Origin of the sequence: Pseudomonas sp. 91RF (assembly GCF_003576265.1) — a bacterium.
GTDB lineage: Bacteria > Pseudomonadota > Gammaproteobacteria > Pseudomonadales > Pseudomonadaceae > Aquipseudomonas > Aquipseudomonas kribbensis.
Genome location: NZ_QWFC01000031.1, coordinates 1 through 82,894, shown reverse-complemented (window position 1 = coordinate 82,894; position 82,894 = coordinate 1). Strand labels below are relative to the sequence as shown.

Sequence of the window (82,894 nt, the reverse complement as noted above, 5' to 3'; positions counted from 1 at the left end):
ACCCAACCCCATCCGAATATTCCCCAACAACCCGCGCAGTTCCTGCTGCTGCGCCGGCGGAAACACCACCGTCACCCCGGCCCTTGCAGGCGTCGCGCCGTAGAGCCGGGCCGATTGGTCCGGCAGTTCTTCAATCGGGCTCAACGCTGCCGCCAATCGCCCTTCGATCTGCGTCAATTGCGCCCGTACCCGCACAATTTCTTCCTGCAACTCCATCGCCCTTGGGGTTTTGTGCCCCTGACGATTCTTGTTGTGGGTGATCTGGTTGCGCTCACGGTTGAGGGTCTTGAGGTATTCGCGTTCGCGCAGAACTTCCTTGATCGCCGTTTGCAGCGCGGACTGCTCTGCGGGGCTGGCGATGGTGAAGGTCACGCCGCTGGTTTTCGCCGCGTCGAAGAGGCGCAAGCGCAGTGCTTTGGGCAGGCGCTGGAACAGTTCGTCGAGGTCCGGGATTTTCTCGCCCGACAGGTCGAAGCCTTCCAGCACGCGGTTCAGGCCCAGGTTCAGCGCCGGGCTGTAGGTGTCTTGCACTGCTGCCGCGACGACGCGGGTGTGTTCGGGCATTTCGTCGAGGGCCGGCAGTTGCGGTTGTTCGATCTTTTTCAGTCTGGCCAGCCAGTCCGGCAGGTTGTTGAACGTGGCCATGAGCGCGTTGAACAGCGTCGAGTATTGCCCGCTCTGCTCCGATTGCAGGCGTAGCGGCAAGGTGTAGAAGACGGTTCGGGTCAGTTCCGGATGCTCCTCCAGATAACCGAGCAGTTTTTCGCTGGCTTCGTCGCTGCGGCACAGGTCCTTGAGACAGGCGTATTCGGCGCTGAGGGCTTGATGGAGTTGCGCCGCCACTTGCGCGTCGTAGTACCAGGCCGAACGATGGAAGCGTCCGGCGACCAGCAGTTGCGTGCGGTCGGCGGTGATGCGTTCGAGCAGGCGGTTCCAGCGACCGAGGTCGTCACGCAGAAGGTTCAGTCGCTCGTCCATCGCCGGGCGGTCGATCAGGTCGTTGATCCCGCGTTTACCGCTGAGTAGCGGGCCGTCGAGCACGTCTTTGATGCGCCGATCCTGATCCTTGCCGAGGCGGATCAGCGTCTCCAGATGCTGTTCGACAAAGTCCTGGGGAGCGACGGCTTCGAAGTACTGGCGCGTATAAAAACGCCGATCCACCTCAGCCGCAGGGGCCAGACGATTCTGTCCCATGCCGTCATCAAAACCCTGAGCGCGCAGTTTTTGCAGTTCGGGCGGTGCCGGCCCATCGGCCTGGACATCCCCGCCCTTGTTCAAATAATCGAGCAACGCCTTGCGCGTATTCTCGCGCTCCGGCTCGGGCAACTGTTCCAGATCGGCAAACAGGGCTTTGGCTTGCGGCTGTTCGCTGGCCTTGGCCAATCCGTCGACGTCGGCGTCGCTCAGTTGGCTCAGCGATTCGATGTAACTGGCGAGCAGATAATCGCGCGCGTTGTGGCCGCTGTTGCTCCACTCATCGACCCAGCCGACCACGGTGTCCTGATACTCGGCCAGATCGCGCATCACGCCCAGATCGTCGTTGACCAGCAGAAACAGCGTGTCGTCCTGGTAAGGCCCGCGCACCCGGCCAAGGAATTCGCCGATGTGCGCCGGGCGAAAGCGCCGTGGCTGCTCCCACAGATAAGGTTCGCGCTCGTGCTCGGGGGCGTCGCTGACCTGCACGGTGGGCATCCGCGTCGCGTCAACTTCGGCGACCGGTTCGGCGCCGGCTGCCACCTCCGCCAGCCACCGTCTGGTCTGCTCGACGGTGAGTAAATGCTCGCCTCCGGTCAGGCAATTCACCGGAGCAAGATCGACCGCCTGCATGAAGTGGTTGCGCTCTTCACTGCTGTCCAGCACCTGATGGCATTTGTCCGCCGTCCACTGCACCTCGGCCAAGGTCACGTACAACGTACTTTGCCGGGGAAAGATCAGCGCCGGATGCGCTTCAATCGCTGCGCGCTGATCCTCGCTGACCTGTTTGCCCTGATGCAGCAGGGCCGTGACGATACCGTCGAGCATTCGGTATTCGTACAGCTCGCCGCTGAGGCTGTCGATGATGTAAAGCCAGCCATCACGCAGGCGACGGATGCCCAGCGGGCGCGCGGTCAAGGTGTATGGCAATTTCAATTCAGTGCCCGGATCGAACGCTCTTTCCACCAGGCCGTAGCTCAACGGCAGCAGTTGCACATGGGTTTGTTGCAGCGGGCAAGCCGCGGGCGCAACGATGGGGGCTTTCGAGGCGGCGGCAGCGTCGAGGATGGCGGGATGGGTCATGGGCGTTCCCTTTGACTGGCCCAACGCTGCGCCACATCAACGGCCAGCGCGATACGCTCGCCCGGTGATTGCAGCGATGGCGTGTGAAACAAGTGGTGGATTTGCGGGTGTCGGGCGATATCGCGGCTGTCGAGCAACGCCAACAGGTTGGCGTAGTTGAACAACTCGGATCGGCTGAACAGGCCAAGCGCGCTGGCCTGGGCTTCCATTTGATGCAGCGCTGGCCAGCGCTGGGTCAGGCTCTCTCCGACATGGAATCGGGAAAAGTGCTTCAACAGGTGCGCATCCAGATCCAGCAACGCTCGGCGCCGATCAACCTGATCCAGCGCCGCGTTCTGTTCAGGGTTCAGGCAATAAGGGACAGGAAGCTCCGGGCATTCAGCCTGCCGAGGTCGATGGATGTGCCAGGCATCGTGGACGCAGTCCGCCGTCACCACACAGGTCAAAGGCCCGAACAAACGCTGATCGCCACTGGCATACAGCGCATGCACCACCCCGGCATCGGCCAGCCGCAACAGCGCCGATTGCCCGGCCGGCAATTCGACACTCAGCAGTTTGCGCAAATGCTCGCCAACGCTGTGCATCGGCGCACAGCTGAACAAAAGCACGCCCCACTCTTGCGCCGCGTGTTGCAGGAAGTACCGTGCCATTGGCTCGTCAGCCCGCTGGATGGCCACGAGCAGAGGCGATAGATCGCGCAGTGCCGCGAAGGGTGGCTGGTCATACAGAGCCAATGTGCTGACTGAAGGGCTGATCTGCTTCAACCGCGTTGGCAGATCACTGATCGTCGCCCCGTCCAGCAGCAAAAAAGCCTGTTGTCGGGTCCATGGCAAATCGTCAGGCAAATCAGTCAAAAGGCTCACGCGCGGGCAGCCTCGCAGATCAGGCAACGCGAGGCGCGCGCAGACACCAGGGTGTGGCGTTGCCGAGTCGGATCAAATGCCACTTTCAACAACTGCAACGCCCCAGGCACCAACGGTTCCGCCGCCATTCCTGGCGCAGGTGCGCCGCCCTGCAGAATCGGCACGCTGCTGCAAATGCCTTCGGGCCCCAGCGTCAACCAATGCCCGCCGGCCTTGATCGTCACGTGAGTCCCGCCATCGATGACCACTTGCTGGCCTGCGCCAATATGGATCTGCTGGCCCGCGCTCAGGCGCTGACTGGCGACACGAATGTGGCGGTCGCCTTGCACCCACAGATGATCGTCCTGCTTGATTTCGGTCAGGCGATTGCCGTGTGTCAGGTGGTGTTCATCGCTGCGCAATTCATGACTGGCCAGCCCGCCCACCACCACCGTGCTCTGGTTGTCGATCTGGACACGCTGGTCGTTGAGCACCAGCTGGACAAAGTCACGCTGGGCGCGAATGGCGATTTCTTCCGCGCCTTTTCTGTCTTCGATGCGCAGTTCGTTGTAACCACCGCCACCGGGGCTGCTCTGGCTGCGCCAGATACTGCGCGTCTGCTCTGCCGGCAGATCCAGCGGCACTGGCGTCACGGCGTTGGGTAAACAACCCAGCACGAACGGCTTGTCCGGATCCCCCTCGGTGAACCCGACCAGCACTTCCATGCCGACACGCGGAATCTGCACGCTGCCGTATTGGTCATGAGCCCAGCCCGTGGCTACGCGCAACCAGCAACTGGATTGTTCATTGAGTTGGCCTTCGCGGTCCCACAGCAGTTGGACTTTCACCCGGCCATAGACATCGCAGTAAATCTCTTCGCCGGGCGGCCCGGTCACCACGGCATGCTGGTTGCCGTTGATTCGGGGTTTACGGTGTTCGAGGGCGGGGCGAAAAATGATGTCCCAGGGCGTCGCGACGAAGTGGTTGCGATAGCCCTGAGTGAAACCGTCTGTGGTAGTGAGGTCGGTCGCCGACTCTTCCAGCACCTGCGGTTGTCGGCCAAGGTGATCGACGCTGGTCAGCAGCCACAAACCGTTGTAATTGTCGCGGGGGTGTTCCCTCATGTCGAGGAAGCTGCCACTGCGCATCAGGTTTTGATCACTACGGCCCTGCGCCTGACGGTAATCGGCGCGATGCCGCTCAAGGGCCCGCTGACTGAGATGCTTACCCTGATCACGATGAGTGAACTGACCCGGAAAACTGTAATCCTCAAGCACTGGAAGCCGCGTCTCTTTGGCTTCGGCGTCCAGTTGCACGGTTGGCTTTTCGAAGTGGTAGTCACGGCGACTGACGTGCGTGGTGCGGGTTTCCAGGCGGACGTTGAAGCGGTCTATGACCACAGCGTCGGCAACCATGCCGCTGCCTTGTGCATAGGCCGTCGGTGCCGTCGGCGCGGGGAAGACGCTCTGATCATCACCGAATACCAGCAGGTGCCTGTCGGGACTGTGCTGAAAATGAAAATGCAGTCCTTCCTCCTCACACAAGCGCTGGATGAAGAACAGGTCTGTCTCGTCAAATTGCACGCAATAAGGGCGAGGCCGGTAATCGGCGCTCAGCTGGAAGCGCCAGGTATCCGGCTGCATGCCATGGTCACTCAACACGCGGGCGATGATTTGCGGCACGCTCTGATGCTGGAAAATTCGTTGGTTATGACGATGGGCGAGATAGGCCAGATGTGGCACCAGAACAATCTGGTAGCGGGTCAAGCGTGTGCCCGAGTCACCTTGGGCGACTCGATGGATCTGGCCGTGAATGCCAGAGCCGTCCGGGCAGAATGACAGAAAGGCGGGTCGGTGCAGCAGGGATTCGAGATCAAGGTCGCGGCGTTCACTGACCAGCTCGAGTTCGACCTTGTAGGTCTGGTTGAGCGCTTCCCGGGCCCGGAATTCGAACACCTGAAGGTCGTGGGAAAAACCCTCTATATCGAGTCTGAATACAACTGGTTTGCTGGCGCCGAACATTCACATTTCCCTGTGCCTTTTTCAGGCTCGGGACTTTGCGTGGGTCTACGGTTCGACGCAGTCAGGACAATCGTTTAATCATGTAGGACATATCCGAGACGTCAGAAACAAGCCTGCAGCTTTAACAAATGCCTACAGCAAGATCCGAGTTCCGATGAAGGCAACTGCCGCAGCCTGTGATCTGGCAAAAAAAACCGCCCTTTCGGGCGGTCAAAGTGCTTCGACCACGATCAGAAGCTTTGGCTGAAGCTGATGGTCATTGCGCTGTCGTTGTTGTCACTGGACACCTGGCCCGAATAGCCGATGCCGAGCTTGCCGGTCGGGCTGATCTGGAAGTCCACGCCGGCTTCGAGCAGCGCACTGTCCTTGGCGATCGGCACGCCCTGGGTGCTGAACGACGCGCCGCCGTCGATGAAGGTCAGGTCGGCATCCGGCTTGGTGTCGCCGTAGGCATGCCGCCAGCCGATGGCTGCGCGCGGGGTCAGTTGACTGCCGTTGGCCAGGGTCACCAACTTGCCGATGCGCACGCCGAGGGTCGAATAGGTGATGTCCTGATCGGCATCGCCTTTCAGGCGCCCCACCCCGCCTTTTTCCTTGGCGGTGTCGCTGTCGTAGTTGACGTAGGCCAGGCCGGCGAACGGTTCGATGGCCACGCCGGCCGCATTGATGGCGTAACCCACTTCACCGAACACCTGGGCACTGCGGGCATCGTAGTCAGCCTTCAGACGATCGTTGTAGGCACCGACGCTGACGTCGCGTTTGGTTTCGATGCTGTGCCAGCTGTAAGCCGCGCCGAGGCGAACCGCCAGGGCATCGAACTGCGAACTCAGATACGCCGCCAGATGGTAGCTGTCGACCTTCGCATCGGAGTTGCGATCGTGGGCGTTGAGGTTGCCACGGGTGTAACCCGCTGCCATCCCGGCGCGCCATTGATCGTCGAGTTGCTTGTCGGTGCCGAGCATGAAACCGCCGAGGCTGCGATCGACTTTCGCCGTGTTGCTGTCGCCGCCCATGTCGCCCCAGGCGCCGATGGCGCGGGCCCAGCCGACCATTTCACCGTGGCAGCCGTTGCTGCTCAACTGGGTGTCGCTCGGTGCCAGGGTCCGGCGTGGATCGTCCGGCGCGCTGCAAGTCGGTTGACGCATCCGGTCATTGACCGCTTCACGCACGAAACGTGAATCCTCAAGGACCGCACTCGCGGTGCTGGCATGGATCTCCCCGGACAGACTGTCGAAGGCGTGACGCGCACCGGCCACGCTGAGGTTGACGATTTCATTCTGCAACGCAGCGCCCGCCGGACCGTTGCGCATCAACGCCGAAGCGGTGTTGCGCTGGTTGCGGGTGGCGGCGACGTCGGCGAACGAATTGCCGTTACGGCTGACCACCAGGTTCACCGCGTCCGGGCTGTACACCAGCGCCGTGTCGAGGAACGCGTACTGAGGCAGATCGGCGGCGCTGAACGTGCCGTTCACCCCACCGCCGGCGGTGATCAGCGAGTACACGGTGTTGCCGGTGAACGGCGCCAGGCTGTTCACTTGCAGGCCACCACCCAGGGTTGCCGTGCCGCCGACAGCCAGAGGCGTAGCGGTTGGCGAGCTGACGGTCAGGGCCAGCACACCGTCCGGGGCGTTGGTCAGGTTGCCCGCCACACTCAAGGTGCCGTCACCGCCACCGGAGGCCACGACACCGTGGTTGACCACCGAACCGACGCTGCCGTTACCGCTCAGGGCGGCGCCGTTGGCGACGGTCACTTGTCCGCCCAGAGAGGCACGCGCCAGCGGGCTGCCGACTTGCAGCACGCCTTGATCCACCGACACGGTGCCGCTGAACGGTTGGTCGCCGGTCAACAGCAATCGCGCTGCGCCACGTTTGGCCAGTGCGCCGACGCCACTCAGTCGACCGTTGAACTGGCCATCGGTGTTCTGTTGGAACACCAGCGAAGCGTTGTCGATGATGTTGCCTTGCAGGCTGGTGGAGTTACCGATCAGCGTACCGCCGCTGACGGTAGTGCCACCGCTGTAAGTGTTGGCTGCGGAGAGAATCAGGGTGCCGGAGTCGAGTTTCTCGATCCCGCCAGAGCCAATCAACGGCACATCGATTTGCGTGGTGGCGCCGGCATTGACGCGGATCGGTGCCGGAGTACCGCCAGGTCCGTTGACCGGGGTCAGCGTATCGCCGGCATCCGGTACCAGGCTGTAGCCGTTGACGAGGAATTGCAGCCCGGTGAAGTTCTGATTGCCCTGCACGGTGACCGTCCCGCCCTGCCCGCCGAACACCGCGAACTGGCCATTGGAGCCCAGCGCCTGAGTGCCGGTCGGGTCGGTCCAGTTGGTGCTCGGGCCCCACACGCCGTTGCCGCCACCGATGCTGCCGTCCGGGTTGGTCTTGCCGCCGTTCCAGAACTGCACCTCGCCCGGCGTGTTCTGTACCAGCAGATTGACCTGATTGGCCAGCGCGGTTTGCAGGGTCAGATTGGCCGCCGAGACCGGCAGGCTGCCGTAGACCAGACCATTGTCGGTCAGCGTGCCGCCGTAGCTGAACAGTTGATACACACCGGTGCCGAAGCCGCCGGCGTTGGTGATGTTCAGCGTGCCATCGAGGGTCAGGTTGCCGACAACGTTGACCACGGTCGTGGAGCTGGCAGCCGAGCCGAGGGTGAAGTCCAGATTGGTCCCCGAAGACAACGCCAGGGATCCGACCGACAACGGCGTCGCGCTGCCGCCACCCAGCAGGGTCGCACCGCTGGCCAATTGGACGGCCCCGCCGAACTGGCCGCTGCCGCCGATCTTCGCGCCGCTGGCGACATTGACGTTGGCGCTGTTGAACACGCCATTGACGTTCAGCGTACCGGCCTGCACCGAGGTGTTGCCGGTGAAGGTGTTGTTGCCGGTCAGCAGCAAGGCACCGGTACCGGTTTTATTCAGGACGCCGGCACCGGTCAGATTGCCGGTGTAGCTGCCGTCACTGTTCTGCTCGAAGGTCAGCGTCGCGTTGTTGAGGATGGCGCCTTGCAGGCTGCTGGTGTCGCCACGGGTGCTGCCGCCGTTCAGCGTGGTGCCGCCGCTGTAGGTGTTGGCGCCGCTGAGCAGCAGGTCGCCGCTGCCGTTTTTCACCAGGCTGCCACTGCCGGTGATCGCACCGATCAGCGTGGTGTTCTGGTTGCCGGCCAGGGTCAATTGCGCACCCAGGTTGATGGCGTTGGCCAGTTGCAGCGCCGAGGTGCTGTCGAGGGTGCCGTTACCCGACACACTCAGTGCACCGCTGCTGATCGCGCTGTTGTTGCCCAGAACCAGCGTACCGCCGGCGAGTTGGGTACCGCCGCTGTAGGTGTTGCTGCCGTTGAGGGTCAGGCTCGACGGACCGGTCTTGATCAGGCTGCCGCTGCCGCTGACCACGCCACCAAGGGTCAACGCGTTGGAGCCGGCAACGGTGAGCCCACCGTTAAGCACCACATCATTGGCCAAGCTGACCGCCGTGTTGCTGTCCAGCGCCGTACCGTTGGCGGCGGTTAATACACCAGTGCCGAGGGCCGCATTGTTGCCGACCACAATCTTGCCGCCGTTGAGCGCGGTGCCGCCGGTGTAACCGTTGGCGGCGTTGAGCACCAGGGTGCCGGTGTCGTATTTGCCCAGCGTGCCGGCGCCGTTGAGCGCAACGCCCACGGTGGCGGTGACGTTCGGATCGACGCGCACGGTGGCATTGCCCAGCGAACCGTTGACCAGATTCAGCGAACCCGCCGTGCCGTTCTGGAGGCTGTAGCCGTCGGTGACGAACTGCATGCCGGTGATGGTCTGCGCGCCGTTGACAGTCACGGTGCCCGCCGCGCCCTGGAACACTGCGAAGCTGTTGGTCCAGGCCTGGTTGGTGGTGCCGTTGACATCGGTCCAGTTGGTGGTGCCGGTGCCCCAGGTGCCGCTGCCGCCATCCACCGAACCGTTGGCGACGAGCTGGTTGCCGTCCCAGAACTGCACGGTGACACCCGGGGCGGTGACCAGCAGGTTGATCTGGTTGGCCAGCGCGGTTTGCAGGGTCAGGTCGCCCGGGGTGACGCTGCCCGGTACGGTGCCGATCAGCATGCCGTTGTCGGTCAGGCCGCCGGTGTAGTTGATCAGGCGATACACACCGCTGCCGAAGCCACCGATGTCACTGACGTTGAGGGTGCCGTCGAGGGTCAGGTTGCCACCGACGTTGACCAGCGCGTTGCCGCCACCGGACACCGGTGCGCCGAGACCGACGTCGAAGTTGGAGTTGGCGTTGAACACCAGCGAATTCACCGACAGCGTGCTGCCGGTGGCGCCGGCCAGATGACCGCCATCCGCCACGGTCACCGCCCCGCCGAGCGAGCCACCGCCGGTCAGGGTGCCGCCGCTGTTGACCAGTACGCTGGCGCTATCCAGCGAGCCACTGACGTTCAAGGTGCCGGCGTTGACCGTGGTATTGCCGGTCAGGCTGTTGAGGCCGGTCAGGGTCAGCGTACCGGTGCCGAGTTTGCTCAGTTCGCCGGTGCCGGTGAGCACGCCGTCAAAAATGCTGCTGGCGTTGTTGCCGCCGATGCTCAGGGTGTTGCCGCCGCCGATCAGCGCTGTACCGCTGCCGGTCAGGCTGGCGAGGCTGCCGGAGCCGCCGAGGTTGAGGGTCGCCGCAGCGCCGAGATTGACCCCGGCGTTGCTGCCCAGTGCCGAGTTGCCCAGGGTGGTCAGGCTGCCGGACTGCACATCGAAGGTGCCGCTGAAGGTGTTGTTGCCGGTCAGCGTCAGGTCGGCCAGACCGTTCTTGGTCAGGGTGCCGGCCCCGGCGATCACGCCGCCCAGGGTCAGGTTGTTGTTGCCGGCCACGCTGAGGTTGGCATTGACGTTGAGGTTGTTGGCCAGCACCAGCGGCGCCGTGGTGTCGAGGGTCGACGCGCCCGCCACGGTCACCGCGCCGGAGCCCAGGCCCGCCGAGGTGCCGAGGGTCACGGTACCGGCATTCAGCGTGGTGCCGCCGCTGTAGGTGTTGATGCCGTTGAGGGTCAGGTTGGACGCGCCGTTCTTGATCAGTCCACCGGTGCCGCTGACCACGCCGCTGATGGCCACGTCGCTGTTGCCGGTGTTGGTCAGGTTGGCGTTGAGCACAACGTTGTTGCCCAGCGACACCGAGGTGTTGCTGTCCAGCGCCGAGGCACCGGCCACGGTCAGGTTGCCCAGGCCGAGGGCGCCGTTACTGCCGGCGGTCAGGCTGCCGGCATTGAGGGTGACGCCACCGAGGAAGTTGTTGGCGCCGCTCAGGATCAGGTTGGCCGCACCGTTCTTGGTCAGGCTGCCGGCGCCGTTGATCGCGCCGGACAATGTCAGATCGTTGCTGCCGACGATAGCAAGGTTGCCCGCCAGGTTGATCGCGTTGCTCGCGCTAAAGGCGCCGCTGGCATCGAGTGTGGTGCCGTTGGCCGCGTTCAGGGTGGCCGAGCCCAGCGCGCTGTTCGACGCCAGAATCAGACCGCCCGCGTTCAGTGCCACCGGCCCGAGGAAGGCGTTGTTGCCGCCAAGGGTCAGGCTGGCTGAACCGTTCTTGATCAGGCCGCCGGTACCGGAAATGACACCGTTGAGGGTCAGCGCATTGCTGCCGAGCACGGTGAGATTACCGTTCAGCGTGGCGGCGTTGGCCAGAGTCACGGCGGTGTTGCTGTCGAGTTGCGTGCCGGCATTGGCGATCAACGCGCCAGTGCCCAGCGCGGTGTTGCTGCCGACCACCAGGGTGCCGCCGTCCAGTTGGGTGCCACCGGTGTAGCTGTTGGCGCCGTTGAGCACCAGGGTGCCGGCGTCGAGTTTGTTGAGAATGCCGCTGCCGTCGATGTTCACACCGACCGTGGCGGTCACGCCCGGATCGACCCGCATCGCCGTGGTGCCACCACTGCCGTTGACCGCGGTCAGCAGACCCGACGTACCGTTGACCACGTTGTAGCCATTGGTGAGGAACTGCATCCCGGTGAACAGTTGCGTTCCGTTGACCGATACCGTGCCTGCCGTACCCTGGAATACCGCGAAGTCGCCGGCCCAGGTCTGGTTCAGCGTGCCGTTGGAATTGGTCCAGTTGGTGCCGCCGGCATCCCAGGTGCCCGTGCCGCCATCCACCGTGCCGTTCGGGATTGTCTGGCTGCCGTCCCAGAAACGCAGGTTGGTGTTCGGCGCCGACACTACCAGATTCACCTGATTACCCAGGGTCTGCACGAGGATGTCGCCGAGGCCGTAACCCACCGGCACGCCGGCCACGGTCAGGCCGTTGTCGGTCAGTGCACCGATGAAGTTGAACAGCCGATAGACACCGACACCGAAACCGCCGGCATCGGTGACATTGAGATTACCGTCGAGAGTCAGGTTGCCGCCGATGTTCATCAGCGAGCTGGTCGATGGCGTGGCGAGGCTTGCGTCGACATTGCTGTTGGCGGTGAGGATCAGCGACGCGGCCGACAGGGTATTGCCCGAGGACAACGCCAGATGGCCGCCATTGTTGATGGTGATTGTGCCCAGCGCAGAACCGCTGCCTGTCAGGGTACCGCCATTGTTGACGTTGACCTGATTGCTGGCCAGCGAACCACTGAGGTTCAGCGTACCGCCATTGACGTTGGTGTTGCCGGTGATGCCGTTGGTGCCGGTGAGGTTCAGTGTGCCGGTGCCGACTTTGGTCAGGCCGCCACCGCCGCCGAGATTACCGTCAAAGGTACTGGTGCTGCTGACACCACCCACGGTCAACGTGTTGCCGCCACCGATCTGCACGCTGCCGCTGCCGCTCAGTCCGTTCAGGCTGCCGTTGCTGCCCAGGTTGAGACTCGCGCCGGCACTGATGTTGGCGCCGGAAGTATTGCCGAGTGCGCCGCTGGTCAAGGTGCTGACGCTGCCGGAGAGGATATTCAGCGCACCGGTAAAGGTGTTGGTGCCGCTGAGTGTCAGATCATCCAGGCCACTTTTGATCAGGTTGCCGGCACCGTCGATCACACCGCTGAGGTTCAGACCGTTGTTACCGGCCACGGTCAGGTCGGCATTGAGCGTGATGTTGTTGCCGACGCTGAGCGGACTGCTGTTATCCAGTGTCGCTGCGCCACCGACAGTCAGGCCGCCACTGCCCAGGGCACCGGACGATCCCAGTGTCAGCGTGCCCGCGTTCAGCGTAGCGCCGCCGCCGAAAGTGTTGCTGCCATTGAGCGTCAGATTGGCCGCGCCGTTCTTGATCAACTGGCCGGCGCCGCTGATCACACCGCCGAGGGTCAGGTCCTGGGTGCCGCCGACACTCAGTGCCGCATTGAGCACGACCGCGTTGGCCAGGCTGACCAGCGGCGAACTGCTGTCGAGGGTTGCTGCACCACCAACAGTCAAGGCGCCCGTGCCGAGGGCCGAGCTGTTGCCGGCGGTCACTGTACCGGCGTTCAGCGTGGTGCCGCCGACGTAGGTGTTGGTGCCGTTGAGGTTCAGATTGGCCGCGCCGTTTTTCACCAGGCTGCCGGCTCCCGCGACAGTGCCGGTGAGGGTCAGGTCTGCGCTGCCACCCACGTTCATCGCACCGGCCAGGTTGACCTGATTACCCAGCGTGACGGCGGTGTTGGTGTCCAGCGTCGTGCCGGCTGCCGCGTTCAGCGCACCACTGCCCAGCGCGGTGTTGCTGCCGACAATTAATTTGCCGACGTTAAGTGCGGTGTTGCCGAAGTAAGTGTTGGCGCCGTTGAGAATCAGGTCGGCGGGGCCGCTTTTGGTCAGGCCGCCGACACCGGAGACCACACCCGCGAGGGTCAGCGCGTTGCTGCCGCCGATGGTCACGTTGCCGCCGAGGTTGACGTTGTTGGCCAGGCTCGTCGCGGTGCTGGCGTCCAGCGTGGTGTTGTTGCCGGCGTTGAGCACGCCGGTGCCGAGTGCGCTGTTGGAACCGACGATCAGTGTCCCGGCGTTCAGCGACGTCGAACCGGTGTAGATGTTGTTGCCGGTCAGGGTCAGCGTTGAAGAACCGGTCTTGATCAGGTTGCTGCCGCCGCTGATCACGCCGCCGAGGGTCAGCGGGTTGGCGCCACCGGCAGTCAGGTTGGCGTTCAGCGCAATCGCGTTGTTCAGCGTGACGTTGGCGCTACTGTTGAGCGTTGCGCCCGCTCCGCCCACGGTCAGCGTGCCGGTACCGAGTGCCGCGCCGTTGCCGACGGTCAGGCTGCCGGCGTTGAGTGCGGTGCCACCGGTGAAGGTGTTGGCGCCGTTGAGGGTCAGGTTGGCGGTGCCGTTCTTGATCAACTGACTGGCGCCGCTGAGCACGCCGCCCAGGGTCAGGCCGTTGCTGCCACCGATGCTCAGGTTGCCGTTGAGCGCAACGTTGTTGCCGAGGCTGACGGCGGTGTTGCTGTCCAGGGTCGCGGCGCTGGCGACAGTCAGGTCGCCGCTGCCCAGCGCGGCGGCGTTGCCGACGGTCAGGGTGCCGGCGTTCAGCGTGGTGCCGCCGCTGAAGGTGTTGGCGCCGTTGAGAATCAGGTTGGCCGCGCCGTTCTTGGTCAGTCCGCCGCTGCCGCTGACTACGCCGCCGAGGGTCAGGTTGGCGTTGCCGGCGATGTTCAGGTTGCCGCCGAGGGCGACGGCGTTGCTCAGTGCCACGGTGGTGCTGGCATCGAGGGTGGTGCCCGCCGCCGTGGTCAGTGCGCCGGTCCCGAGTGCGGTGTTGGAGCCGACGATCAGCGTCCCGTTATTCAGCGCCGTACCGCCGGAGAAGGTGTTGTTGCCGCTGAGAGTCAGGTTCGCGGTGCCGCCCTTGATCAGGCTGCCGGCGCCACTGATGACGCCGCTCAGGCCAAGTGCCTGAGTGCCGCCGATGGTCAGCCCGCCCGCCAGCGCCACAGCGTTGGCCAGCGTCACCGCCGTGGTCGCATCCAGCGTGGTGCCGGCCGCTGCGTTCAATGCGCCTGTGCCGAGGGCGGTGTTGCTGCCGACGAACAAGGTGCCGCCGTTGAGCGCGGTGGTGCCGCTGTTGGTGTTGTTGCCGGTCAGGGTCAGGCTGGCCGTGCCGCTCTTGGTAATTGCACCGGTGCCGGAGAGGATGCCGGACAGGGTCAGGGCGTTGCCACCGAGTACGTTCAACGAGCCGGTGATGCCGATGTTGTTGGCCAACGTCACGTTGGCGGTACTGTCCAGGCTGGTGCCGGCGGCGGTATTGAGCACCCCGCTGCCCAGCGCGTTGTTATTGCCGACGCGCAAGGTGCCGGCGTTCAGGGTCGTGGTGCCGCTGTATCCGGTGTTGGCGCCGCTGAGCGTCAGGCTGCCGCTGCCGGTCTTGGTCAGGCCGCTGGCTCCGCTGATCAGCCCGCCCAGGGTCAGGGCCCCGGTGCCGGTCGCCGTCAGTGTGCTGTTGAGGGTGATCGCGTTGTTCAACGAAATCGGACTCGATGCCGAAATGCTGGAAGACCCGCCCACCGTGATGCCGCCGGTACTGAAGGCCTGGTTGTTACCCACCTGCACCACCCCGCCATTGAGCACGGTATTGCCGGTGTAGGTGTTGATCCCGTTGAGGCTCAGCTGGCCGCTGCCGATCTTGGTCAGGCCGCCGCTGCCGGACAACACGCCGCTGAGCGTTGTGGCGTTGGTCCCCTGCACCGTCAGGCCACCGGCGCCGAGGGTAATCAGGTTGCTGATGTTCAACCCGGCGTTGCTGGCCTGCAGGATGCCGCCATTGGACGTCAACACGCCGCTGCCGAACGCGCCGTTGTCGTTGAACTGCGCGACACCGCCATTGAGCGTGGTCGCACCGCTGACCAACGGACCCTGCAAGGTCCAGGTGCCGCTGTTGAGGGTCAGGTTGTTGAAGTTGACGTAGACCGCGCTGGACGCCGTGCCGGTGCCGGTGGTGCCGCCGCCGAGGCCGATCGGGTTTTGCAGGATCAGCGTGTTGGTACCGGCTGCCCCGCCATCGATCGTGCCGGTCGGGGCGAAAGTCAGGTTGACGCCGATCAGACCACCAAGGCCGACAGAGACTTGCACGCCGTCACCGACGTTAACGCTGGAACCGGTGATTGCGTAGAAGGTGTTGGTGCTGCCCGCCCCCATCGACACGCCGCCGGTGATATTACCGGCGTTGGTGAAGGTGTTGCCCGCCACCGATGTCTCGAACGCGACCCGGCCGTTGATCGTACCGCTGGCGCTGTTGGTCATGTTGACTTGCGAACCGCCATACACCCCGACCACCGGGGTATCGGCCAGGGTGATCCCGCCGACCGACAGCCCGGTCGAGGTAATCGTGCCGTCGTTGGTGATGGTCGTCGTGCCCGACACCGAGTTGTTCACGGCAATCCCCAGACCGTCGATACTGGTCAGGTTGAGGCCGAGCAACATGCCGGTGCCACGAATAAGCCCGGTGGTGTTGTTGGCGATGCTCACCGTGCTGGTCGCGCCGGTGCCGATGAACGCACCGCCACTGAGTATCGAAACCAGGCCGAGCAACGCCGGGTCGATAGTGCCGGAGTTGTTCAGGTTGATATTGGCCCCGGTCAGGTTGATCACCTTGCCGCCGAGGGTGGAATTCATCTGCGCGCCGTTGGTGACGTTGACCGTCAGGCCGCTGCTGGCGCTGCTGTAGTCATTGAGAAACAGCGGCAGCGTCGGAACCCCCGAACAGGTGATCGTGGAGCCCGCGGCCGAGCAGGTGGCGAACGCCTGCTCGCTGACCCCGCCGAACAGAAGTCCGGCGACGCTCAGGTGCACTGCAAGGGAAAGTGGGGAAAAGCGCGAAACGAGGGCGACACCAAACCTTGCTTCCACGGGTTACTCCTTTCGTGGCCAATTTCATCCTTGAAGGCGTGCGACGGCGGCAAGATTCAACACGCGTATCAAGCGTATGACGGTCATCAGATAAACCGTCTATTCCAGACACACGCTAGTTGATGCCCTGCGATGGGGCATTGATTAAATAGTGTTAATACTTTTGTGCGATAAGGCGCTGCGGTGATACTTCCAGCCGTTCTGAACAAGGTTTTGAGGTGCTTGATACGGGCCAGGCCTGCACCTGACCAAAGCGCCAGATAAACTACTGAATTGATCGATTTTTCAGGGTATTGCGGAAATTGGTACGGCTTGTGCAAACGTTTGCGAGTCGCTGTTGACCGCATTTTCGTAACAAAACCGTACAGCCCTGAAAAACCGGGCCCTGATCCGCAAAAAGGACTTTGAATGCACGCTTCTTCCTGCCGCCGCCGTCGTGGTGCGCGCACCATTGCTGTTTCTTTGCTACTGACCGGCGTTACCGGAGTTCTCAGCCACACGGCGCTGGCCCAACCTGCCTTGCCCGAGGAATCCGCCCAGGGCGAAGCCCTCAGCCCCGAAGCCAGCCCGCCGAAAAAAGGCGCGTACCTGTCGGACTGGTACAACCAGGACCTGATGCTGATCGGCAGCAAGGACATCAGCTTCGGCCCGCAACCGGCCGACGATATCTACCTGGAATACGAATACTTCGGGCGTAAAGGGCCGTTCGAGCTGTACGGCTACATCGACATTCCGAAGATCTTCAACATCGGCAACAGCCACGACAAAGGTGTGTGGGACCACGGCTCGCCGGTGTTCATGGAGCACGAACCGCGCATCTCCATCGACTACCTCGCCGGCCGCAGCCTGGCCATCGGGCCGTTCAAGGAATGGTACGTGGCGTTCGACTGGATCTACGACCACGGCAGCCGCAAGGAAAACCGCGCCAACACGCTGTACAGCGGCCTGGGTACCGACATCGATACCCACTCGCGGGTCAACCTGTCGGCCAACCTGTACGGGCGCTACCAGTGGGAAAACTACGGCGCCAGCAATGAATATTCGTGGGACGGCTACCGCGCGCAGCTCAAGTACATCGTGCCGATCGACAAATTCAGCAACGGTGCCTCGCTGACCTACATTGGTTTCACCAACTTCGATTTCGGCTCGGATCTGCACAAGGACAACCCGGCGCGCACCGCCAATGCCACGGTGGCGACCAACGTGTTGCTGTACTCGTTCACCCACCTGCGTTTCACCCTGGTCGGCCGTTATTTCCACAACGGCGGCAACTGGGAAGACGGCAGCGAGCTGAACTTCGGCGACGGCAATTTCCGCGCACGTTCCAACGGCTGGGGTTACTACGCCGGCATCGGTTATCAGTTCTGAATCCAGGAGCCATCATGAAAGCAATGACGCGTGTATCACTGGCCGCTGCGGCCCTGCTCTCCTCCACAGCCTGGGCGGCCGAGGCGCCGATTCAACCGAAAGTGGTGCTGATCACCATGTTCGCCCCGGAGGCGCAAAACTGGATCGAGCGCCTCGAACTCAAACAGGAAATCCGTGTGCCGGGCCTGTCGGCCGAGTATCCGGTCATCCGCTGCAACACACAGCAGGTGTGCCTGATGACCACCGGCATGGGCCAGACCAATGCCGCCGCTTCGACCCTGGCACTGGCCCTGTCGCCGAAATTCGACCTGCGCAAAAGCTACTTCCTGATCGCCGGGATTGCCGGCATCAGCCCGAAACACGGAACAATCGGCACCGCCGCCTGGGCGCACTATCTGGTGGAGTTCGGCACCCAGTGGGAACTGGATTCGCGCGATGCGCCATCGAGTTGGCCGACCGGTTACCTCGGCATCAACACCAAAGGCCCGAACGAAAAACCACCGCTGGACTACAAGACCGAAGTCTTCGAACTCAACCCGAAACTGCAGGCCAAGGCCTTCGCCCTGAGCCACAAGGTCGAACTGAGCGAGAGCAAGGAATCGGCGGCGTGGCGCCTGAAATACCCGGCAGCACCGGCCAATCAGCCGCCGGTGGTCACCCGCTGCGACACGCTGGCGGGCAACACCTGGTTCTCCGGCACCCGCCTGAGCGAACGCGCCGAGGTCTGGACCAAATTGCTGACCGACAACAAGGGCGAATACTGCACCACCCAACAGGAAGACAACTCCACCTATGAAGCCTTGCTGCGTGCCAGCCGCGAGGGCCTGGTGGACGTGCAGCGCCTGGCCGTGGTGCGCGCCGGCTCCGACTTCGACCGCCCGGCGCCGGGCGGCAGTGAAGTGGACAACCTGCTCAAGTACGCCGATCAGGGCGGATTCGTCCCGGCCCTGGAAAACCTCTATCGCGCAGGTAATCCGCTGGTGCAGGACATCCTGAAGCACTGGTCGGCGTGGGAGCACGGTGTCCCTGATGCCTGAGGATCAAGGCATCAGGATGACCTTGTCGCCACTGCCCTGATTCACATCGGCATACCGTGCCAGTCCTTCGGCCAACGGTGCTTCGACCAGTCCTTGCGGCAGAGGCAGCAAGTCTTCGTCGAAGAACCGGCCGAACTGCTCGAGCATCGCCGCACAGGCTTCAACGCCGTAAAGCAAGGAGTTGATGCCGACCACGGAGCCACCCTTGCGATACAGGGCCAGCGCCGGCAGTTGTACATGGCCGTCCACCGGTGCGGCGATGATCGCAATGCGCCCGAACGGTGCCAGCGCTGGCACTGAAGCAGGCAGCCAGAACCCGGTGGTGTCGAAAATCACGTCGGCACCGCCGCGGTACACCGCGTTGACCTGAGCGCCGAGTTCTTCAGGCTTGTCCAACTGGATCGTCTGATAACCCTGCGCCTGCAAATCCTTGACCTGCTCCGGCCGCCGCGCCGCCGCCAGCAACTGCGCGCCACGCACCTTGGCCAGCGCCAGTGCTGCCGTCGCCACCGCCCCGCCACCGATCACCAGCAAACGGGTTTCGGCATTCACCAGACTGCGCTCCAGCGCATCCCACGCCGTGGTGTAAGGCACGCCGAGGCTGGCGGCCTGGGTGAAACTCAGGTGCGAAGGTTTGTGCGCCACACCATTGGCCGGCAGTTTGACGAACTGCGCATGGGAGCCGTCGGCGAAAAAACCCAGCTCGCGCCCGGTGCCCCAGACTTCCTGACCGATCAACGCCTGCGGCCCTTCGACCACCACCCCGGCAAAGTCCCGACCGGGAATGCGTGGCAACGTGGTGTAAGGGAAACGCCCGAGCACATTCTTCACGTCACTGGGATTGAGGCCCGCAGCCTTGATCTGCACCAGTACCTCGTCGGCGCCCGGTACAGGCGTCGGTACCTCGACGAAGCGCAGGGAAGACAGGTCGCCGGTTTTATCGAATTGCAGTGCTTTCATGAGTTCATCCACCGAATGAAAAAAGGAAATTCAGGACAACCAGCCGCTGACCAGTTGCCGGCCCAGCGGCCACAATTGCTCGCCCGCCAGCATGCCCAACAGGCCGACCAGCGCGATGGCCGGCGGTGCCGGGGAACGGAAATCCAGCGCGCCATACAACAGGCCTACGCCCAGACCGATGCCCAGGGAAATCAGGTAGTTCATGGGATCACTCCGCCACATAAAGGGAATGGGCAAAGTCTAGGGAAGGCTGTGCGAAAGCACCGGCCAAGGACTTCTGAATTTCTGCCAAACCACAGGGTTCGGCTCTAGACGCTGGATTTGTGGATGGCACAAAAAACTGTGGGAGCGAGCCTGCTCGCGATAGCGGTATTTCAGCTGCAAATGTATCGACTGAGATGACGCCTTCGCGAGCAGGCTCGCTCCCACATGGGTTTTATGGTGTCAGGTCGTAGTGAATTGCGAGGGAGCGACACCCAGTTCGCGGCGGAACATGTCGCTGAAACTGCTCGGCGAATAACCCAGTTCCCGGGCAATCGCGCTGACCGGCACGCCCTGGATCAACTCGGCCACGGCCGTCGCCAATTGCACCTGCCGCCGCCACTCGGCGAAGCCCATGCCCAGACCTTCCTTGAACAACCGCGCCAACGTTCGCACGCTGGCTCCGGCGTTCTCGGCATGTTGCTCGAAAGGGATGTCCAGCGACGGCGCGGCCATCACCGCCTGACAGAGACTCATCAGCCGCCGGTCGGCGTCGTCCGGCAACGGGATCTTCAGGTGTGAACGCCTTGCGCGTTTCAGCTCCAGCAGCGCCAGCCCGACCAGCGCTTCGTAATATTCGGCATCGCCGCTGTCACCCTGCGCCACCAGCCCGACGATCAGCTCGCGCAGCAAACCACCCACCTCGATCACCTGCACCGTCTGATCCAGCGTCGCTGCCAGCGCCGGGCGCAGGTAGATATTGCGCATCTGCAAATCCGACACCACCCGAATCCCGTGGGGCACCCCCGGCGGCAACCACACCGCCCGCTGCGGCGGCACCACCAGCGCCTCGTGCGGGGTTTCGACCCACATGACCCCGCTCATCGCATACAGCAACTGCCCCCAGACATGCTCGTGCGGCTCGATGAACAACCCACGCGGATAGGTGCGCGCCAGCGGCTGCACCGGCACATCGGTATCACTCAGATCGGGGGGCGCGGCGAGGGCCATGGCGAACATTCATCAAGGTTGGCGAAGGCGTCATGGTAACCAGTGCGCCCGGTTCCTCGCCATTGATAGATACCGTCGGACAATCCGAGTGAATTTTCCCGGTGCGCAACGATCCTTCTATTACCACAGGGAGGAAGAATGGCTTTATGAACAACGCAAAACTGTACGTCATCGATTACACCCTTCACGGCACGCCAAAGTCGTTCATTATCCGGTCGGACAAAATGGACAACACCGAGGCGTGGCACTGGGCGAGTTGCGACGCCGGGGTGGGCCGCATCCCGCGCTTCGGCCGGGAGAAAGTGCAAAAGACCAGCAAGCCGATGGCAGAAAAATTCGGCGTGGAAAATGTCACCTGGCGACCGGCAAGCTAAGCTTGCGCGCAGGCGGGGACTCTTTCGGGGGAACACACATGACAACCATCAGCAGCCCGGCGCATCTGGACTATGGCCTGGACACCCTCTTCGGCCGCCTCACCAAAAGCGTCGATTGCTCGGTTGGCCTGGAACCTGTCGAAAACGATCCCTACCGCTTCGCCCTGCGCGTCCCGGCCCCCTTGCCGGAAGACCTTGAAAAGGCCAAGACCATCGTCGTCAACGTTGAAGGCCGTCGGCTGCAAGGTACTGTCCGCCATATCGAACGCCTGGACGACGACAGCCTGAAACTGGAAGTGGAGCCTGACTAGGCTCCACGTTTTCATGCCTTCCGTTACTTCGGATGCGCGCAGTGGCATCCCTTGCCGGAACATTCTTCGCCGCCCTTATGGTGATGCGCACAGGCTTCGCAGCAATAGTGCTTGCCGTGTGCCACATAAGAATGGTCGCCTTCCTTGATCTTGCAATTACAGCCCGGGCAATCGCATTTTCTATCTGGCATGGGACAGACTCCTTCGGTAGTGGTTGTCTGAGGCCTGAAGACCAGGCCGTACCACCAGTGTAGAAGCTGTCAGTCCGCCTGCCGCACGCTGCTCCGATACATGAATACCAGCGCCAGCCCCAGACAGGCCATCGCCAGAATCCGCGCGCCCGACAGCTCGATGGCAGGGTTACCCAGCCACCCAAAGTTATCGATCAGCATCCCCATTCCAAGCTGCCCGACAATCACCGCCACCGTAGCCACAGCCGTACCGACACGCGGCACCGCACCGACCATCACCATCATGTAAACCACGCCAAACAAAGCACCGCTGAGCTGCCACTTCGGCACCTCCAGCAAACTCACCGCCTGAGCAGGCTCAAAAAACAGAATCAGCAATCCGGTCGAAACCGCCCCCACCACAAACGTCAACAAACTGCTGCGCAACACCCCAACGGTCTCCCCCAACCGCCCGTTGATCGCCGCCTGCACACTCAACACCGCACCGGCCAACACCACCACCGCCAGCAAAATCACCAGACTCATCTCATCAACCCCGCGCGATCAAAACCAGTGCCGCCACAATCAACCCCAGCGCCAGCCAGCGCTCGCCGTTGACCTTCTTGCGCGTAGCGCCAAACCAGCCGAAATGGTCAATCAGCACACTCTTGCCAACCTGCCCCGACAGAATCGCAATCATGGTCATCGCAATCCCGATATGCGGCGTCGCCAGCGTCAGCACCACCACATACATCGGCCCCAGAAACCCGCCGATCAACTGCCAGCGCGGCAGATCCGTCAGCGCCGGCCCCTTCTGTGGCCCCGCAAACAGCAACAGCAAAAACAGAATCGCCGACCCGACCCCGAAGATGCTCAAGGTCGCCCACAAATGCCCGACCTGCTCACCCAACGGCCCCAGCAACCCCGCCTCCACCGACAAACCCATGCCGGCCAGAATCACCAGCGGCAACAGCAACAAACGCAAGCCCGGCCGGGCGACCGGGGCCGGCGCGGCACTCACTTCCTCAAACGACTGCATTCAAAAAACCTCTCAAGGAAACGATGGCGCGGATTATCGGCTGGCGCAGCTGTGCGATAAATGGGAGCATCCTGACAATACTTTTGCGTAACTCGCACAGCAGGAACGACGATGCATGGGCTGAACGAACTGGGATTCAAGGCGCTAAGGCTGTTTGTAGCGGTGCTCGACCACGGCAGTTTTTCCGAAGTCGCCCGCCGCGAAGGTGTGGCGCCCTCCTCGATTTCCCGACAGATCCAGTTGATGGAACAGGCGCTGAACCAGCAACTGCTCTACCGCCACACCCGCGCAGTCACGCCGACCGAAGCCGGGCGCATGCTCGGCCACCATGCACGGCTGGTGCTGGTGCAACTGGAGGAAGCCGAACAGGCGTTGCAGGAACAGCAAAGCGAGCCCACCGGGCTGGTGCGGATCAACGCCCCGGTGGTGTTCGGCCAGCGCCACCTGACGCCATGGCTGGGCCGCTTGTGCGAGCGCTATCCGAAGCTGCAACTGGATATCCAGCAGACCGACCACTACATCGACCCGCTGCAGGAAGGCGCCGACCTGCTGTTCCGCATCGGCCCGTTGCACGATTCGAGCATGCAGGCACGGATCCTCGCGCCGCACCGGTTTCAGGTCGCGGCCAGCCCGGCCTATCTCAAGCGTTTCGGCACGCCGCAGCATCCTGAAGATCTCGCCCGCCATCAGTGCCTGGCGTACAAGGGCGCGACCGGACAACAGCGCTGGTTTTTCCGTCAGGATCAGGGCGAGTGGACGCCGTACTCGGTCAAAGGCCCGATCACCGGCAACCACGCCGACACCCTGACCCAGGCCGCCGAACAGGGCTTGGGGCTGGTGATGTTTCCGTCATGGCTGATTGGCGAGGCGGTGCGTGAGGGCACGCTGGTGCCGGTGCTGGGGGAGTATCAGGTATCGAACAGTGTGGAGCCGCAGCAGATTGCGGTGCTGTGGCCGGGGAGCCGGCGGTTGTCGGTGAAGGTGCGGACGGTGATTGATTTCTTTCTCGAGTGTTTTGGCGAGGTGCCGTATTGGGACAGACCCTGACGGCCTGCCCCGGCAACGCCATCAGATACGGAACTGCCCGACCAGCTTGCCCAGCCGCTGCCCAAGATCCGCCAGACTGCGCGAAGTCTGCGCCCCCAACTGTGTCTCATCCGCCACGTTGTCCACGGCCACCGCAATCTGATGCACGCTGCGGTTGATCTCTTCCGCCACGGCGGTCTGCTCTTCGGCAGCACTGGCGATCTGCGCGTTCATTGAGTTGATGGTCGCAATCAGATCCGCCATGGCATCCAGCGACGCCCCCGCCTGATTGGCCTGGGCCGACGTGCCGTCACCCGCCTCGCTGGACCGGCGCATCGCTTCAACCGCCGACTGCGTGCCCGCCTGCAAGCGGTCGATCATCCCCTGAATTTCCTGAGTGCTGATCTGCGTGCGCGACGCCAGCGCCCGCACCTCGTCCGCCACCACCGCAAACCCGCGCCCGGCCTCACCGGCCCGGGCTGCTTCGATCGCGGCGTTGAGCGCCAGCAGGTTGGTCTGCTCGGCAATCGAGCGGATCACCCCGAGCACGCCGACAATCGACGACACGTCCTGCTGCAGGCTGTCGAGGGACACACCGCTGCTGCGGATGTCGTCCACCAGCGCATGAATCTGCTTGATGCTGCCGGCCACCACGCGTTTGGCGGTCTGGCCTTCTTCGTCGGTCTGCTGCGCGGCGACGGCGGCGTTCTGTGCGCTCTTGGCGACTTCTTGCGCGGCGGCGGACATTTCGTTGATCGCCGTCGCCACCTGATCGGTCTCGTGACGCTGGCGCTCCATGGCCTGATCGGAACGCTGGGCCTGATCCGAGACTTGCGTCACCAGCCCGGTCAGTTGTGTGGTCATCTCGGTGATCTGCCGCACCAGACCGTGGATCTTGTCGACGAAGCGGTTGAACGAGCCGGCCAGTTCGCCGAGTTCGTCCTGACTGGTGATGGTCAGGCGCCGGGTCAGGTCGCCCTCGCCTGCCGCGATGTCGTCAAGATTGGCTTTCATCAGATTCAGCGGCCGCAGAATGGTATTAGCCAGCACCAGCCCCGCCACCGCGATCACCAGCAGCACGACCACCGCCACGCCGACGATGCTCAGCACCACGCCTTCCATGCGCTCCTGAACCTGGGCCTGGACCAGCGCCACTTGCGCCTCGATGCCGTCGAGGTTGACCGATGTACCGACCGCCATGTCCCACTTCGCCAGGTATTCGGTGTAGCCGAGTTTCGGCACCAGCACTTGCGCATTGCCCGGCAGCGGCGAACTGTATTGCAGGTAGTGAGTACCGTCCTTCGCCACTTTCACCAGGTCGCGGTTGACGTAGACGCCGTTCGGGTCGCGGTTGTCCTTGAAGCTTTTGCCCACGCCTTCGGGATCGGTGGACTTGAACAGACGCACGGTCTCGGAATCGTAGCCGAAGAAGTAGCCGTCCTTGCCGTACTTGATGCCCGACAACAGCTTGATCACCTGCGCCCGTGCGTCGGTGTCACCGGGGGCGGCAGCGTCGTACAGCGGTTTGATGGTGGTCATGGCCACGGCGACATAACTGGCCAGAGTGGCCTTGGCGTCGCCGAGCAGGCGTTCGCGGGTCTGTTCGACTTCCTTGTGCGCCTGCTCCTGGAGAATGAACAGCGTGGTCAGGCTGATCACCAGCGCAAAGAGCAAGACCGGGAGGACGGCAAGGGACAGGACTTTAGCCTTGAGACTCAGGCGCATGGGGGCTCACTCTTTTGGTTTTATTGGCGTGGTTAAAGGCGTTAACGGCACGCGAAAGCAAAAGTTGAGCTGAGTCCTGACCCTATTCCCTGTGGGAGCCAGCCTGCTGGCGATAGAGGTGTATCAGTCGCCAAATGTGCTGACTGATCCGGCTTTATCGCCAGCAGGCTGGCTCCCACAGGGGGATTTGGGGTGTTACAAGACCATTGCGGCCATCCAGCCGGCCGCCAGCAACGGCAGGTTGTAGTGCAGGAAGGTCGGAACCACGGTGTCCCAGATGTGGTGATGCTGGCCGTCGATGTTCAGGCCGGAGGTCGGGCCGAGGGTCGAGTCCGAGGCCGGCGAGCCGGTGTCACCCAGGGCCCCGGCAGTGCCGACGATACAGACGATCGCCATCGGGCTGAAACCCAGCTGCACGCACAGCGGCACGAAAATCGCCGCAAGGATCGGCACCGTGGAGAAGGACGATCCGATACCGATGGTCACCATCAGCCCCACCAGCAGCATCAGCAGCGCGCCAATGGCCTTGCTGTGATCGATCTGCGCCGCCGCGCTTTCGACCAGCGTGCGCACCTCGCCGGTGGCCTTCAGCACTTCGGCAAAACCCGAGGCGGCGATCATGATGAAACCGATCATCGCCATCATTTTCATGCCTTCGGTGAACAGGCCGTCAGTCTCGCGCCACTTGACGATGCCCGACGCCGAGAAAATCAGGAACCCGGCCAGCGCCCCGATAATCATCGAATCCAGCAGCAACTGAATAATGAAGGCTGCGGCGATCGCCAGGCCGGCGATGCCGATGGTCATCGGGTTGTAGGCGACGGTGACTTGTTCAACCTGCTCGATCTTCTCCAGATCATAGATACGCTTTTTGCGGTAGCTGAAGAACACCGCCATCAACAAACCAAACACCATGCCCGCCGCCGGAATGGCCATCGCATGCATCACGTTGACCTGGCTGATGTCGACGCCGGCCTTGCTGACGTTGGCCAGCAGGATCTGGTTGAGGAAGATGTTGCCGAAACCCACCGGAAACACCATGTACGGCGTGATCAGGCCGAAGGTCATGACGCAGGCGATCAGCCGGCGATCCAGCTGCAGTTTGGTCAGCACATATAGAAGCGGCGGCACCAGCAATGGAATGAACGCAATGTGGATCGGCAGGATGTTCTGCGAAGCAATCGCCACCACCCACAGCAGGCCGATCAGCAGCCATTTGACGCTGCCGCCACCGGATGCGTGCTGACGATCGACCATCGCCAGGGCCTTGTCGGCCAGCGCATGGGCCAGGCCGGACTTGGCAATCGCCACGGCGAAAGCGCCGAGCAACGCGTAGGACAACGCCACCGTCGCCCCGCCGCCCAGGCCACTGTTGAAGGCCTTGAGCGTGGCGTCGATGCCCAGGCCGCCGGTCAGGCCACCGACCAGCGCACCGACGATCAACGCGATCACCACATGCACCCGGGACAGGCTGAGGATCAGCATGACGCCGACCGCAGCAATCACTGCATTCATTTCACTACCTCAAAAACACGACGGTAAAGCCGTTCACCGCCAGACAGGATGAGTCCGGCCGGCAAGCCACGAAGGTCGCCAGCGGATTTGCATAGAGGGTCTTATTAGAAGGGCGCGCACTGTGCCGCAGAGCGCGCACAGTGTCAAAGCGACCGGTCGCGACACTGTGTAACTTTCCATGATCAAACCGGCGAAAACGGCATATCGGCCACAAAGTGCGTCAATTCGTCATATTGCGTTTGCGCCATAAAGAAAGGCGAAACACGGCCGTTACAGTGCAAAGTCTCAGATATTTATCGAATAAGGACGTCTCCATGTCGCTCAGACAACTTTCCATCCAATGGAAAATCACCCTGCTCGCCGGCCTCTGCCTGGCCGGTATCGTGACCCTGTTGGTGGGTCTTTCGCTGTATCGCATGGAGCACAGTTCCGAACTGGTCAAAGCCTCCAGCATGGAGATGCTCACCGAATCGGCCCAGGCGCGCATCGAATCCCAGGGCGAAGTTCAGGCCGCGGGCATTCGCCAGCAGTTCATGGACGCCTATCAATATGGCCACGGCTTTTCGCGTCAGGTGCTGTTCCTGCGCGAACAGGCCGAGAAGCGCTTTCTCGATGCCTTCGACCTGCGCGAAGACATGACCCGTCAGGTGAAATCGGCGTTGCAGGCCAACCCGGAACTGCTCGGCCTGTCGCTGGTGTTCGAAGCCAATGCACTGGACGGCAAGGACGAGCTGTTCGCCGGGCAAAGTGAATTAGGCAGCAACGACAAGGGCCGCTTCGCCCTGTACTGGTCGCAGCCGACGCCGGGCAAAGTGACCTCGATGGCGCTGCCGGAAAGCGACATGGCCGACACCAGCACCGGCCCCAGCGGCCAGGCCGCCAACGCCTGGTTCACCTGCCCGCGCACCACGCTCAAGCCGTGCGTGATCGAGCCGTACTTCTATGTGATCGACGGGCAAAAGGTGCTGATGACCAGCATCGTGTTCCCGCTGATGGTCAACGGCAAAGTCATCGCCTCGCTGTCGGTGGACATCAACCTCAACAGCCTGCAGGCAATCAGCCAGGGCGCCAGCAAAAAGCTCTATGACGGCCAGACCGCCGTGAGCATCATCAGTCCCGCCGGCCTGCTCGCCGGTTACAGCCCGGACGCCAATAAACTCAGCCAACGCCTGGATGCCGTGGACACCACCAGCGGCGCCGAACTGTTGCGCCTGCTCGCTTCGAGCAAAACCGTCAGCAGCCTGCACAGCAATGCGCAGCTGAAAGTGCTGTCGCCGTTCCAGCCGATTCCCGGTGGTCCGTCGTGGGGCGTGCTGCTCGATGTGCCGGAGAAAGTGCTGGTGAGTCGCGCCGAAGCGCTCAAGCAACAACTGGATGCCAGCAACACCTCCGGCACCCTGATCGAATTGAGTCTGGGCGTGCTTGCGGCACTGCTCGGCCTGCTGCTGGTGTGGCTGATGGCACGCAGCGTGACCAAGCCGATTCTCGGCGTGGCGCACATGCTGGAAGACATCGCCAGCGGCGAAGGCGACCTGACCCGCCGTCTGGCCTATGACAAGAAAGACGAACTCGGCCAACTGGCCGGTTGGTTCAACCGCTTCCTCGACAAGCTGCAACCGATCATCGCCGAGGTGAAACGCTCGGTGCAGGATGCGCGCAACACTGCCGACCAGTCTTCGGCCATTGCCACCCAGACCAGCGCCGGCATGGAGCAGCAATACCGTCAGGTCGATCAGGTCGCCACCGCGTCCCACGAAATGAGCGCCACCGCCCAGGACGTGGCCCGCAGCGCCGCCCAAGCCGCCGAAGCGGCCAAGGATGCCGACCGCGCCACGCGTCAGGGCCTGACCGTGATCGACCGCACCACCGCCAGCATCGACACCCTCGCCGCCGACATGAGCGCGGCGATGGTTCAGGTCGAAGGCCTGGCCGCCAACAGCGAGAAGATCGGCACGGTGCTGGAGACCATCCGCGCCATCGCCGAACAGACCAACCTGCTGGCCCTCAACGCCGCCATCGAAGCGGCCCGTGCCGGTGAAGCCGGACGTGGCTTTGCCGTTGTCGCCGACGAAGTGCGCAACCTCGCCCGCCGCACTCAGGAGTCGGTGGAAGAAACCCGTCAGGTGATCGAACAACTGCAAAGTGGCACCCAGGACGTAGTCGGTTCGATGGGCAACAGCCATCGTCAGGCCCAGGGCAGCGTCGAACAGGTCGGCCAGGCCGTGACCGCACTGCGCCAGATCGGCGATGCGGTGACCGTGATCAGCGACATGAACCTGCAGATCGCCAGCGCCGCTGAAGAACAGAGCGCGGTGGCCGAAGAGATCAACAACAACGTGGCGACCATTCGTGATGTGACGGAGTCGTTGTCGGGGCAGGCGAATGAGTCGGCGCGGGTGAGTCAGTCGCTCAATAGTCTGGCGAATCAGCAGCAGAGTTTGATGGATCAGTTTCGGGTCTGACGCCCAAACCCGCTCACCACAGATCTCTGTGGGGGGCGGGTTCACCGCCGGGGCAACTGAATCTCCACCTTCAACCCGCCCCACTCACTTTCGCCAAGCACCAGAACCCCGCCCCACGTCTCGACAATATCCCGCACAATCCCCAGCCCCAACCCATGCCCATGGGTCTGTTCATCCAGTCGCGTGCCCCGGCTGAACACCTGATCGCGCTGCGCCTCGGGAATCCCCGGTCCGTCATCTTCCACGCTCAGCACAAAACCTTCAGCCGTCTCGACCACGCTGAGACGCACCTCGGCGTCCGCCCACTTGCAGGCGTTGTCCAGCAGGTTGCCGAGCAGTTCCAGCAAGTCTTCACGGTCCCACGGCAATTGCAGCCCGGTCGGCGCAACGTAGCTCAACGAAAGGTGTTCGCCGTGGATCATGTTCAACGTCGCCAGCAGTCCGGGCAGCTCCGCGTCGCAATCGAACAGCGCACCCGGCAGCGCATCGCCGGAAAGCCGCGCACGGTTGAGTTCGCGGTTCAGCCGTTGCTGAACCTGCTCCAGTTGTTCCTTGAGGATCTTGCGCAGTTCGGGATGGGCATCGAGTTTTTCGTTCGAGGCCAGGCTCAGCAGCACCGCCAGCGGGGTTTTCAGCGCGTGCCCCAGATTGCCCAGGGCATTGCGCGAACGCTTGAGGCTGTCTTCAGTGTGCGCCAGCAAATGGTTGATCTGCGCCACCAGTGGTTCCAGTTCTGCCGGCACTTGCTCATCGAGTTGTGAGCGCTGGCCTTGCTGTAACTGGGCGATCTGTTCACGAGCCTTTTCCAGTGGACGCAAGGCGCGGTGTACGGTCAGTCTTTGCAGGATCAGGATCAGCAGCAGCCCGGCCAGACCAAGGCCCAGACCGATCTGGCGCATGCGCTGGAAGCTCTCGCGCACCGGGGTGTAATCCTGGGCCACGCTGATCGAGATCGACTGACCGAGCCGTCGGTAATCCGAGCGCAGTACCAACAATTGCTGCCCGTCCGGCCCCAATTGCAGATTGCTGTGCAGACCAGGCTCCGGCAGCAGCGGCAGGTCCTGATCCCACAGCGAGCGCGAACGCCAGTGACTGTCGGCAAAGTCGATGCGGAAATAATGGCCGGAAAACGGTCGTTGGTAGGCCGGTGACAGATGCCGCTCGTCCAGTTGCAAGCCTTGCGGACCACGGACCAGCGCCACCAGCAGGCTCTCGCTGTCGTTGCGCAGACCGGCTTCGAGATAGCGCTGCAAACCGACTTCGAACAGCCACAGGCTGGTTTGCGCCAGTATCACGCCGACAACCACCATCACGCTTATCAGGCCAAGACTCAAGCGGCGCTGGATCGATCTCACGAAGCCTGTCCGCCGAACAGATAACCCTGGCCGCGCCGGGTTTCGATCACGCTTTTGCCGAGCTTGCGCCGCAGGTGATTAACGTGGACTTCCAGCACGTTGGAGTCGCGCTCGGTTTCACCGTCGTAGAGGTGTTCGGCGAGATGGCTTTTGGAAAGGATCTGCTCCGGGTGCAGCATGAAATAGCGCAGCAGGCGGAATTCGGCGGCGGTCAGTTGAATGTCGGCGCCGTCACGCACGACACACTGGCGGCCCTCGTCCAGATGCAGTCCCGCAGCCTTGAGCGTCGGCTGGTTGGCCTGCCCCTTGGAGCGGCGCAGTAGCGACTGGATGCGCAAATACAGTTCTTCCGGGTGGAAGGGTTTGGTCAGGTAATCATCGGCACCGGCCTTCAGGCCTTCGATGCGCTCGGCCCAGGAATCCCGGGCCGTGAGGATCAGCACCGGTATCGCCAGCCCGCCGGCGCGCCATTGCGCCAGCACTTCAAGGCCCGGCACCCCCGGCAGGCCGAGGTCGAGCACGATCAGGTCATAGGGTTCGCTGCGCCCCTGATAGACCGCGTCGCGCCCGTCCGCCAGCCAATCCACGGCATAACCCTGGCGTTGCAGGCCGGCGATCAGCTCATCGGCCAGGGGGACGTGGTCTTCCACCAGAAGCAAACGCATCGATCAATCTTCCTTGTCTTTCAGTAAACGGCCGGTGGCGGCTTCGAGATGGAGTTCGCGGGTCACCCCGTCGACGGTCAGCAACTCGACTTCGTAAATGTAGACGTCGTGCTTTTCTTCCAGCTCGACTTCCAGCAGTTTCGCACCGGGGTAGCGATCCAGTGCGTTATGCAGCACTTGCTCAAGCGGCAGAATCACCCCCTGTTGGCGCAGGCGCAGCGCTTCGTCCTGATCGAGATCACGAGCCCCGGCCACCGAGCAGAAAATCAAAAGCGCCAACGCGGTTCGACCGGTGGCGCGAGCATTCACCTTCATTACGTATCCTGATGATCCTTGAGCACTTGCCCGCTGACCGCGTCCAGTTCCACATCCCACTCCAGCCCCTGCGGATCCCGCAGATCGAGCTGGTAGAGGTACTTGCCGTACTTCTCTTTCAGCTCGGCGTCGGTAATGGTGGAACCCGGATGCCGGGCCAGCGCCGTGGCATTGAGCTGCTCGAAGGGCACGATAGTACCAGCGTCGTGCAAACGTTGGGCTTCATCCGGGCCAAGATCCCGTGCGTGGGCCAGGCTCGCGCCCAGACCGATGAACGAGGCAAGGCTCAGGGCAGTCAGGGTTTTCATGGGGTCTCCGTGTTTTCAGTGCCGCTACGGACAGCACCATAACGGTGCGAACTTAACTGAAACTGAATGGCCATCACCGGGCCAGCTTCAGCAGCGTCGGCAACATGTGCTTATAATCTTTCGCTTGCTAACGATCGAGACCGGTATGACAGCCATCCACATCAAGTTCCCCTCCCTGACCCTCAAGGCCGGCCCCCGGGCCATGGCACGCATCCGCGCCCAGGGTCTGAACGCTGCCGACGTCAGCACCCTGCCCGGTGCGGCCGGCGGGCCGAAGGCGCTGGGGATTCAGGGGCTGGATCTGGCGCTGTTCGGCGAGTGGCTGCCGGCGGCTCCCCGTGAGCGTTCGCTGATCGGCGCATCGGTGGGTTCCTGGCGCTTCGCCAGCGCCTGTCTGCCGGACGCCGCCGAAGGCATTCGCCGCCTCGGTCATCTGTACACCGAACAGAATTTCAACAAGGGCGTGACCATCAGCGACGTCAGCCGCAGTTCGCAGCGCATGCTCGATGACCTGCTCGACGGCCGCGACGCGGTACTGCTCGACAATGCCCATTACCGCTTGAACATCATGGTGGTCAAAAGCCACGGCGGGCTGGCGGACGACCATCGTGGCCGGCTCGGGCTGGCGCTGGGGTCGGTGATCGCCGACAACTTGCGGGGTCGGGCGCGGCTGTCGCGGCACTTCGAACGGCTGATCATCCACGACCCGCGCCTGGCGCCGCCGGTGCACGCGCTGAACGATTTTCCGTCGCGCTTCGTCGCCCTCAATGCCGGCAACCTGCGTCAGGCGCTGCTGGCGTCCGGGTCGATCCCGATGGTCATGGAAGGCGTGCGCGACCTGCCGGGTGCCGGCGCCGGCACCTTTCGTGACGGTGGCCTGCTGGACTATCACCTCGACTTGCCCTACAGCGGCGACGGCATCGTGCTCTATCCGCACTTCACCGACCGCGTGATTCCGGGCTGGTTCGACAAGACCCTGCCGTGGCGCAAAGCCTCGACCGAGCGTTTGCAGGACGTGCTGTTGCTCGCGCCGTCCAAGGAATACCTGGCGCGCCTGCCCTACGGCAAACTCCCCGACCGCAACGACTTCAAGCGCTTCATGGGCGATGCACCGAGCCGGCAGAAATACTGGCGCGCGGCGATGGACGAGAGCCGCCGGCTGGGCGACGAATTCCTCGAACTGACTGCCAATGGTCGCCTCGCCGAGCGCTTGCTGACCCTTTAGTCAGCACAGCCGGGGACAAGCTGGTAAACTCGCCGCCTGCCCGAATTCGCTGCGGCGAACGCCATCTGAACAGAGCTGAAATCACTGTGGAAATCTTCAAGGAATTTACGTTCGAATCCGCCCACCGCCTGCCTCACGTACCGGACGGCCACAAGTGCGGACGCCTGCACGGTCACTCGTTCAAAGTGGCGATTCACCTTAGCGGCGACCTCGACCCGCACACCGGCTGGATCCGTGATTTCTCCGAGATCAAGGCGATTTTCAAGCCGCTGTACGAGCGTCTGGATCACAACTACCTGAACGACATTCCGGGCCTCGAGAACCCGACCAGCGAAGTGCTGGCCAAGTTCATCTGGAATGAATTGAAGCCCCTGCTGCCGGAGCTCAGTGCGATCCGCATCCACGAGACCTGCACCAGCGGTTGTATCTATCGCGGCGAGTAAATCCCGCGACACAAAAAACCACCGAGACCGGTGGTTTTTTTACGCCTATGCTTTTTGGCTCGAACCGCCAAGAGGACAGGTCCATGACGGACTGGCTGCTGGATCAGGTCTTTGAATTCAACGGGCGACGGATTCGCCACGGGGTGCGCGGCGACGGCCCGCCGCTGGTGTTCGTGCATGGCACGCCCTTCTCTTCCTGTGTGTGGCACCGCATCGCGCCGCACTTTTTCGCCACGCATCGGGTGCATTACTTCGACTTGCTGGGTTACGGGCGCTCCGAGCAACCGGACGCCGACGTCTCCCTCGGCGTGCAGAACGAACTGCTCGCGCAGCTACTGGATCACTGGGGCCTGCAACGCCCGGACGTGGTCGCCCACGACTTCGGCGGCGCCACCGCCCTGCGCGCGCACCTGCTCAACGGCAAGGATTACCGCACCCTGACGCTGATCGACCCTGTGGCGCTGACGCCCTGGGGCTCGCCATTCGTACAGCACGTGCGCCAGCATGAAGCGGCGTTCAGCGGCCTGCCGGACTACATCCAGCGCGCCATCGTCCCGACCTACATTCGCGGGGCCATTCACCGGGATATTCCCGATGATGAACTCGCCCCTTACGTGCAGCCGTGGCTGGGTGATCCGGGGCAAGCGGCGTTCTACCGGCAGATCGCGCAGATGGACCAGCGCTACACGCAGGAAGTACAACCGCTGTACCCGACAATCCGCTGCCCGGTGCAGACTCTCTGGGGCGAGGAAGATCAGTGGATTCCCATTGAACGCGGCCGGGCCTTGCACCAGATGATCCCCGGATCGCAGTTTCATCCGATCCCGAATGCCGGGCATCTGGTACAGGAAGATGCACCCGAGGCCATTGTTGCCGCGCTGCTGCGCTTCCTGTGAGCCGAAACATGACCCGTGGGAGCCAGCCTGCTGGCGATAGGGCGGGCACTTTCAACATTCGCGTTGTTTGACACACCGCCATCGCCAGCAGGCTGGCTCCCACATTGTGCTTTGGTGAGTGCAGGCGCACCGCTTTCGCGCCAAATCCGCCACCTCGTCTATACATAACCCCGTCAATCCGTGACTGGCACGACCACTGCAACATCCCCCGCGTCCTCCCCTTTCCAGCAAGGAACGCCCCCATGACGCAGAACGATCCCGGCAACGATTACCCCCTGAGCGAAGTCCCTATGCACGCCCGCAAAGGCCTGGCCTCGACGGCCATGGTGCTGCTGGGCTTCACGTTTTTCACCGCGACCATGTTCGCCGGCGGCAAGCTCGGCGTGGCGTTCGACTTTGGCGAGATGATGGCGGTGATCATCATCGGCAATCTGCTGCTGGGCCTGTACGCCGCGGCCCTGGGTTACATCGCCTTCAAGAGCGGCCTGAACTCGGTGTTGATGGGGCGTTTCTGTTTTGGCGAAGTCGGCAGCAAGCTCAGCGACCTGATCCTGGGTTTCACCCAGATCGGCTGGTACGCCTGGGGTACTGCGACGGCAGCGGTGGTGCTCGGCAAATATTTCGCCCTGGACGACGGCACGGTGCTCGGGCTCATGGTGCTGTTCGGCCTGGTGTTCTGCGCCACGGCGTATGTCGGTTATCGCGGGCTGGAGATTCTGTCGTACATCGCGGTGCCGGCCATGATGTTGCTGCTGATGCTGTCGATGTGGGTGGCCACGGTGAAGGTCGGCGGCCTTGATGGTTTGCTGGCCGTGGTGCCGACCGGTTCGCTGGACTGGTCCACCGCCATTACGCTGGTGTTCGGCACCTTCGTCAGCGGCGCGACCCAGGCCACCAACTGGACGCGTTTCTCCCGTTCGGCGCGGGTAGCGGTGCTGGCCAGCCTGATCGGCTTTTTCATCGGCAACGGTCTGATGGTGCTGATCGGTGCCTATGGCGCGATCGTCTATCAGCAGCCCGACGTGGTTGAGGTGTTGCTGCTGCAAGGTTTCGCCATGGCAGCGATGGCCATGCTGTTGCTGAACATCTGGAGCACCCAGGACAACACCATCTACAACTTCGCCGTCGCCGGCTGCAACCTGCTGCGCACCGGGCGCCGCAAGACCGTGACCCTGGCCGGTGCGGTGATCGGCACGCTGCTCGCGCTGTTGGGCATGTATGACATGCTGGTGCCTTATCTGATCCTGCTCGGCACCGTGATTCCGCCGATTGGCGGGGTCATCATGGCCGACTTTTTCTTCCGCTGGCGCGGTCACTATCCGCGCCTGGCCGACGCACGGCTGCCGGCCTTCAACTGGCCGGGGCTCGGGGCCTACGCGGTTGGCACCCTCGCGGCGTTTCACTCGCCGTGGATAGCGCCGCTGGTGGGGATCGCCGCTGCCGCGCTAACGTATGTCATCGTCACCGGCCTGCTGGGCGCCCGCCGCGCCAGCGCGCCACTACAAGACCTATAAGAAGGATTTGCCTGATGCACATCATCAACGCCCGCCTGCGCAACCAGGAAGGTCTGCACGAATTGCACCTGGAAGACGGCCTGATCCGCAGCATCGCGCGCCAGACCGAAGCGCCGACCCTCGGCCCCGACGACCTCGACGCCGACGGCAATCTGGTGGTACCGCCCTTCGTCGAGCCGCACATTCACCTCGACGCCACCCTGACCGCCGGCGAGCCGCGCTGGAACATGAGCGGCACGCTGTTCGAAGGCATCGAGTGCTGGGGCGAGCGCAAGGTCACCATCACCCAGGAAGACACCAAAAACCGGGCCAAGAAAACCATTCAGACACTGGCCGCCCACGGCATCCAGCATGTGCGCACCCACGTCGACGTCACCGATCCGCAACTCACCGCGCTCAAGGCGATGCTCGAAGTGCGCGAGGAAAGCCGTCATCTGATCGACCTGCAGATCGTCGCGTTCCCCCAGGAAGGCATCGAGTCGTTCCGCAATGGGCGCGAGCTGATGGAAGAAGCGATCCGCATGGGCGCGGACGTGGTCGGAGGGATTCCGCATTTCGAGTACACCCGCGATCAGGGCGTCAGCTCGGTGAAATTTCTGATGGACCTGGCCGAACGCACCGGCTGCCTGGTGGACGTGCACTGCGACGAAACCGACGACCCGCACTCACGCTTCCTCGAAGTGCTGGCCGAAGAGGCCCGCAGCCGCGACATGGGCGCACGTGTGACGGCCAGCCACACCACCGCGATGAGTTCCTACGACAACGCCTACTGCGCCAAACTGTTCCGCCTGCTCGGGCATTCGGGCATCAGTTTCGTCTCCTGCCCGACCGAAAGCATTCACCTGCAGGGCCGTTTCGACAACTTCCCGAAACGCCGTGGCGTGACCCGCGTCAACGAGCTGCTCGAAGCCGGCATGAACGTCTGCTTCGGTCAGGACTCGATCGTCGATCCGTGGTATCCGCTGGGTAACGGCAACATCCTGCGCGTGCTCGAAGCCGGGCTGCACATCTGCCACATGCTCGGTTACCGCAATCTGCAAAGCGCACTGGATCTGGTCACCGACAACAGCGCCAAAGCCATGCACCTTGGCGAACGCTACGGTCTTGAACAGGGTCGCCCGGCCAACCTGCTGATCCTGTCGGCGGACAGCGATTACGAAGTCATCCGCAGCCAGGGTCTGCCGCTGTATTCGATCCGTGACGGCAAGGTGTTGGTGAAGCGGCAGATGCCGGTGGTGGAGTTCGTCGAGGGGTGAGCGGCGGTTATGGTTCGCGGCGGTCTTATTGCAAAACGATAGAGCCGCCCTGTCAGATCTGACAGGCGACAACCGCAGCGAACCAGCTCACAGTGAAATCCAAGGGATCCATCGTTCCCGGGGGGACGATCATGAAAGGGACTTCACCTTTTTGTCTGATGCGCGGTGCCGAACAGACGCACGCCAGTCAGATCACCGCCCTGTTCCTCCAGTAATACCGGTGCCGTTCCACCCGGCATGACCACCTGCACCTCACCTGCCGACACCCAGCCCGCCCGCCACGCCGCACACGCCACTGCACTGGCGCTGGTGCCGGAAGACGCCGTCGGGCCTTCGCCCCGTTCGAATACTCGCGCGGCGATGCGTTGATCGCCTGCGTGCATCGCCCATTGCAGATTGACCCCGGCCGGGCACGGCTGACCGGCGCCAACGGGCATGGCGAAGGCGATGGCGGTCAGGCTATCGGCCAGCGGCGACTCAAGCATCTGCGCGTTGCCCGGCAGTGCGGCTTCGTCCTGCACCAGTGTCACGCAATGGGGATTGCCGATGCGCACGAACTGGCTGTGTTCCCAGGCAGGATCGAGTTGCGCCAATGGCCGGACGCGGCTGACTTCCACGTTGTTGAACTGCACGGGTTCAACGCCGACTGCACCGACAGCTGCCGGACCGAAACCGGGTTGCCCGAGATCCAGCCAGAAGCCTTGCACACCCGCCACCTCAGCCGGTTTGACGGCAACGGGCACCGGCGATGACGCATCCAGCTTGTCGTGATGCACCTGCAACGATGCGCCCTGCTCCGGCATCAGCCCTTGCTCAAGCAGGGCCTGGGAGAAAATCGTCAGACCGTTACCGCTGCGCTCGGCCAGTGTGCCATCGGTATTGACGATCAGCAGATCGAAGGGTGGCGAGGATTGAAACGGGCCGATCAGCAAGCCATCGCTGCGGTGGGACTTGCTGCCGGCAGGTCGCTGACCGTCGGACCAGTCGCAACACAGGGTGATCGCGGCGCGGCTCCACGCCTGTCGGGACAAGGCACATTGCGCGGCATCGGTGGGCAGGTCGATGCCCGACTCCCGCAGCGCCCGGGGTGAAATCACTCCGTAGATATTGCCCCGTGCATCGTAGAACTGCGTCATGAACCGCCCCGTGTTTTCCTGTTTTCTGAAGCGCCACTTTAAAACGCAATTCCCTGTGGGAGCGAGCTTGCTCGCGATGGCGGTGTATCAGTCAGGCTCGCTCCCACAGAAGAGCTGTGCAAGGATGTCCCCTGCTGAAACGTTTTTTGCCAAGGATTCCAATGACCAGTCTTACGCCCAGCGACACGTTCGTCCCCGGACGCCTGCAACAGATGTCCACGCGCATCGCCTTCTTCATCGCCGGGCTCGGCATCGCGGCGTGGGCGCCGCTGGTGCCGTATGCCAAGGCGCGGGCCGGGCTCGATGAAGGGACGCTGGGTCTGTTGCTGTTGTGTCTGGGTGTGGGTTCGATTCTGGCAATGCCGCTGGCGGGGATCCTGGCCACGCGGTTCGGCTGTCGGCGTGTGGCAACCGGCGGCACCTTACTGATCTGCGCGGCATTGCCGTTGCTGGCAACGGTGTCGTCGATACCTGCGTTGATCGCTACGTTGTTCATGTTCGGCGCCGGGCTCGGCACGGTGGACTCGACGGTGAACCTGCAAGCGGTGATCGTCGAGCGGGCCAGCGGCAAGAACATGATGTCGGGGTTTCACGGGCTGTTCAGCCTCGGCGGGATCGTTGGCGCGGCAGGCGTCAGCGCCCTGCTCGGCCTTGGGTTGTCACCACTTGCGGCGATGCTGGTGGTGGTCGTGGTGCTGATTGCGGCGCTGTTCAAGGCTGTGCCGCACATGTTGCCTTACGGCAGTGAAAGTTCGGGACCGGCGTTCGCGGTGCCCCACGGAGTCGTGCTGTTCATCGGCGGCATGTGCTTCATCGTATTCCTCACCGAAGGCGCGGCGCTGGACTGGAGCGCGGTGTTTCTGGCGCAGGAACGCGGGATCGATACGGCTTATGCAGGGCTGGGTTATGCCGCGTTCGCGCTGACGATGACTGCGGGTCGTTTGACCGGTGACCGGATTGTTCGCGCACTGGGTGCGACGCGGATCATTCTGTTTGGCGGACTGCTGGCGGCAGCAGGTTTGTTTCTGGCGACGTTCGCCCCAAGCTGGGAAGCCGCACTGATCGGCTATGCACTGGTCGGCGCCGGCTGTTCGAACATCGTGCCGGTGCTGTACACGGCGGTGGGCAAACAGACGGTGATGCCGGAAAGCATCGCGGTGCCGGCGATCACCACGCTGGGTTATGCGGGGATTCTGGCGGGGCCGGCGGTGATCGGGTTTGTCGCCCATGCCAGCAGCCTGAGTTTCGCCTTCGGACTGATGGCGACGCTGCTGGTGGCGGTGGCGATTGGCGGGAAAGCACTGAAGGTCTGAACCAGCTCGCTCCCACGCATTGCGTGAGAGCGATCCGGGCAAGGTCAGAACCCGACGCTGGCCTGCACGAAGAACGTCCGCGGCGCGCCGACATACATCCCCGAGTTGTTGTCGCTGGAGCGGGTGAAGTATTGCTTGTCGAAGATGTTTTTCACCCCGGCGCCGAGCTTCAGGTTCGACAGCTGCGCACCGAAGTCATAGCCGCCGCGTACGTTCCAGGTCACATAACCCGGGATGTCGCCGTACTGCCCGTCCGCCGTGCCTTCGGTGATGTAGTTGTTGCTGAAGCTGCCGTCGGCATTCACGCCGGTGCCCGGTGAACGCTGCTTGGACTGGGCGAAACCGTCGATGTTGTAGGTCCAGCGATTGATGTCGTAGCGCAGACCGACGGTCGCCACCTGACGCGAGTAGAACGGCAGGTCACGGCCCTTGAAGCCTGGGATCTCGCCTTCGTAGGTCGCGCGGGTGTAAGTGAAACCGGCGTTGGCAGTCAGACCATCGAGACGAGGATCCAGCGCCGCCATGTCGTAGTGCACCGAAGCCTCGATACCCTGGTGCTTGGTGGCGCCGAGGTTGGTCCAGCCCACATCGTTGCTGATGTATTGCAGTTCGTCATCGAAGTCGATGTAGAACAGCGTCACTTCTCCGCCCCACACGTCATCGTTATAGCGGGTGCCGATTTCGTAGGTCTTGGCCTTTTCCGGCTCCAGGCCGTTGGCGGTCTGGTCACCCGAGCCGCCCTGTCCCAGCTGGAAATACTGCAGGCTGCCGAACGAGGTTTCGTAGTTGGCAAACAGCTTCCACGCATCCGACAGGTGATACATCACGCTCAGCGCGGGCAACGGTTCATTGCTGTCGATGCTGCGGTTTTTCTCCGGCACGCGTTTGCCGGCGGTGTCGAGCACGGCGCGGTCGTGCCAGTCGGTGTTGATATGCTCGAAGCGAATGCCCGGGGTGATGGTCCAGTTGCCGACGTCGATCTTGTTGTCGACGTAGACCGAGTTGGCCTCGGTGCCGCCGGTACGGTCCTGGAACACGTGGCCGTCGGAAGTCTTGGTGACCACCGGCTCATTGTTGACCAGCGCCAGACGGCTCGACTGCTCGTGCATCGCTTCTTTCAGGTAGCGATAACCGACGCTGACTTCCTGCGTGGTGGGGCCGACATCGAATACCCGCGAGACACGTGGTTCGATACCCAGCGTGTAGTAGGAACGCGGGTACGAACTCAGGGTTTTCAGGTCGCGAGCAGCAATGGTGCTGCCACGGAAGCTGTCGGTGTAATAGGTCAGCACTTCGGCCTGGGTGCGTTCGTCGATCTGGCGGATCCACTTGAACGACACATCCTTGCGGCGGCCGCTGAAGTTGTCGTAGTCGCGCACCGAGTCATACGGCTTGTCGTCGTACTGCTTCTGCGTCAGGCCGCCGGGCATGTCGGCGCTGGCGTCGTAGTAGTGGAAATTGAGACTGAAATCGTCCTGATCGGTCGGCGCCCAGTGGGTCTTGAGCAGCACGTCGTCGATATCGTTGCCGTTGTTGCGCTCGCGGTAACCGTTGCCGTTGACGCCGGAATACAACAGCGCGACGCCCATGCCGTTGTCGGCGGTGCCGCCAAGGAAAGCGGTGTCGATGTGTTTCCAGCCGCCGTAGCGGGTGGTTTCCAGGGTGGTACCGATTTCACCGGTGGCTTTTTCCGGAATCGCACGGGTCACGAAGTTGATCACGCCACCAACGTTCTGCGGCCCGTAACGCACGGAACCGGCGCCACGCACAACGTCGATGCTGTCGAGGTTGCCGGAGGAAATCGGTGCCATTGACAGTTGTGGCTGACCATACGGCGCGAACGCCGCCGGCACGCCGTCGATCAGCACGGTGGAGCGCGGCGACAGGCGCGAAGTCAGGCCACGCACGCCGACGTTCAGCGAGATGTCGCTGCCACCGGTGCCGTTGGAGTCTTGCACCTGCACGCCCGGTACACGCTTGAGGACGTCGCTGACGTTCATCGCGCCCTGCTCGACCATGGCCTCACGGCGGATCACCGTCCGCGCGCCCGGGTGGTTCTGTACCACAGCGGCATCGGCGTCGCCGAGCCAGTCACCGACCACTTTGATGTCGGTCACGCCCAGTTCCAGCGGGCCGCTGGCGGCTGCGGTCGGCGCTGGCGACAGGGTCACCGAGCCTTCATTGATCTGATAATTCAGGCCGCTGCCCTGCAGCAACTGGCGCAGCGCATCCTCCGGCGAAAGATTGCCATCGACGGCCGGGGCCTGTTTGCCGGCGACCAGGTCCGGGCTGAAAAACACCTGCAGCGAGGTTTGCTGACCCAGTTCGCTCAGCGCCTGGCCCAGTGGCTGCGCGCGGATATGAATGGCGTCGGCGGCGAATGCCAGCGGCATCGCGGCGTTGACCGCCAGCGCAAGCGCCAGCGGTAACCAAGGGGATTTTTTGTTGTTGGCAGTGGTGTTTTTCACGTCGTACGGAGTCCTGTGGATCGCAAGAGTGTGCGGCTGTTAATGCAAACCAGTTGCAGTTGAACAGGAAGACGACAAACTCGAAAAAAACCTGAATTTTATTTTGAAATTATTTCCTGGCTGCCATCGGCGTGGGTCCGCACGGCCACCGGAAGGATGCTCGGCAAAGCCTTGAGCAAGGCGTCGGTGTTGTCGGATTTGAACACGCTGGTCAGGCGCAGACTTGCCACGGCCGGGTTGGCGACGGTCAACGGCTTGTCGCGGTAACGGGACACTTCTTCGACCACTTCACTGAGACTGGCGTTATTGAACACCAGTTTGCCGCTGCGCCAGGCCGTCAATTCCGCCGGGTTGACCGCGTAAGCCTGAGCCATAACGCCATGGACGTCGACATGGGTGCCGAGGCCGGCCGTCAGGTTGATGAATTGGTTTTCCGGCGCATGCCGCCCCTGCACCTTGACGGTGCCCTGCTCCACCGCGACCCGGGTTTGCGTCACGTCGCGGCGCACATCGAAGCGCGTGCCGGTGACCGTGACCTTGCCGCTGCCGGCCTCGACCACGAACGGTCGCGAAGTGTCGTGCTCGACGCTGAACATCGCCTCGCCTTCGGTCAACTCGATCAGGCGCCGATCCTTCTCGAAACGCACCTGCAAACGACTGCGGCTGTTGAGGTCGATCACCGAACCGTCCGGCAATGCCACATGCTTGCGCTCGCCCAGCGCGGTGACGAATTCGGCGCTATAACCCGCCGGATGATTCAAGCCACTGAACAGACCGAGCCCGAGGGCCACCGTGACCACACTGGCCGCCACTGCATAACGCAGCAGCGGACGGCGTTCGCGACGGGCTGGCGGAGTTTCACACAGGGCCTTGAGCCGTGGCGCCGGCAGCAGATCCGCCGCCGTCCACAGGCCTTGCAGCAACTGGAATTCGTCACGGTGCTGCGGATGTTCGTTCAGCCAGGCTTCGAAGTTCCGATATTGTTCGGCGTCGACAGCAGGCTCCTGCAAACGCACAAACCAGCGTGCCGCCTCATCGCGCACCGTTGTTTGCCCGCACGCGCAATCACGAGTATCCATCATGGAATGTCCTGTTTGGCTGGGGATGAAAAGACGCCGCGGCTCATGATTGCGCCCCGTCCAGGCGATCACGCAGATGCCGCAGGGTGCGGATCATATACTTTTCCACCATGTTCTTGGACAGGCCCAGGCGCTCGGCGATTTCCGCCTGGGTCAGGCCTTCGATCTTCTGCCAGACGAAAATCCGCCGGCAGTTGACCGGCAATTCGGTGAGCGCCCGTTCGATGGAATCGGCCAACTGGATCGCATGCATGTAATGCTCCGGGTCACCGGTCGGCGACTCACTGAGATCGATCGCCTCCGACTCCATGGCGCCCCGCCGGTCCTCACGCCGATAGCCGTCCACCGCGATGTTGCGCGCCGTCTGATGCAAATACGCCCGGGGTTGCTGCACCGCCGACGAATCGGATTCGAGCACCCGCACAAAGGTGTCGTGCGCCAGATCCTCGGCCTGCGAGCGATTGCGCAGGCGACGGGTCCAGGTGCCGATCAACTCTTCGTAATGCTCGAGAAAGCCGGGTCTGCGGGGCAGCATGGGGATCATTGCGGCGTGCTGAGGAAAGGGGCGGGAATGGTAATACTTCCTATTAAGCCCGGCAAATCATTCCAGGGCCCCTCGACAAGAGGATGCAAACACCCTATTTGCCTTTGGCCTTGCCGATACCTTTTCCCTGATCCGGGTCGACAATCCCGAAGCAGCCCACCGGTGGGTGCAGGTACTGATACAGGGGATTGACCAGCAGGTGCGCATCACCGCAAGTAATCAAGTGCATGTGGTCACGGTAAGTGTCGATGAGGTGCTGGATCGAAGGCGCGATGTAGGGATGAATGCCAGTGCGCAATCCCATGCCGGCCTTCACATAGTTCGAATAGAGTTCCTTGAACTTGCCACCGTCCTTGGCTGGCAGCCGAGTAGTTGGCGATGGAGGAGCACTGAACAGATCCTGAAACTTCTCGAACCCCGTCCTCTCTCCCACGTAGGGCCTGGCAAAATCTGTGAGGGCCTTGTACTCGGCCTTTAGAAATCCCATGTCCGCGACTTTTTTGCAGTCGTCCAGCATGCCTTGGACGAATGCAACCATGACATTGGCGGGAAAGTCTTGCGCTTTGTTGTAGTAATTCTTCATCAGGTTTTCAAGGATCGGGAAAACCGGGTGCTCCCAGCCGAAAACCTTGCCCCGGTCGAAAACCGGCGCGAACAACGGCGGCACTGACTGACGCGTGACGTCCCTTGGATACTGCTCGACATGGCAGACGATCTTGTTGTCTTCGATCAGCGGTCCGAAGAAGTCTGCCCATACACCCTGAGCCGCCCACTGAAACGGCGGTTCCCGGTGGGCATCGCCGGTGAGAAAGATCATCGGGTCGTACTCATCCGGAAAATGTTTGGCGGCCGCTGCAAGATCCTCCGCCCGCTCATCCGACATCAACACCCCTTCATCGATCCACCAACTGCTGCCGAACTTCTTGCCCATGAAATTGCACTCCGTCAGTCCCTTGCAGTGAGCATCCGTTTCATGACGCTAGCCGTCATCCGGGATTTTTCCAGCAGCCCACGACACCTCCAGCGCTCTAACCCGCGACAACCTCCGCTTTGCGCAAGCAAAACCACCCATGCATCAACCCCGCCTGAAAGAACTGTACCGGCGCCTCGAACCCGGCCGACTCGATCAGTCCGGCGACCTGTGGCGCCGGCAGGATCGCCACATCGCTGGCATACGCTGCTCGCGCTCGTTCGAGCATTTGCGCCGGCACCTGGGCCGAAGCCATCAGCGTCATCCAGTGACGCAGCAATGCTTCATAGGCCGGCGAGGCGGTGTCAGAAGCGAGATCAGCGTTCGCCAGAACCCCGCCCGGCACCAGACGACGAGCAATCTCGTGGAAAAAGCCGATACGGGCCTGCGGGTCGAGCAAAAACTGCGACACAAGAAAACAGGTCGCCCCGTCGTAAGCGCAGTCATCCGTCAGCGTATCGAGGTAGCCTTCGTGAAAACGGCAACGGGCCAGGAAGCCGCCTTCGGTCGCTCTTTGACGGCACACGTCGAGCATCGCGCCCGAAGGGTCGACCCCGGTGAATTGCCAGCCGGGAAACCGCTGCGCCAGGTGCGCCATTTCCACACCGGTGCCCACACCGACACAGAGAATCCGGGCATTTTCCGGCCGGCCCGCGAATACCGAATCCAGCAGCAAATAAAGAGCATCACGAATGGGCGCCATGCCGCTCCACTGTTTGTCATAGACAGCGGACTGCTGGTCGAACAAGGCCTTGAGTGCCTGATTGTCCATGGAAAACTCCTCTGCATCATGATCGCGGTGAAGTTTCATTATCGCAGGGCTGTCAAGGCCTCCCCGGTCCAGCGTGCGATTGATCATTCCGTCCAGCAACTGGTCGCAATCCATCAACCCCCACACCGCCCCGCACCCTAGATTAGATCCCACAACAACAAGCCGTGGAGATCGCCTCATGCACAGTTTCCAGACCCGCAAGCAGCACAGCCCGGTCGATGCCTGGGATCAGCAGGATCCGGAGCAGGCCTTCACCCTGCCCTCGCGTTATTTCTACGATGACAGCCTGTTCCGTGCCGAGCGCGACAACATTTTCATGAAGGCCTGGCATGTCGCCGGGCATGTCAGTGAATTCGCCGAGCCGGGACAGTTCGTGGTCACCGATCTGTTCGATCAGAGCGTGGTGGTGGCGAAGAACCGGCAGGGGCAGATCCATGGTTTTCACAACGTCTGCCAGCATCGCGGCAATCGCTTGCTCGAAGAGCGCCGTGGTACCACCAGCGGCGTGGTGCGCTGCGCCTATCACTCATGGTGCTACGAGATGGACGGCAGCCTGCGTGGTGCACCGCGTTGCGAGCGGATGAAGAATTTCGAGCTGGCGCAGTTCAACATTCCCCAGGTGCGCACCGAAGAACTCGGCGGTTTCATCTACTTCAACCTCGACCCGAATGCGCCGTCGCTGCGGGATCTGTTCCCCGGCGCCGACGAAGAAATGCGCCGGGTGTTCCCGGACCTGACCGACATGCGCCTGATCGAGGAACAGGACGTGATCGTGCCGGCCAACTGGAAGGTGATCATGGACAATTCCATCGAGGGCTATCACTTCAAGCTGTCCGGCCCGTGCCACATCGACCTCGCCCGGCTGATCGACTTCAAGGGTTATCAGTTGATCAAACGCGACCACTGGTGGACCTACGCCGCACCGGCCAATCTGTCGGCGACCGAGGCCTATGGCGTGCCGCTGAAAAGCGAGCTGAATCCGCAGGAATGCTTCTTCAACATCGGCCTGTGGCCGAACAACACCTTCTACACCTTCCCGTTCTCCGAGTTTCTCGGCTCGTTCATCATGATTCCACTGGATGCCGAGCGCTCGCTGCTGCGCTTCGGTTACTACTCCAGCAACCCCGAGACAGCCGCCGTCAGCACGGCGTGCATGAAGTGGATGAACGAAGACCTCGGCCCCGAAGACATCGCCCTGAACATCTCGGTGCAAAAAGGCCTGCGCTCGCTCGGCTATGACCAGGGCCGCTACATGATCGACGCCCAGCGCAGCAATGAAAGCGAGCATCTGGTGCATCACTTTCATCGCCTGGTGTTCAACGGCATTCACGGCCATTGCGTGGACTGATCCGCCCTTCCCTCGTCATTTGTCAGAACGGAGCAAACCATGGACGACACCGGGTTTGATTACCTGATCGTGGGCGCCGGCTCGGCCGGTTGCGTGTTGGCCAATCGCCTGAGCGAAGACCCGAGCGTGCGCATCCTGCTGCTGGAGGCCGGCCCCGAGGACAAGAGCTGGACGATCGACATGCCGTCCGCCGTGGGCCTTGTGGTGGGCGGGTCGCGCTACAACTGGCGCTATCAGTCGAAGCCGGAGCCATACCTCGACGGCCGGCGGATCGGCACGCCAAGAGGCCGCACCCTCGGCGGTTCATCGTCGATCAACGGCATGGTCTACATCCGTGGCCATGCCCGGGATTACGACGGCTGGGCAGGACAGGGCTGCACCGGCTGGAGCTATCGCGAGGTGCTGCCGTACTTCAAGCGTGCGCAGACTCACGCCGATGGCGGCGATGACTATCGCGGTGCCGGCGGCCATTTGCACGTCACCCCTGGCGACGTCGGCACACCGTTGTGCGCAGCGTTCATCGCGGCCGGGGCCGAGGCCGGTTATGGTGTCAGCAAGGATCTGAACGGTTATCGTCAGGAAGCCTTCGGCCCGGTGGATCGCACCACACGCAACGGTCGGCGCTGGAGCACTTCGCGCGGTTATCTGAGCAAAGCGTTGGCCCGGGGCAATGTGCGGGTGGTCACCGATGCACTGGTGCTGCGCATTCTGTTCGAGGGACGGCGAGCGGTGGGGATTGACTATGAACAGAACGGCGAAACGAACACTGTCCGCGCCCGGCGTGAAGTGCTGCTGACCGCCGGGGCGATCAACTCCCCGCAGTTGCTGCTGCTCTCGGGCGTGGGCCCGGCGGCAGAATTGCGCGACCTCGGCATCAGCGTTATCCACGACCTGCCCGGCGTCGGCAAACGCCTCAACGATCACCCGGATGCGGTCGTGCAATATCGCTGCAAGCAACCGGTGTCGCTGTATCGCTGGACCACCGCGCCGGGCAAATGGTGGATCGGTGCGCGCTGGTTCGTCCGTCACGATGGTCTGGCGGCGAGCAACCATTTCGAGGCCGGCGCGTTCCTGCGCTCCCGGGCCGGCGTCGAGCACCCGGACCTGCAACTGACCTTCATGCCGCTGGCGGTGCAACCGGGCAGCGTCGAACTGGTGCCGACCCACGCGTTCCAGATCCACATCGACCTGATGCGCCCCACCAGTCTCGGTAGCGTGACGTTGCACAGCGCCGAACCCCGGCGGCCGCCAAGGATTCTGTTCAACTACCTGAAGTCCGCGCAGGACCGTGCCGACATGCGCGCCGGCGCACGGCTGGTGCGCGAGATCCTCGAACAACCGGCGATGGCTCCGTTCAAGGGTGAAGAACTGGTGCCGGGCCGTTCGGTGCAGACCGACGCCGAGCTCGACGCCTGGGCGCGGCAAGTCACGGAAACCGGCTACCATGCCAGCGGCACCTGCAAGATGGGCCCGATTGACGACCCTGAAGCGGTGGTCGATCCACAACTGCGGGTGCACGGCCTCGACGGTTTGCGCGTCGTGGACGCATCGATCATGCCAGTGATCGTCAGCGGCAACACCAACGCACCGACGGTGATGATCGCGGAAAAGGCCAGCGACCTGATCCGCAACCTCGCCCCGCTGCCAGCCGCCGATGTACCGGTGTGGACCCATCCGCACTGGCAGACCGAACAACGATAAAGCAGAGATGGCGATGACCCGATCCGCTGAAGCTGTACCGCGCCATGAAGCACCGCTGCGAGTGGCGGTGCTGTTGCTGCCGGCGTTTTCCAATTTCGGTCTGGCGGCGGTGCTGGAACCACTGGCCATCGCCAACTGGCTGAGCCAGCGCAGGCTGTTCGAGTGGACACTATTGTCCTTGCAGCCCGGCCCGGTGACGGCCAGCAACGGTCTGGCAAGCATCGCCGAGGACGGTTTGAACACTGAGCAGGCCTTCGACGCCTGCGTGGTGCTGGCCAGTTTCGAGGTGCATCAACACAGTCGCAACCCCGCGCTCAAGAGTTGGTTGCGCAAGCAGGCGTTGTTCGGTGCGGTGTTGATCGGCGTGGAAACCGGCACTGAATTGCTGGCGGCTGCCGGTGTGCTCGATGGCTACGAAGCGGCGGTGCATTGGGACAACCTGCAAGGCTTTCAGGAAAGCTACCCCAAGGTCCGCGCCCGACCGCAGCTCTACACCCTCGAACGTCAGCGCCTGACCTGCGCCGGCGCGACGACCATTCTCGACATGCTGCTGGGCTGGATCGGCCAGCGCTTCGATGCGGATCTGGCCCGGGAAATCGGCCTGCACCTGTTGATGGGCCAGATGCGCGCCCCGGCGGACAATCAGCTCGACGGCGGCCTGGGCAACAGCGGGATGTACGGCAACAAGATCCGCCGTGCCGTGCAGTTGATGGAAAAGGCGCTGGAAGAACCGCTGGACTGCGAGGCGATTGCCAGCGAAGTCGGCCTGTCGCGGCGGCAACTGGAGCGCCAGTTCAAACATCAGACCGGGCTCTCGCCGCTCAAGTACTACATCACCCTGCGCCTGGCCCGGGCGCACAACCTGCTGCAACAGACACAGATGAGCGTGGCCCAGGTGGCGGCGTGTTCGGGGTTTGGCTCGCTGGAGCATTTCTCCCGCACTTACCGCGCACGTTTCGGCTGCCCGCCGAGCGAGGACCGGCGTCAGGCGTGGAGCGCGCCGGTGATGCGCCAGCCGTTGAGCAAGCATCAAACCTGACACACATCCCAGTGGGAGCGAGCCTGCTCGCGATAGCGCCAGATCAGTCGACACCTGTGCTGAATGACACTCCGCCATCGCGAGCAGGCTCGCTCCCACAGGTGTGTGTTTCAGGTCATTGCCTATACTGCTGCTCTTCTTCGTCGAGGATGTGCATCAGCGCCGCAAAATGCTTATCGGCAAACCCCGGATACTCCAGCCACTGCCGACACGTCTTGCGCGCCACTTCATCGCTGGCCACGCGCAATTCGCGCCCGGTCGCCAACGCGGTGATGTAAACCTCGCAAGCCCGCTCGAAGTAATACAGTTCATCAAACGCCTGGGCCACGCTCGGTGCCGCGACCAGCAAGCCGTGATTGCCCATCAGCAGGATCGGCTTGTCGCCGAGCAATTTGCTCACCCGCTCCGCCTCATCACCAAGCCCCATGCCATCAAAGCCGTCATCAATCGCCACCCGCTCGAAGAACCGCATGCTGTTCTGTTCGATCGGTGGCAGCCGCGAATCCTTCAGGCAAGCCAGCGTCGTCGCGTATTTGCTGTGGGTGTGCAGGATGCAGCGGGCCTGGGGCTGGTTGCGGTGCAAAGCGCTGTGCAAGGACCAGGCGGTGATGTCCGGGGCGTCCGGACGGTCGAGACTGGCCGGATCGTCGGCGTCGAGCAACAGCAGGTCACTGGCGCGAATTCGCGAGAAATGCTTGCCGTAAGGATTGATCAAAAACTCGCGACCATCCGCTGAAGTGGCCACGCTGAAATGATTGGCGATGGATTCGTGCAGGTTCAAGCGCGCGGCCCAGCGCAGGGCGCAGGCCAGCTGGATTCTCAGGTATTCGACGTTGTCGTGCATGGCGCGGCCTCCCGGTTTCATCCGAGTGTAGAGCGCATGCATTCATCGACTTGACGGGAAACGACAGTGGCTGCCGTTTTGAGAGAGACGCACATCAGAAGCGGGAGCGAGCTGGCTCGCCCCCGCCGGTTTCACTGACGGTGAATCAACCTCTTTCGTCGATCCCCGCTTGCAGGGACTGACTGTCCAGATGACCGCTCAGGGTCACTGGGCCGACTTTCAGGTTGCCGTTTTCAAGGGAAACCTTCGGTGCGTTTTCTTCGGTTTTGTGCGGCAGGTCCAGGCCGGCTTTCACGCCGTAGTCGCGGTTGCTCAGGTCGGTGCTGCTGACCTTCGCCCCCCCCAGATCGACCTTGCCTTCAGTGGCGGAAATCCGCGCACCGGTCAGCTGCGTAGCGCCGCCGACCGTGAGATTCACACCCTGGCTACCGCTGATGCCTGACGCCTGTTTCACGCTGTCCTTGTGCGCGTATTCGCCTTCGGCTTTCAGCGTCGGCTTGTAGTCGGTGCCGGCCAGTTTGCCTTTGTCGTCTGCAGGAGTCTTCTTCGCGGTCAGGCCCAGATCGACATCGACCTTGGCGTGACTGCTGGAGTCCTGACGGCTTTCGACCGACAGATCACCGGCCACGTTGCCGCTGACATTGCGCGCATCGATCCGCGCACCGCTCAGGCTCGCATCACCGGCGCTGTTCAGCACCACAGTGTCAGCCTTGATCTGGCTGTTCTGCTGAGTGGTGCCTTGCAGGTAATCCACGCCGACCTTGGCCCCGGCATTGAAGCCGTGGTCGCTGCTGACTTTTTCATCGGCGGCGGTCGGTGTGCTTTTGCTCAGATTGCCACCGGCGTTGAGCGCAACATTCCAGTTGTTACGGCTGTCGGTGGACTGCGCGGACTCCTGAACGAAGCCGCCCTTCTGCGCGTCGATGCCGACGTTTGGCGCAGTGACCTGAGTGCCTTGCAGGCGCACCGAATCACCGCTCAACGCGATGCCGTTCTGGCTGTTGAGCTGGCCACCGGTAAGAGTCTGCGTGTTCTCGTTGACCCGGCCGATGTTGAAGTTGCCGCTGAGGTTGCCGCCCTGATCGCGGCTCTTCTCGCTGTTGGTTTTGCTACCGCCGGCCTTCAGACCGCCGCCGAGATTGCTGCCAGTGGCGATGTGCGAATCAGTAGCCGCTTGCAGGTCGAGCTTGCCGCCGGCCTTCAGGTCGATTGCGCCAGCGCTGTCGATCTTCGTGCCCTGCTGAACCTGATTGCCGCCGCTGCTCAGTTGCACCGGACCGCTGCCGCTGAGGCTGGCGACGTGCGCCTGGGTATCGGTGGTCTGGTTGCCTTTGTGATCGAGCTGGAACCCGGCGCCAAGATCGACGTTGGTGCCGTCGGTGCCCGGCAAGGTGCCGACGGTCAACGAGCCGTTGCCGCGCAGACTGGAGCTGTCACTGCTTTGACGATCATTGGCCTGGTTCAGCGCCAGATCACCGCCGGTCTTGACGTTGACACCGCCCTGCCCGCCATCGAAACGGCTGCCTTCGAACTGTGCGTCACGGGCGACATTGATGTTCACACCCTGATTGCCGGCGTAAACGCCGACCACCGCCGTGGAGTTGTTTTTGCTCGACTGGCTGCTGCCACCCGCGCCGCTGCCGGCCACGTTCACGTCTTCACCGGTCTTGGTGTAGACGCGCACATCGACCTTGGCATCCACCGACTTTTCGGTGCTGTTGTGGGTGTTGTTCGCGGTATCGGCCACCAGTTTGTCAGCGCTGATGTTCACTTTGCCGGCGCTGGCATTGTACTGGGTGCCCTGGTCGTGCAGCGTGCCGCCGACCTTCACGTCCACGGTCTGGCCGTCGAACCGGCTGACCACGGCGTTGCTGCTCTGCCCGGTTTTATCGGCGCTCGCATGACCGACCGCCACGTCGATACCGACGTTCGGCTGACCGAGATTGGCCAGTGCGTCCTTGTCCGGCAACTTGCCGTCGAGCACTTCTTTCACCGCGCCGGCAATCGGCCGGGCGATGTCTTTGTACTCGACGTTGGCGCCAATGTCCGCCGACCAGTTGCTCTCCTTGTGGGTGCTGCTCTCGGTGTTGCTGGCGGCACGGTTGTCGACTTCGTTGGCGGCGACGTTCAGGCCGTTGCCGGACTTCAGTTGCGCGCCTTCGGTGGCGAGTTTGTCCGCGTTGATGTTGAGGCTGCCGCTGCTCTGCACACCGGTGGTTTGCGCGGTGGTTTTGCCGGTGGTGTCTTGCGAGGTGCTGTGCGAGAAATCCACGCCGCTGCCGGCGCGGTCGAGGCCGCCGGTGTAGTAGAAACCGCCGCCGGTGCTGCGGGTCTCGGTCGAGGTGCTGTGGCTGTCCTGCTCAGCCAGCAACGAAACATTCTTGCCGCTCAGGGTAGTGTCGCCAGCGGTGGATTTCACCTCGGCGCCCTTGAGCGTCACGTCGCCGCCCGCCTTCACCTGTACGGTGCCACCGCTGAGGCTGGAGCCCTGCTGGGTGACGTCGTTGGCGGTGACGGTTTGTGCCTTGTCTTCGTAATGCACGCCGGCGCGATACTGCTCCGCCGTCTGCTCCTTGGCGTAGGCGTCGAAGCCACGGGTCTGGGTGCTGTTGCTGCTGTCGTGGGTGTTCTGCGTCGAATGCACATTCACGTCACCGGCCGCATCCGCCGTCAGCGAACCACCGGCCTTGACCGTGGATCCGGCGACTTCGATGTCCTTGGCGCTTTTCAACTTGAGGTTGCTGTCGGACGCCAACTCGCTGCGCACCGTGGTGCTGTCCTTGCTGTTCTGCCGGGACTCGTCCTTGGTGATGCCGAAGAACTTGCTGTCCTTGTCGTGATTGTTGCTGTGCGAAGTGTCCTGCACGCCGTCGATGGTCAGCGAACCGTTGTCGCTGATCACGCTGGCGTCCTTGGCGCCACGCACCTGGCTGCCGCTGATGCGCACGTCGTCGGCCTTGACCAGCAGCTTGCCGGCGGCGTTGATCTTGCTGCCCTGATGCTGGGTCTGGCCCTTGTCGGCGTCGCCGGTCTTGCCGAAGAAACCGCCGCCGACCAGATCACCGGAATAACGGTTGTCGCTGCTGCGATTGGTGCGGGTCGCGGTGGTGATTTCCACCTGTTTGCCGGCCAGTTGCAGATCGCCGGCGCTGTCGATTTCGGCGCCTTCGGAACGCAACAGTGCGGCGGTTTGCAGGGCGATGTTGCCGCCCTTCAACTGACTGGTGACGCTGCGCTGCTCTTCGCTGCTGCTGTCCCAGTCGGCTTTCCACAGGTGCTTGCGGTGCTTGCCCTGATCGGTTTGCACATGGCTTTCAGTGGCGGCGGTCAGGCGCAGATCGCCGCCGCTTTGCACGCTGAGGTTGTTCTTCGCGTCGACCTTGGCGGCTTTCAGTTCGGTGTCTTTGCCGGACGACAGTTGCGCGTCGCGGCTTGCAACGATCTGGCTGCCGTGCTGGCGCGAATCGCTGTCGGTCTTGGTGCGTTCGTAGGTTTCCCAGGTGATGCCGATAGTGCTGTTGTTCCAGTTCTCGCGCTGCTCCTGGAGCTTGCGGCTTTCGACGGTGGTCAGGGTCAGGTTGCGCTTGGCATCGACCTTGACGTCGCGACCGCTGACATCGGTGGCGGCCAAAGTCAGGTCTTTGCCGCTGTGCAGGCCGACGTCGCCCTGGCTGCTGCGGATGCCGGCACGGGTCACGTCGAGGCTGTCCGGGATCGCCTGGCCACTGACGTTCAAGTCGCCAGCCGAACGGATCTGTACGCCGTCACGCCCGGCGACTTGCACCGCCCCGACTTTCACGCCCGCGCCTTCAGCGGTGCTGACAATGTTGATGCGTCCGGCCTGCATCGCGCCGAACAGACTGGCGTCGATCCGTTGATCGGTGGTGTTGCCCGCCGGGTCCACGGCTTTCACCTGGCCGCTGGCGTAGTCGATCTGATTACGCCCGACGGTGAGGTTCAGTTGATCACGCGCAGTGATCGCACCCTGGCTGTCGATGCGTGGTGCGATCAGGTTGATCGAGCCTTCGCCATTGCGCAGGCCGCCGCCCTGAATCTGCAACTGACCGGTGGTGTCGCGGGTGCTCAGGGCTTGCAGTTTGCCGTCGTTCAGCTCGGGACGACCGACCACCAGATTGGCGTTCGGCGTGTTGATGAAACTGCCGCCGTTCACCGAAATGCCGTTCGGGTTGGCGAGCACATAGTCGGCGGCGCGACCAAAGATTTCCTGGGCGCCGTTGATGGCCGACGGGTTGCGGCTGATCACTTCGTTGAGGATCACGCTCGCGGCTTGCCCCTGCAATTGCGGGTTGGCCGCCAGTTGCCCGGCGAGCTGCGATTGCCCGGCCTGCAAGGCGTTGTTCAGCACCAGGCCCTGACGGTCGACGTTGTAGTCGAGGAACTGGTTATGCGACAGGCCCGAGCCGTTCGGCGCGACGATGTTGACGATCGGGACGCCGCCCTGGGTTTGCAGTTGCGCGGTGCCGCCGGGGCCGGGCGCGACCACCACACCACCGGCCATGGCGCCCGGCAGGTGAGCGACCAGGAACAGGCTGGCGATGGCCCAGCGCAGTTTGCCCCGTGGGGAAAGATGAAACGCAAAGGTATTCATTGGCATAAAAAACTCTCCATGTAGTGCGGCATCACGTTGCGCGTTGAGTTGAAGGCCACGGCTGTCGCGCTCAGGTCCGATGGCTGTTGTTCACTGACGTTCATATCTGTAATCCGACGCGCATCAACCAGGTTTCAGGCTCGCGGTGCAGGCCGGTCGGGGTATTGAGGCTGCGCTGGTAATCGACATCCACCTGCAGGTTTTTCCAGCCCAGATTGAGACCGATGCTGGCGCCGCTCAGGCGTTGAACCGGGGCGCCGTGATCGGCCTTGATCCAGCCATGGTCGAGACCGACACGCGGGGTGAGCTGCATCGGCAAATCGCTGCGCAGCGGCAGGCGCAGGGTGTTGCGCCAGATCGCACCGCTGGCACCGGACGCACTGCTGACCCGGTAACCGCGCACGGCGGAATCGTCGGTGCCGAGCAGTTGTTCGATCGCCGGCAGCGGGTCGGGGCTGTATTGCACGTTCAGTTGGCTCTGCCATTGCCAGGCTTGCGCGCCCAACTGGCCGTTGCGCCACTGGCTGAGGCCGGCGCGGTACTTGCGAAACTGTGCCTTGGGCAGGTTCCTGACCTGATGATCGGCATCGTCGTCGGCACCCAGCCAGCGCAGGCCCTGGGCGTAGTTGAAGTCGAGGTTCCACACCGCGCGGTCGAGCCAGAACAGATTGAGCCCGGCCTCTGCCACGGTCAGGGTCGGGCTCTGAATGCCGAGGCGGACGTTTTCCAGATAGCTGTCGACGTTCTTGTGCGCCAGTTGCAGGTTGGCGCTGAGCTGATAGCTCTGGTCGCGCCACAACACGCGGTCGGCGCGCAGGCTGAGCTGATCGGTGATGCCGGTGCTGTACAGCGTCGTGCCCGGCAGTTTGAACGGCGCACGGTATTCGGCGTGGCTGGCAAACGTACTGAACGTCCAGTAACCGTAGGGAATTGCGTAATAGAGGCTGGCGTTGCGGTTGTAGCGGTCGCCCTGGTTGAGGGTGTCGCTGGCACTCACACTCAACAGATCGTTGAGTTCCAGAGGACTGTCGAGGCTCAGGCTCAGCGTGTTGCGATCGCGCCCGGTGCTGGCGCTGCCGAGGTTGTCGAAACCGGCGCCGAGGGCCCAACGCGACTGCCCGGAGGTCCGTGAACGCAGGATGATTTTTGACGCACCGGGCTGGCTGCCGGGGGCGATGTCAGCGGTCAGATCGAGCGAGCGCAGACGGTTCAACTGATCCAGCCCCTGCTCCAGATCCCGCAGGTTCAGCGGTTTGCCGAGCATGCCCGGGAACGCACCACCGAGAGACACCGGCAGGCTCTGGTCGGCCAGTTCGATGGACTCGATGTAGCCTTCGTCGATCAGGATATCCAGCGACTGCCCCGCTGCCGGCGCGCTGCTCAGATATGGCCGGCTGGAGATGTAGCCCTTCTCCACGTAGAGCGCGGTGATGGTCGCCAGCAGATGGTTGATCTGGCCGACGCCCATGCACGGCGCCAGCAGTGGCTGGATGCGCGCGTTGAGCTGGTCTTTGTCGATCAACGTGACGCCGCCGATGCGCGTGCCGCTCAGGGGCCAGCAGCGTTCGTCGGGTTTGATCGAATCGGCAATGGCCGGGGTGGCAGGCGTCGGGCCGAACGCGCCGCGCTCCAGTTGCCGCTTGCGCTGTTCAAGTTGCAGTTGTTGCAGATCGCGCTGTTGCTGTTGCTGCTGGCGCAGCACTTCCTGGCCTGGATTCGACGGTTCGGCGGCGAAAACGCTGGGCGCACACACACTCAACAACAAGGCCGACAACAGCGGACGAGGCAGATAACTACGACGAGAAACAGCGCGAATCGAATACGGCACTCAACATCCTTGCAATCAAATGGCTTAATGCCATCCCATCAATTGCAGTGATAGTCAGAGCCTTCCTACACAAATGCAAGACGCTTCCTACATCGCTTACATTTCTTAAACAAATGCGCTTTTAGCACGGATCGCCAGCGATAACGCCAGCAAGTTGCAGACCATCAGGGTTTCCCCGAGGGCCTGAGACCATGCGGCCAACATCAATCCCGCACCTATCAGCAAGTAATAAAACAACCCCAGCAATGCGCCGGCGGTGCCCAAACGATCCGTGTAATTGCGCAACGCTGCGCCGAGGATATTCGGGATTGCCATGCCGAACGCCAGTACCACTAGGAGCATCGGCAGCACGAACCAGGCGTGCACTTCTAACAGCCACACACCGATACCGCCGAGCAAACCGGTCAGCGCTGCCAGGCGAATCAACTGCAGTGGATGGCAACCGATTTGCAGCAACTTTTTGTTGAGCCATGCTCCAAACCCTGAGGCCAGTGCGAGCATCACGCCGCTGTAGCCGAACCACTCGCCGCTCAGGCCGAGACGTTCGAACCGGAAAGGTCCGAGGCTGTAATAGCTGAACAACGCGACGTTGAACGATGCGATCCACAGTGCCGAACGCCAGATACCGGGATCACGCAACATGTCGCCCATGGTTGCGAACAGGCCGACGGAGGTGTGTTGCGACGGACGGGTTTCCGGTAGGTTGCGCCAACTCCAGATCCACAAGATCGATGCCAGCAGCAACAACGCAACGAGCACGCCGCGATAGCCGAAGCCTTGAACCAGACTCGCCCCGCTGAACAGACCAATGGCCGGGCTGGCCGCCAGCGCCATGCCCACCAGAGAAAATACCTGGGCCAGTTCGGTCCCGCGAAAACGGTCGCGCAGTAAAGTCTGGGTCACCACCGAGCCAACAGCAGCGCCGAATGCCGCCAGTGCCTGAGCCATCAACAAGCCGTTGAAACTGCGAACGCTCAAGCCCAATGCGCAGGCAAGCGCATAAATCGCCAGACCGGCGAGCATCGAAGGCCGCCGGCCAATCCAATCACACACCCGCCCCCACGTCACCACGCCAAAGGCAAACGCCAGGAAGTACACCGACAATGTCTGCGCCGCCACTTGCGGACCGACATCGAACGCCCGGCCGATATCCCCCAGCGCCGGGCTGAACAACGTCTGGGCGATCTGCGGAAACATCAGAAGCGCAATCGCCAACATCAAAAACGTTCTATGGCTCATCACCATGACTCCTCAACAAAAACGCCGAGGAGTTTAAAAAGCCGTGGCTGGCGTATTATCCAAACCCTGACAATTTATCGTTGAAATCGGACAACCCATGGCCTGGCTTGAAGCCCACGACCGTTTTGACCCGGATCGCTTCCCGGCGCCGGTAGTCGGCATCGCGTCCACCCTCGACGATCACGACTCCGGCCTGCATCGGCATCAGCGCGGGCAATTGCTCTACACCCGACAGGGATGCACCCGCATCACGCTGGCGCAGCAGTTGTGCCTGCTGCCGCCGTCGCGGGCGGCGTGGATTCCCGGTGGCGTCACGCATCGGGCGGTGATGCAGCAAAGCGTTGATTACCGCTCCATCTACCTGACGCCCGAGTTGTGCCGCGAGCTGCCGCAACAGGTTTGCGTGATCGAGGTCAGCCCGCTGCTGCGCGCTGTACTGGAGCCAATGGCGACTGCCGATTTCGATACCGATTGGCAGCAGGGCAAATTCGTCCATCTGCTGGGGCTGTGCCTGAGTGAAATCCGCGAGGCGGCGCAGCAACCGATGCTGTTGCCATTACCGCAAGACAAGCGTCTTGCGCCCCTGCTTGCACGCCCCGAACAACTCCCCCCGGAACTGCAAGTGCTGGAGCAACAGATTGGCGCCAGCAGCCGCACTATCGGCCGGATCTTCCAGCGCGAAACCGGCATGAGCTATCAACAATGGCGCCAGCAATGGCGACTGATGCGTGCCATGGAATTGCTCGCCACCGGACGCAACCTCGGCTATTGCGCGTTTGAACTGGGCTTCGCCAGCGACAGCGCATTCATTGCGTTCTTCAAATCCATGACCGGCAGCACACCCGGCACCTGGCTCAGATAGGCAACTGACGACCGGCGATAAAAATCAATTGCCACAAAATATTACTCGCGTCATATTACAGCCGTAATAACACCCTCGCTTCGCAGGTATTACGCCATGACCAGCATGCCCACCGTTGAACCCGATCTCGCCGTTCCGGTCAGCGCTCCCAAACCTCCCCTGCTCAAACGCCTGCTGTTGCCCACTGCGGGTCTGGCCGCGCTGGTGTTCGCCGGGTTGTACGCCGTGCATTGGTGGGGCGCCGGACGCTTTCTCGAAGAGACCGACGATGCCTACATCGGCGGCGACGTCACGGTGATCGGGCCGAAAGTCGCCGGTTACATCGAAGAAGTGCTGGTCAGCGACAACCAGTCCGTGAAGGCCGGCGACGTGCTGATCCGCCTCGACGCCCGGGACTATCGCGCCAATCTGGCCAAGGCCGAAGGCGCTGTCGCCGCCGAAGAAGCGCTGCTGGCCAACCTCGACGCCACCGAACAATTGCAGCAAGCGGTGATCGGTCAGGCCCGCGCCGGCATCGATGCCGCCGGCGCCGAAACCGCCCGTTCCCGGGACGACAACGCACGCTACAAACGTCTGGTCACCACCAATGCGGTTTCGGTGGAAGCCGCGCAACGGGCCGACGCCACCTTCAAGACAGCCCAAGCCTTGAGCGCAAAAGCCCAGGCCGAACTGCTCGCTGCGCAACGCCAGCTCTCGGTGATCGAAACCCAGAAACAACAGGCCCGCGCCGCCCTTCAGCAAGCACGGGCCGAGCGCGATCTGGCACAACTCAACCTCGGCTACACCGAACTGCGCGCCCCGGTCGATGGCGTGATCGGCAACCGTCGCGCGCGGGTTGGCGCTTATGCCCAGGCAGGTTCGCAACAGTTGTCGGTGGTACCGGCCAGCGGTCTGTGGGTCGATGCCAATTTCAAAGAGGACCAACTGGCGCGGATGAAACCGGGCCAGCGCGTAAGCATCCGCGCCGACGTGTTGTCCGGCCAGGAATTCCACGGTCGCCTCGACAGCCTCGCCCCGGCCACCGGCTCGCAGTTCAGTGTGCTGCCGCCGGAAAACGCCACCGGCAACTTCACCAAGATCGTCCAGCGTGTACCGGTGCGGATCCTGCTCGACCCCGCCGACAGTGTGCTCGGCCACCTGCGCCCAGGCCTGTCAGTGACCGCTGAAGTCGACACCCGCGCCCAGCCAGAAACCACCGCCGTGGCCAGCGCGCCATGAGCCGCGCCCTCGCCGTTCCTGCACAGCCGTTCAATGCCGCCGAAATGGCGACGGCGACCAAGGTGTTCGCCTTCGCCACGATGTGCATCGGCATGTTCATCGCGCTGCTGGATATCCAGATCGTCTCGGCTTCGCTGCGGGATATCGGCGGCGGGCTGTCCGCCGGCACCGATGAAACGGCGTGGGTGCAAACCAGTTACCTGATCGCCGAAATCATCGTGATTCCGCTGTCGGGCTGGCTGTCACGGGTGTTCTCCACGCGCTGGCTGTTCTGCGCCTCGGCGATCGGTTTCACCCTTGCCAGTCTGTTGTGCGGCGCGGCCTGGAACATCCAGAGCATGATTGCCTTTCGGGCGCTGCAAGGGTTTCTCGGCGGCTCGATGATTCCGCTGGTCTTTACCACCGCGTTCTATTTCTTCACTGGCAAACAGCGGGTGATTGCTGCCGCGACCATCGGCGCCGTGGCTTCGCTGGCGCCGACACTGGGCCCGGTGATCGGTGGCTGGATCACCGATGTTTCGTCCTGGCACTGGCTGTTCTACATAAATCTGGTGCCGGGGATTTTCGTCGCCGTGGCGGTGCCGATGCTCGTGAAGATCGACCAGCCGGAACTGTCGCTGCTCAAGGGCGCGGACTATTTGAGCATGGTGTTTCTGGCGCTGTTTCTCGGCTGCCTGGAATACACCCTCGAAGAAGGCCCGCGCTGGAACTGGTTCAGCGACCAGACCATCCTCACCACCGCGTGGATCAGTGCGCTGGCCGGTGTGGCGTTTGTCGGCCGCACGCTGCACGTGGCCAATCCGATCGTCGATCTGCGCGCGCTCAAGGATCGCAATTTCGCCCTCGGCTGTTTCTTTTCCTTCGTCACCGGCATCGGCCTGTTCGCGACGATTTACCTGACGCCGTTGTTTCTCGGCCGCGTGCGTGGTTACGGGGCGCTGGACATTGGGCTGGCGGTTTTTTCCACCGGGGTGTTCCAGATTATGGCGATTCCGCTGTACGCCTTTCTGGCCAACCGACTCGATCTGCGCTGGATCATGATGGCGGGCCTGGCGTTGTTCGCGTTGTCGATGTGGGAGTTCAGTCCGATCACCCACGATTGGGGTGCCGGGCAATTGATGTTGCCGCAAGCCCTGCGCGGGATTGCCCAGCAACTGGCGGTGCCGCCGGCGGTGACGCTGACGTTGGGTGGGTTGGCGCCGGCACGGTTGAAACACGCCTCGGGCCTGTTCAACCTGATGCGCAACCTGGGCGGTGCAATCGGGATTGCCGCGTGCGCGACCATTCTCAACGACCGCACCAACCTGCACTTCACCCGGTTGGCCGAGCATCTGAACAGCAGTAACGAAGCGTTGAATCAGTGGCTGGCCCAGGTCGGTGGCAACTTCGCAGCACTGGGTCAGAGCGGTGACGTGGGCATCACCGCCGGCCTGCATCAGTTATGGCTGCTGACCTACCGCGAGGCGCAGACCCAGACCTACGGCGACACCTTCCTGATGATCATGGTGTGCTTCGTGATCGCCACGGCGATGGTGCCCTTGATGCGCAAGGTGCAACCACCGGCCGCGCCGAGTGCCGATGCACATTGATCGATCAGGCCTGTGGGGTTTTGCGAAAGCCCACGGCCAGACGGTTCCAGCTGTTGATGGTGCTGATGGCTACAGTCAGGTCGACCATTTCTTTTGGCGAGAACTGGGCAGCGACGGCTTCGTAATCTTCGTCCGGGGCATGAGTCAGGCTCAGTTGGGTCAGGGACTCGGTCCACAGCAGTGCGGCGCGTTCGCGGTCGGTGAAGAACGGCGCTTCACGCCAGGCCGTCACGGCGAACAGCCGGCGTGGGGTTTCGCCACCCTTGATCGCGTCAGCGGTGTGCATGTCGATGCAGAACGCGCAGCCGTTGATTTGCGAGGCGCGCAGCTTGACCAGTTCGATCAGGGTCTTTTCCAGCGGCAGTTTCGAGACGGCGGTTTCCAGGGCGATCATCGCTTTCAGGGCATCTGGGGAAGCGGTGTAGAAATCGGCACGAGGTTTCATGGTGGTTCTCCGGGGCGAGTGAATGTGTGGCTACGTTAGTCCCGGGGCCGGGCCAAACAAATAGCCAATCTCCCGGAAGACGGGTAGGCCACTCCTTTCTGGCGTCAGAAAAGAAAGTGCAACAGGGCAATTGCCAGCGCTCGTTCCGCGCCACTAGAATGCGATCAATTCTTAATTGCACTCTAATTGCAGCCAGGCATCGGATGCCCGCAACGAGTATCTGCCGCCCATGTCGTCTTTCGATCCGCCATTGAATCAGCAAGTCCAGACGCTCTACAGCGAACACCACGGGTGGCTGCAGGGCTGGCTGCAGCGCAAGCTGGGTAATCGCTGCGATGCGGCTGACCTGGCGCACGATACGTTTCTGCGCCTGCTCAGCCGTCAGGTGGTCAAACCGCTGGGCAGCGAACCTCGGGCGCTGCTGACGCACATCGCCAAAGGTCTGGTGATCGACCGCTGGCGGCGTCAGGACATCGAACGCGCCTACCTGGAAACCATCGCCAGCCTGCCCGCCGCCGAAGTGCCGTCACCGGAAACCCGCTACCTGATTCTCGAAACCCTGTGGCGCATCGAAGCCTTGCTGCGCGAGTTGCCGACGCAGACCCGCGACACCTTTCTGCTGTCGCAGATCGAAGGCCTGACCTACGCGCAGATCGCCACCCGCCTGAATGTTTCGCTGATTACCGTCAAACGCCACATGCGTGCCGCGTTCATTGCCTGCCTGAGTGTCGCCTGATGAGTTCGTCGATGATCAATCCGCAGATTCTCGGTGAAGCCGCCGACTGGCTGGTGCAGCTGCATTCGGGCACCGCTTCGCCGTCCGATCATCAGGCCATCGCCCAATGGCGCAGCCGCAGCGCCGAACACGCGATTGCCTGGCAACGGGCCGAAGCCCTGCTCGGTGATTTGCGCAGTGTGCCGGCCAACGTCGCGATCCAGACCCTGCAACGGGCTTCGCGCAAGGAAGGCCTCAGCCGTCGCCAGACCCTCACCCGCCTCGGCCTGCTGTTGATGGCCGGGCCGTTGGGCATCGCCTCGCAACATGTGCCGTGGCAGCAATGGACCGCCGACCAGCGCACCGCCGTCGGCGAGCAGAAGAACCTGCAATTGCCGGACGGCACCCAATTGCTGCTCAACACCGACAGCGCCGTGAACATCGCTTATAGCCCGGTCGAGCGCCGAGTGCTGCTGCTCAACGGCGAGGTGCTGATCAACACCGCCAGCGATGCTGCCGCCCGCCCGTTCATTGTCGAAACCCCGCAAGGCCTCGCCCGCGCGCTCGGCACGCGGTTCTGCGTGCGCACCGAGGGTTCGCGCAGCCTGGTGTCGGTGCTGGAGGGCCAGGTGCAAATCACCCCGGAATTGCTCAAGCAAAACGCGATCATCAAGGCCGGCGAGCGCCAGCGCTTCAAGCTGAACGGCTTCGACAGCGCCGAAACCTTCGACACCGCCAGCCTGGCCTGGGACAAGGGCATGCTGCTGGCCAGCAACATGCGTCTGGATGAATTGCTTGGAGAGTTGAGCCGCTATCGCCGGGGTGTGCTGCGCTGTCATCCGGACGTCGCGGCGATGCGCGTGTCCGGGGCGTTTTCCCTGCGCGACACCGACGCCAGCCTGCGCCTGCTCAGCGACACCCTGCCACTGAACATCAACAGCCTGACCCGTTACTGGCTGTCGGTGGAGCCTCGCGTCTGAGCCTTTGGAAAAAACTTTCAATGTTCACTGATACCTTTTCGCGCTTCGTCCGGTGAGTGGATAGACCTTTAATTCCACGCGCCCGACAGGATCGCCGAATGACCGCATTGCCCACGTCCCGCCCCGCCACTTTTCCATTCAAGGCCCTTGGCCTGGCCCTGGCTTTCAGCGCACTGTTGCCGACTGTCGGCCACGCCGCCAACAGCGTCAGCGAAAGTGCCAGCCAGAACGTCAACATCGGCCCGGGCTTGCTCAGCCACGTGCTGGCGCAATTTGCGGTCAGCGTCGGCGTGCCGCTGTCGTTCGACCCGGCACAACTCGGTAATCGCCAGAGCCCGGGCCTGCAAGGCAATTACACCGCGCAAAGCGGTTTTGCCCGGCTGCTGGAAGGCAGTGGTTTCGAACTGATCAGCACCGGCGACAACGGCTACACCGTGGCGCCGAAAGTCGCGGCGGACGGCGCGCTGGAACTGGGCGCCACCACCGTCAGCGCCCTGCACGACAGCAGCGACGACACCTACGGCGGCGAACAGGTCGCCCGCCGCGCGCAGGTCGGCATGCTCGGCAATCAGGCAGTCAACGACCTGCCCTTCAGCGTCACCAGCTACACCGCCAAAACCATGGCCGATCAGCAGGCGCAAACCATTGGCGATGTGTTGCTCAACGATGCCTCCGTGCGCCAGTCCAACGGCTTCGGCAATTTCTCGCAGATGTTCATGATCCGTGGTCTGCCGCTGGCCTCCGATGACATTTCCTATAACGGCCTGTACGGCGTGCTGCCCCGGCAGATCATCGCCACCGAAGCGCTGGACCGGGTCGAGCTGTTCAAGGGCCCGAACGCGTTCGTCAACGGCGTCACTCCGAGTGGCAGCGGCATCGGCGGCGGGATCAACCTGCAACCGAAACGCGCCCTGGACACCCCGACCCGCAGCGTCACCCTCGACTACAGCGCGGACGGCCGGGTCGGCACGCATCTGGACCTCGGCCAGCGCTTTGGCGAAGACAACCGCTTCGGCGCCCGGGTCAACCTGATGCAGCGCGAAGGCGACACCGCCGTCGATGAAGAAGACCAGCGCTCGTCGCTGTTCAGCGTCGGCCTCGACTATCGCGGCGAGCGTCTGCGGGTCTCGACCGATTTCGGCTATCAGAAGCAGGTGATCAATCAGGGCCGCTCGGTGATCTACGTCGACTCAAGCCTGAGCAAAGCCCCCAAGGTGCCGCACGCCAATGCCAGCTACGCCCAGAGCTGGAGCTACTCGCAGCTCGAAGACACCTTCGGCATGGCCCGCGCCGAATATGACCTCAACGATAACTGGACCGCCTACGTGTCCGGCGGCGCCAAGCACACCCGGGAAAACGGCGTGTACTCGTCGCTGACCGTCACCGACCTCAACGGCAACGCCCGTGGCGGCATGCTGTATCCGCCCCACGACGAGGACAATCAAAGTGCGATGGCCGGCCTCAACGGTCACTTCGACACCGGCCCCGTCAGCCATCAGTTGAACCTCGGCTGGGCGGGCATCTGGGGCGAGCAACGCTCGGCGTTCGAAACCATCGGCAACGCCTCGCGCTACTCCACCAATCTGTACAACGTCACCGACAAGCCGCGCCCGCCGGCCACCTCGTTCGCCGGTGACATCAACGATCCGCGTGTCGTCGGCAAGAACACCCTGCGCAGCGAAGCGATTTCCGACACCCTCGGCTTCCTCGACGACCGCGTGCTGCTGACCCTCGGTCTGCGCCGCCAGCAAATGAAGGTCGATGGCTGGGCCACGGCCACCGGCGCCCGCACCTCGAGTTACGACGAATCGATCACCACTCCGGTCTACGGCCTGGTCATCAAGCCGTGGGAACACGTGTCGTTCTACGCCAACCGCATCGAAGGCCTGGCCAAGGGCCCGACGCCGCCGACCAGCGCGATCAACCGCGACGAAACCTTCGCCCCGGTGCGCAGCAAACAGGTCGAGGCCGGCGTGCGGCTGGACATGGGCAGCTATGGCGCCAGCCTCGGCGTCTACCGCATCGAGCAACCGTCGAGCTACACCCAGGACGGGATCTTCCGGGTCGACGGCCAGCAGACCAACAAGGGCGTGGAACTCAACGTCTACGGTGAACCTGTCGACGGTCTGCGCCTGCTGAGCGGCGCGACCGTGATGAAGACCGAACTCGACGGCAGCAGCAACGGCGTCAACGACGGCAACCGCGCCATCGGCGTGCCGCGCTTCCAGTTCAACATCGGCGCCGACTGGGATGTTCCGGGACTCGAAGGCGCAGCCCTCAGTGCACGGATGTTGCGCACCGGCGGCCAATACCTGAACGCAGCCAACACCCAAAGCATCCCGTCGTGGAACCGCTTCGACCTCGGCTCGCGCTACGCCTTCAAGCTCGATGAAAAACAGATCACCCTGCGCGCCAACCTGGAAAACGTCGCCAACGAAGCCTATTGGGCCTCGGCCAATGGCGGTTACCTGACCCAGGGCGCGCCGCGCACGCTGAAGGTTTCGGCCACCGTGGATTTCTGAGTACCGCTGGTCACCCGGTCGGCACCAAGCGATGCGCGCTTCAGACCAATATCAGGTAAATCCCCTTTCTGGAGACGTACCATGAATACGCGCACATTGACCTCGATGCTGCTGGCCGGTTTGTTGGCCACAGCGTCCGCCGCCAGTTTTGCCGCCAATGACGGTGCCAACACGTCGGGCACCCAGTCCGGCGCCAACGGCGGAACGAGCATGCCGCCGGACAACACCACTAAACGACCTAACGACGGCCCATCCGACGGGATGAAAACAGGTACCGGAACCAACGGCGGCGCCAGCGGCTCAGGCTCGGGCGCCGGTGGCGGAACGGGCGCAGCAGGTGGCGGAACGGGTGGATCCGGGGCCGGTACCGGCGGCTGAACGAACAAGAGCAGGCCATGGTGAACGCATCATGGCCTGTGTCTGAACCCGTTTTCCGTCAGCGATCCGAACGCATCAACTCGCCAACGCCACCGTCCATCGACAATACCGCCGCGCGATTGCGACCCGCGTTCTTGGCCTGATACAGCGCCGCATCGGCACGCTGGATGAACAGTTCCGGGCTGTCGTTGCCCAGCGGAATGAACGAATAACAGCCCAGACTCACGGTGAGATAACCGGTGGGCGAGCCGCTGTGGGTGATGTGTTTGTCCATGACGCTGCGGCGGATCTGCCCGGCAATCGCCAGCGCGCCATTGATGTCCGTGTCCGGCAACAGCACTGCGAACTCCTCGCCGCCGTAGCGCACCGCCAGATCGGATTTGCGCTGGCAGCAGTTCTTCACCACTTGGGCAACCTGGGTCAGGCAATGGTCGCCGGCCACATGGCCGTAGGCATCGTTGTAGCGCTTGAAGAAATCGATATCGAGCATGATCAGGCTGACCGGGCTCGACTGCCGGGCGCCCCGGGCGAACTCAATCTCCAGCGACTGCTCGAACAGGCGCCGGTTGGCCAGCCCGGTCAGGCTGTCGTGCGTGGCAATCAGCTCCAGCGCCCGCTGGGCCTTGATCAGGTTTTTCTCGATCCTCTCACCGTCGCGCACCTGATGGATGAACACCCAGCCAAACAGCCCCACGCCGAGCATCACCAGCGCCACGATCACGCTGGATTGAAAGGCACGGTCATGCCAGCCCTTGAGAATCGTGTCCCGCGATGAAGAGGCAGACACCACCAGCGGATAACTGTCGAGCTGCCGATAGCCATAAAGGCGCGTGACCCCGTCGACCACCGAATCGATCATTGCCGTGCCGGCCGAGGCGTTGGGGAGCAACGTCTGATAGATCTCGCCCTTGGCCAGCGAGGTGCCGATCAAGGACTCGTCGAATGGCCGGCGCGCAAGCAAGGTGCCGTCGGTCAGGCCGAGAAACATGGTGCCGTTGTCGTCCAGGCTGAAGCTTTTGAAGAACTTGTCGAAGTACGACATCTTGATGCCGGCCAGCAACACGCCCTGAAAATTGCCGGCGCGGTCGTTCACTCGCTTGGAAATCGGGATGATCCAATCGCCGTTTTCACGGCTGCGAATCGCCGGGCCGATGTGCGCCACGGACGACACGTTCTGCTGGTGATATTTGAAGTACTCGCGATCCGCCACGCCGTTGCCACGGGGCAGGTCAGGAAATGAGGTGATCACCCACTGCCCTTCGCGATCGAACAGAAACATGCCGTGCAACTGCTCCAGCTGCTGCACCCGGCGTGCGAAGGTTCTCTGCAAACGCGGTCTCTGCGCCGCGCCATAGCCGTCTTCCTGAATCCAGTCGACCAGGCTGGTCATCACCAGATCGGCGGCGAGAAAGGTGTCTTCGGCCTGCTGCGCCATCGCCCGGGTCAGGTTGGCCGAGGCCATCTGCGCATTCGCCAGATCCTGCCGCCGCGACTGTTCGATCTGCAGATACAGCAGACCGGACAGGCACAGACACACGGCAACGATGAACAGCACCGCCGCCTTGCGCAGCGGCAAACGCTTTAGAGTGCCGCCGGGGGCCTGATGCGGATCGTGAATGGGGATAGGCAAAAGCGTGTCCTGGGCAGGTACGACAGGGGCAAAGGCCCGAAACCCTTGTTTTTTGTGAGCGTAGCCCACCGGATAGTACGGGGCAACCAAGTGCCACCGAGACAATCCCGACCCCGTTGATATCGGCGCGCAGTGGAAATGGATGACCTGCGCGGCGATTTATTTTTCAGGCTCCACGACTCAAGCCGGTTCAGGGCTTGTTGACTTCGCGCAGCAGGTCTGCGACCGGGAGATTCATGGTGTTTGAGTAGTAGGGTTTGTAGCCGTAAGCGGTGACGACGACTTTGCAGGGGATTTGTTGTTTGCCTGAGAGGAGTTGGTTGATTTCTGCCACTGACAAGTATCTTTCCGAGCTTCGGTCGCTAGAGGTTTCGGAAATGAAAGCATGGGTCAGATAAGAGTATCCCGCTGGGGCTCCGTCTCTTTTATCGGGCGATATCAGGCCAAACGCTGAAAACCGAATCGCTTTACCAACCGAGAAATCCTGATCTTCAGCCAAGGCACAATGAAGCATGCCTGAAGCCATTCCTACCCTTTCTCCCCGGCCAAAAAGATCCAAGACATCAACATTCGACTGATATCTGATTACATATAAAGACCTGTCTCTCTCAACTGAGACATAGCTCAAGTTCGCTGGAGGCCATGCATGGTCTTTTGCACAACCCGAACAGATTACGATAAGCAGGCAAACGAACAATCTAAACATCAGGAAAATTCCTCCATGATCGAGTCAAACAGCAGATCACCAGCAGACTTGTTTCCAGCGATACGTGCGGTAAACAGACCCAAAGCGTTTGCATGATTGGTATCCACATTCACGTTCAGTGACGGGCCACAAGTGATAAGCCATTTCTCGCCAAAGTCGGCGACACCATCTGAAGAGTCTCTTTTACTAGGCGTAGCCTTGATGTTCACCCAATTGGCCGCAACCGGGTCAGGACGATCAAAATAAATATCTGAGCCCAACCAGACCAAAGCGCCCTCACCCACAGGATCAAGGGTAACCAGCATCTGAACCCGGTATCCCCATTCAGACATGATCTTTGTCAGGTGCGCGCCATTCCAGCCACCGAGGCTGTGACCAACGATATATACGGGGCAGCTCTTGTAAGGGATCAGGCCCAGAACATACCGCTGAATATCTTTCTTTCCTTTGACTTGGTTGTACCCCAGCCAATCCGATTTATATTTCCCCTCCGTTGCCAAATCCTGAACGCGCTCATCGAAGTACTTACGTGCTTCTTGAATGTTTCCATATGGCCCAGAAAAATAGTAACTCTCCTTATCCCCAGCACCTCCCACAAACACAACAACCGCCTTGGTACTCTCCACCGGCACAGCCTTCACACTGACGTCCTTCTTGTCCGTCAACGTATGTTCCTTGTACAGCTTGTAATTGTTGCCTTTCTCGCACGTAACCGTTTCCGCACACATGCCTCATTCCTCCAGAAACAGTTTGATGGATTCCGGAAGATGCGAACTGATCGTGTGGGTGAAACCGCCAGCATCGGACACGCCGTGCTCCATCCGACCGTCCGCACGCTGGATCATGTACGGATGATTCGGCATTGGTTCACCGGTGGTGTCGTTCACCAGCTGCAATTTGTCGGTGAAGTGCACCGGCATTGGCAGCAGGCCGCTAAAGGGTGCGTTCGTCACGGTATCGCCAATGATGACCGTGCCGGATCCACCAATGACCACATTCCCGTGACCACCGGTGCTGTCCAGGGTGGCGGCGTTCAGACCATTGATGAAAACCGTCGAGGAAACGCCACCGGTAATCGGGCTGCCGCACGCCGACTTGTCCGTCATACGCGCAGCGGGCAGCCCGTCGAAATTCACGTTCGGCGAACCACTGACAATAGGGTTGGTGCCATGTCCCGGTAATGGGCAGGCCGTCGGGTCGGTCACTCGGGCAGCGGGTTTTCCGCTCATGAAAAAGCTCCTTGCAGTATCGCGTCATCATCCGTGGGGCGCGCAGCATGAACAAAGTCGCGACGCTGATCAAATCTGCGCGCAAAAAAAACAGGCGCCTGAAAAGGCGCCTGCTTTTTATGGCCGGTGACCGATTGCGTTACCGCGACGGTGGAACCCGGATGTCCCCCGCCCGGCATTGGGTTTTCACGCCCTTGCCGCACGCACCGAATTGCAGATCCTTGCCCATGCACACCCGCACTTCCGAGAGTTCCGGGCCGCTGCAGATCACGGCGATGCCGTCGGCCGGGATGCCCGGATTGCTCTTGCGGAACAGGTCGGCGATTTCCTGTGCTTCGAAGTAATAAGAGTTGCTGAACGGTTGCAGCTCTTGCGGGATTGTCACCGCTGCCACGGCTTTGTCTGCTTCGTCGAAATAGCCCATTGCGCCGAGACCACTGCAGGTGCCGTGCTTGCTCCATTCGTGGTCGAGGAGTTTTTTCGTCGGGAACAGCGTCATGCCCTTGGCTGTTTCGGCGGCCGAGAGCGTGGTCACTGGCGGGCAGGATTCCGGCCAGCCACCCTTGGCGTATTGCGGCCACAGGCCGTGCAGGACAAAACCGTAGCCCTTGCCGGTGCATTGCGGGTCATCTTTGTGGGTGAGGCAGAACGTCGGCGACCAGGACAGCGTCAGCAGGTAGTAATCGAACACCCCCGCCACCGACTCCGTTGGTGCCTTGTTGGCGTGTGACTGGCGTGCCGAACTCAGGCCGATGCTACCGACCGTCAGCGCAATCAGCGCCATAATTGTAAAAAGCTTTTTCATGTTCCCGTTCCTTGGGACGCGTGCGTCCGTGGTTTCTGTGGTCTGACCGTCAAATGGTCAGGGGCTGATTGAGTCATGCCAGTGTTGCAAGCGCATGACGCAAGGCAAAGCTGTACTACGTTGAAAGGTCTACGATTAACAAGCAGACACCAAAAACAGGGATCCCCGAAATGAGTAAAGCAGACGAACTCGCCGCGAAGCTCAAGCAAACCCGGCACACTCACGCGGACGACATCACCTGCGCCGAACTGGAAATCGATTGCTGGCCGGCGGTGGTCTACGACCTGTATCACCGCATCGAGGGCTGGTTGCAACCGGTCACCGAGGTGGGACTGAAGATTCGGCGAAATCCTACCCATGTTTGCGAAAGTTCACCGGACGGCGAGCCCCACGACTACGCCATCGACCAGTTGGTCATCGAAGCCAACCATCACAGCATGACGCTCGATCCCATTGCACGATTCACCGAAGACGGCGCCGGTCGTGTGCAGATCAACCTGCCGGGAAAGGAAACTTCACTGCTGCGCACCGTCGACGAACACGGCGAGAGTCACTGGTGGTTGCAGACCATCGAGACCGGTCAACAACTGGATGCTATTGCGCTGACGGAAAACAACCTGCTGCTGGTGGTCCAGGAGGGACTCGGGTTGTAGGTCGAACCTGACGCAACTGTAATCCGCGCCTCAGCCAACTGAAAGCTGCCGCTGGTTAGCCTCCCCGTCATTCGTCAAACGGGGACTTCCAGCGCATGCTTTCCAACACCTCAAGACGCACCTTCGTCAAAGGCCTGGCCGCCGGCGGTCTGCTCGGCGGCCTCGGCCTGTGGCGCACGCCGGTGTGGGCACTCAACAGTCCCGGTCAACTCAACGAACTGACCGGCACCGACTTTGAACTGTTCATCGGCGAAACCCCGGTCAACTTCACCGGCCAGTCGCGTACCGCGATGACCATCAATGGCGGCGTCCCCGGTCCCCTGCTGCGCTGGCGCGAAGGCGACACCGTGACGCTGCGGGTGCGCAACCGGCTCAAGGCCGACACCTCGATCCACTGGCACGGCATTCTGCTACCGGCCAACATGGACGGCGTGCCGGGCCTGAGCTTCAAGGGCATCGAGCCCGGTGGCGTGTACGTCTATCAATTCAAGGTGCGCCAGCACGGCACCTACTGGTATCACAGCCATTCCGGGTTGCAGGAACAGGCCGGCGTCTACGGGCCGCTGGTGATCGACGCCCGGGAGCCGGAGCCGTTCCAGTACGACCGCGAGCATGTGGTGATGCTCAGCGACTGGACCGACGAAGACCCGGCCGGCCTGATGAAAACCCTGAAAAAGCAGTCCGACTACTACAACTACCACAAGCGCACCGTCGGCGATTTCATCCAGGACGTCGGTGAAAAAGGCTGGGGCGCCACCGTCGCTGATCGCACGATGTGGGCGCAGATGAAGATGAATCCCACCGACATCGCCGATGTCAGCGGCGCCACGTACACCTTCCTGATGAATGGCCACGCCCCCGATTCCAACTGGACCGGCCTGTTTCGCCCCGGTGAAAAGCTGCGTCTGCGGCTGATCAACGGCTCGGCCATGACTTACTTCGACGTGCGCATTCCCGGTTTGAAAATGACCGTGGTCGCCGCCGACGGCCTGCACGTCAAACCGGTGACCGTCGATGAGTTGCGCATCGCCGTGGCGGAAACCTATGACGTGATCGTCGAACCCGCCGCCGACGCCTACACCCTGTTCGCCCAGGCCATGGACCGCACCGGCTACGCCCGTGGCACCCTCGCCGCCCGCGCCGGGTTGTCGGCCCCGGTGCCGGCGCTGGACCCGCGCCCGCGGGTGACCATGGACGACATGGGCATGGGCGGCATGGGCTCTGGTGGAATGAATCATGGTTCCATGGACATGAGCGGCATGGACCACGCCAGCATGAACATGGGCCCGATGCAGTCGCATCCCGACAGCGAAAAGGACAATCCACTGGTGGACATGCAAGCCATGACCACCGCCGCGAAACTCGACGACCCCGGCCTCGGCCTGCGCAACAACGGGCGCCGCGTGCTGACCTACGCCGACCTGCGCAGCACGTTCGAAGACCCCGATGGCCGCGACCCGGGCCGCACGATCGAACTGCACCTGACCGGGCACATGGAGAAATTCGCCTGGTCGTTCAACGGCATCAAGTTCTCCGACGCCGAGCCCCTGCGTTTGAAGTACGGCGAGCGCATCCGGCTGGTGTTGGTCAACGACACGATGATGACCCACCCCATTCACCTGCACGGCATGTGGAGCGATCTGGAAGACGAAAACGGTAACTTCCAGGTGCGCAAACACACCATCGACATGCCCCCCGGCACCCGTCGCAGCTACCGCGTGACCGCCGATGCGCTGGGCCGTTGGGCCTTTCACTGTCACCTGCTTTATCACATGGAAATGGGCATGTTCCGTGAAGTGCGGGTGGAAGAATGAGGACGCCGACCATGACTCGATTTGCAGCGTTTTCCTTTTTCCTCGGCGGTTCCCTGTCGACGGCGATGGCCGCCAGCGACATGCAGGGCATGGATCACAGTCAGATGTCGGGCATGGACCATAGCCAGATGCCAGGCATGAGCCACGCCGCGATGAAACCCGCCGCATCGACTGAAAGCCACACACCGATCCCGGCGCTGACCGACGCCGACCGCGCCGCCGTGTTCACCAGTCACGGCGGCCACCAGGTGCACGACAGCGTCATCAACACTTACTTCCTCGCCGACAAACTCGAATGGCAGAACGGCGACGACGCCAGCACCCTGGCCTGGGATTTGTCCGGCTGGATCGGCGGCGACATTGATCGCCTGTGGCTGCGCTCCGAAGGCGAACGCAGCAACGGCAAGACCGAAGACGCGGAGATCCAGGCGCTCTGGGGCCACGCGATTTCGCCGTGGTGGGACGTGGTCAGCGGCGTGCGCCAGGACTTCAAACCCGGCGCCCCGCAAACCTGGGCCGCGTTCGGTCTGCAAGGCATGGCGCTGTACAACTTCGAAGCCGAAGCCACGGCGTTCCTCGGCGAAAACGGCCAGAGCGCGGTACGGCTGGAGGGTGACTACGACATCCTGCTCACCAACCGGCTGATCCTGCAGCCCACTGCCGAACTCAACGTCTACGGCAAAAACGATCCGCAACGCGGGATCGGCTCAGGCCTCTCGAACACCGAAGCCGGCTTGCGTCTGCGCTATGAAATCCGCCGCGAATTCGCGCCGTACATCGGCGTGACCTGGAACCGCACCTACGGCAACACCGCCAGTTACGCGCGGGAAGAAGGCGAAGATCGCAGCGAGACAAGAATGGTGCTCGGTGTACGACTCTGGTTCTGAGACGCAAAGTGGGCGACCGCAGCCGGTCGCCCACCCTTCGGGGCGTTACAGGTGACGCCGCTTGTACACGCCAAAGAGCTCTGTACCTCGTCCGCCACTTCTGTAGTGAATGACTTCGGCTTTCACCATCGCAACCACGCGCTCCTGGTCTTCTGCGAGTTTCAAGTCGAAGTTGTTGCTGTAGGCCAGGTCGATCATTCGCCAGAGGAAACAGTTTTGCCGATAGAGTTCCACCGGTTCCAGCCAGCTATCGAGCAACCCGCAGAGTTCCTCGCTTCGAATACCCTCGAAACATCCGATGGAATGATCCCTGTCGGGAATTACTGCATCGGTCACTTTGGTATTGGCATTGAACCGGTATTGCGCCGGCAGTGCCGAAAACACCTCGTTGGCCGCGACAATCGCTTCCGGCCACAAACGGTTGCCGTTTCGCCCCACCGCCTCGCCAATGCTCCAGAACTCGCCATCGACCTTCAGGCTGCTTGAAATGAACAGCATGACCTTTTCCAGTTCGACCAGGTGGTGCAACGCTGAAATGCAAATGATGACATCCCACTGCTCCCCGGTCGGGGCCAGGTCGTTGGCATCTGCCACGATCAGGTCAAGCTTTGTGCCGGGGGTGAACTGTCGCGCCGCCATCTGCAACAAGTCTTCGTTGATATCGAGCAACGACCACTCGATTCCTTCGGGAACGGCCAGCGCCATGCCAGCTTCGATCCGCGCGGCACCACTGCAGATCGACAAGACTTTTATCGACCCGTGAGTACGTACTTTTTCGCGCAGTCTCGCTTCAAAATCCGGCGGGGTTTGCGGCACGTTGGCCCGCAGCAACCGCGTCGCATAGGCGTAGGCCACTTCGTCTTCGAAGGGTGGCTCAATATGCAGATCGACGTCTGCAAGGCGTCCGCCGCAGGGCAGCGCGGCCAACTGGCGAACGTCCCGCGCACCACCCTTGGACGCTTCACTCTGTTTGTCCTGCACTTTGGAATACATGTCGTTGCGATACGCGGCGCTGAAATGGGCAATCTCATTCTTGATGCGCAAGGCGTGATGGGTCCTGGCCAGCAACGCTTTCAAATCACACTCACGGGCCACACACACGTCTGCCAGCGCCAGCCAGTCTGCGGTCGCGTCATCTTGCGGGCCTGGCCCGCACTCGATCAGCAAACGTCCCGACAGTCCCGCCAAAAAGGCCACGTCCAGCTCGACCACCCGCCATTCCGTCGACGATTTGCCACCCAACACGCTGAATGTCCCCACCGACGACCGGGACTGGCCGACGTCATTCACAAAGCTGATTTCGCAGACGAGCCCGTCCTCGCTGATTTGCGGTAACGCCGCCGCAAACCGCAGGTAGATGACGGAATCGGAATACACCTGCAGCGCACGGGTTTCCAGGCTTTCACCGGCGGCCAGGACCAACGAATACCGAGGCTCGCGCAAATGCGTCGGATACATCCATTGCGGGTGATGGGAGAGTTTCACCTCAGGGTTCACGACAAACGGGCCGGATTCGTCCAGCAAAAAACTGCTCGAAAGCGACGGGTCCGCAAAATCGCGGTGAATCGCCGGAGGGGGATGAAACCGTGACGACAACGTAGATGTTCTACGGCCTAACGCTTGAGCAATTCTGTGCAACATTTATAAATATCCTTGTTATAAATAGCTCACCGACAACAACTCGAAAATCGTGTACTGCATGAACTCGACATGGGCAAATGCGGCGACCCCATGCTTATTGCTGCGACTGTTTTTAGCTTTCAATCGCCCCCCTGTCGACCTTTAATCGATCACTGGCGGCCGCCGTGTTTTCGGATAATAAAAAAGATATATAAAACAGAAACTTGAGCCGGCGACTCAAATCCCCCTCCTCTTCTCCATCAACAAGACCTTACACATGAAGAAAACAAAAAAAACGAAATTACTCGCCGCACTCCTGCTACTGACAGGCATTGCTCAAGCTCAGGAATCAACTTCGCATCTGGACTTGATCACTCAGAAAGGTGAACTGCGCGTCTGCACCACCGGCGACTACAAGCCCTACACCTTCAAACGCCCGGACGGCGGATTCGAAGGTATCGATATCGCCATGGCCCAGTCCCTGGCAGACAGCCTTGGCGTGAAAATCGACTGGGTGCAGACGACATGGAAAACCCTGATGCCGGACATGCTGGCAGGCAAATGTGACATCGGCATGGGCGGGATTTCGGTGACGCTGGAGCGGCAGAAAAAGGCCTACTTCAGCAACACCCTCGACGTCGACGGCAAGATCCCGCTGGTGCGCTGCGCCGACCAGTCCAAGTACCAGACCATCGAGCAGATCAACCAGCCGAACGTGCGTCTGGTCGAACCCGCCGGCGGCACCAACGAAGCCTTCGTCCACGCCTTCCTGCCCAAGGCGCAACTGGCCCTGCACGACAACGTGACGATCTTCCAGCAACTGCTGGACAACAAGGCCGACGTGATGATCACCGACGCTTCCGAGGCGCGGTATCAGCAGAAGCAGAAACCCGGTTTGTGCGCGGTCAACCCGGAGCAGTTCATGCAGTACGGGGAAAAGGCTTACCTTCTGCCCCGCGATGACATGAGCTGGAAGCTGTATGTCGATCAGTGGCTGCACTTGAGCAAGGTGACCGGGAAGTATCAGAAGGTCATTGGCGAGTGGCTGGCAGGGCCGCAGTAAAACGCTTCAAGACGAAAAAAGGGCGCCCGCGACGGGCGCCCTTTTCTATTCAATCGTCATGCAACATGCCGGAGCTGTACTGGTTGAGGCTGGCACCAATACCGGTGCCGCCGAACTTCAGCGTATTGGCGCTGGCGCGCCCTTCCGGCGACTGGCAATCCGAAGAAAAACAACTGGTGGTGGTCAACCCACCGGAGCCCGAACAGGCACTCAATACCGAGACAGCTGCAGCAATCAACAGCACTTTGACGACATTGGCACTCATGGCACGGCTCCCCTTGGATGAAACGATCTTATCGCTGCATCCTAGGCGCCCGCGCACGCCGACAACATGAAACTTTCGCCATCGACAGCGCGGGTTCAGGCAGAGCGGTGATTACTCGTTCAGATCCTTGACCAGGTAAGTGCCAACAATCTGCGAAACACCGGTCAACGCCTCACGGACCAGCTCCGGCTCGGTGCGATAACGCAGCGGCTCGTAACCATAGGTGTTGGCGCCGTTGAACGGAGTGATGGGTTCCTTGCGCTGCCAGATCAACTCATCGCCACGCTTCAGGGCACCGTTCACGGCAATCGTCGGATACACCACACTGCTGAAACCTTGCGTCAGCGCAAAGCCCCAGGTGACCACCGTCAACTCGATCTGCGCATCGGCCGGCTCATTATCGGCGACGATCTTGAAACGACCGCTGGCCGCCAGTTGATCCTCGAACCCCTTCTTGACCAGTTTGCCCAGGTCGATATCAGCACTCGTCATGTTGTACTGAATCGCCTCGACCGTGGACATCGACGCCAGATCCCCGGCCTTCAACCCCGCCGCAAACCCGGCCCCACTGAGCGCCGCCGTCCCCAACTTCCCGGCATGGGACGCCATTCCGACACCCGCGCCGACACCGGCGCCGATTGCAGCGCCCCAGGCCTGCTCGCGGCCCATGTAGGTCATTTCCTTGAAGCTCCAGGTCACCGGAAGGACTTTCACCGTGTGGATCTGGGTGCGGTATTCGGGTTTGAACTTCTGATTGGCACAGCCTGCGAGAAACAGGACGGCGAACATCACGACAACTAGTTTTTTCATGGACAACTCAAAACGCGGAATGGAATGCGTAAGTTGTCGTCCATGTCGGGGAAATCTGAAGAAACACTGCCCTCCCGTGGCGGCATTCGCCACGGAAGGTGTTTGCACTTACGACTTCGGCTCGACGTGATCCAGCGCCTGATTCACCGCCAGCCCCGCCACCATCACCACCTGCGCGATACCCAGCGCGGTTTTGCGGTGGGAGGGTTCCAGTACAGCGGCGAAGTTGTTGAGCATTTCGCTGGCGGAATCGAGGGATTCGCTGGCGTTGGCCAACAGGGATTCGCTGGTGTAGGCAGGGTTGGCCAGGAACATGGGGTCGTGTTCGGTGTGACTGCCCATGATGCGTTGTTGCGGGGTGAGGTAATGGTCGAGGGCGCGTTCGGCGGCTTCGTTGAGTTTTTTGGAATCTGGGAATTGATAAGGTGAAACCGGATCGGTTTCGGGTGGGTTGGGTGTAGGTTTGAACATAGTGAAACTCCCGACAGATAAAGGTTAGGAGCCATCACCTTCGCTACCAAACGAAAGGCGGAGGCCATACGCAGGTTGGTAGACCGGCCGTCAGGAACCCCGGCGCATCCGAAAATGCCCTGCGCATGACCACCATAAAACGAAGGCACTGAAAGCCTCCGCAAGACAGTAGTCTTGTGCTTCTGACGGAATCCGGGCTACCAAACCCGATCACTGGTTTTCAGTGACCCGAGAACGATAAAAGCCACGGCCTAGACGCACAAGCCGGCGGATTCTGTCTTAGGTGTAGGGGGTGGCGCAAGGATGTGTAGGGTAGGGATCACGCAGACTGGCACATCTTAAACATCAGCCCATTCTTCTGTTTAGATTGAAATAACGCGGCAATTCAATGACCCCGTCAGCGTCTTCCACCCACTCGCGAGCTGGGGGCTGTCACATGTAGGGACTGAAAAATCAACATCACCGTACCAGTAACAATTTTAAATAAATGGCAAAAAGACTTCCGACTGGACGATGAAAACCAAGCAACATAGAATCCCATGAAAGTGACTAAGATTCAGACGACTCACGCCCCTACAAAATGCTCAGAGAATCGTATAAATAGTTGCTTAGGCACCCTAAGCAAAGCGCAACAACTCCACGCATATAACATTGTATTTATTGATACGGACAATCACATGGCAATAATGCACCCCCCTCACGGACCGAAATTCAATGACAGCCATGTGGCAGAGCCAATTGTTTACAGACTACTTGAAGAACAGTTAAATGATGACTTCCAAATAATCCATAGCATTCCATGGCTATCTTCATTTGTAGATGAGCTACAAAACAACAAAAGCCCTGTTGGGGAAATTGATTTCCTCATACTACATCCTGACCTCGGAATACTTGCACTTGAGGTAAAAGGAGGTGTAATTGGACATAACTCATCAGGTTTTTACTACAGCAAGACAAACGTCGATCCCGTAGCCCAATTGAACCGCGGCATATTCGCCATTCAAGAATGGTTGAGAAACAACGGCGTTACGGTTCAAATTGGGCGTGCTTATTTCTTTCCCGGCTCAGAAATGAACACCTCACAACTGCCTCCCAGCGTTGTGGACAATAACCACCTTCTACCAATCAAACTAATCCTCGACATCAAAGATCTAGATAGAGTTGACGAGAGAGTACGCTCTATCATGAACTACTTCAAACTACTACTAAATACTGTACCGATCAGCAAATCAAAAATTGAAACCATAATTGAAATGCTGATCCCGACAATTAGCTATACCCCTTGCTGGTACTCAAAAATAAGCAGCGACAACAAACTATGGCTCCGACTGACACCTGAACAACAAGAGTGCATCGATTGGGCACTAAAAAAAGATAGATTTTTAATTAGCGGCTGGCCAGGCACCGGAAAAACAATTATAGCAATTGAAACTGCACGCAGGTTATCTACCTCCGGAACTTCAGTACTCTGCATTACATTCAACTCACTTCTTGCTCAAAAAATATCAAGCGAACTACTTGACCACGCCAACACCTTAGCAATAACCATTTACTCATTATGCTCGAAGGCCTCAACTTATAATGGTGAAAAAGCAAATTTCACGGCAGATTGGTTTGAGAAACAAGCAGCGACCAGCCTAAAAAAGGCCTGCAACAATGGCTTTTTGAATAAATACTCAGCCCTCATCATTGATGAAGGCCAAGTAATCCGAAGAGAGCTCTGGGAAATATTAGTAGAGCACTTTTCATCCAAAAAAATTATCGCCATGTGCGATGCAACTCAAGCTTTTCCATATGAAAAGCCAGTCAGCCTTGCGCAGATAGAAGAATACCTTCAGGCACAAGCGTTCTTCCTTACTGAAAGTCTTCGCATGCCTAAACGCGTTTGCGAACGGTTAAAAATCTTTCAACAACCGACGCACTCCATTACAAACTTAAGGCAAAATGATGAGGACACACTTACAGAGATAATAACCAGCAACCCCAAAAACACCCTAAGCCAAACAATTGCCCAAATATTATCTCAAGGCTTATTGCCTGGGCAAATTATTGTATTAACACCTACTTATATGGGAATACCCGAAAGCTTAGTACCTCAAGGGATCAAAGTTGAGTCTATAGGACGTTTCAGGGGCATGGAAAGCCCTGTCATCATCATATTGGCCGCTACAGACATGTCAAATTTAGAATTTTTCTGCGCCTACTCACGCTCTACATCGCGCTGCATCGTAATTCTAGATGCCTATGAAGTACAAAAAGGAAAATACGAAAATCTAGGTAGAGAACTTTATTTAAACAATAAAGATCATGTGGATTCAGAGAGCTCCAAGTCACTCACACAAACAATAATCAAAAACCAGCCGACTATCGACATCACGCTACAAAATGACATATTCCATATTTCATGGTCGAAAACCTGGCATGCATACACACTTCCCGTCCAGAAATGCGAAGTAACCAGATTACTGCTTGAAGCCTTTTTTATCCATTCAGACACTCCGAAAATATACACTTGGGCGCCAGACTCAAGAAGCACAATCTCAATGATAGATAAAGCAGAAAATACTTATCCGTTAACTTTAGAACTAAAGCACTGCCACATATGCCTAGAACCAACACCTCACAATGTCGGCAATCCGCCTGCTGGAACATGCAATGTGTGCACAAACCCTCACAATGAGCGAAATCCAAATTTTGAAAATTATATACTTCAATTACTAAGCATACTCACCAATAGAAAAATGCACTCCACCGAAGCTATTGAAAACCTACCCATTCAAATATACTCAATAGGCACACTGCTAAAAAGCAGATACAACACTACCCAAAGCGAACTAATTTCAGCCTTTAGCCAATTGAGCCTTGAAGGTAGAGTTGCCATGGCATTAGCAATTAGAGAATTGACTATCGGATACAATAAGAACAGAACCGAATTCAAAATAGGTGAAATTTCAAAAAACACCTACAACTGGAATAAAAAACTTGAAATTTTTTCATTCCCACAATGGCAAGGCTTTATTAATGACGCTTTCGCAAAGCTAGAAAACAACGGACTGATCACTAAAGGTGCAAAAGGCATCAGAATCATAAAACGTGAAAAATTTATGATAAAAGCCAACCAAGAGTAGTCGACCATCCAAAAAATTGGGACTAATTTATTATCCAAAACGAAGCCTGCTACCAACCCCGACACTGTCCTTCAGTGACACGAGAGCGATAAGCGCCTCGAGCTAAACAACAATTTAGACAGATTTATTTATCACCTTAAAATCCAAAATAAATAAATCTGTTCCATTTACCCTCTTCGTTGCAAACTCGCACAAATGGATGAACTGAGCTAACCTCTAGAGAAACGATTTTTCTTTTACCATCCAAAAATCAACATGCACTGAATGCGAAACTCACCCTAGCCTTGAGTTCGATCCAAACGACACGACAGGGGAATAATGTGAGCAACCAATGTTTTTCGGAGCAACATCAAAACTTTTCAGCTTTTGCTGAAACACTCCGCCAAGCTTTAGAGAGCGGGAAGAGCAAATCATCTGCCATACAGGAAACCATATCCCCGACACTTAGCCAAAAAATAGAAGCGGAAGCCACATCAGGCAACTCCGAAAAAACATCAAGAACACTTTCAATTCCAAAACGTTCACTCCCTAGCGATGTAAATTCTTCAACTCAGGCAAAACCGAAAAAAGTTAAAGCCGAGCTACTCTCAAAACGAGAAAAAGCAAAAAAAAGAAAAGAGGAAAAAAGAACAAAAGAGAGCACACCCAATAAAGCAATAATAGAAACGCTGCAGATCTATTTAAAGGCCGCTCACAAAAAGAATCTCGAGCTAGAGTCACAATTAGCGCTTCTTCAGCAAAGTCAAGATTTCATTGAGGGAGGAAAACGCCACTCCGAGATCAAAGAAATTTTGCGCAAGTCAATAGTAGAAGCAAAAGAAAAGACACGAGAAAATGAAAAACTAAAAGATGAAAACACCAGACTCCGAAAGATTGTTGAAAACTTAACTTTCAAGCTGCATGGCACAACTGGAGACAATATTTATTACGGCGGCCATTATTCTGAGGCTGACTCTTAACAGAGCATGTATATACATACATCTGATCGAATAAAGGCAAAAAAGAAACGCCTTGTTTACCAAGTCGACTCAATTCCTATGAGATGAGGACTGGTTCGTCTTGCTCCTTTAGGCTGCGACAAACGTGCGCAAACTATTCAGACGCCTCCGAGCCGCCCCCCATTCCCTGTCTCTTATACACATCT

General features: G+C 61.2%; 64 protein-coding genes and 3 pseudogenes. 30 read left to right on the top strand and 37 right to left on the bottom strand.

Annotation, left to right across the window (positions count from 1 at the left end; all coding sequences use genetic code 11):
* The 4 genes from DXT77_RS17120 to DXT77_RS17105 form a co-directional block, all read right to left on the bottom strand.
* On the bottom strand, positions 1 to 2,277 hold a 2,277-nt coding region (locus DXT77_RS17120), incomplete at its 3' end, for a toxin VasX (protein ID WP_372238679.1).
* Positions 2,274 to 3,140 (bottom strand): DUF4123 domain-containing protein, encoded by an 867-nt coding sequence (locus tag DXT77_RS17115; protein WP_119428514.1) that lies wholly within the window; start codon positions 3,138 to 3,140, stop codon positions 2,274 to 2,276. The genes DXT77_RS17120 and DXT77_RS17115, both read right to left, overlap by 4 nt.
* On the bottom strand, positions 3,137 to 5,140 hold the full coding sequence (tssI, locus tag DXT77_RS17110; protein ID WP_119428513.1) for a type VI secretion system tip protein TssI/VgrG: 2,004 nt from the start codon (positions 5,138 to 5,140) through the stop codon (positions 3,137 to 3,139). Before tssI ends, DXT77_RS17115 begins: the two co-directional genes overlap by 4 nt.
* Before the next feature lie 230 nt (positions 5,141 to 5,370).
* Positions 5,371 to 15,894, bottom strand: a complete 10,524-nt coding sequence (locus DXT77_RS17105; RefSeq protein WP_119428512.1) for an autotransporter-associated beta strand repeat-containing protein — start codon at positions 15,892 to 15,894, stop codon at positions 5,371 to 5,373.
* A gap of 408 nt (positions 15,895 to 16,302) precedes the next feature.
* Here DXT77_RS17105 and DXT77_RS17100 point away from each other — a divergent pair, with 408 nt between their 5' ends.
* Both DXT77_RS17100 and DXT77_RS17095 read left to right on the top strand, forming a co-directional pair.
* Positions 16,303 to 17,262 (top strand): nucleoside-specific channel-forming protein Tsx, encoded by a 960-nt coding sequence (locus DXT77_RS17100; RefSeq protein WP_119428511.1) that lies wholly within the window; start codon positions 16,303 to 16,305, stop codon positions 17,260 to 17,262.
* A gap of 14 nt (positions 17,263 to 17,276) precedes the next feature.
* Positions 17,277 to 18,299 carry a purine nucleoside permease gene (locus DXT77_RS17095; protein ID WP_119428510.1) on the top strand — a complete coding sequence of 341 codons (1,023 nt, stop codon included), beginning with the start codon at positions 17,277 to 17,279 and terminating at the stop codon, positions 18,297 to 18,299.
* Positions 18,300 to 18,302: 3 nt separating this feature from the next.
* Here DXT77_RS17095 and DXT77_RS17090 read toward each other — a convergent pair whose 3' ends face one another.
* The 3 genes from DXT77_RS17090 to DXT77_RS17080 all read right to left on the bottom strand — a co-directional run bounded on the left by DXT77_RS17090 (position 18,303) and on the right by DXT77_RS17080 (position 20,480).
* Entirely contained in the window at positions 18,303 to 19,259 is a 957-nt protein-coding gene (locus DXT77_RS17090) for a zinc-binding alcohol dehydrogenase family protein (protein ID WP_119428509.1), read from the bottom strand.
* Positions 19,260 to 19,289: 30 nt separating this feature from the next.
* Entirely contained in the window at positions 19,290 to 19,463 is a 174-nt protein-coding gene (locus tag DXT77_RS17085) for a DUF1427 family protein (protein ID WP_085712525.1), read from the bottom strand.
* Between the two features lie 240 nt (positions 19,464 to 19,703).
* On the bottom strand, positions 19,704 to 20,480 hold the full coding sequence (locus DXT77_RS17080; RefSeq protein WP_119428508.1) for a helix-turn-helix domain-containing protein: 777 nt from the start codon (positions 20,478 to 20,480) through the stop codon (positions 19,704 to 19,706).
* Positions 20,481 to 20,617: 137 nt separating this feature from the next.
* On the opposite strand from DXT77_RS17080, the gene DXT77_RS17075 reads away from it, so the two are divergent.
* Positions 20,618 to 20,845 carry a DUF6555 family protein gene (locus tag DXT77_RS17075; protein ID WP_064597962.1) on the top strand — a complete coding sequence of 76 codons (228 nt, stop codon included), beginning with the start codon at positions 20,618 to 20,620 and terminating at the stop codon, positions 20,843 to 20,845.
* Between the two features lie 38 nt (positions 20,846 to 20,883).
* The gene (locus tag DXT77_RS17070) at positions 20,884 to 21,156 is read left to right on the top strand and encodes a hypothetical protein (protein WP_119428507.1); all 273 of its coding nucleotides are present in this window, start codon (positions 20,884 to 20,886) and stop codon (positions 21,154 to 21,156) included.
* Between the two features lie 23 nt (positions 21,157 to 21,179).
* On the opposite strand, the gene DXT77_RS17065 is transcribed toward DXT77_RS17070, so the two are convergent.
* The 3 genes from DXT77_RS17065 to DXT77_RS17055 all read right to left on the bottom strand — a co-directional run bounded on the left by DXT77_RS17065 (position 21,180) and on the right by DXT77_RS17055 (position 22,365).
* Positions 21,180 to 21,347: a metallothionein gene (locus tag DXT77_RS17065; protein WP_082302398.1), complete on the bottom strand. Its 168-nt coding sequence runs from the start codon at positions 21,345 to 21,347 to the stop codon at positions 21,180 to 21,182.
* Positions 21,348 to 21,416: 69 nt separating this feature from the next.
* Positions 21,417 to 21,872 (bottom strand): DMT family transporter, encoded by a 456-nt coding sequence (locus DXT77_RS17060; RefSeq protein ID WP_119428506.1) that lies wholly within the window; start codon positions 21,870 to 21,872, stop codon positions 21,417 to 21,419.
* Between the two features lie 4 nt (positions 21,873 to 21,876).
* Positions 21,877 to 22,365, bottom strand: coding sequence for a DMT family transporter (locus tag DXT77_RS17055; protein WP_119428505.1), 489 nt, complete (start codon positions 22,363 to 22,365; stop codon positions 21,877 to 21,879).
* A gap of 111 nt (positions 22,366 to 22,476) precedes the next feature.
* Here DXT77_RS17055 and DXT77_RS17050 point away from each other — a divergent pair, with 111 nt between their 5' ends.
* Positions 22,477 to 23,412: a LysR family transcriptional regulator gene (locus tag DXT77_RS17050; RefSeq protein WP_119428504.1), complete on the top strand. Its 936-nt coding sequence runs from the start codon at positions 22,477 to 22,479 to the stop codon at positions 23,410 to 23,412.
* 21 nt (positions 23,413 to 23,433) lie between these two features.
* On the opposite strand, the pseudogene DXT77_RS30420 reads toward DXT77_RS17050, so the two are convergent.
* The 3 genes and pseudogenes from DXT77_RS30420 to DXT77_RS17040 form a co-directional block, all read right to left on the bottom strand.
* Positions 23,434 to 24,027, bottom strand: a pseudogene (locus DXT77_RS30420) (methyl-accepting chemotaxis protein); the annotation flags it as partial.
* Positions 24,028 to 24,339: 312 nt separating this feature from the next.
* Positions 24,340 to 25,116: pseudogene (locus DXT77_RS30415) on the bottom strand (cache domain-containing protein); the annotation flags it as partial.
* A gap of 195 nt (positions 25,117 to 25,311) precedes the next feature.
* A complete protein-coding gene (locus DXT77_RS17040; protein WP_119428502.1) occupies positions 25,312 to 26,631 on the bottom strand; it encodes a Na+/H+ antiporter family protein in 1,320 nt (439 codons plus the stop codon).
* Between the two features lie 314 nt (positions 26,632 to 26,945).
* Between DXT77_RS17040 and DXT77_RS30410 the strand changes: the two are divergent.
* Positions 26,946 to 28,235 (top strand): annotated as a pseudogene (locus tag DXT77_RS30410) (HAMP domain-containing protein); the annotation flags it as partial.
* A gap of 102 nt (positions 28,236 to 28,337) precedes the next feature.
* The gene (locus DXT77_RS30405) at positions 28,338 to 29,093 is read left to right on the top strand and encodes a methyl-accepting chemotaxis protein (RefSeq protein WP_371321017.1); all 756 of its coding nucleotides are present in this window, start codon (positions 28,338 to 28,340) and stop codon (positions 29,091 to 29,093) included.
* Between the two features lie 41 nt (positions 29,094 to 29,134).
* Here the strand turns inward: DXT77_RS30405 and DXT77_RS17030 are convergent, their stop codons facing one another.
* The 4 genes from DXT77_RS17030 to DXT77_RS17015 are packed head-to-tail and all read right to left on the bottom strand — an operon-like array spanning position 29,135 to position 31,736.
* Complete coding sequence (locus DXT77_RS17030; RefSeq protein ID WP_119428501.1) at positions 29,135 to 30,448, bottom strand: ATP-binding protein; 1,314 nt, start codon at positions 30,446 to 30,448, stop codon at positions 29,135 to 29,137.
* Positions 30,445 to 31,113, bottom strand: a complete 669-nt coding sequence (locus DXT77_RS17025; RefSeq protein WP_119428500.1) for a response regulator transcription factor — start codon at positions 31,111 to 31,113, stop codon at positions 30,445 to 30,447. The genes DXT77_RS17030 and DXT77_RS17025 overlap by 4 nt, the downstream gene beginning before the upstream one ends.
* A 3-nt stretch (positions 31,114 to 31,116) precedes the next feature.
* Positions 31,117 to 31,428: a PepSY domain-containing protein gene (locus DXT77_RS17020; protein ID WP_119428499.1), complete on the bottom strand. Its 312-nt coding sequence runs from the start codon at positions 31,426 to 31,428 to the stop codon at positions 31,117 to 31,119.
* Positions 31,428 to 31,736 carry a PepSY domain-containing protein gene (locus DXT77_RS17015; protein WP_119428498.1) on the bottom strand — a complete coding sequence of 103 codons (309 nt, stop codon included), beginning with the start codon at positions 31,734 to 31,736 and terminating at the stop codon, positions 31,428 to 31,430. Before DXT77_RS17015 ends, DXT77_RS17020 begins: the two co-directional genes overlap by 1 nt.
* 145 nt (positions 31,737 to 31,881) lie before the next feature.
* Between DXT77_RS17015 and DXT77_RS17010 the strand changes: the two genes are divergently transcribed.
* From DXT77_RS17010 to codA, 5 genes are all read left to right on the top strand, one after another.
* Positions 31,882 to 32,961 carry a patatin-like phospholipase family protein gene (locus DXT77_RS17010; RefSeq protein WP_119428497.1) on the top strand — a complete coding sequence of 360 codons (1,080 nt, stop codon included), beginning with the start codon at positions 31,882 to 31,884 and terminating at the stop codon, positions 32,959 to 32,961.
* A gap of 86 nt (positions 32,962 to 33,047) precedes the next feature.
* Positions 33,048 to 33,404 (top strand): 6-carboxytetrahydropterin synthase QueD, encoded by a 357-nt coding sequence (gene queD, locus DXT77_RS17005; RefSeq protein WP_007955941.1) that lies wholly within the window; start codon positions 33,048 to 33,050, stop codon positions 33,402 to 33,404.
* 83 nt (positions 33,405 to 33,487) lie between these two features.
* Positions 33,488 to 34,300 (top strand): alpha/beta fold hydrolase, encoded by an 813-nt coding sequence (locus DXT77_RS17000; protein WP_119428496.1) that lies wholly within the window; start codon positions 33,488 to 33,490, stop codon positions 34,298 to 34,300.
* A gap of 242 nt (positions 34,301 to 34,542) precedes the next feature.
* Positions 34,543 to 35,814, top strand: coding sequence for a cytosine permease (codB, locus tag DXT77_RS16995; RefSeq protein WP_119428495.1), 1,272 nt, complete (start codon positions 34,543 to 34,545; stop codon positions 35,812 to 35,814).
* A gap of 14 nt (positions 35,815 to 35,828) precedes the next feature.
* Positions 35,829 to 37,070: a cytosine deaminase gene (codA, locus tag DXT77_RS16990; RefSeq protein ID WP_119428494.1), complete on the top strand. Its 1,242-nt coding sequence runs from the start codon at positions 35,829 to 35,831 to the stop codon at positions 37,068 to 37,070.
* Between the two features lie 143 nt (positions 37,071 to 37,213).
* On the opposite strand, the gene DXT77_RS16985 is transcribed toward codA, so the two are convergent.
* Positions 37,214 to 38,206 (bottom strand): diaminopimelate epimerase, encoded by a 993-nt coding sequence (locus DXT77_RS16985; RefSeq protein ID WP_119428493.1) that lies wholly within the window; start codon positions 38,204 to 38,206, stop codon positions 37,214 to 37,216.
* Between the two features lie 161 nt (positions 38,207 to 38,367).
* Between DXT77_RS16985 and DXT77_RS16980 the strand changes: the two genes are divergently transcribed.
* Positions 38,368 to 39,519 (top strand): MFS transporter, encoded by a 1,152-nt coding sequence (locus DXT77_RS16980; protein WP_119428492.1) that lies wholly within the window; start codon positions 38,368 to 38,370, stop codon positions 39,517 to 39,519.
* Positions 39,520 to 39,563: 44 nt separating this feature from the next.
* On the opposite strand, the gene DXT77_RS16975 is transcribed toward DXT77_RS16980, so the two are convergent.
* The 5 genes from DXT77_RS16975 to DXT77_RS16955 form a co-directional block, all read right to left on the bottom strand.
* On the bottom strand, positions 39,564 to 41,987 hold the full coding sequence (locus DXT77_RS16975; RefSeq protein WP_119428491.1) for a TonB-dependent receptor: 2,424 nt from the start codon (positions 41,985 to 41,987) through the stop codon (positions 39,564 to 39,566).
* Between the two features lie 98 nt (positions 41,988 to 42,085).
* The gene (locus tag DXT77_RS16970) at positions 42,086 to 43,069 is read right to left on the bottom strand and encodes a FecR family protein (RefSeq protein WP_119428490.1); all 984 of its coding nucleotides are present in this window, start codon (positions 43,067 to 43,069) and stop codon (positions 42,086 to 42,088) included.
* Positions 43,070 to 43,109: 40 nt separating this feature from the next.
* Entirely contained in the window at positions 43,110 to 43,610 is a 501-nt protein-coding gene (locus tag DXT77_RS16965; protein WP_045121794.1) for a sigma-70 family RNA polymerase sigma factor, read from the bottom strand.
* Positions 43,611 to 43,704: 94 nt separating this feature from the next.
* A complete protein-coding gene (locus DXT77_RS16960) occupies positions 43,705 to 44,541 on the bottom strand; it encodes a hypothetical protein (RefSeq protein ID WP_119428489.1) in 837 nt (278 codons plus the stop codon).
* Between the two features lie 97 nt (positions 44,542 to 44,638).
* Positions 44,639 to 45,352, bottom strand: a complete 714-nt coding sequence (locus DXT77_RS16955) for a class I SAM-dependent methyltransferase (protein ID WP_119428488.1) — start codon at positions 45,350 to 45,352, stop codon at positions 44,639 to 44,641.
* A 178-nt stretch (positions 45,353 to 45,530) separates the two neighbouring features.
* Here DXT77_RS16955 and DXT77_RS16950 point away from each other — a divergent pair, with 178 nt between their 5' ends.
* The 3 genes from DXT77_RS16950 to DXT77_RS16940 are packed head-to-tail and all read left to right on the top strand — an operon-like array spanning position 45,531 to position 49,440.
* A complete protein-coding gene (locus tag DXT77_RS16950) occupies positions 45,531 to 46,700 on the top strand; it encodes an aromatic ring-hydroxylating dioxygenase subunit alpha (protein WP_119428487.1) in 1,170 nt (389 codons plus the stop codon).
* A 39-nt stretch (positions 46,701 to 46,739) separates the two neighbouring features.
* Entirely contained in the window at positions 46,740 to 48,401 is a 1,662-nt protein-coding gene (locus DXT77_RS16945) for a choline dehydrogenase (protein ID WP_119428486.1), read from the top strand.
* Between the two features lie 13 nt (positions 48,402 to 48,414).
* Positions 48,415 to 49,440, top strand: coding sequence for a GlxA family transcriptional regulator (locus DXT77_RS16940; RefSeq protein ID WP_119428515.1), 1,026 nt, complete (start codon positions 48,415 to 48,417; stop codon positions 49,438 to 49,440).
* Between the two features lie 115 nt (positions 49,441 to 49,555).
* Here DXT77_RS16940 and DXT77_RS16930 read toward each other — a convergent pair whose 3' ends face one another.
* The 4 genes from DXT77_RS16930 to DXT77_RS16915 form a co-directional block, all read right to left on the bottom strand.
* Positions 49,556 to 50,284: a class II aldolase and adducin N-terminal domain-containing protein gene (locus DXT77_RS16930; protein WP_119428485.1), complete on the bottom strand. Its 729-nt coding sequence runs from the start codon at positions 50,282 to 50,284 to the stop codon at positions 49,556 to 49,558.
* Between the two features lie 145 nt (positions 50,285 to 50,429).
* Positions 50,430 to 54,899 (bottom strand): hemagglutinin repeat-containing protein, encoded by a 4,470-nt coding sequence (locus DXT77_RS16925; protein ID WP_119428484.1) that lies wholly within the window; start codon positions 54,897 to 54,899, stop codon positions 50,430 to 50,432.
* Between the two features lie 94 nt (positions 54,900 to 54,993).
* The gene (locus DXT77_RS16920; RefSeq protein WP_119428483.1) at positions 54,994 to 56,721 is read right to left on the bottom strand and encodes a ShlB/FhaC/HecB family hemolysin secretion/activation protein; all 1,728 of its coding nucleotides are present in this window, start codon (positions 56,719 to 56,721) and stop codon (positions 54,994 to 54,996) included.
* Positions 56,722 to 56,826: 105 nt separating this feature from the next.
* The gene (locus DXT77_RS16915; protein WP_119428482.1) at positions 56,827 to 57,960 is read right to left on the bottom strand and encodes an MFS transporter; all 1,134 of its coding nucleotides are present in this window, start codon (positions 57,958 to 57,960) and stop codon (positions 56,827 to 56,829) included.
* Positions 57,961 to 58,057: 97 nt separating this feature from the next.
* Between DXT77_RS16915 and DXT77_RS16910 the strand changes: the two genes are divergently transcribed.
* The 3 genes from DXT77_RS16910 to DXT77_RS16900 all read left to right on the top strand — a co-directional run bounded on the left by DXT77_RS16910 (position 58,058) and on the right by DXT77_RS16900 (position 61,629).
* A complete protein-coding gene (locus DXT77_RS16910; RefSeq protein ID WP_119428481.1) occupies positions 58,058 to 58,822 on the top strand; it encodes a helix-turn-helix transcriptional regulator in 765 nt (254 codons plus the stop codon).
* A 96-nt stretch (positions 58,823 to 58,918) separates the two neighbouring features.
* Positions 58,919 to 60,040 carry an HlyD family secretion protein gene (locus tag DXT77_RS16905; protein ID WP_085712556.1) on the top strand — a complete coding sequence of 374 codons (1,122 nt, stop codon included), beginning with the start codon at positions 58,919 to 58,921 and terminating at the stop codon, positions 60,038 to 60,040.
* A complete protein-coding gene (locus DXT77_RS16900) occupies positions 60,037 to 61,629 on the top strand; it encodes a DHA2 family efflux MFS transporter permease subunit (RefSeq protein WP_119428480.1) in 1,593 nt (530 codons plus the stop codon). Before DXT77_RS16905 ends, DXT77_RS16900 begins: the two co-directional genes overlap by 4 nt.
* Before the next feature lie 4 nt (positions 61,630 to 61,633).
* Here the strand turns inward: DXT77_RS16900 and DXT77_RS16895 are convergent, their stop codons facing one another.
* Positions 61,634 to 62,074 (bottom strand): carboxymuconolactone decarboxylase family protein, encoded by a 441-nt coding sequence (locus DXT77_RS16895; protein ID WP_085712558.1) that lies wholly within the window; start codon positions 62,072 to 62,074, stop codon positions 61,634 to 61,636.
* A 229-nt stretch (positions 62,075 to 62,303) separates the two neighbouring features.
* Between DXT77_RS16895 and DXT77_RS16890 the strand changes: the two genes are divergently transcribed.
* From DXT77_RS16890 to DXT77_RS16875, 4 genes are all read left to right on the top strand, one after another.
* The gene (locus DXT77_RS16890; protein ID WP_119428479.1) at positions 62,304 to 62,810 is read left to right on the top strand and encodes a sigma-70 family RNA polymerase sigma factor; all 507 of its coding nucleotides are present in this window, start codon (positions 62,304 to 62,306) and stop codon (positions 62,808 to 62,810) included.
* Entirely contained in the window at positions 62,810 to 63,769 is a 960-nt protein-coding gene (locus DXT77_RS16885) for a FecR domain-containing protein (RefSeq protein ID WP_119428478.1), read from the top strand. Before DXT77_RS16890 ends, DXT77_RS16885 begins: the two co-directional genes overlap by 1 nt.
* A gap of 98 nt (positions 63,770 to 63,867) precedes the next feature.
* Entirely contained in the window at positions 63,868 to 66,291 is a 2,424-nt protein-coding gene (locus DXT77_RS16880; protein WP_119428477.1) for a TonB-dependent receptor, read from the top strand.
* Between the two features lie 81 nt (positions 66,292 to 66,372).
* Positions 66,373 to 66,669, top strand: coding sequence for a hypothetical protein (locus DXT77_RS16875; RefSeq protein WP_119428476.1), 297 nt, complete (start codon positions 66,373 to 66,375; stop codon positions 66,667 to 66,669).
* Between the two features lie 58 nt (positions 66,670 to 66,727).
* On the opposite strand, the gene DXT77_RS16870 is transcribed toward DXT77_RS16875, so the two are convergent.
* The 4 genes from DXT77_RS16870 to DXT77_RS16855 all read right to left on the bottom strand — a co-directional run bounded on the left by DXT77_RS16870 (position 66,728) and on the right by DXT77_RS16855 (position 70,234).
* A complete protein-coding gene (locus DXT77_RS16870) occupies positions 66,728 to 68,299 on the bottom strand; it encodes a sensor domain-containing diguanylate cyclase (RefSeq protein WP_119428475.1) in 1,572 nt (523 codons plus the stop codon).
* A 190-nt stretch (positions 68,300 to 68,489) separates the two neighbouring features.
* Positions 68,490 to 69,005 (bottom strand): hypothetical protein, encoded by a 516-nt coding sequence (locus tag DXT77_RS16865; RefSeq protein ID WP_170931632.1) that lies wholly within the window; start codon positions 69,003 to 69,005, stop codon positions 68,490 to 68,492.
* On the bottom strand, positions 69,005 to 69,733 hold the full coding sequence (locus tag DXT77_RS16860; protein WP_119428474.1) for an alpha/beta hydrolase: 729 nt from the start codon (positions 69,731 to 69,733) through the stop codon (positions 69,005 to 69,007). The genes DXT77_RS16865 and DXT77_RS16860 overlap by 1 nt, the downstream gene beginning before the upstream one ends.
* Before the next feature lie 3 nt (positions 69,734 to 69,736).
* Entirely contained in the window at positions 69,737 to 70,234 is a 498-nt protein-coding gene (locus DXT77_RS16855) for a PAAR domain-containing protein (protein WP_085712569.1), read from the bottom strand.
* Between DXT77_RS16855 and DXT77_RS30120 the strand changes: the two genes are divergently transcribed.
* Positions 70,233 to 70,364 (top strand): hypothetical protein, encoded by a 132-nt coding sequence (locus DXT77_RS30120; RefSeq protein ID WP_256662967.1) that lies wholly within the window; start codon positions 70,233 to 70,235, stop codon positions 70,362 to 70,364. The two genes, DXT77_RS16855 and DXT77_RS30120, sit on opposite strands and share 2 nt — an antisense overlap.
* A gap of 9 nt (positions 70,365 to 70,373) precedes the next feature.
* On the opposite strand, the gene DXT77_RS16850 is transcribed toward DXT77_RS30120, so the two are convergent.
* Positions 70,374 to 71,039, bottom strand: a complete 666-nt coding sequence (locus DXT77_RS16850) for a ribonuclease T2 (protein WP_085712570.1) — start codon at positions 71,037 to 71,039, stop codon at positions 70,374 to 70,376.
* Positions 71,040 to 71,209: 170 nt separating this feature from the next.
* On the opposite strand from DXT77_RS16850, the gene DXT77_RS16845 reads away from it, so the two are divergent.
* The 3 genes from DXT77_RS16845 (at position 71,210) to DXT77_RS16835 (ending at position 74,393) form a co-directional block, all read left to right on the top strand.
* Positions 71,210 to 71,692, top strand: a complete 483-nt coding sequence (locus tag DXT77_RS16845; RefSeq protein WP_119428473.1) for a hypothetical protein — start codon at positions 71,210 to 71,212, stop codon at positions 71,690 to 71,692.
* A gap of 95 nt (positions 71,693 to 71,787) precedes the next feature.
* Positions 71,788 to 73,506, top strand: coding sequence for a copper resistance system multicopper oxidase (locus tag DXT77_RS16840; RefSeq protein ID WP_119428472.1), 1,719 nt, complete (start codon positions 71,788 to 71,790; stop codon positions 73,504 to 73,506).
* A gap of 11 nt (positions 73,507 to 73,517) precedes the next feature.
* On the top strand, positions 73,518 to 74,393 hold the full coding sequence (locus DXT77_RS16835; protein ID WP_119428471.1) for a copper resistance protein B: 876 nt from the start codon (positions 73,518 to 73,520) through the stop codon (positions 74,391 to 74,393).
* A gap of 45 nt (positions 74,394 to 74,438) precedes the next feature.
* Here DXT77_RS16835 and DXT77_RS16830 read toward each other — a convergent pair whose 3' ends face one another.
* Positions 74,439 to 76,034, bottom strand: coding sequence for a bifunctional 2-polyprenyl-6-hydroxyphenol methylase/3-demethylubiquinol 3-O-methyltransferase UbiG (locus tag DXT77_RS16830; RefSeq protein ID WP_119428470.1), 1,596 nt, complete (start codon positions 76,032 to 76,034; stop codon positions 74,439 to 74,441).
* Positions 76,035 to 76,290: 256 nt separating this feature from the next.
* Here DXT77_RS16830 and DXT77_RS16825 point away from each other — a divergent pair, with 256 nt between their 5' ends.
* The gene (locus tag DXT77_RS16825) at positions 76,291 to 77,076 is read left to right on the top strand and encodes a transporter substrate-binding domain-containing protein (protein WP_119428469.1); all 786 of its coding nucleotides are present in this window, start codon (positions 76,291 to 76,293) and stop codon (positions 77,074 to 77,076) included.
* Positions 77,077 to 77,125: 49 nt separating this feature from the next.
* On the opposite strand, the gene DXT77_RS16820 is transcribed toward DXT77_RS16825, so the two are convergent.
* From DXT77_RS16820 to DXT77_RS16810, 3 genes are all read right to left on the bottom strand, one after another.
* A complete protein-coding gene (locus DXT77_RS16820; RefSeq protein ID WP_085712578.1) occupies positions 77,126 to 77,341 on the bottom strand; it encodes a hypothetical protein in 216 nt (71 codons plus the stop codon).
* A 111-nt stretch (positions 77,342 to 77,452) separates the two neighbouring features.
* Entirely contained in the window at positions 77,453 to 78,151 is a 699-nt protein-coding gene (locus tag DXT77_RS16815) for a hypothetical protein (protein WP_119428468.1), read from the bottom strand.
* Positions 78,152 to 78,259: 108 nt separating this feature from the next.
* Positions 78,260 to 78,622, bottom strand: a complete 363-nt coding sequence (locus tag DXT77_RS16810) for a DUF6124 family protein (RefSeq protein WP_119428467.1) — start codon at positions 78,620 to 78,622, stop codon at positions 78,260 to 78,262.
* 677 nt (positions 78,623 to 79,299) lie between these two features.
* Between DXT77_RS16810 and DXT77_RS16805 the strand changes: the two genes are divergently transcribed.
* Positions 79,300 to 81,750, top strand: coding sequence for a nuclease-related domain-containing DEAD/DEAH box helicase (locus DXT77_RS16805; protein ID WP_158593098.1), 2,451 nt, complete (start codon positions 79,300 to 79,302; stop codon positions 81,748 to 81,750).
* 320 nt (positions 81,751 to 82,070) lie between these two features.
* Positions 82,071 to 82,709 carry a hypothetical protein gene (locus DXT77_RS29755; RefSeq protein ID WP_147407012.1) on the top strand — a complete coding sequence of 213 codons (639 nt, stop codon included), beginning with the start codon at positions 82,071 to 82,073 and terminating at the stop codon, positions 82,707 to 82,709.
* Positions 82,710 to 82,894: the final 185 nt, after the last annotated feature.

Excerpts from the sequence above, each read along its gene's own strand:
- tssI (WP_119428513.1), bottom strand. The coding sequence starts at position 5,140 with ATGTTCGGCGCCAGCAAACCAGTTGTATTCAGACTCGATATAGAGGGT.
- DXT77_RS17100 (WP_119428511.1), top strand. The coding sequence starts at position 16,303 with ATGCACGCTTCTTCCTGCCGCCGCCGTCGTGGTGCGCGCACCATTGCT.
- DXT77_RS17095 (WP_119428510.1), top strand. The coding sequence starts at position 17,277 with ATGAAAGCAATGACGCGTGTATCACTGGCCGCTGCGGCCCTGCTCTCC.
- DXT77_RS17090 (WP_119428509.1), bottom strand. The coding sequence starts at position 19,259 with ATGAAAGCACTGCAATTCGATAAAACCGGCGACCTGTCTTCCCTGCGC.
- DXT77_RS17085 (WP_085712525.1), bottom strand. The coding sequence starts at position 19,463 with ATGAACTACCTGATTTCCCTGGGCATCGGTCTGGGCGTAGGCCTGTTG.
- DXT77_RS17080 (WP_119428508.1), bottom strand. The coding sequence starts at position 20,480 with ATGTTCGCCATGGCCCTCGCCGCGCCCCCCGATCTGAGTGATACCGAT.
- DXT77_RS17075 (WP_064597962.1), top strand. The coding sequence starts at position 20,618 with ATGAACAACGCAAAACTGTACGTCATCGATTACACCCTTCACGGCACG.
- DXT77_RS17070 (WP_119428507.1), top strand. The coding sequence starts at position 20,884 with ATGACAACCATCAGCAGCCCGGCGCATCTGGACTATGGCCTGGACACC.
- DXT77_RS17065 (WP_082302398.1), bottom strand. The coding sequence starts at position 21,347 with ATGCCAGATAGAAAATGCGATTGCCCGGGCTGTAATTGCAAGATCAAG.
- DXT77_RS17060 (WP_119428506.1), bottom strand. The coding sequence starts at position 21,872 with ATGAGTCTGGTGATTTTGCTGGCGGTGGTGGTGTTGGCCGGTGCGGTG.
- DXT77_RS17055 (WP_119428505.1), bottom strand. The coding sequence starts at position 22,365 with ATGCAGTCGTTTGAGGAAGTGAGTGCCGCGCCGGCCCCGGTCGCCCGG.
- DXT77_RS17050 (WP_119428504.1), top strand. The coding sequence starts at position 22,477 with ATGCATGGGCTGAACGAACTGGGATTCAAGGCGCTAAGGCTGTTTGTA.
- DXT77_RS17040 (WP_119428502.1), bottom strand. The coding sequence starts at position 26,631 with ATGAATGCAGTGATTGCTGCGGTCGGCGTCATGCTGATCCTCAGCCTG.
- DXT77_RS30405 (WP_371321017.1), top strand. The coding sequence starts at position 28,338 with ATGGAGCAGCAATACCGTCAGGTCGATCAGGTCGCCACCGCGTCCCAC.
- DXT77_RS17025 (WP_119428500.1), bottom strand. The coding sequence starts at position 31,113 with ATGCGTTTGCTTCTGGTGGAAGACCACGTCCCCCTGGCCGATGAGCTG.
- DXT77_RS17020 (WP_119428499.1), bottom strand. The coding sequence starts at position 31,428 with ATGAAGGTGAATGCTCGCGCCACCGGTCGAACCGCGTTGGCGCTTTTG.
- DXT77_RS17015 (WP_119428498.1), bottom strand. The coding sequence starts at position 31,736 with ATGAAAACCCTGACTGCCCTGAGCCTTGCCTCGTTCATCGGTCTGGGC.
- DXT77_RS17010 (WP_119428497.1), top strand. The coding sequence starts at position 31,882 with ATGACAGCCATCCACATCAAGTTCCCCTCCCTGACCCTCAAGGCCGGC.
- DXT77_RS17000 (WP_119428496.1), top strand. The coding sequence starts at position 33,488 with ATGACGGACTGGCTGCTGGATCAGGTCTTTGAATTCAACGGGCGACGG.
- codB (WP_119428495.1), top strand. The coding sequence starts at position 34,543 with ATGACGCAGAACGATCCCGGCAACGATTACCCCCTGAGCGAAGTCCCT.
- codA (WP_119428494.1), top strand. The coding sequence starts at position 35,829 with ATGCACATCATCAACGCCCGCCTGCGCAACCAGGAAGGTCTGCACGAA.
- DXT77_RS16985 (WP_119428493.1), bottom strand. The coding sequence starts at position 38,206 with ATGACGCAGTTCTACGATGCACGGGGCAATATCTACGGAGTGATTTCA.
- DXT77_RS16980 (WP_119428492.1), top strand. The coding sequence starts at position 38,368 with ATGACCAGTCTTACGCCCAGCGACACGTTCGTCCCCGGACGCCTGCAA.
- DXT77_RS16970 (WP_119428490.1), bottom strand. The coding sequence starts at position 43,069 with ATGATGGATACTCGTGATTGCGCGTGCGGGCAAACAACGGTGCGCGAT.
- DXT77_RS16965 (WP_045121794.1), bottom strand. The coding sequence starts at position 43,610 with ATGATCCCCATGCTGCCCCGCAGACCCGGCTTTCTCGAGCATTACGAA.
- DXT77_RS16960 (WP_119428489.1), bottom strand. The coding sequence starts at position 44,541 with ATGGGCAAGAAGTTCGGCAGCAGTTGGTGGATCGATGAAGGGGTGTTG.
- DXT77_RS16955 (WP_119428488.1), bottom strand. The coding sequence starts at position 45,352 with ATGGACAATCAGGCACTCAAGGCCTTGTTCGACCAGCAGTCCGCTGTC.
- DXT77_RS16950 (WP_119428487.1), top strand. The coding sequence starts at position 45,531 with ATGCACAGTTTCCAGACCCGCAAGCAGCACAGCCCGGTCGATGCCTGG.
- DXT77_RS16945 (WP_119428486.1), top strand. The coding sequence starts at position 46,740 with ATGGACGACACCGGGTTTGATTACCTGATCGTGGGCGCCGGCTCGGCC.
- DXT77_RS16940 (WP_119428515.1), top strand. The coding sequence starts at position 48,415 with ATGACCCGATCCGCTGAAGCTGTACCGCGCCATGAAGCACCGCTGCGA.
- DXT77_RS16930 (WP_119428485.1), bottom strand. The coding sequence starts at position 50,284 with ATGCACGACAACGTCGAATACCTGAGAATCCAGCTGGCCTGCGCCCTG.
- DXT77_RS16925 (WP_119428484.1), bottom strand. The coding sequence starts at position 54,899 with ATGCCAATGAATACCTTTGCGTTTCATCTTTCCCCACGGGGCAAACTG.
- DXT77_RS16915 (WP_119428482.1), bottom strand. The coding sequence starts at position 57,960 with ATGAGCCATAGAACGTTTTTGATGTTGGCGATTGCGCTTCTGATGTTT.
- DXT77_RS16910 (WP_119428481.1), top strand. The coding sequence starts at position 58,058 with ATGGCCTGGCTTGAAGCCCACGACCGTTTTGACCCGGATCGCTTCCCG.
- DXT77_RS16905 (WP_085712556.1), top strand. The coding sequence starts at position 58,919 with ATGACCAGCATGCCCACCGTTGAACCCGATCTCGCCGTTCCGGTCAGC.
- DXT77_RS16900 (WP_119428480.1), top strand. The coding sequence starts at position 60,037 with ATGAGCCGCGCCCTCGCCGTTCCTGCACAGCCGTTCAATGCCGCCGAA.
- DXT77_RS16895 (WP_085712558.1), bottom strand. The coding sequence starts at position 62,074 with ATGAAACCTCGTGCCGATTTCTACACCGCTTCCCCAGATGCCCTGAAA.
- DXT77_RS16890 (WP_119428479.1), top strand. The coding sequence starts at position 62,304 with ATGTCGTCTTTCGATCCGCCATTGAATCAGCAAGTCCAGACGCTCTAC.
- DXT77_RS16885 (WP_119428478.1), top strand. The coding sequence starts at position 62,810 with ATGAGTTCGTCGATGATCAATCCGCAGATTCTCGGTGAAGCCGCCGAC.
- DXT77_RS16880 (WP_119428477.1), top strand. The coding sequence starts at position 63,868 with ATGACCGCATTGCCCACGTCCCGCCCCGCCACTTTTCCATTCAAGGCC.
- DXT77_RS16875 (WP_119428476.1), top strand. The coding sequence starts at position 66,373 with ATGAATACGCGCACATTGACCTCGATGCTGCTGGCCGGTTTGTTGGCC.
- DXT77_RS16865 (WP_170931632.1), bottom strand. The coding sequence starts at position 69,005 with ATGTTTAGATTGTTCGTTTGCCTGCTTATCGTAATCTGTTCGGGTTGT.
- DXT77_RS16860 (WP_119428474.1), bottom strand. The coding sequence starts at position 69,733 with ATGTGTGCGGAAACGGTTACGTGCGAGAAAGGCAACAATTACAAGCTG.
- DXT77_RS30120 (WP_256662967.1), top strand. The coding sequence starts at position 70,233 with ATGAAAAAGCTCCTTGCAGTATCGCGTCATCATCCGTGGGGCGCGCAG.
- DXT77_RS16855 (WP_085712569.1), bottom strand. The coding sequence starts at position 70,234 with ATGAGCGGAAAACCCGCTGCCCGAGTGACCGACCCGACGGCCTGCCCA.
- DXT77_RS16850 (WP_085712570.1), bottom strand. The coding sequence starts at position 71,039 with ATGAAAAAGCTTTTTACAATTATGGCGCTGATTGCGCTGACGGTCGGT.
- DXT77_RS16845 (WP_119428473.1), top strand. The coding sequence starts at position 71,210 with ATGAGTAAAGCAGACGAACTCGCCGCGAAGCTCAAGCAAACCCGGCAC.
- DXT77_RS16840 (WP_119428472.1), top strand. The coding sequence starts at position 71,788 with ATGCTTTCCAACACCTCAAGACGCACCTTCGTCAAAGGCCTGGCCGCC.
- DXT77_RS16835 (WP_119428471.1), top strand. The coding sequence starts at position 73,518 with ATGACTCGATTTGCAGCGTTTTCCTTTTTCCTCGGCGGTTCCCTGTCG.
- DXT77_RS16830 (WP_119428470.1), bottom strand. The coding sequence starts at position 76,034 with ATGTTGCACAGAATTGCTCAAGCGTTAGGCCGTAGAACATCTACGTTG.
- DXT77_RS16825 (WP_119428469.1), top strand. The coding sequence starts at position 76,291 with ATGAAGAAAACAAAAAAAACGAAATTACTCGCCGCACTCCTGCTACTG.
- DXT77_RS16820 (WP_085712578.1), bottom strand. The coding sequence starts at position 77,341 with ATGAGTGCCAATGTCGTCAAAGTGCTGTTGATTGCTGCAGCTGTCTCG.
- DXT77_RS16815 (WP_119428468.1), bottom strand. The coding sequence starts at position 78,151 with ATGAAAAAACTAGTTGTCGTGATGTTCGCCGTCCTGTTTCTCGCAGGC.
- DXT77_RS16810 (WP_119428467.1), bottom strand. The coding sequence starts at position 78,622 with ATGTTCAAACCTACACCCAACCCACCCGAAACCGATCCGGTTTCACCT.
- DXT77_RS16805 (WP_158593098.1), top strand. The coding sequence starts at position 79,300 with ATGGCAATAATGCACCCCCCTCACGGACCGAAATTCAATGACAGCCAT.